The sequence below is a fragment of the Acidaminococcus hominis genome, from assembly GCF_900291475.1.
Taxonomy (GTDB): Bacteria; Bacillota; Negativicutes; order Acidaminococcales; family Acidaminococcaceae; genus Acidaminococcus; species Acidaminococcus hominis.
In genome coordinates this window covers 1-115343 of record NZ_OLMM01000003.1, presented here as the reverse complement: position 1 = coordinate 115343, position 115343 = coordinate 1, and the positions used below count along the sequence as shown (strand labels likewise).

89 protein-coding genes, 1 tRNA gene and 7 pseudogenes are annotated in these 115343 nt (G+C 52.3%); 74 read left to right on the top strand and 23 right to left on the bottom strand.

Annotated features, from left to right (window positions below):
- The first annotated feature begins 18 nt into the window (after positions 1-18).
- The 5 genes and pseudogenes from C7E10_RS02720 to C7E10_RS12495 all read left to right on the top strand — a co-directional run.
- Positions 19-474: a stealth family protein gene (locus C7E10_RS02720; RefSeq protein WP_160101786.1), complete on the top strand. Its 456-nt coding sequence runs from the start codon at positions 19-21 to the stop codon at positions 472-474.
- Positions 475-545: 71 nt separating this feature from the next.
- A complete protein-coding gene (locus C7E10_RS12155) occupies positions 546-914 on the top strand; it encodes a transposase (protein WP_105325519.1) in 369 nt (122 codons plus the stop codon).
- 115 nt (positions 915-1029) lie between these two features.
- Positions 1030-1410: pseudogene (locus C7E10_RS12505) on the top strand (transposase); the annotation flags it as partial.
- Between the two features lie 63 nt (positions 1411-1473).
- Positions 1474-1881 (top strand): annotated as a pseudogene (locus C7E10_RS12500) (transposase); the annotation flags it as partial.
- A 62-nt stretch (positions 1882-1943) separates the two neighbouring features.
- A pseudogene (locus tag C7E10_RS12495) lies at positions 1944-2075 on the top strand (IS30 family transposase); the annotation flags it as partial.
- A gap of 28 nt (positions 2076-2103) precedes the next feature.
- Here C7E10_RS12495 and C7E10_RS11995 read toward each other — a convergent pair.
- The 4 genes from C7E10_RS11995 to C7E10_RS12140 form a co-directional block, all read right to left on the bottom strand.
- Positions 2104-2265: a hypothetical protein gene (locus tag C7E10_RS11995; RefSeq protein WP_160101765.1), complete on the bottom strand. Its 162-nt coding sequence runs from the start codon at positions 2263-2265 to the stop codon at positions 2104-2106.
- A gap of 194 nt (positions 2266-2459) precedes the next feature.
- On the bottom strand, positions 2460-3251 hold the full coding sequence (locus tag C7E10_RS02700) for a glycosyltransferase family 25 protein (RefSeq protein WP_105325544.1): 792 nt from the start codon (positions 3249-3251) through the stop codon (positions 2460-2462).
- 207 nt (positions 3252-3458) lie between these two features.
- Positions 3459-4475 carry an IS3 family transposase gene (locus C7E10_RS12145; protein WP_200820185.1) on the bottom strand — a complete coding sequence of 339 codons (1017 nt, stop codon included), beginning with the start codon at positions 4473-4475 and terminating at the stop codon, positions 3459-3461.
- Entirely contained in the window at positions 4426-4773 is a 348-nt protein-coding gene (locus C7E10_RS12140; protein ID WP_420837394.1) for a transposase, read from the bottom strand. The genes C7E10_RS12145 and C7E10_RS12140 overlap by 50 nt, the downstream gene beginning before the upstream one ends.
- A gap of 10 nt (positions 4774-4783) precedes the next feature.
- Between C7E10_RS12140 and C7E10_RS02685 the strand changes: the two are divergent.
- A pseudogene (locus C7E10_RS02685) lies at positions 4784-5413 on the top strand (UDP-galactopyranose mutase); the annotation flags it as partial.
- Positions 5414-6778: 1365 nt separating this feature from the next.
- On the opposite strand, the pseudogene C7E10_RS02680 reads toward C7E10_RS02685, so the two are convergent.
- A pseudogene (locus C7E10_RS02680) lies at positions 6779-6892 on the bottom strand (type II toxin-antitoxin system RelB/DinJ family antitoxin); the annotation flags it as partial.
- A 543-nt stretch (positions 6893-7435) separates the two neighbouring features.
- On the opposite strand from C7E10_RS02680, the gene C7E10_RS11940 reads away from it, so the two are divergent.
- On the top strand, positions 7436-7687 hold the full coding sequence (locus C7E10_RS11940) for a hypothetical protein (RefSeq protein WP_146109038.1): 252 nt from the start codon (positions 7436-7438) through the stop codon (positions 7685-7687).
- Between the two features lie 1496 nt (positions 7688-9183).
- On the opposite strand, the gene C7E10_RS02670 is transcribed toward C7E10_RS11940, so the two are convergent.
- Entirely contained in the window at positions 9184-11439 is a 2256-nt protein-coding gene (locus C7E10_RS02670) for a LuxR C-terminal-related transcriptional regulator (protein ID WP_105325837.1), read from the bottom strand.
- Between the two features lie 1404 nt (positions 11440-12843).
- Here C7E10_RS02670 and C7E10_RS02665 point away from each other — a divergent pair.
- Positions 12844-14142, top strand: a complete 1299-nt coding sequence (locus C7E10_RS02665) for an IS110 family RNA-guided transposase (protein WP_105325836.1) — start codon at positions 12844-12846, stop codon at positions 14140-14142.
- Positions 14143-14505: 363 nt separating this feature from the next.
- Here the strand turns inward: C7E10_RS02665 and C7E10_RS02660 are convergent, their stop codons facing one another.
- Positions 14506-14898, bottom strand: coding sequence for an endonuclease domain-containing protein (locus tag C7E10_RS02660; RefSeq protein ID WP_105325835.1), 393 nt, complete (start codon positions 14896-14898; stop codon positions 14506-14508).
- Positions 14899-15425: 527 nt separating this feature from the next.
- Positions 15426-16682, bottom strand: coding sequence for a M20 metallopeptidase family protein (locus C7E10_RS02650; protein WP_105325833.1), 1257 nt, complete (start codon positions 16680-16682; stop codon positions 15426-15428).
- A gap of 254 nt (positions 16683-16936) precedes the next feature.
- Here C7E10_RS02650 and C7E10_RS12135 point away from each other — a divergent pair, with 254 nt between their 5' ends.
- The 7 genes and pseudogenes from C7E10_RS12135 to C7E10_RS02615 all read left to right on the top strand — a co-directional run.
- Entirely contained in the window at positions 16937-17248 is a 312-nt protein-coding gene (locus C7E10_RS12135) for a helix-turn-helix domain-containing protein (protein ID WP_200820184.1), read from the top strand.
- Positions 17249-17952: 704 nt separating this feature from the next.
- Entirely contained in the window at positions 17953-18351 is a 399-nt protein-coding gene (locus tag C7E10_RS02640; protein ID WP_200820183.1) for a DUF1828 domain-containing protein, read from the top strand.
- 1190 nt (positions 18352-19541) lie between these two features.
- Positions 19542-20420: a diadenylate cyclase CdaA gene (gene cdaA, locus C7E10_RS02635; RefSeq protein ID WP_105325832.1), complete on the top strand. Its 879-nt coding sequence runs from the start codon at positions 19542-19544 to the stop codon at positions 20418-20420.
- Positions 20401-21387, top strand: coding sequence for a CdaR family protein (locus tag C7E10_RS02630; RefSeq protein ID WP_231087013.1), 987 nt, complete (start codon positions 20401-20403; stop codon positions 21385-21387). The genes cdaA and C7E10_RS02630 overlap by 20 nt, the downstream gene beginning before the upstream one ends.
- Complete coding sequence (locus C7E10_RS02625) at positions 21350-22969, top strand: NAD(P)/FAD-dependent oxidoreductase (RefSeq protein WP_105325831.1); 1620 nt, start codon at positions 21350-21352, stop codon at positions 22967-22969. Before C7E10_RS02630 ends, C7E10_RS02625 begins: the two co-directional genes overlap by 38 nt.
- A gap of 76 nt (positions 22970-23045) precedes the next feature.
- Positions 23046-23978 (top strand): manganese-dependent inorganic pyrophosphatase, encoded by a 933-nt coding sequence (locus C7E10_RS02620; RefSeq protein ID WP_105325830.1) that lies wholly within the window; start codon positions 23046-23048, stop codon positions 23976-23978.
- Between the two features lie 675 nt (positions 23979-24653).
- Positions 24654-25001, top strand: a pseudogene (locus C7E10_RS02615) (IS110 family transposase); the annotation flags it as partial.
- Between the two features lie 34 nt (positions 25002-25035).
- Here C7E10_RS02615 and C7E10_RS02610 read toward each other — a convergent pair.
- Entirely contained in the window at positions 25036-26112 is a 1077-nt protein-coding gene (locus tag C7E10_RS02610; RefSeq protein WP_105325528.1) for an IS30 family transposase, read from the bottom strand.
- 120 nt (positions 26113-26232) lie between these two features.
- Here C7E10_RS02610 and C7E10_RS02605 point away from each other — a divergent pair, with 120 nt between their 5' ends.
- The 7 genes from C7E10_RS02605 (at position 26233) to C7E10_RS02570 (ending at position 35350) form a co-directional block, all read left to right on the top strand.
- Entirely contained in the window at positions 26233-26757 is a 525-nt protein-coding gene (locus tag C7E10_RS02605; RefSeq protein ID WP_160101783.1) for an IS3 family transposase, read from the top strand.
- 1151 nt (positions 26758-27908) lie between these two features.
- A complete protein-coding gene (locus C7E10_RS02600) occupies positions 27909-29303 on the top strand; it encodes a sodium:solute symporter family protein (RefSeq protein ID WP_105325828.1) in 1395 nt (464 codons plus the stop codon).
- 79 nt (positions 29304-29382) lie between these two features.
- Positions 29383-30876 carry a glycosyl hydrolase family 18 protein gene (locus C7E10_RS02595; protein ID WP_231086916.1) on the top strand — a complete coding sequence of 498 codons (1494 nt, stop codon included), beginning with the start codon at positions 29383-29385 and terminating at the stop codon, positions 30874-30876.
- A gap of 140 nt (positions 30877-31016) precedes the next feature.
- Positions 31017-31229 (top strand): DUF1858 domain-containing protein, encoded by a 213-nt coding sequence (locus C7E10_RS02590; protein ID WP_105325827.1) that lies wholly within the window; start codon positions 31017-31019, stop codon positions 31227-31229.
- Positions 31230-31248: 19 nt separating this feature from the next.
- Complete coding sequence (locus tag C7E10_RS02585) at positions 31249-31857, top strand: hypothetical protein (protein ID WP_105325826.1); 609 nt, start codon at positions 31249-31251, stop codon at positions 31855-31857.
- A 15-nt stretch (positions 31858-31872) separates the two neighbouring features.
- Positions 31873-32436: a hemerythrin domain-containing protein gene (locus C7E10_RS02580; protein ID WP_105325825.1), complete on the top strand. Its 564-nt coding sequence runs from the start codon at positions 31873-31875 to the stop codon at positions 32434-32436.
- A gap of 1747 nt (positions 32437-34183) precedes the next feature.
- Positions 34184-35350, top strand: a complete 1167-nt coding sequence (locus C7E10_RS02570) for an iron-containing alcohol dehydrogenase (RefSeq protein WP_105325823.1) — start codon at positions 34184-34186, stop codon at positions 35348-35350.
- A gap of 566 nt (positions 35351-35916) precedes the next feature.
- On the opposite strand, the gene C7E10_RS02565 is transcribed toward C7E10_RS02570, so the two are convergent.
- Positions 35917-37251, bottom strand: coding sequence for an MATE family efflux transporter (locus tag C7E10_RS02565; RefSeq protein ID WP_199614926.1), 1335 nt, complete (start codon positions 37249-37251; stop codon positions 35917-35919).
- A gap of 235 nt (positions 37252-37486) precedes the next feature.
- Between C7E10_RS02565 and pta the strand changes: the two genes are divergently transcribed.
- Complete coding sequence (pta, locus tag C7E10_RS02560; RefSeq protein WP_105325822.1) at positions 37487-38497, top strand: phosphate acetyltransferase; 1011 nt, start codon at positions 37487-37489, stop codon at positions 38495-38497.
- A gap of 680 nt (positions 38498-39177) precedes the next feature.
- Here the strand turns inward: pta and C7E10_RS02555 are convergent.
- Positions 39178-40068, bottom strand: coding sequence for an IS3 family transposase (locus C7E10_RS02555; protein ID WP_255419934.1), 891 nt, complete (start codon positions 40066-40068; stop codon positions 39178-39180).
- 23 nt (positions 40069-40091) lie between these two features.
- On the bottom strand, positions 40092-40715 hold the full coding sequence (locus tag C7E10_RS02550) for a helix-turn-helix domain-containing protein (RefSeq protein ID WP_476723631.1): 624 nt from the start codon (positions 40713-40715) through the stop codon (positions 40092-40094).
- A gap of 1212 nt (positions 40716-41927) precedes the next feature.
- On the opposite strand from C7E10_RS02550, the pseudogene C7E10_RS02545 reads away from it, so the two are divergent.
- A pseudogene (locus C7E10_RS02545) lies at positions 41928-42275 on the top strand (IS110 family transposase); the annotation flags it as partial.
- A gap of 34 nt (positions 42276-42309) precedes the next feature.
- Here the strand turns inward: C7E10_RS02545 and C7E10_RS02540 are convergent.
- Positions 42310-43386, bottom strand: coding sequence for an IS30 family transposase (locus C7E10_RS02540; protein WP_105325820.1), 1077 nt, complete (start codon positions 43384-43386; stop codon positions 42310-42312).
- A gap of 223 nt (positions 43387-43609) precedes the next feature.
- Here C7E10_RS02540 and recD2 point away from each other — a divergent pair, with 223 nt between their 5' ends.
- Together recD2 and C7E10_RS02530 are read left to right on the top strand one after the other, a co-directional pair.
- Entirely contained in the window at positions 43610-45781 is a 2172-nt protein-coding gene (gene recD2 / locus C7E10_RS02535; RefSeq protein ID WP_105325819.1) for an SF1B family DNA helicase RecD2, read from the top strand.
- Between the two features lie 16 nt (positions 45782-45797).
- On the top strand, positions 45798-46478 hold the full coding sequence (locus C7E10_RS02530; protein ID WP_105325818.1) for a ComF family protein: 681 nt from the start codon (positions 45798-45800) through the stop codon (positions 46476-46478).
- 4073 nt (positions 46479-50551) lie between these two features.
- Here C7E10_RS02530 and C7E10_RS02525 read toward each other — a convergent pair.
- Positions 50552-51187: an HD-GYP domain-containing protein gene (locus C7E10_RS02525; protein WP_105325817.1), complete on the bottom strand. Its 636-nt coding sequence runs from the start codon at positions 51185-51187 to the stop codon at positions 50552-50554.
- A 376-nt stretch (positions 51188-51563) separates the two neighbouring features.
- Between C7E10_RS02525 and C7E10_RS02520 the strand changes: the two genes are divergently transcribed.
- From C7E10_RS02520 to C7E10_RS02510, 3 genes are all read left to right on the top strand, one after another.
- Positions 51564-52352 (top strand): basic amino acid ABC transporter substrate-binding protein, encoded by a 789-nt coding sequence (locus C7E10_RS02520; protein ID WP_105325816.1) that lies wholly within the window; start codon positions 51564-51566, stop codon positions 52350-52352.
- 14 nt (positions 52353-52366) lie between these two features.
- Positions 52367-53146: a basic amino acid ABC transporter substrate-binding protein gene (locus C7E10_RS02515; RefSeq protein ID WP_105325815.1), complete on the top strand. Its 780-nt coding sequence runs from the start codon at positions 52367-52369 to the stop codon at positions 53144-53146.
- A 687-nt stretch (positions 53147-53833) separates the two neighbouring features.
- Positions 53834-55132, top strand: coding sequence for an IS110 family RNA-guided transposase (locus C7E10_RS02510; RefSeq protein ID WP_105325814.1), 1299 nt, complete (start codon positions 53834-53836; stop codon positions 55130-55132).
- Positions 55133-55366: 234 nt separating this feature from the next.
- On the opposite strand, the gene C7E10_RS02505 is transcribed toward C7E10_RS02510, so the two are convergent.
- Together C7E10_RS02505 and C7E10_RS02500 are read right to left on the bottom strand one after the other, a co-directional pair.
- A complete protein-coding gene (locus C7E10_RS02505) occupies positions 55367-56257 on the bottom strand; it encodes an IS3 family transposase (RefSeq protein WP_255419934.1) in 891 nt (296 codons plus the stop codon).
- A 23-nt stretch (positions 56258-56280) separates the two neighbouring features.
- Positions 56281-57042 carry a helix-turn-helix domain-containing protein gene (locus C7E10_RS02500; RefSeq protein ID WP_105325813.1) on the bottom strand — a complete coding sequence of 254 codons (762 nt, stop codon included), beginning with the start codon at positions 57040-57042 and terminating at the stop codon, positions 56281-56283.
- A 976-nt stretch (positions 57043-58018) separates the two neighbouring features.
- Here C7E10_RS02500 and C7E10_RS02495 point away from each other — a divergent pair.
- From C7E10_RS02495 to C7E10_RS02375, 25 genes are all read left to right on the top strand, one after another.
- Positions 58019-58807, top strand: a complete 789-nt coding sequence (locus C7E10_RS02495) for a basic amino acid ABC transporter substrate-binding protein (RefSeq protein ID WP_105325812.1) — start codon at positions 58019-58021, stop codon at positions 58805-58807.
- Positions 58808-58928: 121 nt separating this feature from the next.
- Entirely contained in the window at positions 58929-59705 is a 777-nt protein-coding gene (locus C7E10_RS02490; protein WP_105325811.1) for a basic amino acid ABC transporter substrate-binding protein, read from the top strand.
- Between the two features lie 27 nt (positions 59706-59732).
- A complete protein-coding gene (locus tag C7E10_RS02485) occupies positions 59733-60389 on the top strand; it encodes an amino acid ABC transporter permease (protein WP_105325810.1) in 657 nt (218 codons plus the stop codon).
- A gap of 1 nt (position 60390) precedes the next feature.
- Positions 60391-61110, top strand: coding sequence for an amino acid ABC transporter ATP-binding protein (locus C7E10_RS02480; RefSeq protein WP_105325969.1), 720 nt, complete (start codon positions 60391-60393; stop codon positions 61108-61110).
- A 171-nt stretch (positions 61111-61281) separates the two neighbouring features.
- A complete protein-coding gene (gene hpf / locus C7E10_RS02475; RefSeq protein WP_105325809.1) occupies positions 61282-61827 on the top strand; it encodes a ribosome hibernation-promoting factor, HPF/YfiA family in 546 nt (181 codons plus the stop codon).
- 140 nt (positions 61828-61967) lie between these two features.
- Positions 61968-64487 carry a preprotein translocase subunit SecA gene (secA, locus tag C7E10_RS02470; protein WP_353937274.1) on the top strand — a complete coding sequence of 840 codons (2520 nt, stop codon included), beginning with the start codon at positions 61968-61970 and terminating at the stop codon, positions 64485-64487.
- 79 nt (positions 64488-64566) lie between these two features.
- Positions 64567-65667 carry a peptide chain release factor 2 gene (gene prfB, locus C7E10_RS02465; protein WP_105325807.1) on the top strand — a complete coding sequence of 367 codons (1101 nt, stop codon included), beginning with the start codon at positions 64567-64569 and terminating at the stop codon, positions 65665-65667.
- Between the two features lie 29 nt (positions 65668-65696).
- Complete coding sequence (locus C7E10_RS02460) at positions 65697-67787, top strand: DUF5693 family protein (RefSeq protein WP_105325806.1); 2091 nt, start codon at positions 65697-65699, stop codon at positions 67785-67787.
- Positions 67780-68868, top strand: coding sequence for a polysaccharide pyruvyl transferase CsaB (gene csaB, locus C7E10_RS02455; protein ID WP_105325805.1), 1089 nt, complete (start codon positions 67780-67782; stop codon positions 68866-68868). The genes C7E10_RS02460 and csaB overlap by 8 nt, the downstream gene beginning before the upstream one ends.
- 18 nt (positions 68869-68886) lie before the next feature.
- Complete coding sequence (ftsE, locus tag C7E10_RS02450) at positions 68887-69573, top strand: cell division ATP-binding protein FtsE (protein ID WP_105325804.1); 687 nt, start codon at positions 68887-68889, stop codon at positions 69571-69573.
- On the top strand, positions 69563-70450 hold the full coding sequence (gene ftsX / locus C7E10_RS02445; RefSeq protein WP_105325803.1) for a permease-like cell division protein FtsX: 888 nt from the start codon (positions 69563-69565) through the stop codon (positions 70448-70450). The genes ftsE and ftsX overlap by 11 nt, the downstream gene beginning before the upstream one ends.
- 13 nt (positions 70451-70463) lie before the next feature.
- Entirely contained in the window at positions 70464-71606 is a 1143-nt protein-coding gene (locus C7E10_RS02440; protein ID WP_105325802.1) for a murein hydrolase activator EnvC family protein, read from the top strand.
- A gap of 15 nt (positions 71607-71621) precedes the next feature.
- Positions 71622-72767, top strand: coding sequence for a S41 family peptidase (locus tag C7E10_RS02435; protein WP_105325801.1), 1146 nt, complete (start codon positions 71622-71624; stop codon positions 72765-72767).
- 21 nt (positions 72768-72788) lie between these two features.
- Positions 72789-74525 (top strand): hybrid sensor histidine kinase/response regulator, encoded by a 1737-nt coding sequence (locus C7E10_RS02430; protein WP_105325800.1) that lies wholly within the window; start codon positions 72789-72791, stop codon positions 74523-74525.
- A gap of 1766 nt (positions 74526-76291) precedes the next feature.
- Entirely contained in the window at positions 76292-77062 is a 771-nt protein-coding gene (locus tag C7E10_RS02425; protein ID WP_105325799.1) for an EFR1 family ferrodoxin, read from the top strand.
- Positions 77063-77076: 14 nt separating this feature from the next.
- Entirely contained in the window at positions 77077-77913 is an 837-nt protein-coding gene (locus tag C7E10_RS02420) for a deoxyribonuclease IV (RefSeq protein WP_105325798.1), read from the top strand.
- 1 nt (position 77914) lies between these two features.
- Positions 77915-78532 (top strand): energy-coupled thiamine transporter ThiT, encoded by a 618-nt coding sequence (thiT, locus tag C7E10_RS02415; protein WP_105325797.1) that lies wholly within the window; start codon positions 77915-77917, stop codon positions 78530-78532.
- A gap of 74 nt (positions 78533-78606) precedes the next feature.
- Positions 78607-78681 (top strand) — tRNA-Arg (locus tag C7E10_RS02410).
- 150 nt (positions 78682-78831) lie between these two features.
- The gene (locus tag C7E10_RS02405; RefSeq protein WP_105325796.1) at positions 78832-79254 is read left to right on the top strand and encodes an acyl-CoA thioesterase; all 423 of its coding nucleotides are present in this window, start codon (positions 78832-78834) and stop codon (positions 79252-79254) included.
- Positions 79251-79790, top strand: coding sequence for a hypothetical protein (locus C7E10_RS02400; protein ID WP_105325795.1), 540 nt, complete (start codon positions 79251-79253; stop codon positions 79788-79790). Before C7E10_RS02405 ends, C7E10_RS02400 begins: the two co-directional genes overlap by 4 nt.
- Entirely contained in the window at positions 79783-80427 is a 645-nt protein-coding gene (locus tag C7E10_RS02395; protein ID WP_105325794.1) for a coenzyme F420-0:L-glutamate ligase, read from the top strand. Before C7E10_RS02400 ends, C7E10_RS02395 begins: the two co-directional genes overlap by 8 nt.
- Before the next feature lie 123 nt (positions 80428-80550).
- Positions 80551-81141: an RdgB/HAM1 family non-canonical purine NTP pyrophosphatase gene (gene rdgB, locus C7E10_RS02390; protein ID WP_105325793.1), complete on the top strand. Its 591-nt coding sequence runs from the start codon at positions 80551-80553 to the stop codon at positions 81139-81141.
- Entirely contained in the window at positions 81123-81626 is a 504-nt protein-coding gene (locus C7E10_RS02385; protein ID WP_234997667.1) for a metallophosphoesterase family protein, read from the top strand. The genes rdgB and C7E10_RS02385 overlap by 19 nt, the downstream gene beginning before the upstream one ends.
- 39 nt (positions 81627-81665) lie before the next feature.
- Positions 81666-82916: an NAD(P)-dependent malic enzyme gene (locus tag C7E10_RS02380; RefSeq protein ID WP_105325791.1), complete on the top strand. Its 1251-nt coding sequence runs from the start codon at positions 81666-81668 to the stop codon at positions 82914-82916.
- A gap of 103 nt (positions 82917-83019) precedes the next feature.
- The gene (locus tag C7E10_RS02375) at positions 83020-83844 is read left to right on the top strand and encodes a MetQ/NlpA family ABC transporter substrate-binding protein (RefSeq protein ID WP_105325790.1); all 825 of its coding nucleotides are present in this window, start codon (positions 83020-83022) and stop codon (positions 83842-83844) included.
- 488 nt (positions 83845-84332) lie between these two features.
- Here C7E10_RS02375 and sfsA read toward each other — a convergent pair whose 3' ends face one another.
- The gene (gene sfsA, locus C7E10_RS02370; RefSeq protein WP_105325789.1) at positions 84333-85010 is read right to left on the bottom strand and encodes a DNA/RNA nuclease SfsA; all 678 of its coding nucleotides are present in this window, start codon (positions 85008-85010) and stop codon (positions 84333-84335) included.
- A gap of 209 nt (positions 85011-85219) precedes the next feature.
- Between sfsA and C7E10_RS02365 the strand changes: the two genes are divergently transcribed.
- The 4 genes from C7E10_RS02365 to C7E10_RS02350 all read left to right on the top strand — a co-directional run bounded on the left by C7E10_RS02365 (position 85220) and on the right by C7E10_RS02350 (position 90213).
- Complete coding sequence (locus tag C7E10_RS02365) at positions 85220-86446, top strand: class I SAM-dependent rRNA methyltransferase (RefSeq protein WP_105325788.1); 1227 nt, start codon at positions 85220-85222, stop codon at positions 86444-86446.
- Positions 86447-86469: 23 nt separating this feature from the next.
- Positions 86470-86805: a hypothetical protein gene (locus tag C7E10_RS02360; protein ID WP_105325787.1), complete on the top strand. Its 336-nt coding sequence runs from the start codon at positions 86470-86472 to the stop codon at positions 86803-86805.
- A gap of 66 nt (positions 86806-86871) precedes the next feature.
- Positions 86872-88272, top strand: a complete 1401-nt coding sequence (gene mgtE / locus C7E10_RS02355; protein ID WP_105325786.1) for a magnesium transporter — start codon at positions 86872-86874, stop codon at positions 88270-88272.
- 594 nt (positions 88273-88866) lie between these two features.
- Complete coding sequence (locus tag C7E10_RS02350) at positions 88867-90213, top strand: ISL3 family transposase (protein WP_146109037.1); 1347 nt, start codon at positions 88867-88869, stop codon at positions 90211-90213.
- A gap of 370 nt (positions 90214-90583) precedes the next feature.
- Here C7E10_RS02350 and sstT read toward each other — a convergent pair whose 3' ends face one another.
- Positions 90584-91837 (bottom strand): serine/threonine transporter SstT, encoded by a 1254-nt coding sequence (gene sstT / locus C7E10_RS02345; protein WP_105325784.1) that lies wholly within the window; start codon positions 91835-91837, stop codon positions 90584-90586.
- Positions 91838-92205: 368 nt separating this feature from the next.
- Here sstT and trpS point away from each other — a divergent pair, with 368 nt between their 5' ends.
- Complete coding sequence (trpS, locus tag C7E10_RS02340) at positions 92206-93267, top strand: tryptophan--tRNA ligase (RefSeq protein ID WP_105325783.1); 1062 nt, start codon at positions 92206-92208, stop codon at positions 93265-93267.
- Between the two features lie 84 nt (positions 93268-93351).
- Positions 93352-94731, top strand: coding sequence for an MATE family efflux transporter (locus C7E10_RS02335; protein WP_231087038.1), 1380 nt, complete (start codon positions 93352-93354; stop codon positions 94729-94731).
- Between the two features lie 79 nt (positions 94732-94810).
- On the opposite strand, the gene C7E10_RS02330 is transcribed toward C7E10_RS02335, so the two are convergent.
- Positions 94811-95290 carry a MerR family transcriptional regulator gene (locus C7E10_RS02330; protein WP_105325782.1) on the bottom strand — a complete coding sequence of 160 codons (480 nt, stop codon included), beginning with the start codon at positions 95288-95290 and terminating at the stop codon, positions 94811-94813.
- Between the two features lie 275 nt (positions 95291-95565).
- Here C7E10_RS02330 and C7E10_RS02325 point away from each other — a divergent pair, with 275 nt between their 5' ends.
- Entirely contained in the window at positions 95566-96912 is a 1347-nt protein-coding gene (locus C7E10_RS02325) for an ISL3 family transposase (protein WP_146109036.1), read from the top strand.
- Between the two features lie 134 nt (positions 96913-97046).
- The gene (locus C7E10_RS02320) at positions 97047-98120 is read left to right on the top strand and encodes an alpha/beta hydrolase (RefSeq protein WP_200820181.1); all 1074 of its coding nucleotides are present in this window, start codon (positions 97047-97049) and stop codon (positions 98118-98120) included.
- Between the two features lie 595 nt (positions 98121-98715).
- Here the strand turns inward: C7E10_RS02320 and C7E10_RS02315 are convergent.
- Together C7E10_RS02315 and C7E10_RS02310 are read right to left on the bottom strand one after the other, a co-directional pair.
- Positions 98716-99120, bottom strand: a complete 405-nt coding sequence (locus C7E10_RS02315; protein ID WP_105325779.1) for a tetratricopeptide repeat protein — start codon at positions 99118-99120, stop codon at positions 98716-98718.
- Positions 99121-99204: 84 nt separating this feature from the next.
- Positions 99205-100596 carry a prolyl oligopeptidase family serine peptidase gene (locus C7E10_RS02310; protein ID WP_105325778.1) on the bottom strand — a complete coding sequence of 464 codons (1392 nt, stop codon included), beginning with the start codon at positions 100594-100596 and terminating at the stop codon, positions 99205-99207.
- 292 nt (positions 100597-100888) lie between these two features.
- On the opposite strand from C7E10_RS02310, the gene C7E10_RS02305 reads away from it, so the two are divergent.
- Positions 100889-102166 (top strand): 2-hydroxycarboxylate transporter family protein, encoded by a 1278-nt coding sequence (locus C7E10_RS02305; protein WP_105325777.1) that lies wholly within the window; start codon positions 100889-100891, stop codon positions 102164-102166.
- Positions 102167-102381: 215 nt separating this feature from the next.
- Positions 102382-103380, top strand: a complete 999-nt coding sequence (locus C7E10_RS02300; protein WP_105325776.1) for a DUF362 domain-containing protein — start codon at positions 102382-102384, stop codon at positions 103378-103380.
- 49 nt (positions 103381-103429) lie between these two features.
- Here C7E10_RS02300 and C7E10_RS02295 read toward each other — a convergent pair whose 3' ends face one another.
- Entirely contained in the window at positions 103430-103738 is a 309-nt protein-coding gene (locus tag C7E10_RS02295) for a hypothetical protein (protein ID WP_146109035.1), read from the bottom strand.
- Between the two features lie 487 nt (positions 103739-104225).
- Between C7E10_RS02295 and purE the strand changes: the two genes are divergently transcribed.
- From purE to C7E10_RS11935, 10 genes are all read left to right on the top strand, one after another.
- Positions 104226-104729: a 5-(carboxyamino)imidazole ribonucleotide mutase gene (gene purE / locus C7E10_RS02285; protein ID WP_105325773.1), complete on the top strand. Its 504-nt coding sequence runs from the start codon at positions 104226-104228 to the stop codon at positions 104727-104729.
- Between the two features lie 14 nt (positions 104730-104743).
- Complete coding sequence (purF, locus tag C7E10_RS02280; protein ID WP_105325772.1) at positions 104744-106186, top strand: amidophosphoribosyltransferase; 1443 nt, start codon at positions 104744-104746, stop codon at positions 106184-106186.
- Between the two features lie 12 nt (positions 106187-106198).
- Positions 106199-107254 (top strand): phosphoribosylformylglycinamidine cyclo-ligase, encoded by a 1056-nt coding sequence (purM, locus tag C7E10_RS02275; RefSeq protein ID WP_105325771.1) that lies wholly within the window; start codon positions 106199-106201, stop codon positions 107252-107254.
- Positions 107247-107861 (top strand): phosphoribosylglycinamide formyltransferase, encoded by a 615-nt coding sequence (gene purN, locus C7E10_RS02270; RefSeq protein ID WP_105325770.1) that lies wholly within the window; start codon positions 107247-107249, stop codon positions 107859-107861. Before purM ends, purN begins: the two co-directional genes overlap by 8 nt.
- A 6-nt stretch (positions 107862-107867) precedes the next feature.
- Positions 107868-108470, top strand: coding sequence for an IMP cyclohydrolase (locus C7E10_RS02265; protein WP_105325769.1), 603 nt, complete (start codon positions 107868-107870; stop codon positions 108468-108470).
- A gap of 11 nt (positions 108471-108481) precedes the next feature.
- Complete coding sequence (gene purD / locus C7E10_RS02260; protein WP_105325768.1) at positions 108482-109759, top strand: phosphoribosylamine--glycine ligase; 1278 nt, start codon at positions 108482-108484, stop codon at positions 109757-109759.
- Positions 109760-109821: 62 nt separating this feature from the next.
- The gene (locus C7E10_RS02255; protein WP_105325767.1) at positions 109822-111333 is read left to right on the top strand and encodes an IMP dehydrogenase; all 1512 of its coding nucleotides are present in this window, start codon (positions 109822-109824) and stop codon (positions 111331-111333) included.
- A gap of 238 nt (positions 111334-111571) precedes the next feature.
- Positions 111572-112210 carry a flavodoxin family protein gene (locus tag C7E10_RS02250; protein WP_105325766.1) on the top strand — a complete coding sequence of 213 codons (639 nt, stop codon included), beginning with the start codon at positions 111572-111574 and terminating at the stop codon, positions 112208-112210.
- Positions 112211-112834: 624 nt separating this feature from the next.
- Complete coding sequence (locus C7E10_RS02245; protein WP_105325765.1) at positions 112835-113734, top strand: helix-turn-helix domain-containing protein; 900 nt, start codon at positions 112835-112837, stop codon at positions 113732-113734.
- 83 nt (positions 113735-113817) lie between these two features.
- Entirely contained in the window at positions 113818-114183 is a 366-nt protein-coding gene (locus C7E10_RS11935) for an IS3 family transposase (protein WP_146109034.1), read from the top strand.
- Here C7E10_RS11935 and C7E10_RS02240 read toward each other — a convergent pair.
- Complete coding sequence (locus C7E10_RS02240; RefSeq protein ID WP_105325528.1) at positions 114159-115235, bottom strand: IS30 family transposase; 1077 nt, start codon at positions 115233-115235, stop codon at positions 114159-114161. The genes C7E10_RS11935 and C7E10_RS02240 overlap by 25 nt on opposite strands.
- Between the last annotated feature and the right edge of the window lie 108 nt (positions 115236-115343).

Here is a 115343-nt window from a genome sequence, read left to right as displayed (position 1 = left end):
GTAAAGTTGGTGCAAAATTTGGCTAGTTTGGTACAAACCGATTTTCCTATTGATATGGTTTATCTTTGGTGTGATGGGTCCGAGCCTGCTTTCCGAAAAAGAAGAACTAAATATCAGGAACATAGTGCTCAGAAAGATAATTTTTTGTCGACAGGCGATGTTCGTTTTTTTGATAATGACGAATTAAAATATTCACTGCGTTCTTTAGAAAAAAACGCACCATGGATTCGACATATTTATATTGTCACAGATAGGCAAATCCCCAACTGGATTAATTTGAAATCACCCAAGATTACAATTATTGATCATTCCGTTGTATTACCTAAAGAACTCATTCCATGTTTTAACTCCTCTGTTATAGAACGTTATATAGCATTTATTCCTGGTTTATCTGAATATTTCTTGTACGGGAATGATGATACATTTTTTGGTGAACCGGTTAAACCAGACTTCTTCTTTAAAGATAGATTATAATGGAACTATGAATTAAGACAACTTCGAAACTATTTCTTAATGTGAATCTCGTGGTATACTGGAGGCGATCAATGAAAAAGGAGATAATCATCATGTCACGCACGCGCCGTCATTTCACGTCGAAATTCAAATCCGATCTCGTCATCGAGCTGCTCAAGGGTGAGAAAGACCTCAACACGCTGGCGGCTGAGAACGAAATCCTGCCGAACCTCTTGCGGAACTGGAAGAACGAGTTTCTCAGCAAGGCAAGCATCATATTCGATGATTCCAGAGAGGACAACCTCAATCAAAAACTCGAGACCGAGCGGAAGGAGAAAGCCTCCTATGCCCGCAAAGTTGGCCAACTCACCATGCAGGTGGATTGGTTGAAAAAAAAATCTGAGGAAATTCTTGGACCGGACTACGAGAAACAGTATTCTCCAAAACCTTTCGAGGAGTGAGTGCAAGGAGCTTTCCCTTCGGAAAGCAGCAAAGCTGCTCGGCGTCAACCGCACAAGCCAATACTACCACCCCAAAGAGAACACTCCATCAGATGAAGAGCTGGAATGAAAGCGCATCAGCGATCGTTTCCACACGGACAATCCTGCCTGGGGCGCAAGGCAGCTGGCATCGCAGCTGCAGCGCCTCGGGCATCAGGCCGGACGACGCAAGACAGCTCGCTATATGCGCGAGATGGGCATCGACGTCATCTATCCGAAGATGAACCTTTCCAAGCGGCAGCAACAAGCGCAGGTGATGCCCTACCTGCTGAAGCATGTGGATATTCAGCAGCCTAACCAGGCATGGTCCATCGACATCACCTACATTCCCCTGGAGCACGGTTTCGTTTATCTGACAGCCATCATCGACTGGTACAGCCGCTGCATTGTTGGCTGGGAGGTGGACGATACCCTGGACACCCGGATGGTCATTGCCGCCGTAAGGAAGGCGCTCCGTATAGCAAAGCCGCAGATTCTCAACTCCGACCAAGGATGCCAGTTCACCAGCAAGGAGTACNGCTGCATTGTTGGCTGGGAGGTGGACGATACCCTGGACACCCGGATGGTCATTGCCGCCGTAAGGAAGGCGCTCCGTCTAGCAAAGCCGCAGATTCTCAACTCCGACCAAGGATGCCAGTTCACCAGCAAGGAGTACAATGCTTTCCTCAAGGAACACAAGATCCGCCAGAGCATGGATGGCAAGAGCCGCTGGGCCGACAACATCAAGATTGAGCGGTGGTTCCGGACATTCAAGTATGAGGAAGCCTATCTCACGCAGTACCGCAACATCCGGGAGGCTCGCAAGGCCATCCGCAACTACATCAACGTGTATAACTTCCAGCGCTGCCACTCAGCCATCGGGAACGTCCCGCCAGCAGAGCGCTACTTCCCGGCACTGCTGCTCAATGCTGCAATGTCTGCTGCCTGATACATTTAGAAATTCATCGATTTTGGTCTTGACAAACGTGCCACTATAGATTAGAGCGGTTCTCTGATGAGGATATCCTGAACATGGCAGATACGCTGAACCAGCGCCCACGTCGTGTTTTGGGCTACCATACGCCGTCAGAGCTATTTGATGCATTCCTCGATGAAGTTTATGCTATTGAGTGTGTTTCTTGATTATAGTTGTTCAAATTCAACTTGCAATTTACCGTAATTTTTCTAGCTGTTGAGGAGATAATTTATTTCCCATCACTGCTTCAAAGAATTGCGGTTCTATTCCATATTTATGGAAGTTTTCTAAAATGGCATTTTTACGTTCAACAGCGACACTTGCATGAATTACATAATGAAAAAATGGTTTATTCATTTTGTCCCCCAATCGAATCAACAATTCTTAAACGTACGCTCATTTCCAATCCGATGCTTCCTAGTAGTTTCTAAAAAGAAGAAGATTCAAAGCAGTACGTTAAACTTCCTTTTAAAATAACCTTTCTTTGACTTCATTTAGTCAATATTTTCAAAGCAATAATTGTAAAGCCGTCTACACCCCTGTTTCTGGCTTTAGTGATGAGAAGTGTCTTTATCGTAATACAATTCCTGTACGTGGCGCCAGATTCGCTTACCTTGAATGTTCAACTTTTCTCCCCAGGAAAGCTGGTCATAATACCCCCCGATGCGCTGTCTGCGCATCTGCTTTTCATAAAGGGGATTCTTTTTAGCCCGGGAAGCAATGGCATCAATCTGGGAATCCTGAGAATGCTGCTTTTGAAGCTGCACCAAGGTTTCTTTAGTACAATAAATTTCTAGCAAATCTAATTTTAGGTATTGGGCCCAGGCATCAATTTCAATCCGGGGCGGTGTTTGAAACCGAAGAATATTTTCTGCTGCCTTGCGATTGATTACATACCCGTGTCCATAAGATCCCGCCAAAGCATGGAGAATAAAAGGCTTGCCGTCTTTTTTTACTGCTATCCGGGTATGGGCCCGAGCCTTATACAGCAGCAGCACCAGGGGTTCCGAATGGGTGTCCAGGAATTGCCGGAGAGCTGGCAGCGCCTGAAAAAAAGCGTCATTCAAATGCACATCATCCTCGAACACAAATACATAGGGTTCCTGGCTGTCCAATAGTTTCTGGTACACGCCCATATGGGACAGGGCGCAGCCCACTTCTCCCAGTCCCATGACCCCTGTATCCACGTTCAGTTCCTTCTGCTGTTCTGCCGTCAGGGCATTACCCATAATGGCATCAAAAAAACATGGTTCCAGACCATGGGAACGAAAGTTAGCCAAAATAGAGGCTCTTCTTTCCTGAGCGTCTTTGGCGCTGATTACATAATGAAAAAGTTTCCCCATAATTTCTCCTCTGCATCTGATTATAGTGGCACGTTTGTCAAGACCAAAATCGATGAATTTCTAAATGTATCAGGCAGCAGACATTGCAGCATTGAGCAGCAGTGCCGGGAAGTAGCGCTCTGCTGGCGGGACGTTCCCGCTGGCTGAGGGGCAGCGCTNTATAGTGGCACGTTTGTCAAGACCAAAATCGATGAATTTCTAAATGTATCAGGCAGCAGACATTGCAGCATTGAGCAGCAGTGCCGGGAAGTAGCGCTCTGCTGGCGGGACGTTCCCGATGGCTGAGTGGCAGCGCTGGAAGTTATACACGTTGATGTAGTTGCGGATGGCCTTGCGAGCCTCCCGGATGTTGCGGTACTGCGTGAGATAGGCTTCCTCATACTTGAATGTCCGGAACCACCGCTCAATCTTGATGTTGTCGGCCCAGCGGCTCTTGCCATCCATGCTCTGGCGGATCTTGTGTTCCTTGAGGAAAGCCTTGTACTCCTTGCTGGTGAACTGGCATCCTTGGTCGGAGTTGAGAATCTGCGGCTTTGCTATACGGAGCGCCTTCCTTACGGCGGCAATGACCATCCGGGTGTCCAGGGTATCGTCCACCTCCCAGCCAACAATGCAGCNGTACTCCTTGCTGGTGAACTGGCATCCTTGGTCGGAGTTGAGAATCTGCGGCTTTGCTATACGGAGCGCCTTCCTTACGGCGGCAATGACCATCCGGGTGTCCAGGGTATCGTCCACCTCCCAGCCAACAATGCAGCGGCTGTACCAGTCGATGATGGCTGTCAGATAAACGAAACCGTGCTCCAGGGGAATGTAGGTGATGTCGATGGACCATGCCTGGTTAGGCTGCTGAATATCCACATGCTTCAGCAGGTAGGGCATCACCTGCGCTTGTTGCTGCCGCTTGGAAAGGTTCATCTTCGGATAGATGACGTCGATGCCCATCTCGCGCATATAGCGAGCTGTCTTGCGTCGTCCGGCCTGATGCCCGAGGCGCTGCAGCTGCGAGGCCAGCTGCCTTGCGCCCCAGGCAGGATTGTCCGTGTGGAAACGATCGATGATGCGCTTGCATTCCAGCTCTTCATCTGATGGAGCGTTCTCTTTGGGGTGGTAGTATTGGCTTGTGCGGTTGACGCCGAGCAGCTTTGCTGCTTTCCGAAGGGAAAGCTCCTTGCACTCACTCCTCGAAAGGTTTTGGAGAATACTGTTTCTCGTAGTCCGGTCCAAGAATTTCCTCAGATTTTTTTTTCAACCAATCCACCTGCATGGTGAGTTGGCCAACTTTGCGGGCATAGGAGGCTTTCTCCTTCCGCTCGGTCTCGAGTTTTTGATTGAGGTTGTCCTCTCTGGAATCATCGAATATGATGCTTGCCTTGCTGAGAAACTCGTTCTTCCAGTTCCGCAAGAGGTTCGGCAGGATTTCGTTCTCAGCCGCCAGCGTGTTGAGGTCTTTCTCACCCTTGAGCAGCTCGATGACGAGATCGGATTTGAATTTCGACGTGAAATGACGGCGCGTGCGTGACATGATGATTATCTCCTTTTTCATTGATCGCCTCCAGTATACCACGAGATTCACATTAAGAAATAGTTTCGAAGTTGTCTTAATTCATAGTTCCATTATATACCAGGGGATTCCTATTGGGGGCTACAATGTGCTAATCCAGGGGCTGCTGAAGGGTATTGAAGTGCGGACCGGGGTGGATTATAACAAGGAGAGGAAGGCTTATGAGGGCGTGGCCAAGACGGTGGTGTACACGGGGCCGGTGGATGCGTATTTTGGGTATCAGCTGGGCCGGTTGGAATACCGGGGGCTGCGGTTTGAGACGGAGCGGCTGGAAGAGGTGAATCACCAGGGGGTGGCGGTGATGAATTACACGGATCGTGAGACGCCGTATACCCGGGTGATTGAGCACAAGCATTTTGAGTTTGGGACGCAGCCGGTGACGTATGTGACCCGGGAGTATCCGGCGGAGTGGCAGCCGGGGGAGGAAGCGTATTATCCGGTAAATGATGAGCGGAATCAGAAATTGTATGAGCGGTACGCGGAGCTGGCGAGGAAGGAGAAGGGGGTTATTTTTGGGGGCCGGCTGGCGGAGTATAAGTATTATGATATGGATGATGTGGTGGAATCGGCTTTACGGGCTAGTGCGGTCTGCGGACAATAATAGCGATGTTTGCGGGGAATCCTCGCAGTGGTTCGCGGCTACCCACTCAGTTACGCCCTTCGGGCTTACTTCGCGGGCCGCTATCACAGGGGTCGTATATTCCATTTCCCCACGGCCGGAGGCCTTGAGAAATGGATACGACTCCCTTAGTCAGCCTGCGGTGACAGCTCTCCCCAGCGGTTCGCGGCTCGCATTAGCCAAGAGTCCTTTGATAAACTGTGGACTCTTGGATGCGACTGCATAGTGGTTCGCTGCTAGCCAGGCGGCGTCGCCCTGCGGGCTTGCCTTCTGGGCAGCTATCACAGGGGTCGTATATTCCACCTTTCTGCGGCTGATGCCTTGAACGGTGGATACGACTCCCAAAGGTGAGAGCTTTGGGCGCCCGTTGGGCTGGCCCTACGGGCCAATTGGATGAAACTTCTATCGTCGCCTGAATCCTGGAAAAACTTCTTCCGTCAGCCTGCCGGCTGCCACCCCCTTAGTGGTTCGCCGTGTTCCAATCAGCAGCGTCCTTGCGGACTTGCTTCTTGGACGGCTATCACATGGGTCACGTGTACCAAACAGCTTCTAGAATACCCGTGACGCTGTTTGGACGTGACCGCAACGCTTGAAGGGGGCTATAAAGGAAAATGCGACACTTCCTACAGTGGTTCGCTGCTAGCCAGTCATTTTCGCCCTACGGGCTCAATTCCTGGGCAGCTATCACATGGGTCACGTATTCCAAATATCTTCTGGACAAATAGTAAAGATATTTGGATGTGACCGCAACGTTTGCAGAAGACTTTCTAGGCCGCTACTGGCCGTGTGCTAAATGGGGGATAGTGCTGAAATGCAGGTAGCGGTCCCAACCCGGCATTGCTGGAGGCAATGCCGACCTTCCCCGCCTTGGGATACTGTTGTGCGGAGAAGGCAGGCGGCCGGGGGCCGCAAACAACTGGATAAACTTCTATCGTCGCCTTACGGCGACACTTCCTTCACTCTTGAAGGAAGCGTTCTAGGCCACTACTGGCCGTGTGCTTAATGGGGGCAGTGCTGAAATGTAGGTAGTTGCCTCATCACGGGTAGTATATAGAATTGGGTGATTGGTTTTCCAGGGACGATATATTTTTCTGTGGTGATTTGGTATACTATAACAAAGGCCAACTTGTGAAGGGTAAGGCTGGGTTCCCGAATGGGAGTAGGCGTGATGCTGAGAATTCCTTTGCCCCTGGGGTTGGCTTATTTTTATATCTGATTTATGGCTCTGTTTTTCCTAAGGGGAAGGCGGGGCTTTTTATTTTTGGGCAAATAAAAAGCTCCTCTGGGGTGCAGGGGAGCTAGTGACCTACGGGCACATAGTGGGTTTTGCTGTGTATTTTGGTTGTGTTATTTTAGCAGGTCTTCAAATAGTTGGTTTACGTCGTGGTAACCTTTTACGGAGGGGTCTTTTGCGATTTTCTTGGCTTCTAACATGGCTTCCAGAGTTTCTTTATTTGGCTGGGGGGTGGTTTGGGGTTTGGTTTTGGTTGGGGGTTGGGATGGGTTCTTGGGCATGGGGTTTGCCTCCTTTGGGGAAATGTATGGGTATAATAATACAAGAATTTGACATGTTTAATTCTTTTAAAATGGGCTCTGCTTAAAATTGGAAAAGGTGTTTTAGCAGGGGTTTGTAGAAATTTTGGCAGTATTTAGTTTTAATATTCTAACAACTTAGCACGATGGTGTCAAGGGTGTTCCTTGGGAGATGGCTTATTTATATGGTTGGTAACATTTTTATGAGGAAATAGTAGGTTTACAATTTTGTAAATTGGTAAAAAGAAATTGAACATTGCTGGGTTTGCGTCTATAATGGAACAAAATGTGTTTTTGGGGGCAGGAAAGGGTGAATGGTGTATGTCTCCTCTTTTTATTGGTTTGTTGGCTATTGTGCTGCTGGTGGTGTTCGGGGGTTTTTGGCGGAATGTACTCCAAGGGCGTTTTTCGTTTTCTACTCGGGAGTGGGGGTTCAAGTCGCTGTCGTTTGCTAGTTTGGGGCTGGGGACGGTGCTGATTTTTTTACAGCTGGCACAGGTGCTGGGGGATTTTCGGCTGCTGCTGCTGGGGGTTGTGTGCTGTGGTATTGGGGCGATTTTCTTTGGGCTGGGGGTAAAGTACCAGGAGGCGTCCGAGGTGGAACGGGAAGCGGGGCCTGAGGTGGAGCGGGAGGTCCGGGGGAATACGCCTTCGTATAAGGAGCTCATTGGGCTGGGGGTGTTTGTGGTGGTGTTGGGGGTGTGGATGGCTATTGCAAGATAGTTGGTGCGGTCGGCGGACTTCCTGGCGGTGTTAGCCGGGAATCCTCGCTCAGTCACCTGCGGTGACAGCTCCCCCAGCGGTTCGCGGCTCGCTGCGCAGCTGCGTCCTACGGACTTGCTTTGCAGGCCGCTATCGCATGGGCCTTATTGACCAAACATCCGCTGGAAAGATTGCGGATGTTTGGATGCGGCCGCATAAAGATAGGAGCCTTTAAGGGTTGGTGCGGTCTGCAGACTGTTGGTGTAACCTGGCCCTTCGGGCATTTTGGATTTGAACTCCATCCGCCGGCAAGTTTGCCGGCACCTTCCTCTTCTCCTGTTCGCATAGCGAACAGGTAAGTGGAAGGCAACGCGGCCGGGAGGCCGCTAAAAACCAGGGATTGGCCAACAAAACGTTACCACCACGTTCCTAAAATAACATCATTTTGAAGATAACATAAGAACGAATAAGTAAAATAAAATATACTATAATTGCGAATTATGCTTGGAGTTCCAATTCTTGGAACTCTCTTCGTCGCCTTCCGGCGCCACTTCCCTCACGCTTGATGGAAGTCAATAAAAATGCACTACCACATTTCTAAAATCACTTATTTCTGATAACAATGTCGGGGTATACAAGTAGAATAAAGTATATTTTTATTGCAAATTTGCTTTAGCAACTGACCTCGCACGCAAGCGGGCGCAGGTGGCATCCGAAGGATGACGGAGAGTGCTCCTACTGCGGCGCTGGCGCCGCAAATGTATGATTAAAAGCTAATAATTGGATGAAGAACTTCTATCGTCGCCTGCGGCGACACTTCCTGAGCGGTTCGCCGTACTCCAGTCAGTTTCGCCCACAGGGCTCACTTCCTGGACGGCTATCGCATGGGTCACGTATTCCAAATATCTTTTGGACAAATTGTAAAGATATTTGGACGTGACCGCAACGTTTGCAGAAGGCTTTCTAGGCTACTACTGGTCGTGTGCGGAATGGGTGATGTGTTGTGAAGTTTGGTTTTGAACCCCATCCTGCAATGCCTGTGACATTGCTTCCTTCCCCTTCTCCTGTTCGCGCAACGCGGCGAACAGGTAAGTGGAAGGCAGGCGGCCAGGGGCCGCAAATACTTGGATAAAAAAATCATAATTGGTTGATATGCTGTGTATTCCGGTTCTAGGGAAGGATCTTCCTAATATAAAAGGGACGGATTTGGCCTTAGGTCTAAATCTTGATGATATCAGGTACCTTTTGCAGATTTTTAGGAACACACACCCCGCTTAATCTGAATTGGGCCGGGCTGGATATTTTCGGTCAAGGATGCGTTGCATTGTGCTTGTCCTTGACGGAAAATATTCAGGCTGGCAGGCTCTGGAAAGCGGGGTGTGTTTCCAAGTTGGGGATAAATGCGGGCTGCGGGGTGTAGTGCTGGCCGGACCTCTGGGCGTCTTGTCTTTTACATCAAAAAAGGCAATCATCTTTTTTACAAGATGGTTGCCTTTTTTCCTTTTTTAGGTTGGTTCTTATTGGTCCAGGGCCAACAGGAGTTGGTTTCTGTTATGAACTTTGTATCTTTGGTACAGGCTGCTGAGTTGTTTTTTGACGGTGATTTCAGCAACATTTAATTCTTCGGCGATTTCTTTATTGGTGCGGCCTTCTTTGACGCGTTGGATGATCAGGAGGTCGCGGGGGTTGAGTTTGTTTTCTTCTACTGTGGGGTCGGTGACGGGGACGAGAGTATAGGATTTCAGGTGTTTGATGAAGGTGTTGTATTTGGTTCTGGGGGCCAGGCGGTCCATGATGGGTTTTAACAGGGTGGTGTGTTCTACGAAGGGGAGGGTCAGGTTATCGGGGATGGCTTCGTCCAGTGCGGTGGCAAGGAGTTCTTCGGCTTTGTCGGCTTGGCCGGTATGTTCCAGGGCGGCGGATCGGGTGATGGCGTTGTAGCAGCGGCAAAGCTGGGAGGATTCTCTTTGGGGCAGGGTATCGCGGTGCTGGGTGGTGAGTAGGAGGAGGTTGTATTTGCGCAGGGCCAGCTGGATTCTATGCCGGACGGACTGGCGGAAGCTCTGGAGGGAGGGGTATTCGGGGAGGTTGTTCAAGCGTTCCAGGGCTTTGCTCATATGGGCTCCGGGTTGTTCTAACATGCCGGAGATGAAGATGGAGGAGAGTTCCAGGTCGGTGCGGGTCAGGGGGTCGGTGACTTTTTCCTGGAGTCTGTGGAAGTAGGCTTTCCAGCGGCGGAATTTTACGGGTTCGTTTTTGAGGAGGACGATTCTGGGGTACAGGTACAGGGCCAGGAGGGCGTGCTGCTGCTGGTCCAGGGTCTGGAAGGGGACTTCGAAAAAGCTGAGGAGGAGTTCTTCGGCGATTTCTAAATTGCCCTGGAGGTAGGCTTTTTCGGCATCGGCGGTGGCTTGCCACAGGGGGCCGCTGCAGCCTTCGATGCATTGGCCGCAGATGGCGTAGATTTCTTTTAGCTGGTCTACGTTTTTCTCCAGTTGGCCTTGGTTCCGGTAGTACAGGGACAGGGGTCCGGTGATGCCGCGGTGGATGCCTTGGAAGTAATCCCGGCTCAAGTGGACGCCTTTTTCCAGGCACCAGTGGTGGACCCGGCGGAGGGCGGGGAGCATGGCGTCCAGGTCGGGGACACTGTCCAGGGCCTGGAGGAAGAGGATTTGGGCGGTGTCTTCATCGGTGGGTTCCCAATCTGCGGGGAGCTGGGACAGGAAGATATCGCGTTCTTCTCGGGCGGACTGGGGGGAGGCCAATAGGTTCAGGGCCAGGAGCAGGAGGGTGCAGCTGGAGAACCGGCGGACTTTTTCCAGGGGGGTGGACTCGTGGAGCAGTTGAATCAGGCTGGAGGGCTGGAGGCCGTTTAGCAGGGTGAGGCCGCCTTCGTGGATCAGGCGCAGGGCCAGGGGGAAGGCGCGGCCTTCCAGGGCTAGCTGGAGGGCTTCGGGGAGTTTCTTTTGGTGGCGCTGCCAGCGGGCGGCGCGGATATAGGCTTTCTTTTGCCAGTTCCAGGTTTCGATGTGGAATTTGCCCTGGAGGTATTCCCGGAATACGGGGTGGATGGTGTAGGCGCCTTCGGCGGGTTCATACACCAGGAAGGGGTTCCGTTCCCATTGTTCTTCCAGGTGGCGCAGGGCGGGGGCGTGGGCGCACAGGTATTCGGCGTGGCCTTTGGAAAACTGGGGGAACAGGGAGAGGCCCAGGCATACGCGTTTTTCTTCTTCGGGCAGGGGGAGGTAGAATTGGTCGATGAATTGGTAGAGGACGGCTTTGTCCCGGTTGGTGAACAGGGCCAGGTCGGCGGTTTTGAGTCTGCGGAAGTTGCGGATGCCTTTGCCGATGGCAAAGAGTTCGGTGTCTTTCAGGGCTTCGTAGGCCATGGAGTGGTTCAGGTAGGCGATTTCCCACTGGCCTTCTAGGTTTTTGCGGAAGCAGAAGGCGCAGCGCTGGTAGCCCTGGAGGTACATTTTGTAGGTGGGGAGGGTTTCTTCCAGGGAACAGAGCTGGACTAGCCAGAGGTTTTCGCAAAGTTGGTGGACCAGGGTTTCTTCTTCGCTGATGGCGCAGGGGACCAGCTGGTCTTTGCCTTTGCGGAAGATTTCGGTGACGGCGTCCCGGCCTTGGGCCAGCATTTCCCGGCCGGCGCCCATCCAGATGATGTCGGGGGCCAGGTGGGCCAAGAGGGGTTCTATGTCAGCGTTTTCAATATAGGAATGAAGGATTTTCTGCCCCAGGTGGAGCAGGTCTTCTTCAAGTGGTGTCATGGCAGGTTCCTTCTTTCGGGGTCAAGGTGGGCTGGCGGGGCCAGCGGGGTATATACGATGGTATAGGGGAGGGGTAGGGTTAGTATATACTACTGTCTTATATATACTATAGGATAAGAATGTGTAATTGTCTATAGAGATATGGGAAGAAATATAAGAAAGAAGTAGAATTGTTGGACGCAATTTAAAGGGACGTGCGGTCAGCGGACTTTGCAGGCAATGTTTTCCGGGTATCCACTCTCAGTCACCTTCGGTGACAGCTCTCCCCTAAAGGCGAGAGCTATGGGCGCCCGTTGGGCTGGCCCTACGGGCCAATTGGATTGAACTTCATCCGTCATCCACGTTGTGGATGACACCTTCTACACGTTTGCAGAAGGCTTACTAGGCCACCACTGGTCGTGTGCTGAATAGGGGATAGTGTGGAAATGCAGGTAGTGGCCCTCCGGGCAGATGGGATATTGGTGCGGTCGGCAAACTTCCTGGCGATGTTTTCCGGGAATCCTCTCTCCTCGTATGATATGTATGTGAGTTATTAAAAACAGCTCACATACATATTTTTTGTGCGTATAGCGGTAAGAACCATTCGGAGAATTTTCCTCTTCCGGTTTCCCGTCTATACAATCTGAAGCTCTGTAACAAAAGGTTTTCCCATGGTACGATATCAGTAGAGTCTGATGTCCGGAGGCACTGCTATCTCCCCTTGCAGCCAGTTCGTCTGTGTCTGCTCCCTTTAGCATGCGGCCCAGCTCATGAAGCATTACTCCGCTAACACAGAAGTTGCATCTCCTGCCTTAGCACCAGCAAAAAGGCTGACAGGATGAATGCTAATTGCGCGAGGTTGCGGTTACTTCATGATGCCTCGTATGATATGTATGTGAGTTATTAAAAACAGCTCACATACATATTTTTTGTGCGTATAGCGGTAAGAACCATTCGGAGAATTTTCCTCTTCCGGTTTCCCGTCTATACAATCTGAAGCTCTGTAACAAAAGGTNCCTCGTATGATATGTATGTGAGTTATTAAAAACAGCTCACATACATATTTTTTGTGCGTATAGCGGTAAGAACCATTCGGAGAATTTTCCTCTTCCGGTTTCCCGTCTATACAATCTGAAGCTCTGTAACAAAAGGTTTTCCCATGGTACGATATCAGTAGAGTCTGATGTCCGGAGGCACTGCTATCTCCCCTTGCAGCCAGTTCGTCTGTGTCTGCTCCCTTTAGCATGCGGCCCAGCTCATGAAGCATTACTCCGCTAACACAGAAGTTGCATCTCCTGCCTTAGCACCAGCAAAAAGGCTGACAGGATGAATGCTAATTGCGCGAGGTTGCGGTTACTTCATGATGCCTGGGATAAACCTTTTGCTCAGGCTTCACAAATCTGATCTGGGAAGGAGGATGATATCATGATTAAGATCAACACTTTGTCAACTTTATACGTCGGTATTGATGTAAGTTCAAAATCCAATGTTGTCTATGCCATGGACTTTGAACAGAATAAGCTTCTTTCTGATTCTTTCCCTAATAATCAGCCTGGCGCTGAAAAATTGGCGAATGCTATCTGTAAATGTATGCTTTCTCATCGAAATCTAAATACTATCGTTTTCGCATTAGAATCCACCTCCATGTACAGTATTCATATTGCCAATTTCCTGTCAGCCAGCGAAATTCTCATGCCTTTTCATCCGTATGTTTATTGTCTCAATCCAAAAATCACAGCGAATTACCGAAAAACTTTTATTGGCCTTTCCAAAACTGATTCAACGGACGCATATATCATTTCTGATTTAGCTCGGGTTGGCAAAATCAAGAGTTCTCCCTGGAGAGGCAGTCAGTTTCTTGCACTCAAGCGTCTGACACGGCACCGACTGCACCTCGCTGAATGCATCACAAGAGAAAAGACCTACATGATTTCCAGTCTGTTTCTTAAATTTAGTGAACTGGAGATTTTGGATCAGGAATCACAGCCCTTTAGTAACATTTTTGGGACCACTTCAGCTGCCGTTTTGACAGAATTCTTTTCTGTACAGGATATTGTGGATGCCAGCGAAGAAGAGCTCCTACAATTTCTGGCAAAAAAAAGCCGGAATCGCATTACAAACTTAGCTGAAACCTCTAAATTGCTAAAAAAGGCCGCCCAGGATTCCTATCGTCTTGATAAGCGTGCAGCTGAACCCCTGACAATCGCTCTGGCCAGTTCGTTCAACTGTATTGAGTCTTACAAGAAGGAAATTAAGGCAATTGATCATGCTATAGAAAAGACGGTCAAGGGCGTTAATCCTAACGCCTACATGATTCTACGGTCCATTCCTGGTATTGGACCAGTCTTGGCTGCTGGCATTCTCGCTGAGATTGGTGATATTTCCGCTTTTCGCTCAGCTGATTCGCTAGCTAAATACGTTGGACTTACTTGGCGCAAGAGCGATTCAGGCGACTTCGTGGCCGAGGAAACACCCGTTTTCAGAACGGGTAACACATATCTCCGTAATTATATTGGAGAGGCTGCAAACAGTGTCCGAAGATACATCCCTGAATACGCAGAGTATTACGCCAAGAAATATGCTGAAGTGCCAAAGCATCAGCATAAAAGAGCACTCGCGCTTGCATCTCGTAAATTAGTACGACTCGTTTTTGGTTTGCTGGTCAAAAACCAACTGTACGCCGGCGGAAAGTTGAACGCCGAACAGAATAACGATTTCAAATAGCACCCGTTTTTTTTTGAAGCAACATCGGGTGCAGGTGAAGTGCGCCCTTTTTTTGATTAATACATAGAATATCTTAAAAAAAATATGCTTGACATATTACCAGAATGCTAAAGGTGAGAGCTATGGGCGCCCTCCGGGCAGGAGGGGGTATTGGCCCTTCGTGCCAATTGGATGAAACTGCCTCAGTCATCCTATAAGGATGACGGCCCCTCCGTTTGGAGGGGCCGTTTTTAGTCCAATACTGTTCAGTTGCTGAATGGAGGCCAGTGCCGACCTTCCACCACGAGGAATGCTGTTGGTAGTGGAAGGCAGTTGCGGCCTACGGCCGCAAATAACTGGGTAATCATCCGGGCTAGTTGGGGTTTAACGCTGTTTTGTTTCTTCTAATTCTTTGAGTCGTTTATCAACGTGTTTTTTTATGTCTCGGCAGACGATGTAGAAGTGATGTGTTATGTCTTCATTGGTGTAGCGGATGACTGCAATTCCCAGGCTGTTTAGATATTCGGTTCTTATTTGGTCATACATTTTGGCACTTTCTTCAAGGTGGGTTTTGCCGTCTATTTCTATGGCTAATTTGGCTTTGGCGCAGTAAAAGTCGACGATATAGTTGCCAAAAATCCGTTGTTTATACCATTTCATAGAATCTGGGCGTAGGAATTGGTACCATAATTTCTTTTCTTGGTCGGTCATTTCTTTGCGCAGTTGTTTGGCGTTGTCCAATAATTCTTTGTTGCGGAAAGTGTAGATTTTGTTCATGGTTGGTGCCTCCTTATTCTATTAGGTAAGTTTATACTTTGATAGTACAGAAGACGGAAGGGCTTGTCTATAGGTTTGAGAGGAACGGGAAGAATAGGGGTACGAACGGGAATTTTGATCGCGCCAGGTATTTTTTGCAGATTTTTAGGAACAGAGAACCCCGGTTAATCTGGATTGGGCCGGGCAGGATATTTTCGGTCAAGGATGCGTTGCACTGTGCTTGTCCTTGAAGGAAAATATCCTGGTTGGCAGGCTCTGGAAAGCGGGGTGTGCTTCCAAGTTGGGGACAAATGCGGGCTGCGAATATTGGGCAATGGTATGGCTTTTTAAGGGTTATGGTTCAATTTCCTACAATATATATATGCAATGGGGCGTCAACAATGTTGACATCAAAAATGGCAGCAAAAGCAACATTAAAAAACGGCAACAAAAGCAACATTAAAAAACAGCAACAAAAGCGGCAGTAAAAAAACAGCATCAAAAAAACAGCGGCTGGGGGCCGCTGTTATCCTTGAGTTGGTATTTGGTTAGACGTTGCGTTTGGCGAGTTGTTCCACTGGTTCTGGGTTGGGGGTAAATTTGATGGGCTGGGGGTTATTCAAAAAGGCGAGGGCGTAGCTGATGGCCATGGCGGTGCCGTAGATCAGGCCTCGTTCGTCGATGTCGAATTCGGGGGTATGGTGGTTGGCGCCGCAGCCTTCCTCTTTATTGGCGATGCCGGTGAAGGTAAGGACGCCGGGGAATTTTTGTAAGTACAGGGCGTAGGATTCTGATGCCATCCAGGGTTGGGGGTCCTGGATATGCTGGGGTCCCAGGTCGTGTTCCAGGGCGGTTCTTCCCAGGGCGGCGCATTGGGGGTGGTTATTGACTTCGAATAGGGCTTCGGGCATTTGGAGTATTTTGGCTTTGCAGCCATAGAGGGCGGTGTTTTGTTCCAGGGCTTTTTTGAGGAATTCTACAAATGGGCGGCCGGCTTTTTCGTAGGAGAAGAAGCGGGCGGTGCCGCCGAAGGTGAGTTTATCGGGGATGACGTTATATTTTTCGCCGCTTTTGACAAAGCCCAGGGAGAAGGTGAGGCACTGGAAGGGGTCTACGCTGCGGGTGCGGAAGGCGCTGAGCTGCTGGTACAGTGTAGTGAAGCAGTCCATGGGGTTATTGGCCAGGTCGGGGCGGGCGCCGTGGCCGAAGGTGCCGTCCAATTCGATGACAAAGGAGCAGCCGCCGGCCATGACGGGGCCGGGGGTCAGGGAGACGGTGCCGGCGGGCATATCCCAGCGGACGTGGGTGGCGTAGCAGCCGTCGATGGACATTCCCAGCTGGTTTACCAGGTAGGGGAGGAGGTTTTGGATGTCGCCGCTTTCTTCTTCGCCGCGTTCAAAGCAGAGGAGAATTTTGCCGGTCCATTCTTCTGTATGGGCGGCCAGGATCCGGGCGGCGGCAAGGGCCATGGCCATGTGGGCGTCGTGGCCGCAGGCGTGGGAAAGGCCGGGGCGTTTGGAAAGGCAGGTTTTGGGGCCTTTCAGGTTGTTGGGGCTTTCCTGGATGGGCAGGGCGTCGGTGTCGGCTCGAAGGAGCAGGGTTTTGCCGGGTTTGCCGCTGTCCAAGATGCCCAGGAGGCCGGCGTCGGGGATATTGCGGGTGGGGATGTTCTGGGTTTTGAGGTATTGTTCCAGGTAGGCGATGGTTTCGGTTTCCTGGTTGCTGGGTTCGGGGTTTTCATGAAAATGGCGGCGCAGGCGAAGGGTTTCGTTGAACTGGGCTTGGGCCTCTTTGAGTATTTCCATGGACATATGCCTCTTTTCGTAGTCTTTTTACGGGTGCATTATAGCATGAAAAAGGGGAAAAGTGATACACGTGTTTACAAGTTAGTATAAAAATTGCAAATAAGCTGTGAAAAATTGAATTTTACTACCCAATAATATTAATATTATGATATAATAATAACAGATACAGGAGGTTGCTTTGCAGCCACTGAGGGGAGTGCTTCGAACCCGCGAAGCGAAGTGTAAGAGTTCTATGGGAGGAAGAAGGGGATTTCATGATCAATGGCGTAATGACAGTAAGAGAAGCGTCTGAACGGTGGGGGCTGAAACCCATCACCATTAACCAAGCCTGTACGGGCCAAAAGGGTTACCCGCCCCGTTTCCGGGATGGGGAATACCAGAAGTCCGGTGGGATTTGGTTGGTTACCCAGGCTGGTATGGAACGGTTGTACGGTAAGGAACGGCAGCCCGGAGAGACCAGAAGGAGGGTGCTTCCCCGCAGGGGGTCCCTTGGCCGGAAAACGGCTGTTGTTGGCGAAGCGGCTAACGCAAGAGAAACTGCGGAATCCAGTGAAGCGGCTTTTTAGGCGTTTGAGAAGGAAGAAGTAAGAGTGTAGAGGAAACGGCTTTTCAGCCCTTGGGGGGCTGAAAAGCCGTTTTTTGTTGTGCAGACAACGGGTTGGTGCGGTCAGCGGACCTGAAGTGTGCTGGTGCCGAGAATCCACTCTCAGTCACCTTCGGTGACAGCTCTCCCCTAAAGGCGAGAGCTATGGGCGCCCTTTGGGCTGGCCCTACGGGCCAATTGGATGAAACTTCCTCAGTCATCCTATCGGATGACAGCCCCTCAGTGGTTCGCATTATGCCAATCAGCTTCGCTCTCTGAGCTCGCTTCTTGGAATGCTATCACATGGCTCATATTAACCAATAGTCCTTTAAAAAGCTGATGGACTATTGGATATGAGCGCAACGCTTGGATGGGCCGGTCTTAGGCCACCACTGGTCGTGTGCTAATTGGGGGCTAGTACTGAAATGTAGGTAGTTGCCCCATCCTGCAATGCCTGCGGCATTGCTTCCTTCCCCGCCTTGGAATGTTGTTGGGCGGAGAAGGCAGGCGGCCGGGGGACGCAAAGGATTGGATGGAATTGCTGGATTCTTTTTTTGGCAGTTGCATGGGGATGCTAGAGGGGTGTTTTTCTGCTTGTTCGAAAGGGTAATCTAGTATAAAATAGCTTCAACAAGAGTATTGTAGGTGTTATGAGCTGCAGCAGGTGTTTGGAAGGAGGCGGGGGCTGTGAATCATATTCAAAATTATCTGGATTGGCTAAAGTGTAATATGACGCAAGCCAGAATTGATGATTCTACGGTTGAAATTACAACTCCCTTTCTCGATCGTCATAATGATTATACGCAGATATATATTAAGGACCTGGGAAATCATCAGGTAAAAATTACGGATCTGGGATATATTGTTGATGATTTGAAGATGTATGGTATTTCTTTGCAGCAGGGTAAAAGAAAACATATTTTCAATCAGATTCTGGCCAGCAAGGGGATTCAGTATGATGGGAATTCGCTGGAGTTGTTTGTGATTTGTGACCGTGGTGATATTCCGGAGAAGCAGCATACGCTGCTGCAGACGATGTTGGATGTATGTCAACTGCGTCTGTTTGTAGAGAACGGTGCTGCTTGAATTCTATAGGTATTGGTAAACACTTGACATTCTGTGATAGGGGATGGTCAAGTGTTTTTTTGTGGGGTGGGGCCCTCTGGGCAAATTGGTTTTGAACTCCATCCGCCGGTGATTCCACCGGCACCTTCCTCTTTACCAGTGCACGCTAAGCAGTGCACTGGTAAGTGGAAGGCAGGCGGCCGGGGGCCGCAAACAACAGGATAAACTTCTATCGTCGCCTTACGGCGACACTTCCTACACTCTTGCAGGAAGCGTTCAGGGCCACTACTGGTCATGTGCTGAATAGGGGATAGTGTAGAAATGCAGGTAGTGGCCCTCCGGGCAGATGGGATATTGGTGCGGTCTGCGAACCTGAAGTGATGTGGTTCGGGGTATCCACTCAGCGGTTCGCCGTGCTCCAATCAGCTACGTCCTGACGGACTTGCTTCTTGGACGGCTATCGCATGGGCCTTATTGACCAAACAGCCCCTTGCAGAATTTGTCGGGCTGTTTGGATGCGGCCGCATAGTGGTTCGCTGCTAGCCAGGCGGCGTCGCCCTGCGGGCTTGCCTTCTGGGCAGCTATCACAGGGGTCGTATATTCCATTTCTCTACGGCCAAGGCCTTGAGAAATGGATACGACTCCCAGAGGCGAGAGCTATGGGCGCCCGCTGGGCAGGAGGGGGTAAAAAGCTTTATGGATTAAACTTCTATCGTCGCCTTACGGCGACACTTCCTTCACTCTTGCAGGAAGCGTTCAGGCCACCACTGGTCGTGTGCTAATTGGGGGCTAGTACTGAAATGTAGGTAGTTGCCCCATCCTGCAATGTCTGCGGCATTGCTTCCTTCCCCGCCTTGGAATGTTGTTGGGCGGAGAAGGCAGGCGGCCGGAGGACGCTAATACTTGGTTGGCCCTCCGGGGTTTCTCTATCGGCACCTGTGGTGCCACTTTCCCCTTTGGGGAAAGCTTGTCCCCATCTGGGGCTAGTGCGGGGCGTTAGGTAGCTCAACTACAGAAAAATTGCCTGAGGCAATTTTTTGCTGTAGAAAACTCTGTAGCGGTTTTTGGTCGTGGAGTCCATGGGGGTAGTGTGGGGCGTTATGCGTTTCCTGCCATATTTTTCTCTTCAACTATTTGCGTCGGGCTCTGGAAATAGTCTATAATAGGTTGATGCTACTTTTGTGGCGATATTCTATGAGGGAGGAACTTTTATGGGTGGGCATGTGCTTGGTTTGATTCACACGATTACTGCGCTGGATGTGTTGGATATCCTGGTAGTGGCGTTTTTCTTAAATAAATTGTATTTGATGTTGAAGAATACGCGGGCGGCGTCTTTGGTCAAGGGGCTGTTGATGCTGCTGGTGATTATGTTGATCAGTAAGTGGCTGAATTTGTATGTGATCAACTGGATTTTGGAAAAGTTTATGACGGTGGTGATGATTGCGCTGCCGGTGGTTTTTCAGCCGGAGCTGCGGCGGGCGCTGGAGCAGATTGGGCGGGGGAAGTTATTCCGCCGGAGTACGGTGCTCAATGAGGAAGAAATCGAGAATATGCTGGAGGCGGTGGCGACTACGGCAGATGATTTGAGCCGGAACAAGATTGGGGCGCTGATTGTTTTCGAGCGGGAGACGGGTCTGGACGACTATATTGAGACGGGGATTCAGATTGATGGTTTAATCAGTACGGCTCTTTTTGAAAATATTTTTATTCCCAATACGCCGCTGCATGATGGGGCGGTGATTATCCGGGGAAACCGGATTGCGGCGGCGAGTTGCCTACTGCCTCTGACGGAGGCGCGGAATTTGAGTCAGGAGCTGGGTACGCGGCACCGGGCGGCGATTGGTCTGTCTGAGCAGACGGATGCGCTGGTGCTGGTGGTGAGTGAGGAAACGGGTGCGGTTTCTCTGGCTCGTGGGGGTGCTCTCCAACGGTATTTGACGCACCGGGATGTGCGGGATCTTTTGCGGCCGGTGATGAAGCAGCCGATGCTCAATTGGAAGGATTCGATTCGGCTGAAGTTTGAGGCGCTGCGCAAGCACAAGGACGAGGGGCAGAAAGGGGATGACTTCCATGATAACCCAAAAGCATAATGATGAGGGGGCCAACAAGCGGAATTCCTGGTTTGTGCGGGTGATGGCGCTGGTGGTGGCCTGCATTTTGTGGGTGTATGTCATGAATGAGCAGAACCCGATTACCACGAAGACGTTCCGGGTGCCGCTGGCGGCCAACAATTTGGCGGAAGATATGGTGGTAAAGGATATGCCGGAGACGGTGAATGTGAAGGTGAGTGGTACGCGTTCGCAGATTGCGGTGCTCCGGGAGGGGGATATTAAGGCGTATATCGACTTTACGGACGCTCCCAAGGGGATGAATACGTACAATGTGATGGCTACGGTGCGGATGGGGGAAGTGGCGGAGGTCACGCCGAGTCTGCTGCAGCTGGAAACGGATTCTCTGGCGGAGAAGTCTGTGGAGGTGGAGCCGCGGATTGTGGGGGTTCCCAACAGTGGGGTGACGGTGAGTCATATGGACCTGAATCCGGCTAAGGTGACCATCCGGGGGGCCAGTGCCCGGATTGCGGAGGTGGCCAAGGTGCTGGTGATGGTGGATATCAGCAACAAGGACCAGAATTTCACGTCGGATGCTACGGTGGTGGCTGTGGACAAGACGGGCCGGGAGATGTATGATGTGAAGGTTGTGCCGTCCAAGGTGAAGACTACGGTGACCATTGTGCGGCAGTTGGGTACCAATGATTTCCCCATTAAGGCCAATATGTCGGGGCAGCTCCCGGCTGGGGTGACCATTGCCAATGTGAAGTTAACGCCTGCCACGGTGAAGCTGACGGCGGAACCGGCGGTTTTGGGCAATATTAAGGAGATTCAAACGGCTCCGATTGTGTTGACGAATATTACCAGCGATGTGGAGCTGAAGATGCCGCTGCAGATTCCTGACCAGGTTCTGGCGGACACCCACAGTGTGCTGGTGGAAATTACGCTTACGAAAGCTCCGGAGGGACAAAGTGCAGCAGCAAAAAACAGTAGTTCTACGAATCAATAATATCCGGGTGGGGCTGGACAGCAGGCAGGGCCTGCCCCAGCTGCTTTCCCGGAAGCTCCGTTTGCCGGAGGGCAGCATCGGGAAGGTACGGGTGCTGCGGAAGGCGGTAGATGCCCGGCACAAAAGCAGTATTGTGCTGGTGTACCATCTGCTGGCGGAGCTGCGTATCAGTGAAGGGCAGAAGGCGGAGCTATTAAAGGATCCGCAGATTAGTGAATGGGAAGAGAAGCCGGAACCGGTGCCGGTATTTGGCACGGAAGGGCTTGCCAGCCGGCCTATTGTGGTGGGGCTGGGGCCTGCGGGGCTTGTGGCGGCGCTGGAGCTGGCCAAGTACGGGTACGCGCCTATGGTGGTAGAGCGGGGCCGGGATTTGGCCCACCGGATTCGGGACGTGGAGACGTTCTGGAAGACGGGGAAGCTGGACCCGGTGAGCAATGTGCAGTTTGGGGCCGGGGGTGCCGGGACGTTTTCTGACGGGAAGCTGACCACCCGGGTGAATGACCCGATTATGGGGCATTTGCTCCAGTTGTTTGTGGATGCGGGGGCGCCGGAGGAGATTCTCACGGAACAGAAGCCTCACGTGGGCACGGACAAGCTGCGGATTATGGTGACGGGGCTGATTCACCAGATTAAGGCTTACGGGGGCACGGTGCGCTACGAAACCCAGGTGACCAATGTGCGCCGGGATGCGGCCGGCGGTCTTACGGAAGTGGAGCTGAACGGCCAGGAATGGGTGAAGTGCCAGGGGCTGGTTCTGGCCTGCGGCCATTCGGCTCGGGATACGTACCAGATGCTGCTTGCCCGGGGCGTCCATTTGGAGGCCAAGGCGTTTGCGGTAGGTGTGCGGATTGAGCACCAGCAGGAGCTGATTAACCGGGCCCAGTATGGGAAGTTTGCCAAGCACCCCAAGCTGGGGGCGGCGGACTATGCGCTAGTGTACCACGACAAGGCTACGGGCCGGGCGGTGTATTCGTTCTGTATGTGCCCGGGGGGCCAGGTGGTGGCGTCTGCTTCGGAACCGGGGGGCGTGGTGGTCAACGGGATGAGCCCGTTCCTGCGGGATACGGGGCTGGCCAACAGTGCGCTGGTGGTGAATGTGGACCCCAAGGATTTCCCGCCGGGGCCGCTGGGGGGTATGGAATTCCAACGGAAGTACGAGCGGCTGGCCTATGGGGTCAGCAAGGATTACCGGGCTCCGGCCCAGTCTTCCCGGAGCTATCTGGAAGGGACGGCGCCGGACCTGAAGGTGCCGTTTAAGCCCAGCTACCGGCCGGGACTGGTGGCGGCGGACCTGAAGAAGGTGCTGCCCCAGGCGGTGGCGGAAACGCTCCAGCATGGGCTGGGGGTGTTTGACAGGAAGCTGCCGGGGTTTGGGACCCAGGGGCTGCTGATTGGGGTGGAAACCCGGACGTCAGCGCCGGTGCGGATTGTCCGTGGTGAAAGCGGGGAGTCTGTGAACTGTCCGGGGCTGTACCCGGCCGGGGAAGGGGCTGGCTATGCGGGGGGCATTATGAGTGCCGCCATGGACGGGTATCATCAGAGTCATCGGCTTATGGCCCGTTTTGCCAAACCTGTGCTATAATAAGAACGCTATGGAAAGTATTCCAACAGGCACCCCCTGGGTGCGATACTAAGTGAACCATGAGGAGATGCGATTTATGGAAAACGTAACGATTATTACAGGACACAAGAATCCGGACACGGACTCTATTTGCTCTGCCCTGTCTTATGCCTATGTGAAGACCCAATTGGGTGAGAAGGTGGAAGCTTGCCGGGCTGGGAATGTGAACCCGGAAACCCAGTATGTGCTGGATTACTGGAAGGTGGACGCTCCCCGGCTGAACACGGAACTGGCGGAAGGCCAGGACGTGATTCTGGTGGACCACAATGAGCTGAGCCAGGCTGTGGACGGCTTCAGCAAGGCCAATCCTCTGGAAATTATCGACCATCACCGGATGGGCGGCATTGTGACGGCCAATCCTCTGATGGTACGGATCCAGCCGGTGGGCTGCACGGGCACCATTATTTACAATATTAGTGTGGAAAAGAACGTAACGCTGACCCCGACCATTGCGGGGCTGCTGTTCTCTGCCATTAGTTCTGATACGCTGTACTTCAAGTCCCCGACTACCACGGAAAAGGACAAGGAAGCGGCTATGGCGCTGGCGAAGATTGCCGGGCTGGAAGATCCGCAAAAGTACGCTATGGATATGCTGCAGGCTGGCTCTGCCATCAACTCTCTGAGCCCCAGCGCTATCTGCCACGGGGATATGAAGGAATTTGATTTCCCTCAGGGCAAGGTAACGGTGGCTCAGATCAACGTGATGGACGGGGAAAAGGCCAAGGCAAAATGGCCGGCGCTGCAGGGTGCTTTGCAGGATATGGTGGACCAGTGTGAAGCGGACACTACGCTGCTGATGGTGACGGATATTATCAATGAGGTGACGGAACTGTTGTGGGCTGGAAAGAACGCTGAGGTGCTGGACAAGGCGTTTGGCCAGCGGGAGGCTGACGGGCATTATCATCTGCCTGGGGTGCTGTCCCGGAAGAAGCAGATTGTGCCGCCGTTGACGAAGGCGTTTCAGGAATAGTATTGCATTAAGATGAAATCAGGCCGTGCAGGGTGCACGGCCTGATTTGTTTTGTGGTGGTGCGGTCCGCGGACCTGAAGTGTGCTGGTGCCGGGAATCCACTCTCAGTCACCTTCGGTGACAGCTCCCCTCGTATGATATGTATGTGAGTTATTAAAAACAGCTCACATACATATTTTTTGTGCGTATAGCGGTAAGAACCATTCGGAGAATTTTCCTCTTCCGGTTTCCCGTCTATACAATCTGAAGCTCTGTAACAAAAGGTNCCTCGTATGATATGTATGTGAGTTATTAAAAACAGCTCACATACATATTTTTTGTGCGTATAGCGGTAAGAACCATTCGGAGAATTTTCCTCTTCCGGTTTCCCGTCTATACAATCTGAAGCTCTGTAACAAAAGGTTTTCCCATGGTACGATATCAGTAGAGTCTGATGTCCGGAGGCACTGCTATCTCCCCTTGCAGCCAGTTCGTCTGTGTCTGCTCCCTTTAGCATGCGGCCCAGCTCATGAAGCATTACTCCGCTAACACAGAAGTTGCATCTCCTGCCTTAGCACCAGCAAAAAGGCTGACAGGATGAATGCTAATTGCGCGAGGTTGCGGTTACTTCATGATGCCTGGGATAAACCTTTTGCTCAGGCTTCACAAATCTGATCTGGGAAGGAGGATGATATCATGATTAAGATCAACACTTTGTCAACTTTATACGTCGGTATTGATGTAAGTTCAAAATCCAATGTTGTCTATGCCATGGACTTTGAACAGAATAAGCTTCTTTCTGATTCTTTCCCTAATAATCAGCCTGGCGCTGAAAAATTGGCGAATGCTATCTGTAAATGTATGCTTTCTCATCGAAATCTAAATACTATCGTTTTCGCATTAGAATCCACCTCCATGTACAGTATTCATATTGCCAATTTCCTGTCAGCCAGCGAAATTCTCATGCCTTTTCATCCGTATGTTTATTGTCTCAATCCAAAAATCACAGCGAATTACCGAAAAACTTTTATTGGCCTTTCCAAANGGTAAATTGCAAGTTGAATTTGAACAACTATAATCAAGAAACACACTCAATAGCATAAACTTCATCGAGGAATGCATCAAATAGCTCTGACGGCGTATGGTAGCCCAAAACACGACGTGGGCGCTGGTTCAGCGTATCTGCCATGTTCAGGATATCCTCATCAGAGAACCGCTCTACGGACATGCCCTTTGGGATGAAATCCCTCAGCAAGCCATTGTGGCGTTCGTTTTGAGCCCGTTCCCACGAGCTGTACGAATGTGTAAAGTACATCTTGGTGCCGAGACTCTCGAACTGTGACAAGTTCTCAAACTCAGGACCGTTATCGGCCGTCATCGTCTTAAAAATCTGGCTGAAGCGCTCTGCGCCATATAGCTCCTGCAACTGTGCAAGAGCGGATTCAACGCCGGCACAGGTACGTCCAGGAATGCGGATGGCGATGTAGTTGCGCGTAACCTTTTCAACAGCAGTGAAGACTACTGCCTCACGGCCTGCACGCTGACCAACGACCGTGTCCACTTCCCAGTGGCCAATTTCGGTACCTTCATTGACGACGGCAGGACGTTCCTCAATGGAGCGACCCTTCATACGCTTGTTCTTACGTACCCATTTCCGACGGTGTTTATGCTTTAAGGCTCGCGGGACTTCGAAGAGCGACAGCGGAAGCTTATTAGCCCAAAGCATGTTGTAAAGCGTCTTGGTACAGGGAATCTGTTCCGGCGTAAATAGCTTGTTCCGCCTAGCATAGCCAACGCAGGCATCCAGTGACCAACGTTCCTGGCGGACTTGTTCTACCATCCATTGGATGAACGATTCGCAGTCGTCATGATCGATTTTGCAAGTCTTCCTGGAGTTCTTGCGATTCTTTGCGTATGCCTTCTGACCGCGCTTTGCCATATACTGTGGGGCACGACCGTGCTTGCTTTTTCGTTCCGGCGTTCCACGCCGAAGCTCATAGAAAACAGTCGTATGAGCACATCCTACTGCAGCAGCAATGTTGCGAAGGGAAAGCCCTTGACGATGCAGAGCTTGAATCATACCACGTTCTTCCAAAGAAAGATGGCGGCCGGGGATACGTACGTCCTCCATTGTGTTAGAATGGATGTGATCCATCGTGATTGCTCCTTTGTTGATGATTTCTCGCAAAACCATTTTAGCATGAGGCTTCACTATGGATTTTTATTTTTTGATTAACTGTTCAAGTTCATTTTACAACTGACCACAGAAAATATCTTGAATAGGGAATTTAAAGCCGATGCCCCTAACCAGAAATGGTGTACTGACGTCTCAGAATTTCACTACTATGAGGGGGTAGTTGTGCATAAGGTATATCTGAGCGCGATTATTGACCTGTATGACAGACGAATTGTTTCCTATGTGATAAGCAACCGGAACGATAAAAATTTGGTATTCAATACCTTCAATAAGGCATTGTTGAAAAACCCTGGCGCGCATCCCCTGTTTCACTCTGACCGGGGATTCCAATACACCTGCAGGGATTTCCGCAAGATGATTCTAGATGCTGGTATGACGCAGAGTATGTCACGGATAGGAAAATGCATTGATAATGGCCCGATGGAAGGCTTCTGGGGCATGCTGAAAAGAGAACGGTACTATACTCGTGACTTCGACAGCCGTAAAGCTTTGGTAACGATGATTAATAACTACATGGAGTATTACAACAGTGGCCGTTTGCAGCGGAATTTGGGCCGTTTGACCCCTATGCAAAAACATAATAGCTACCAAATGGCGGCGTAGAGGTTTATATTATTAGGAACTGTCTACTTGACGGGGAGCACACCAGTTTGCAGAAGGCTTACTAGGCATCACTGGTCGTATGCTGAATGGGGGCTAGTGCGGGCCGTTAGGTAGTAAAATGAGGTCAAATCTTTGCATATAGTGAAAAATAGTAAAAAAAAAGGGACATGTCGTAACACGTCCCATCCAAAACCGTAAAACGGTTTTCAAGTTGAATATATTATAATATGGGATAGTTTAGTTGTCTAGGGGGAAAATGGGGGATAGGGCTGAAATGGGGGCGAGTTGGCTCTTCGGGTGGCTTGGTTGGGAACCCCATCCTGCAATGCCTGCGGCATTGCTTCCTTCCCCTTCTCCTGTTCGCGCAACGCGGCGAACAGGTAAGTGGAAGGCAGGCGGCCGGGGGCCGCGAAAAATGGATAAACTTCTATCGTCGCCTGTGGCGACACTTCCTGAGCGGTTCGCCGTACTCCAGTCAGTTTCGCCCACAGGGCTCACTTCCTGGACGGCTATCGCATGGGCCTTATTAACCAAACAGCCTCTTGCAAAATTTGTCGGGCTGTTTGGATGCGGCCGCAACGCTTGTAGGAAGCGTTCTAGGACACTACTGGTCATGTGCTGAATGGGAGCTAGTACAGGAATGTAGGTAGTTGCCCCAACCCGGCATTGCTGGAGGCAATGCCGACCTTCCCCGCCTTGGAATGATGTTGTGCGGGGAAGGCAGGCGGCCGGGGGCCGCTAATACTTGGTTGGCCCTCCGGGGTTCCTCTATCGGCACCTGCGGAGCCACTTTCCCCTCTGGGGAAAGTTTGTCCCCATCTGGGGCTAGTGAGGGCCGTTAGGTAGCTCAACTACAGAAAAATTGCCTGTGGCAATTTTTTGCTGTAGAAAACTCTGTACCGGGTTTTTGGTCGTGCGGTCTGCGGACTTCCTGGTGCTAGTGCCGGGAATCCTCGCTCAGTCAGCCACTGCGTGGCTGCCAGCTCCCCCCTAAAGTGAGGAGCCTTTAAAGGTTGGTGCGGTCAGCGGACTTTTGGTGATGGTCTAAGGTTTTCTACTTTATTTTCTTTTTTCTAGACAATCCGTTGCTGGTGGACGTATAATAGAAATTGTTTATAGCAGGAAAGTAGAAAAGCAGGGAGTGTTGGTTCATGTCGATTCAGTTGTGCATTGTAGTACTGTATATTGCTCTTTTGTTTGGTGTTTCGTTTTATGTGAAGCGGCGGGCGAGTCTCAATCCGGAGGAGTATTTGTTCGCGGGGCGGGCGTTTGGTCCTGGTTTGGTGGCGGTGAGTATTACTGGGATGGCGGTTGGTGCTGCGTCTACGGTGGGTGTGGCGGAGAGTGCTACGAAGGTGGGGCTTTCTGCTGGTTGGTACAATGGTGCTTGGTCCATTGGGGCGATTGTGATGGGTCTGGTGGCGGCGGGGAAGTATCGGTCGTTAAATTGTACTACGGTGCCGGAGTTATTTGAGCGGTGTTATGACAAGAAGGCGCGGATCATTAGTGTGATTGGGCTTTCTATGATTATGATTTGTATTACGTCTTTGCAGTATGTGGCGGGTGGCTCGATTTTGTCCACGCTGATGCCGGAGATTTTCTCTATGAAGACGGGTATGATTGTTAGCGCAATTGTGTTTATTGGGGTGACGTCCATTGGGGGGCTGTGGTCCTCGGGGCTGTCCAATTTGCTGAGTGTGTCGATTATTTATATCGGAATTCTGGTGTCGGTGGTTCGGATTCTGCTCCGGGACGGTGGTATTGCGGGGATTGAGGCGATGCTGCCGGCGGCGAATTTCCAGTGGTTCAGTTTCTTTGATGGGATTTCGGGGGCTACGCTGCTGGGCTGGATTCTGGTGATGACGACGCAGACGATTAGTGCGCAGGGGCCGGTGCAGATTGCCTGCGGGGCCAAGAGTGCCTCGGCGGCCCGGAAGGGGTTTGTACTGGGGGGTATTTTGATTTTCCCCATTGGTTTTCTTTCGGCGATTTTGGGTATGGCGGCTTTGGCGCAGTTCCCGGATATTAATCCGACGCAGGCGCTGCCTCAGATTATTATGAGTCTGGATCCGTTTACGTCGGGGCTGACGCTGGCGGCGCTCTGGGCGGCAGATGTTTCTACGGCCTGCACGATTCTTCTGGGTGCGGGGACGCTAATTGCGCAGGATATTTACAAGCGGTTCCTGCGGCCGGATATTACGGCTGACCAGTATGTCCGGGCCAATCGCTGGATTATTCTGGTGGTGGGGCTGGGTACGCTGTGGCTGGCGTTTAATGCGGTAGGTATTGTGAAGGTGATGATGATCGGGCTGAGCCTGACCACGGCTTTCACGCTGGTATTCCTCTGCACGATGTTTGCGCCGGGGCTGTGCCGGAAGAGTACGGCTTTTTGGACGACGCTGGTGGGCATTGTGGGGCTGCTGGTTTGGCAGCTGTGCCCGGGGATTCGGTTCCTGCCCCACGTGATTTATTTTGAATGGCTGATCTGCCTGGTAACGCTGCTTTTGGTGCGGCTTGTGGACCGGACACCCATCCGTCCATTGTAATTGGAATTGACTCCGGTCTTTCTGCCTGGCAGAAGGTCCGGAGTTATTTTTTATATTTTTTCTATTGAAAGGAGTTCTTATGCGCAAAAATATTCTCTTGTGTGGTGCGATTTTGGCTTGTTTGTCCCAGCCGGTGGTGTGGGCTGCCGGGGCTGGTACTGGGGGCGAGGCTGCGGGTACTGGCGGCACTCGTGTCAGTACGGTAAAGGCGCAGACAGTGGAAGCTGGGGCGGTGGTCCAGGCGGGTACGGTGCAGCCAGGGGCTGAGGTTTCCAGGGGGGAAGCGGCTGTTAAGACGGCTGGGGCTGGGAACGCTTTGGAGCAGGCTCAGCAGGGAAATCCGGCTCAGACAGCGGAGAAGCAGGAAGCGAAGGCAGGGGAGAAACCGGCCGAAAAGTCTGCGGCTCCGGAAAACAAGCCGGAGGGGCAGGAGAAGATGGCTGCGGAACAAGCGGCTGCCCAAGAGGCAACGGGGAAGGCTGAGCAGGCCAAGCCGGAAAAGCAGGAAGGGCAGGGGGTGAAGTCCGTCCGGCTGGCCAAGGCTCGGCAGGTGGAGGTGCCTGTAGTGGAGGGTGCTCTCCGGAAGCCGGGGATTAAGCTGGTGAAGCCCTACAAGGCGGTGCGGGTGCAGGGGCCGCTTAATCTGGTGTGGGACGTGTTTGGGCCTAAGGACAATTTGACACAGCTGGTGAAGGAGACTCGGAATCCGCATATCAATGTGGTTTCGCCCTGCTGGTGGGCCATTACGTCGGCCCAGGGGGATATTGCGCTCAAGGCAACGGATCTGGACTATGTGGAGCGGGCCCATGACCGGGGCTATGCGGTGTGGGCTCTTATTACCAATGGGTTTGATGCTAAGCTGACCCACGAGCTGCTGGACAATCCGGCGGGGCGGACCCAGGTGGTGCGGCAGTTGTGCAAGCTGGCCCATGATTACCAGCTGGACGGGGTGAATCTGGATTTTGAGAACATTAAAATGGAGGACCGGGACCGGCTGACGGATTTTGTGGGGGAGATTGCCCAGGCGCTGCACAAGCAGGGGCTGACGGTGTCCATTGATGTGACGGTGCCGTCGGAAAACGGCAATTGGTCCAAATGTTACGACCGGAAGGGGCTGGCGGAGCAGGTGGATTATGTGATGCTGATGGCCTACGACCAGCACAGCCGGCTGTCCCCTGTGAGCGGCTCGGTGGCAGGGCTTGACTGGGTGGAGCAGGGGGTAAAGCTGGTGCTCCAGGAGGTGCCGGCCAAGAAGCTGGTGCTGGGGATGCCGCTTTATATGCGGCTGTGGAAGGAAGAAAACGGCAAGGTGACGGCTTCCACGCTGACTATGAAGCAGGCGGAGCAGCTGATTGCGGACAAGGAGCTGGTGCCGGGCTGGAAGAGCCAGGAGGGGCAGCATTATTTCGAATATAAGGACCAAAATGTGTTGTACCGGGTGTGGCAGGAAGATGCCCGGTCCCTGGCGCTCAAGTCGGCGCTGGTGAGCCGCTACGACCTGGCGGGACGGGCGTACTGGCGGAAGGGGTTTGAGGACCCGGAAATCTGGGGGAAAGTGGACCCGGTATTTTGAGTTTACGGTAATGTTTTGAAAAAAGTTTCAGTTACGTTGTTATAACAACGGACTATTTGGCCTAAATTGCGTATACTACAATCATCGAGAACGTAAATGCCCTCGCAAGAGGCTCTGTACAATACATGGAGGTATGAATTATGGAAAACGCAAAAAAAGTTACTGGTGATATGCTGGTTGGTCAAATCGTCAACGAACATCCTGAAACCATTCCTGTTCTGATGGGGATTGGCATGCACTGCCTGGGCTGCCCTTCTTCCCAAATGGAATCCCTGAACGATGCTGCCTATGTACATGGCTTCGATCCTGAAAAGGTTGTGGCTGCTGTCAACGAATGCATCGAAAAAGCCTAAGGGGTAAGGGGGAGTCAGCATGAGCGCATTTTTGGGTCCTATTCATCATTGGCTGTACGGCAAGATCCAGCTGCAGGAAGCGCTGATCCGCAAGATTGCGGAAGAAGCGGAAAAGAAGGGCTGGAACACTGGCGACAAGAAGGCTTCTGAATACGTAAACAACGAAACTCGTCCTTTGGACGAATTGATTGATACCATGAACATTCATGGCTGGCTGCAGGAACGCATTCATGATGCGGAAGGCCGGTATGCGGCTCTGGTAGGGGCGCTGCTCAATAATAACGCTGACCTGCTGCCGGAACTGGAAGCGCTGGCTATGCAGTTTGGCACGGAAAATGCGCTGCCGGCAGAAAGCTCCGCTGGGGACATTTACCGGGCGTTTGAAAACAAGTTTTTGAACGGGATGCCCTGCGACCATGTGAACCAGGTGACGGACCAGAATCCGGAAGCGTATGCCTGGGAGCAGTCCAGCGACCTGCACGGCGGGTATTGGCAGGAAGCCAATGTGAATCCGGCGGTGTATTATGACCTGCGGGACAAGATGATGCAGGGGATGCTTGCCGATACGGCCTACGAATTACAGGGTGCTGACCACGTGCATTACGTGCTGAACCTGAAAAGCCTGTAAGAAAGGACCTGAAATATGAGCTACAGCATTGAAACTATGGTAGCGGAACACGCCAATATCAGCCGTATGCTGGAAGTAATCCGGCAGGCCTGCATCCAGATTCTGGAAGGCAAGCCGGTAGATGTGGCCGATTTCCGCCAGATTGTGGATTTTACCCGGAATTACTCCGATAAGCATCACCATGGCAAGGAAGAAAAGTTCCTGTTTCCAGAAATGACCGCCCATTTGGGCCGGGTTGCGGAAACGCTGGTGACCAATGGGATGCTGGTTGAGCATGACCTGGGCCGGGACCATGTGATGAGCCTGGTCACTGCCCTTGATGAATATGAAAAGAACCCCAAGACGGAATACAAGCTGGACATCATTACCGAGGCAATGGGCTATGCCCGCCTCCTGAAACGCCACGTGGAGAAGGAAAACAATGTGGTGTACACGTTTGCCGAAGCGCATCTGGCACCGGAGATTATGGCCAGTGTGGATGAGCGCAGCAAGGTGTTTGAGGACGAGGAAAGTGCCAAGGGTGTGCAGAACCATTATTTGGCGATGCTTGATGTGTTGGAAAAGAAGTATGTGGGGTAAAAAAGCAACGCTTTATCTGTGATTACTGTCGAGAATAACCCTTTCTCTAGCATAAACCAGGTGAGAGCCCGTTCAAAACGAGGAATCGTTTTGAACGGGCTTTTGCCATAAATGATAAGGTAGGCTTTAGGGGTAGTACGGTTTGCGGACTTCCTGGCGATGTTTGCCGGGTATCCTCGCTCAGTCAGCCACTAGCGTGGCTGCCAGCTCCCCCAGCGGTTCGCCGTGCTCCGTTCCCCTTCACCCTGCGGGTTCGCCGTGCTCCGTTCCCCTTCACCCTGCGGGTTCGGCTCACGGACGGCTATCACAGGGGTCGTATATTCCATTTCTCTACGGCCAAGGCCTTGAGAAATGGATACGACTCCCAGAGGCGAGAGCTATGGACGCCCGTTGGGCTGGCCCTCCGGGCCAATTGGATTAAACTTCCTCAGTCATCCCTATAGGATGACAGCCCCTTAGCGGTTCGCCGTGCTCCAGTCATTTTCGCCTTTCAGGCTCAATTTCTGGACGGCTGTCGCATGGGTCGCGTATTCCAAATATCTATTGGATAACTTATGACGATATTTGGACGCGACCGCAATGCTTGCAGGGGCCAGTCTTAGGCCCCCACTGGTCGTGTGCTGAATGGGGGCTAGTGCAAAAACTTTGGTAGTGGCCCGATGGACAGCTTGGTTTTGAACCCCAACCTGCAATGCCTACAGCATTGCTTCCTTCCCCTTCTCCTGTTCGCGCTAAGCAGCGAACAGGTAAGTGGAAGGCAATTGCGGCCTGCGGCCGCTAAAAACCGGTCTTAAACTTCTATCGTCGCCCTTGGCGACACTTCCTTAGCGGTTCGCCGTACTCCAGTCAGTTTCGCCCACGGGGCTCAATTCCTGGACGGCTATCGCATGGGCCTTATTGACCAAACAGCCTCTTGTGGAATTTGTTGGGCTGTTTGGATGCGGCCGCAACGTTTGACGGAAGCGTACTAGGACACTACTGGTCATGTGCTGAATGGGGGATAGTTGTGAAGCTTGGTTTTGAACTCCATCCGCCGGTGATTCCACCGGCACCTTCCTCTTTACCAGTGCACGCTAAGCAGTGCACTGGTAAGTGGAAGGCAGGCGGCCGGGGGCCGCTAATACCTGGATAAATCGCTGGGCAGTTTGTGCGGTCAGCGAACATTGCAGGCAATGTTTTCCGGGAATCCACTCTCAGTCATCCACTAGCGTGGCTGCCAGCTCTCCCCTAAAGGCGAGAGCTTTGGGCGCCCTCCGGGCAGGCCCTACGGGCCTATTGCATGAAACTTCCTCAGTCATCCTATCGGATGACAGCCCCTCAGTGGTTCGCAGCGCTCCAATCAGCCACGCCCTACGGGCTTGCTTCTTGGGCTGCTATCACATGGCTCACATGAACCAAGAGTCTTTGGAAATTTTGCCGGACTCTTGGATGTGAGCGCAACGCTTTGGATGGGCCATTCTTAGGCCAATACTGGCCGTGTGCTGAAAGTGGTTAGTGCTGAAATATAGGTAGCCCCCGCTCTGCAATGCCTGCGGCATTGCTTTCTTTTTCTGCTCTTTTTGTAAAATCCTGGAAAAATTCTAGGAATGGGGGTTGCCTTAGAGTCAGGTTTAAGTGTTATAGTAAATATGTAGTTTGTATTGGGTCCAACAGGGCTGCTGCATGGGTGGTGGCTGGTGCTGGGGGCTGGGTTTTAAGTTCCTTAGGTGCGGTGTTGGGCTGTTTGTTTTGTAAAGGAGAGATATTTATGCAAGGAAACTTTTTGTATTCGAATCCGGTTCGGCTGCATTTTGGTGAGAATGCGATTGATGCGCTGGCTGGTGAATTGGCGAAGTTTGGGCCTAAGGTGCTGCTGACCTACGGCGGGGGCTCTATTAAGAAGAATGGGGTCTACGAGGATGTGCTGGCTGCTCTGAAAAAGGCTGGCAAGGTGGTTGTGGAGCTGCCGGGGGTTATGCCCAATCCGACGGTGGCGAAGCTGAACGAGGGCTGCAAGCTGGCTAAGGCTGAGGCTGTGGATTTGATTCTGGCTGTGGGCGGTGGTTCTACCTGCGACTATGCCAAGGCGCTGTCGGTATCTGCCTACTGTGAAGAGGATCCTTGGACCAAGTATTATCTGCATATGGAGGATGTGGACAACAAGATTATTCCTGTTGGCTGCGTGCTGACTATGGCTGGGACGGGGTCCGAGATGAATGCGGGTTCTGTTATTACCAATCCGGAGCAGAAGCTGAAGATTGGGCATGTGTTCGATGACCGGGTGATGCCCAAGTTTACGATTTTGAATCCGCGTTATACTATGAGTCTGCCGGTGTACCAGATGAAGGCTGGGATTTTCGACATTATGTCCCATATTATGGAACAGTACTTCTCGGGCACGGATGACAATACGTCCGATTATCTGGCGGAGGGGCTGATGAAGTCTTTGATTCACAGTTCTCGTATTGCGGTGAAGGATCCGCAGGACTATGAGGCACGGAGCAATATTATGTGGACGGCTACCTGGGCGTTGAATACGCTGATTGGCTGCGGCAAGTCCCAGGATTGGGAAGTGCATATGATTGGTCAGGCTGTAGGTGGCGTTACCAATGCGACCCACGGGATGACGCTGTCTGCGGTTTCTCTGCCGTACTACCGGCTGATCAAGGAGGCTGGGTTGGCCAAGTTCGCCCGGTTTGCGGTGAATGTTTGGGGCATCAATCCGGAAGGCAAGAGTCAGGAAGAATTGGCTGATGCGGGCCTGAATGCGCTGGAAGGTTGGATGAAGGAGATTGGTGTGTGCCTGCATTTGTCCGAGCTGGGCTGCACGGAAGGAATGTTTGATGATATCATCAAGGGTACGTTCTTGCTGCAAGGCGGGTACAAGGTGCTGACGGCTGAGGATGTGCGGACGATTTTGACGGAAGCGATGTAAGAAAATAAAGTGGTTTAGTTGGGCCCATGGGGCAATTGGTGCGGTCAGCGAACCTGAAGTGATGTGGTATCGGGGAATCCACTCAGCGGTTCGCTGCTAGCCAGTCACTTTCGCCTTACAGGCTCAGTTCCTGGGCAACTATCGCAGGGGTCGTATATTCCATTTCTCTACGGTCGGGGGCCTTGAGAAATGGATACGACTCCCTCAGTCATCCTGCAGTGACAGCTCTCCCAGCGGTTCGCCGTGTTCCGTTCCCCTTCACCCTGCGGGTTCGGCTCACGGACGGCTATCGCATGGGCCTTATTAACCAAACATCCTTTGGAAAACTGTGGGGATGTTTGAATGCGGCCGCATAGAGGTGAGAGCTATGGGCGCCCTCTGGGCAGGCCCTACGGGCCAATTGGATTGAACTTTCTCCGTCAGCCTAGCGGCTGCCACCTCTTTCACGCTTGAAAGAGGCATTCTTAGGCCACTACTGGTCGTGTGCTAAATTGGGCCTTGAGGTATATCAATAACAAAAAAACGAGTCTATGCGGCTTGGCTGCATAGACTCGTTTTTTTATGGGTTATAGTTTCAATTTGTATTTCCATTTGCCGGTATGGTATTCGTAATAGGACATGACCAGGTTGACGAACCAGCCGACGGGTTCTGCTATCCACACCATTTGGATGCCGTAGATGGGGGCCAGGAGGACGGAGATGAGGACTCTGACGCCCAGGTTGCTCAGGTTGGCGATGGTGAAGATTTTCATATCTCCGGCGCCTCTTAGGACGCCGTCCACGGCCATTTTCAGGCCGATGATGACGATGAACTGGCCGACGAATTTCAGGAATGAGGTACCGGTGGCCAGGGCTACGGGGGAGGCTTTGTCATTCAGGAAGAAGCGGATGATGGGTTCGTTGCAGGTTTCCAGTACCAGGAAGATGATGATGGCGTAGAAGATGACCAGTTTGTTGGCGCTGTGGTAGCCTTCTTTGACGCGCTCCAGTTTATTGGCGCCCATGTTTTGGCCGGTGTAGGGGCTCATGGCGTTGCCGATGGCGTTCATGGGCACGGTGCAGACGTACTGGATCCGCATGGCGGCGGAGAAGCCGGCCAGGGCGGCGGAGCCAAAGCTGTTGACTACGGACTGGACCAGCATCATGCCGATGGAGACGATGGACTGCTGGAGGATGGAGGGGAGGGCGACTTTGGTCATTTTATGGAGTACTTTGCCGCTGTAGTAGGAGGGGGCGGAGCCCACTTTCTTCAGGCGGTTATGGAAGACGGCGAAGGACAGGACGGCGGAAAGGCCTTGGGCAATCAGGGTGGCCCAGGCGGCGCCGGCTACGCCCATACCCAGGTTGCGTACCATATACAGGTCCAGGCCGATGTTCAGCAGGGAGGAGAAAATCAGGAAGACCAGGGGATACCGGGATTTGCCCAGGGCATTGAAGGTGGCTGCGATGATGTTGTACATGAAGAGGAAGGGGAGCCCCAGGAAGTAAATCTGGAGATAGGTGTCGGCCATGGCCAGGGAGTCGGCGGGGGTTTTCAGCCAGGACATAATCTGGTGGCTGGCCACAAAGCCGAACAGGCCCAGGATGGCGCTGAGGAGGAAGAAGGCAATGAAGGCGGTATAGATGGCCTGCTTCATTTTATCGTACTCGTGGGCGCCGAAATAGCGGCTGATGACTACGGAGGCGCCTACGCCACCGCCGATGGCGATGCTGATGAAGACGGTGGTCAGGGCGTAGGAGGCACCTACGGCGGCCAGGGCTTGCTCGCTGACGTAGCGGCCGACGATGGCGGAGTCTACGGTGTTATAGAGTTGTTGGAAGAAGTTGCCCAGGACCATGGGCAGGGAAAAGATGAACAATGCCTTCAGGGGCATGTCCGTTACCAGGTAATCTCGTTTCACGATTGGTCACGTCCTTAGCGGATTTCTAAATTTTATTGTCTACCTAAATATAACGACCTGAAACGTTCTGTGTCAAGCGGTTTATTTCGGCTTCCTGCGATTATTTTCAGAATATTTTTTGTTCAAAAAAGAAGAAAGTTCTCCTGCGTTCCCGAAAGAAACGTGATATAATAGGAATCGTGAAAAAGGGGAGTCAACTCTGTTCCTTTTAAATTTTGAGTAGGAGTGATTACTAATGAAATTTACAGATGAACTGAAGGCTCGTGTCAAAGCCGCACAAAAGACCATTGTGCTGCCTGAAAACAATAGTGACAGAGCTCTGAAGGCTGCTGCTACTGTTACGGCTGAAGGTTTTGCTAAGATCGTGCTGGTAGGGGATCCTGAACAACTTAAAAAGGATGCAGAAAGACTGCACATCAACCTGGATGCCTGCAAAGTCATCAACCCTGCTACCTACGAACGTATGGATGAACTGTGTGCCTACTTCGCAGAACGCAGAAAGAAAAAGGGCATGACTGTAGAAAAAGCTCGTGAAATCATGCTGAGCGATACTACGTTCTTTGCTGCTGGTCTGGTTGCTCTGGGCGAAGCTGATGGCTGCGTTTCCGGTTCTACCAGAACTTCTGCTGATGTAATCAAAGCTGGTTTGCAGGTTGTAGGCGTAAAACCCGGCAACAAGACTGTTTGCGGTGGTTTCATTGTGCTGAGCAACACCAACCTGGGCGACAATGGCCGTCTGGTATTCGGTGACTGCGGCGTTATCATTGAACCGACTGCTGAACAACTGGCTGATATTGCTGTAAGCTGCGCTGAACGTGCTCGCAACACCCTGCAAATTGCTGAACCGAAAGTTGCTATGCTGTGCTACTCCACCAAGGGTTCCGGCACTGGCGACGAAGTTGATAAAGTAAAAGAAGCTGTTGAAATCCTGAAGTCCAGAAATGTTGACTTTGCTTTCGATGGCGAACTGCAAGCTGATGCTGCTTTGGTTCCTGAAGTTGGCGAAAGAAAGGCTCCTGGTTCCACCGTTGCTGGCCATGCCAACGTTCTGGTATTCCCGAACCTGTGCGCTGCCAACATTGGCTACAAACTGGTAGAACGCTTCAGCGGTGCTACCTGCCTTGGCCCTCTGGTACAAGGTCTGGCAAAACCCATTCTGGACCTGAGCCGCGGCTGCTCTGCTGACGACATCGTTGATGTTGTTGCTGTTGCTGCCAGCGATGCTATTGCTGCAGAAGGTAAGTAAGAAGGTATTACAAGTAATGCGAAAATGCTGTGCCCGTTGGGCACAGCATTTTTTTGTGGGTGGGGTCTTGAACCCCATCCCGGCATTGCTGTAGGCAATGCCGACCTTCCCCTTCTCCTGTTCGCGCCAAGCAGCGAACAGGTAAGTGGAAGGCAGGCGGCCGGGGGGCCGCTAAAAAACGGTTTTAAACTTCCTCCGTCAGCCCCCTTTCCACCACCCTACGGGTGATTCCCCTTCCCCGTAAACGTGGAAGGTAATGGCTGACACCTACCACACGCTTGTGGTAGGCTTCAAGGCCACCACTGGTCAAGTAAAATCTAAAACATAGTTGCTGATGTGAAGTTGACCAGTAATTGCTATGAGCGCTTCCTGCAAGCGTGTAGGAAGTGTCGCCGCAGGCGACGATAGAAGTTTTATTATTTCAAACCCCCATTTTTTTTGAGGGGGTGGGGGGAGATCAGCGGGGCGGCTTGGTTGGTAACCCCATCCCGGCATTGCCATTGGCAATGCCACCCTTCCCCTTCTCCTGTTCGCAACGCAGCGAACAGGTAAGTGGAAGGCACTTGCGGCCTGCGGCCGCTAAAATGCTGGTATGAAACCTCATCCGTCGCCTTGCGGCGCCACCTTCTCCACGTTGGTGTGCTCCCCGTCAAGTAGACAGTTCCTAATAATATAAACCTCTACGCCGCCATTTGGTAGCTATTATGTTTTTGCATAGGGGTCAAACGGCCCAAATTCCGCTGCAAACGGCCACTGTTGTAATACTCCATGTAGTTATTAATCATCGTTACCAAAGCTTTACGGCTGTCGAAGTCACGAGTATAGTACCGTTCTCTTTTCAGCATGCCCCAGAAGCCTTCCATCGGGCCATTATCAATGCATTTTCCTATCCGTGACATACTCTGCGTCATACCAGCATCTAGAATCATCTTGCGGAAATCCCTGCAGGTGTATTGGAATCCCCGGTCAGAGTGAAACAGGGGATGCGCGCCAGGGTTTTTCAACAATGCCTTATTGAAGGTATTGAATACCAAATTTTTATCGTTCCGGTTGCTTATCACATAGGAAACAATTCGTCTGTCATACAGGTCAATAATCGCGCTCAGATATACCTTATGCACAACTACCCCCTCATAGTAGTGAAATTCTGAGACGTCAGTACACCATTTCTGGTTAGGGGCATCGGCTTTAAATTCCCTATTCAAGATATTTTCTGCAATGTATGCAGGATCTATTGCACGCTGGGTGCAGCCCTTAGGGGCATATTTAATCGTAGACTTTATATTTATCACTCGACAAAGATGAAGAACGCGACCGTCACCAATTGCTATTGGTTTCGTGTCAGGATAGATCTTCTTATTTGGGGCTCGTAAGTCATCAGCTATTCGTCTGTACCCTTTAGCTGGGTCAGCCTTGTATATCTCTTCTATTCTTTTAGCAATTTCCTTGTCGTCAATTTCGCGTGCTGAAGGCTCTCTATGAAGCCATTTGTAGTAGCCGGCCCGGGACACTTTTCCCAATTTGCACAGGCCAAGAATAGGGTAATTCTTTTCAGCGTGCAGTTCTTTAATGGCTTCATAAATGGCTCCATATCTTATTTGTGTGAATCCCGCCTCCTTTCCACAATATCGAGTTTTTTTAGGAAATCAATCTCCATATCCTTGGCTTTGAGTTTTGCATTAGCCAGTTTGAGTTCAGCTTTCATACACTCATATTCTGTAGGGGCTTCTTCAGGGACTTCTACTGGCTTCCTGTGTCCGCGCCCATCTATGAGTCCTTCGGTATTGTACTTATTATATTTTAAGACGTAATTTCTGACTTGCTGGTAGGAAACCTTAAACTTTTCAGCGGTTTCATGGTAAGCATTCCCGTTTTCAATGCAGTATTTTACGATTTCAACGCGCTCGTCAAAGGTCGTTTGTCTAGCTTTAGTCATGATCTTGGCACCTCCAGTACCCGAACTTTTTAGTTCCTCATGACTATTATACTTCTTTAACCAGTCTCTGATTTGACGAGAACTTTTTAATCCGTATTTTTGTACCAGCTGGGACATAGTCGTTTCGCCCTTAAGATATTCCTCTACGCATTGGATCTTAAGATCAGCAGAATAACTTTTAACCTGTCTTTTGTTAAATACCTCAGGACCATTTCCTATATATTCATCTACCCAATACTGTACTGCTTTCCAGTGAACCCCTAACCTTTTTGCAGAAACCATTGGTGATTCTTCATGAGCAAGAACAGCTTTGACAGCCTTTAATTTATCCTCTGCACTGACTTTCGATATAGACATTTTACATACTCTCCTTTCAACGAATCCAGGAGGTTTAACTATATGCCAGTCTACTTTATTCATAGCATACCANTCATGAGCAAGAACAGCTTTGACAGCCTTTAATTTATCCTCTGCACTGACTTTCGATATAGACATTTTACATACTCTCCTTTCAACGAATCCAGGAGGTTTAACTATATGCCAGTCTACTTTATTCATAGCATACCACGTTTGCAGAAGGCTTACTAGGCCATTACTGGTCGTGTGCTAAATGGGGGTTAGTGGGGAAAGTTTGGTAGTGGCCCCAACCCGGCATTGCTGTAGGCAATGCCGACCTTCCCCTTCTCCTGTTCGCGCTAAGCAGCGAACAGGTGCGGGGAAGGCAGGCGGCCGGAGGCCGCTAAAAACCGGGTGGATGTAGTGTTGGTGCGGTCCGCGGACTTCCTGGTGCTGGTGCGGGGTATCCTCGCTCAGTCAGCCACTGCGTGGCTGACAGCTCCCCCCTAAAGTGAGGAGCCCTTAAGAGTTGGTGCGGTCTGCGAACTTTGCAGGCAATGTTTTCCGGGTATCCACTCTCAGTCATCCACTAGCGTGGATGCCAGCTCTCCCCTCGTATGATATGTATGTGAGTTATTAAAAACAGCTCACATACATATTTTTTGTGCGTATAGCGGTAAGAACCATTCGGAGAATTTTCCTCTTCCGGTTTCCCGTCTATACAATCTGAAGCTCTGTAACAAAAGGNCCCTCGTATGATATGTATGTGAGTTATTAAAAACAGCTCACATACATATTTTTTGTGCGTATAGCGGTAAGAACCATTCGGAGAATTTTCCTCTTCCGGTTTCCCGTCTATACAATCTGAAGCTCTGTAACAAAAGGTTTTCCCATGGTACGATATCAGTAGAGTCTGATGTCCGGAGGCACTGCTATCTCCCCTTGCAGCCAGTTCGTCTGTGTCTGCTCCCTTTAGCATGCGGCCCAGCTCATGAAGCATTACTCCGCTAACACAGAAGTTGCATCTCCTGCCTTAGCACCAGCAAAAAGGCTGACAGGATGAATGCTAATTGCGCGAGGTTGCGGTTACTTCATGATGCCTGGGATAAACCTTTTGCTCAGGCTTCACAAATCTGATCTGGGAAGGAGGATGATATCATGATTAAGATCAACACTTTGTCAACTTTATACGTCGGTATTGATGTAAGTTCAAAATCCAATGTTGTCTATGCCATGGACTTTGAACAGAATAAGCTTCTTTCTGATTCTTTCCCTAATAATCAGCCTGGCGCTGAAAAATTGGCGAATGCTATCTGTAAATGTATGCTTTCTCATCGAAATCTAAATACTATCGTTTTCGCATTAGAATCCACCTCCATGTACAGTATTCATATTGCCAATTTCCTGTCAGCCAGCGAAATTCTCATGCCTTTTCATCCGTATGTTTATTGTCTCAATCCAAAAATCACAGCGAATTACCGAAAAACTTTTATTGGCCTTTCCAAANGGTAAATTGCAAGTTGAATTTGAACAACTATAATCAAGAAACACACTCAATAGCATAAACTTCATCGAGGAATGCATCAAATAGCTCTGACGGCGTATGGTAGCCCAAAACACGACGTGGGCGCTGGTTCAGCGTATCTGCCATGTTCAGGATATCCTCATCAGAGAACCGCTCTACGGACATGCCCTTTGGGATGAAATCCCTCAGCAAGCCATTGTGGCGTTCGTTTTGAGCCCGTTCCCACGAGCTGTACGAATGTGTAAAGTACATCTTGGTGCCGAGACTCTCGAACTGTGACAAGTTCTCAAACTCAGGACCGTTATCGGCCGTCATCGTCTTAAAAATCTGGCTGAAGCGCTCTGCGCCATATAGCTCCTGCAACTGTGCAAGAGCGGATTCAACGCCGGCACAGGTACGTCCAGGAATGCGGATGGCGATGCAGTTGCGCGTAACCTTTTCAACAGCAGTGAAGACTACTGCCTCACGGCCTGCACGCTGACCAACGACCGTGTCCAATTTCCAGTGGCCAATTTCGGTACCTTCATTGACGACGGCAGGACGTTCCTCAATGGAGCGACCCTTCATACGCTTGTTCTTACGTACCCATTTCCGACGGTGTTTATGCTTTAAGGCTCGCGGGACTTCGAAGAGCGACAGCGGAAGCTTATTAGCCCAAAGCATGTTGTAAAGCGTCTTGGTACAGGGAATCTGTTCCGGCGTAAATAGCTTGTTCCGCCTAGCATAGCCAACGCAGGCATCCAGTGACCAACGTTCCTGGCGGACTTGTTCTACCATCCATTGGATGAACGATTCGCAGTCGTCATGATCGATTTTGCAAGTCTTCCTGGAGTTCTTGCGATTCTTTGCGTATGCCTTCTGACCGCGCTTTGCCATATACTGTGGGGCACGACCGTGCTTGCTTTTTCGTTCCGGCGTTCCACGCCGAAGCTCATAGAAAACAGTCGTATGAGCACATCCTACTGCAGCAGCAATGTTGCGAAGGGAAAGCCCTTGACGATGCAGAGCTTGAATCATACCACGTTCTTCCAAAGAAAGATGGCGGCCGGGGATACGTACGTCCTCCATTGTGTTAGAATGGATGTGATCCATCGTGATTGCTCCTTTGTTGATGATTTCTCGCAAAACCATTTTAGCATGAGGCTTCACTATGGATTTTTATTTTTTGATTAACTGTTCAAGTTCATTTTACAACTGACCCAATTTTATACATTATACGCAGTGCTTATATTATATCGTAATCCGGTTATGCCTGTCAAAAGAAACAAGAACTTATGTTATAATAAAAGGGATATTTGTTCAGCAGAGGTGTGAAATGGCAGAAGCAGCAATCTTACAAGTAACTATCAAGAATATTGTGTTCCAATCGGGAGACGGCGGCTTTGCTGTTTTTCGGGGTGAAAACCGGGAAGTGGGGACCATTACCATTGTGTACAAGGGGCAGCCGCCGTTTGCAGGTGAGCAGGTGGAGCTGACGGGACAATGGACGGAGCATCCGCGGTTTGGCCGGCAGTTCCAGGCGGCCAGCTGGAAGGCGCTGACGCCTACGGGGACCCAGGCCATGATCAAGATGCTGGGCAGCGGGGTTCTCACGGGTGTGGGGCCGGTGATGGCCAAGCGGATTGTGGAGCACTTTGGGGACAAGACCATGGAGGTGCTGGACAAGGAACCGGAGCGGCTGCGGGAAGTGCCGGGCATCGGCAAGAAGAAGGCGGAAGGGATTGTGGCGTCCTACGGGGAGCTGCGGGACAGCCGGGAGCTGGTATTTTTCCTGGAAAGTCACGGAATCAGTGCCAATTTTGCGGGAAAAATCCAGGCGCTGTACGGCAATACGGCCATTACCCGGATCAGCAACAATCCGTACTGTCTGGCGGAAGATGCGGAAGGCATCGGGTTTCGGACGGCGGACCGGCTGGCCCAGAACATGGGCTTTGATGAGCTCAGCGAGGAGCGGCTGAAGGCGGGGCTGTACTATACGCTGCTCCAGGGGGCCAACCAGGGGCATACCTGTGTGCCGGACGAGTGGCTGGTGAAGATGGCCAGCCAGGTGCTGCAGGTGCCGGCGCTGGAAGTGAAGCAGGTGTTTGACAAGTTGCTGGAGCAGGGGCTGCTGCGGACGGAGGACGCCGGGGACCATATCTGTGTGTATCCGGAATATCTGTACCGGGCGGAGCGTGGGGTGGCCCACCGGCTGCTGGCGCTGCGGGACAATGTGAACTCATTGTGGAAGGTGGATTACCAGAAGATTATCCAGGAATGGGAAAAGGCGGAGGATATCCAGCTGGCGCCGGAACAGGCGGAAGCGGTGAAGACCAGTGTGGAGCACGGGGTGTTTGTGCTGACCGGTGGTCCTGGTACTGGTAAGACGACGGTTATCAAGGGTATCCTGTCGGTGATGCAGCAGGCGGGGTGCAAGATTCTTTTGGCGGCGCCTACGGGCCGGGCGGCCAAGCGGCTGACGGAATCGGCGGGGCAGCCGGCGCTGACGGTGCACCGGATGCTGGAATATACGCCCAATGGGGAAGATTCTTTCTGGGGCCGGAACGAGGACAATCCGCTGGAGGCCGATGCGGTGATTGTGGACGAGGCGTCCATGATGGATATTGTGCTGATGTACAATCTATTGAAGGCTTTGCCCCTGGGCTGCCGGCTGATTCTGGTGGGGGACGTGGACCAGCTGCCCAGTGTGGGGCCGGGGTCGGTGCTGTCGGATATTATCCGCAGCGGGACCATGCCTATTGTGCGGCTGGAGAATGTGTTCCGGCAGGCGGAGCTGAGTCCCATTGTGCGCAATGCCCACAGAATCAACCAGGGAATGATGCCGGTGTGGGAAGGGGAGAAGGATTTTACTTTTGCGGAATTTCCCACGGAGGAGCAGACCATGGAGTATGTGGTGGATTTGTATGCCAAGCTGTATGCCCACAATCCGCTCCAGGGGGTGCAGGTGCTGAGCCCTATGCACAAGAATCTGTGCGGGGTGGAGAATCTGAACCGGCTGATCCAGCAGCGGGTGAATCCGCCGTCTCCTCAGAAGGCGGAGCTGAAAATGGGGTTCGTGGAGCTGCGGGAGAAGGACAAGGTGATGCAGCTGCGGAACAACTACGAAAAGAATGTATTTAACGGGGATATTGGCCAGGTGGTGCGGATCCTGGGGCGGACGGTGACGGTGTCGTTCCCGGACCGGCCGGAAGGGGATCTGGTGAGCTACGAGGGGGCGGAAGCGGAGGAGCTGCGGCTGTCCTACGCTATGAGTGTGCACAAGTCCCAGGGCAGTGAGTACGCGGTGGTAATCATGCCGCTGGTGAACAGTCACTACATTATGTTACAGCGGAATTTATTCTATACGGCCATTACCCGGGCCCGGCAGCAGGTGCATCTGGCGGGAAGCCGGAAGGCCATGCGGACGGCGGTGGAAAACGACAAGACCCGGAAGCGGTACTCCCTCCTGGCAGAGCGGCTGCAGCAGGGGGACCGGGACAAGGAATAAGGGCTGGAGGTAAGGTATGTGGCAGGAACTGAAACGGCTGCTGCTGGATATTTTTTACCCCCGGAGCTGTCCGGGCTGCGGGACCCAGGTCCAGGAGGAAGGGCTGCTGTGTCCGGCGTGCCGGGCGGGGCTCCTGGAGCCCAGGACGGTGGTGCCGGAAAGTGTGGGGTGCAGGCACCTGGACGGGTTGTTTTTTCTCTTTCATTATGAAGGGGGCATCCGGGAAGGGCTGCACCAGGCCAAGTTTGGGCGCCGCCGGGAAGTGCTGGCGCCGCTGGCCTATGAGTGGGCCCGGGGGATGGAGCAGGAGGCGCTGCTGAACTGGGGGCCGGAACTGGCCCGGGCGGTGGCGGTGGTGCCCATTCCCACGGACGAAGGGCGGCGGAAGGAGCGGGGGTACGACATCCCGGAGGAGATTTTCCGGGGCTGGTGTGGTCAGCGGGGGTTTGTGTGGCTGCCGGTGCTGCGGCGCATGCGGCCTACGCTGCCCCAGTACGCACTGTCGGTGGAGGCCCGGAAGGAGAATATCCGGGGCTCGCTGGGGCTGGTGCCGGGGTGCAGCGTGCCGCCGGTAGTGGTGCTGGCGGACGATATTGTGACCAGCGGGACCACGGTGGAAGAAGCGGCCCGGGTGCTGAAGGCAGCTGGGGCGGAGCGGGTGTATGCGGTGGCGCTGGCCAGTGGGATGGGGAAGTAGAGTGTAGAAGTGTATGAGAAAAACAGCATTCTGTATCGCTTTTGAGTAAAAAGCGATACAGAATGCTGTTTTTGGTTGGTGCGGTCAGCGGACCTGAAGTGATGTGGTTCGGGGTATCCACTCAGCGGTTCGCTGCTAGCCAGTCATTTTCGCCTTGCAGGCTCAATTCCTGGGCAGCTATCGCAGGGGTCGTATATTCCATTTCTCTACGGCCGGGGGCCTTGAGAAATGGATACGACTCCCTCAGTCAGCCTGCGGTGACAGATCTTCTAGTGGTTGGAACTATGGGCGCCCGCTGGGCAGATGGGGGGAAACTTCTATCGTCGCCTTGCGGCGACACCTTCTCAGCGGTTCGCCGTATTCCAGTCATCAGCACCCTACGGGTTTGATTCCTGGACGGCTGTCGCATGGCTCGCGTATACCAAACAGCTTTTGGAATACCTGTAGCGCTGTTTGGACGCGACCGCAACGTTTGCAGAAGGCGGTCTAGGCCGCTGCTGGTCGTGTGCTGAATGGGGATAGTGCGGGAATGTAGGTAGTGGCCCTCCGGGCGACTTGGTTGGGAACCCCAACCTGCAATGCCTGCGGCATTGCTTCCTTCCCCTTCTCCTGTTCGCATAGCGAACAGGTAAGTGGAAGGCACTTGCGGCCTGCGGCCGCTAATACCTGGATGATCCCTCCGGGCGACTGGGATATTGGTGCGGTCAGCGAACTTTGCAGGCGATGGTGCGGGGTATCCTCTCAGCGGTTCGCCGTATTCCGTTCCCCTTCACCCTGCGGGTTCGGCTCACGGACGGCTATCGCATGGGCCTTATTGACCAAACATCCGCTGGAGACTTTGCGGATGTTTGGATGCGGCCGCATAAATTGAGGAGCCTTTAAGGATTGGTGCGGTCAGCAGAGTGTTGGTGTGGGTCGAATTATAAACTTCCTCAGTCATCCTATTGGATGACAGCCCCTGAGTGGTTCGCATTATGCCAATCAGCTTCGCTCTCCGAGCTCGCTTCTTGGAATGCTATCACATGGCTCATATTAACCAATAGTCCTTTAAAAAGCTGATGGACTATTGGATATGAGCGCAACGCTTGCAGGGGCCGGTCTTAGGCCACTGCTGGTCGTGTGCTAAATGGGGCTAGTGCGGAAATTTAGGTAGTTGCCCCAACCCGGCATTGCTGAACTGAAAACTCTTTCCGTCCCGCCCCTTTCTACCATCCTTCGGGTGATGGAAAGAGGCGGGCCACCTTCCTCACGCTTGATGAAGGCAATTAAGGAAATAATTGCCGACCTTCCCCGCTTTGGATTGCTGTTGTGCGGAGAAGGCAGGCGGCCGGGGGCCGCTAAAATGCTTGGTTGGGAACCCCAACCTGCAATGCCTGCGGCATTGCTTCCTTCCCCTTCTCCTGTTCGCATAGCGAACAGGTAAGTGGAAGGCACTTGCGGCCTGCGGCCGCTAATACCTGGATGATCCCTCCGGGCGACTGGGATATTGGTGCGGTCAGCGAACTTTGCAGGCGATGGTGCGGGGTATCCTCTCAGCGGTTCGCCGTATTCCGTTCCCCTTCACCCTGCGGGTTCGGCTCACGGACGGCTATCGCATGGGCCTTATTGACCAAACATCCGCTGGAGACTTTGCGGATGTTTGGATGCGGCCGCATAAATTGAGGAGCCTTTAAGGATTGGTGCGGTCAGCAGAGTGTTGGTGTGGGTCGAATTATAAACTTCCTCAGTCATCCTATTGGATGACAGCCCCTGAGTGGTTCGCATTATGCCAATCAGCTTCGCTCTCCGAGCTCGCTTCTTGGAATGCTATCACATGGCTCATATTAACCAATAGTCCTTTAAAAAGCTGATGGACTATTGGATATGAGCGCAACGCTTGCAGGGGCCGGTCTTAGGCCACTGCTGGTCGTGTGCTAAATGGGGCTAGTGCGGAAATTTAGGTAGTTGCCCCAACCCGGCATTGCTGAACTGAAAACTCTTTCCGTCCCGCCCCTTTCTACCATCCTTCGGGTGATGGAAAGAGGCGGGCCACCTTCCTCACGCTTGATGAAGGCAATTAAGGAAATAATTGCCGACCTTCCCCGCTTTGGATTGCTGTTGTGCGGAGAAGGCAGGCGGCCGGGGGCCGCTAAAATGCTTGGTTGGGAACCCCAACCTGCAATGCCTGCGGCATTGCTTCCTTCCCCTTCTCCTGTTCGCATAGCGAACAGGTAAGTGGAAGGCACTTGCGGCCTGCGGCCGCTAATACCTGGATGATCCCTCCGGGCGACTGGGATATTGGTGCGGTCAGCGAACTTTGCAGGCGATGGTGCGGGGTATCCTCTCAGCGGTTCGCCGTATTCCGTTCCCCTTCACCCTGCGGGTTCGGCTCACGGACGGCTATCGCATGGGCCTTATTGACCAAACATCCGCTGGAGACTTTGCGGATGTTTGGATGCGGCCGCATAAATTGAGGAGCCTTTAAGGATTGGTGCGGTCAGCAGAGTGTTGGTGTGGGTCGAATTATAAACTTCCTCAGTCATCCTATTGGATGACAGCCCCTGAGTGGTTCGCATTATGCCAATCAGCTTCGCTCTCCGAGCTCGCTTCTTGGAATGCTATCACATGGCTCATATTAACCAATAGTCCTTTAAAAAGCTGATGGACTATTGGATATGAGCGCAACGCTTGCAGGGGCCGGTCTTAGGCCACTGCTGGTCGTGTGCTAAATGGGGCTAGTGCGGAAATTTAGGTAGTTGCCCCAACCCGGCATTGCTGAACTGAAAACTCTTTCCGTCCCGCCCCTTTCTACCATCCTTCGGGTGATGGAAAGAGGCGGGCCACCTTCCTCACGCTTGATGAAGGCAATTAAGGAAATAATTGCCGACCTTCCCCGCTTTGGATTGCTGTTGTGCGGAGAAGGCAGGCGGCCGGGGGCCGCTAAAATGCTTGGTTGGGAACCCCAACCTGCAATGCCTGCGGCATTGCTTCCTTCCCCTTCTCCTGTTCGCATAGCGAACAGGTAAGTGGAAGGCACTTGCGGCCTGCGGCCGCTAATACCTGGATAAAAAACGTAAAGCTTGGATAATCCACTTAGGGGCTATTCTTAGACTACTAAGGGTCGTGTGCTTGACGGGGCCTAGTGCGGAGAGTTTTCACCAATGTGTTGGGGCTTAAAGGGTTTCCTGAGGGGTTCTCTAATGCCAGTGTATGAATATGTAAAGATATTACATAAATTTCCATGCTGCTGTATATAAAAAAGTTTGACGGGGAATTTTTTTTCTAAAATTTTAAGAAGGGGAAAGGGGAAACGTTTCTGCAAGGGTACGATGGTTTGTTTTGGGTCGGGAGTTTGCAGGGGGCTGCTTAAAAAGAGGGAGGAAATGGGTTAGATGCGGAGGCAGCGGGTAATGCTCGGGGAAAAATGGGAAATGGGTTTCTGAGGATAGTTATTTTTTCTTCGGGAAAATGGGGTGCTTTTGATTCTCTTTATGGATGAAATTGTACAATATGTCAATTTTATTACAAGTTGTGTGGAAAAAGAAAAGTTGGAGAATTTTGCATGAGTATGCAAAAATAGTATAGTGAAGTGTATGGGTATGCGGTAAAAATTCATAAAACTGTCTGAAAATGTATTTTTATCAGTGGATAGGGGGAATTGGTGTATGGATATGCAGATGGGGAGGAAAGGTGGGAATGGGACGAGGGGTATGGATGTTTGGGTAATAAAAAAGCCCTGGGAACCGGTGGGGACGCAAGGGGTCTTGGCTTATACGTTGGTTTGTGAGGCCTGCTGGGTGTGGGAAAGGGCATGGTTTGGGTAATAAAAAGGCCCTGGGAACCGGCGGGGACGCAAGGGGTCTTGGCTTATACGTTGGTTTGTGAGGCCTGCTGGGTGTGGGAAAGGGCATGGTTTGGGTAATAAAAAAGGCCCTGGGAACCGGCGGGGACGCAAGGGGTTTTGGCTTATGCGTTGGCTTGTGGGGCCTACTGGGTGTGGGAAAGGGCATGGTTTGGGTAATAAAAAGGCCCTGGGAACCGATTGGGGTTCTCAAGGCGTCTATGGTTAGTATTTTTCTGGCAGGGGCGGCTGGCTATTTATTAGGCAGGTCCTGGGGGTTCATCAGGTGTTTTTCGTTTTGGACTACGGCGGAGAAGAAGGCCTGGACTACGTCGGGGTCAAACATGATGCCGGCCAGGTCGCGCAAGTCCTGGGGGGAATGGTTGGCGGAAATTTGCCAGTTTCTGGTGCAGGGGTTGCATTTCCGGTCGTAGTAGTTACACACGGCGATGATCCTGGAGCCGATGGGGATATTTACGCCTTTCAGGCGTTTGGGATAGCCGCTGCCGTCCCAGTTTTCGTGGTGGTGGAGGATGATTTTCATGACATGGCTGAAGGCTGGGATGTTCTCCAGCATGTTGCAGCCTTCCTGGCAGTGGCGCTTGTAGGCGGCCCGCTCCCGCACGTTGAAATAGGGGTATTTATTGAGGATGATGTTGCTGATGGCCAGCTGGCCGATATCATGCAGCAGGGCTGCGGTTTTGATACAGGCTACTTCGGTAAGCGGCAAGCCCATATTTACGGCCGTGCTGACGGCGTAATTGGCAACTTGCTGGCTGTGAAGGAACAAGTCCTTGTTTTTCATTTCCAACAGCTTCAGGAAAAATTGGACCAATTCTTTGGAGTCCTGGCTGGTGGGAAATTCCAAAAATTGTGGAATTGTTAGCATGGCTATCGACCTTTTCTACAGAGTTTCACTATACCGTATGTATAAGTATACTATAAAAAAATCCCCTTGTGGGAAATTTTTACATTGTAAAAATTGGGGTACGCTTTTATAATAGGGAACAACAACTCAGGTCTGTGGTTGAAATTCGATGCCAGTTGCAGGCGAAACGATCCACGTAAGCAGGGGAATTCCCTGTGAGCACGGTGCAGCTTAGAAGTAAGTCCTGCCGCAAAAAGCGAGAGAAGCAGTAGTGGGGAGCCCGAAGGCTTAGGAGCGAGACTTCCAGCAGGCGAGTGTGGGGGCGAAGACCAGGTCAGCTGAGTTGTTTTCTTTTACCCAAAACAGAGAAAAAAGGAAAATGAGGGGTGTGTGCGTCATGAAAAAGTGGGTGAAAACAGCAGGTGTGGTTGGTATGTTGGTACTGCTTCTGGGGATGGCTGCCGGGTGCGGCAGTGATACCAAGTCCAGCAGCAAGCCGGCGGACAAGAAGGAATTGATTGTGGGCACGGAGCCGTCGTTTGCGCCGTTTGAGTTCCCGGACAAGAAGGACGGGAGTCTTACGGGGTTTGATATGGAATTGATCCGAGCTATGGGCAAGAAGGCCGGGTTTGAGACGGTGACGGTGAAGGGGATGGGCTTTGATGCGCTGATTCCTTCTTTGGATTCGGGCAACATTGATGTGGCCATTGCTGGGATGTCCATTACGGACGCGCGCAAGGAGAAGGTGAACTTTACGGATCCGTACTATGAATCCGGGCTCTCCATTCTGGTTCCCAAGGATAATAACACGGTGAAGTCCTTTGATGATTTGAAGGGCAAGACCATTGCGGTGCAGTTGGGCACCACCGGGGCTGAACAGGCTGGGAAGATTGAAGGGGCTACGGTCAAGACCTTCGATACTTCCGATACGGCCTGCCTGGAAATGAAAAATGGCGGGGCGGATGCGGTCATCAGCGACCTGCCGGTATTGCAGTATTTCCTGAAGCAGGGCGGAGCTGAATATGCCAAGATTGCTTCGACTCCCCAAAAGGGCGACTTTTACGGGATTGCTACTGCGAAGAAGAACAAGGAGCTGTGCGACAAGCTGAACAAGGCTCTGGGTGAAATGAAACAAAACGGCGAGTACCAGAAGCTGTACGACAAGTGGTTCGCTGACAAGAAATAAGGGAGAGAATGGATATGAAAAAATGGACTTCTGTACTTTGCATGTTGGCTGCGGCCGTAATGCTGACGGCTGGCTGTGGCAGTGACCAAAAGGCTGCGGCTCCGGCGCAGCCTGATAAGAACAAGACGCTGATTGTGGCTACCAACCCGTCCTTTGCTCCGTTTGAGTTTATGGACAAGGACAAGATGGCTGGGTTTGATATTGATTTGATTTCTGCCATGGTAAAGCAGGCGGGCTACCAGAAAGTGGAGTTCAAGAGTCTGCCTTTTGATGGGCTGATTCCGGCGCTGGAAAATGGCAACATTGATATTGCGGTTGGCGGCATCAGCATTACGGATGCCCGGAAGCAAAAGGTGAATTTCACGGATTCCTACTATGAATCTGGGCTGATGGCGATTGTGGGCAAGGACAACGACAGCATCAAGAGTCTGGAGGACTTGAAGGGCAAGACCATTGCGGCCCAGATCGGTACGGTAGGGGCTGATGAGGCGAACAAGATTGAGGGCGCCAAGGTAAAGACCTTTGACAGCAGCGACCTGGCCTGCCTGGAGCTGAAGAACGGCGGGGCAGATGCGGTCATCAGTGACCTGCCGGTATTGCAGTACTTCCTGAAGAAGGGCGGTTCTGCCTACGCCAAGAGTGTGGGGACGCCGAAGAAGGGTGATTTCTACGGGTTTGCAGTGGCCAAGAAGAATACGGCGCTGTGCGACCAGCTGAACAAGGCGCTGGCGGAGCTGAAGAAGAATGGGGAGTATCAGAAGATTTACGATAAGTGGTTTGGGGAAGCGAAGTAAGGGGAGAGAAGAGGGAAGGGGCTATGCAAAATGGCGACATTTTGCATAGCTTTTTTTGTTGGTGCGGTCAGCGGACTTTGTAGGCGATGTTTGCCGGGTATCCACTCTCAGTCATCCACTAGCGTGGCTGCCAGCTCTCCCCTCGTATGATATGTATGTGAGTTATTAAAAACAGCTCACATACATATTTTTTGTGCGTATAGCGGTAAGAACCATTCGGAGAATTTTCCTCTTCCGGTTTCCCGTCTATACAATCTGAAGCTCTGTAACAAAAGGTNCCTCGTATGATATGTATGTGAGTTATTAAAAACAGCTCACATACATATTTTTTGTGCGTATAGCGGTAAGAACCATTCGGAGAATTTTCCTCTTCCGGTTTCCCGTCTATACAATCTGAAGCTCTGTAACAAAAGGTTTTCCCATGGTACGATATCAGTAGAGTCTGATGTCCGGAGGCACTGCTATCTCCCCTTGCAGCCAGTTCGTCTGTGTCTGCTCCCTTTAGCATGCGGCCCAGCTCATGAAGCATTACTCCGCTAACACAGAAGTTGCATCTCCTGCCTTAGCACCAGCAAAAAGGCTGACAGGATGAATGCTAATTGCGCGAGGTTGCGGTTACTTCATGATGCCTGGGATAAACCTTTTGCTCAGGCTTCACAAATCTGATCTGGGAAGGAGGATGATATCATGATTAAGATCAACACTTTGTCAACTTTATACGTCGGTATTGATGTAAGTTCAAAATCCAATGTTGTCTATGCCATGGACTTTGAACAGAATAAGCTTCTTTCTGATTCTTTCCCTAATAATCAGCCTGGCGCTGAAAAATTGGCGAATGCTATCTGTAAATGTATGCTTTCTCATCGAAATCTAAATACTATCGTTTTCGCATTAGAATCCACCTCCATGTACAGTATTCATATTGCCAATTTCCTGTCAGCCAGCGAAATTCTCATGCCTTTTCATCCGTATGTTTATTGTCTCAATCCAAAAATCACAGCGAATTACCGAAAAACTTTTATTGGCCTTTCCAAAACTGATTCAACGGACGCATATATCATTTCTGATTTAGCTCGGGTTGGCAAAATCAAGAGTTCTCCCTGGAGAGGCAGTCAGTTTCTTGCACTCAAGCGTCTGACACGGCACCGACTGCACCTCGCTGAATGCATCACAAGAGAAAAGACCTACATGATTTCCAATCTGTTTCTTAAATTTAGTGAACTGGAGATTTTGGATCAGGAATCACAGCCCTTTAGTAACATTTTTGGGACCACTTCAGCTGCCGTTTTGACAGAATTCTTTTCTGTACAGGATATTGTGGATGCCAGCGAAGAAGAGCTCCTACAATTTCTGGCAAAAAAAAGCCGGAATCGCATTACAAACTTAGCTGAAACCTCTAAATTGCTAAAAAAGGCCGCCCAGGATTCCTATCGTCTTGATAAGCGTGCAGCTGAACCCCTGACAATCGCTCTGGCCAGTTCGTTCAACTGTATTGAGTCTTACAAGAAGGAAATTAAGGCAATTGATCATGCTATAGAAAAGACGGTCAAGGGCGTTAATCCTAACGCCTACATGATTCTACGGTCCATTCCTGGTATTGGACCAGTCTTGGCTGCTGGCATTCTCGCTGAGATTGGTGATATTTCCGCTTTTCGCTCAGCTGATTCGCTAGCTAAATACGTTGGACTTACTTGGCGCAAGAGCGATTCAGGCGACTTCGTGGCCGAGGAAACACCCGTTTTCAGAACGGGTAACACATATCTCCGTAATTATATTGGAGAGGCTGCAAACAGTGTCCGAAGATACATCCCTGAATACGCAGAGTATTACGCCAAGAAATATGCTGAAGTGCCAAAGCATCAGCATAAAAGAGCACTCGCGCTTGCATCTCGTAAATTAGTACGACTCGTTTTTGGTTTGCTGGTCAAAAACCAACTGTACGCCGGCGGAAAGTTGAACGCCGAACAGAATAACGATTTCAAATAGCACCCGTTTTTTTTGAAGCAACATCGGGTGCAGGTGAAGTGCGCCCTTTTTTTGATTAATACATAGAATATCTTAAAAAAAATATGCTTGACATATTACCAGAATGCTAAAGGCGAGAGCTATGGGCGCCCTCTGGGCAGACTGGGGTGAACCTCATCCGTCGCCTTGCGGCGCCACCTTCTCCAATTTTGGTGTGCTCCCCGTCAAGTAGACAGTTCCTAATAATATAAACCTCTACGCCGCCATTTGGTAGCTATTATGTTTTTGCATAGGGGTCAAACGGCCCAAATTCCGCTGCAAACGGCCACTGTTGTAATACTCCATGTAGTTATTAATCATCGTTACCAAAGCTTTACGGCTGTCGAAGTCACGAGTATAGTACCGTTCTCTTTTCAGCATGCCCCAGAAGCCTTCCATCGGGCCATTATCAATGCATTTTCCTATCCGTGACATACTCTGCGTCATACCAGCATCTAGAATCATCTTGCGGAAATCCCTGCAGGTGTATTGGAATCCCCGGTCAGAGTGAAACAGGGGATGCGCGCCAGGGTTTTTCAACAATGCCTTATTGAAGGTATTGAATACCAAATTTTTATCGTTCCGGTTGCTTATCACATAGGAAACAATTCGTCTGTCATACAGGTCAATAATCGCGCTCAGATATACCTTATGCACAACTACCCCCTCATAGTAGTGAAATTCTGAGACGTCAGTACACCATTTCTGGTTAGGGGCATCGGCTTTAAATTCCCTATTCAAGATATTTTCTGCAATGTATGCAGGATCTATTGCACGCTGGGTGCAGCCCTTAGGGGCATATTTAATCGTAGACTTTATATTTATCACTCGACAAAGATGAAGAACGCGACCGTCACCAATTGCTATTGGTTTCGTGTCAGGATAGATCTTCTTATTTGGGGCTCGTAAGTCATCAGCTATTCGTCTGTACCCTTTAGCTGGGTCAGCCTTGTATATCTCTTCTATTCTTTTAGCAATTTCCTTGTCGTCAATTTCGCGTGCTGAAGGCTCTCTATGAAGCCATTTGTAGTAGCCGGCCCGGGACACTTTTCCCAATTTGCACAGGCCAAGAATAGGGTAATTCTTTTCAGCGTGCAGTTCTTTAATGGCTTCATAAATGGCTCCATATCTTATTTGTGTGAATCCCGCCTCCTTTCCACAATATCGAGTTTTTTTAGGAAATCAATCTCCATATCCTTGGCTTTGAGTTTTGCATTAGCCAGTTTGAGTTCAGCTTTCATACACTCATATTCTGTAGGGGCTTCTTCAGGGACTTCTACTGGCTTCCTGTGTCCGCGCCCATCTATGAGTCCTTCGGTATTGTACTTATTATATTTTAAGACGTAATTTCTGACTTGCTGGTAGGAAACCTTAAACTTTTCAGCGGTTTCATGGTAAGCATTCCCGTTTTCAATGCAGTATTTTACGATTTCAACGCGCTCGTCAAAGGTCGTTTGTCTAGCTTTAGTCATGATCTTGGCACCTCCAGTACCCGAACTTTTTAGTTCCTCATGACTATTATACTTCTTTAACCAGTCTCTGATTTGACGAGAACTTTTTAATCCGTATTTTTGTACCAGCTGGGACATAGTCGTTTCGCCCTTAAGATATTCCTCTACGCATTGGATCTTAAGATCAGCAGAATAACTTTTAACCTGTCTTTTGTTAAATACCTCAGGACCATTTCCTATATATTCATCTACCCAATACTGTACTGCTTTCCAGTGAACCCCTAACCTTTTTGTAGAAACCATTGGTGATTCTTCATGAGCAAGAACAGCTTTGACAGCCTTTAATTTATCCTCTGCACTGACTTTCGATATAGACATTTTACATACTCTCCTTTCAACGAATCCAGGAGGTTTAACTATATGCCAGTCTACTTTATTCATAGCATACCAGTTTGCAGAAGGCTTACTAGGCCATTACTGGTCGTGTGCTGAATGGGGCTAGTGCGGAGAGTATGGTAGTGGCCCTCCAGGCGGTTGGTGCGGTCAGCGGACTTTCTGGCGATGTTTTCCGGGTATCCTCTCAGCGGTTCGCCGTTTACCAATCAGCTGCGCACTGCCATGCTTGCTTCTTGGAAGGCTATCGCATGGGCCTTATTAACCAAACAGCCTCTTGCAAAATTTGTTGGGCTGTTTGGATGCGGCCGCAATGCTTGCAGGAAGCGTTCTTAGGCTACCACTGGTCGTGCGCTGAACGGGGCTAGTGCGGAGAGTTTGGTAGTGGCCCTCCGGGAGGTTGGGTTTTGAACCCCATCCCGGCATTGCCAACGGCAATGCCACCCTTCCCCTTCTCCTGTTCGCGCAACGCGGCGAACAGGTAAGTGGAAGGCACTTGCGGCCTGCGGCCGCTGATACCTGGATGGGACCGCTGGGTTGTTGGTGCGGTCAGCGGAATTCCTGGTGCTGGTGCGGGGTATCCTCGCAGTGGTTCGCGGCTACCCACTCAGTTACGCCCTTCGGGCTTACTTCGCGGGCCGCTATCACAGGGGTCGTATATTCCATTTCTCCACGGCCGGAGGCCTTGAGAAATGGATACGACTCCCTCAGTCAGCCTGCGGTGACAGCTCTCGCAGTGGTTCGCGGCTCGCTGCGCTGCTGCGTCCTACGGACTTGCTTTGCAGGCCGCTATCACAGGGGACGCATTAGCCGGCCCGCCATTGAATCCTGTGATGACGGGCCGGATGCGTCTCCCAGAGTGAGGAGCCTTTAAGGGTCGTGCGGTTCAGGGGGTATTGGTGTGGGGCGGGACAAAATACAATTCTTTTCTTTAAAATCACTTGCATAAAAATACGGATAAGTGTATAATAATCACATATTTTAAGGAAATACCACTGAATATAATCTGTTGGGAGGAATATTTATGAAAAAGGTTACGGCTGTTTTGTGTGCTTTGGCGGCGATGCTGATGCTGGCTGCTGGGTGTGGTTCTGACGCGAAGAAGGATGCGGCTCCGGCGAAGGCTGATACGAAAAAGGTGCTGACGGTGGGGACGAACCCGTCTTTTGCTCCGTTTGAGTTTACGGACAAGCAGGATGGGAAGATGATGGGGTTTGATATTGATTTGATGAATGCGCTGGCCAAGAAGGCTGGTTATGAAAAGGTGGAATTCAAGAGTATTCCGTTTGATGGGTTGATTCCTTCTTTGGAAGGGGGCAACATTGATGCAATCATTACTGGTATGAGCATTACGGATGCCCGGAAGCAAAAGGTAAACTTCACGGAACCGTATTATGAATCTGGTCTGATGGCAATTGTGGGCAAGAACAATGACAGCATTAAGGGTCTGGAAGATCTGAAGGGCAAGACGATTGCTGTACAGATTGGTACGATTGGTGCTGATGAAGCCCACAAGATTGAAGGGGCTACGGTTAAGACTTTTGACAGCAGTGACCTGGCTTGCCTGGAACTGAAAAATGGTGGTGCAGATGCGGTGATCAGCGACCTGCCGGTATTGCAGTACTTCCTGAAACAGGGTGGTTCTGAATATGCCAAGAGTGTGGGTACTCCTAAGAAGGGTGACTTCTACGGGATTGCTGTTGGCAAGAAGGACACGGCTACTTTGGACAAGCTGAACAAGGCTTTGGCTGAGATGAAGAAAGACGGCGAATATCAGAAGATTTACGACAAATGGTTTACGGTTGCTAAATAATTGCGGTTAACTGCATAGGGTTTTGTTCTTCCTTTTCCTCCATAATGGTTGTATAAAGATACGGTTCGATGTATAATATCTACCTAGAATCGAAAATACAATCATGATGGAGGAAAATTTTATGAAAAAAATCACGGCAATCTTATGTGCGATGGCTGCGGTTATGATGCTGGCAGCTGGCTGCGGTTCTGATTCCAAACAGGCCGCCAATGATCAGAAGGTTCTGCGGGTGGGTACGGAACCGACTTTTGCTCCTTTTGAATTCCAGAAACAGGACTCCAGTGATTTTGAGGGCTTTGATATGGACTTGGCCCGGGCGATCGGCAAGCAGCTGGGCAGAAAAGTGGAAATCCAGAACATGGGCTTTGATGCGCTGATTCCGGCGCTGAACTCCGGCAATATTGATATGGCCATTGCGGGCATGAGCATTACGCCGGACCGGCAGAAGGCTGTGACTTTCTCGGATCCGTACTATACTTCTGGTCTGACAGTGGTGGTCCGCAAGGACGAAACGGGCATCAAGGGAATCCAGGACCTGGAAGGCAAGAAGATTGCGGTACAGATTGGCACCACGGGTGCTGAACGTGCCGGCAAGGTGCCCGGGGCTCAGGTGACCAGCTTTGATACCAACTCCCAGGTATTCCTGGAACTGAACAACAAGGGTGTGGATGCGGTCATTATCGACAAACCGGTGGCTGCCTACTACCTGACCCAGGAAGGCAAGGATAAGGCTATGCTGGTGGGCGAGACTCTGGAAGCGGAAGATTACGGGATGGCTTTCAAGAAGGACAGCAAGCTGGCTGCTGACGTAAACAAGGCACTGGCTGAATTGAAGAAAAACGGTGAATACGACAAAATCTATACCAAATGGTTTGGTACTGATAAAAAAGCCAAATAAGGCTACCTGGCAGAAGGGTGAAAATGCATGAACTTTGAAATTATTGAGCAGTCCCTGCCCTTACTATTGGCAGGGGCGGGCATTACCATTGAGATTACGGCCCTGAGTGTGGGTTTTGGTATGGCCATTGGGGTCATTGTTTCTCTAATCCGGCTGTCGGGGATTAAGCCGCTGCGGATTTTGGGGAACATTTACGTGGACTTTCTGCGGGGCACGCCTCTGCTGGTTCAGATTTTCCTGGTGTATTTTGCGCTGCCGGCGCTGATCCATCACCGGGTGGATGCGTTTGTGGCTGCTATTGCGGCCTGCTCCATCAACAGTGGTGCGTATGTGGCGGAAGTGTTCCGGGGCGGCATTGAATCCATCGACAAAGGGCAGATGGAAGCTGGCCGGAGCCTGGGGATGACCTGGTGGCAGACCATGCGCTACATTATTCTGCCCCAGGCGTTCAAGAGAATTATCCCTCCTCTGGGCAACGAATTCATTGCCATGCTGAAGGATTCTTCCCTGGTATCTGTTATCGGGTTTGAGGAACTGACCCGTCGGGGCCAGCTGATTATTGCCCGGACGTATGCTTCTTTTGAAATCTGGCTGACGGTTGCTGTGCTGTACCTGATTATGACCCTGGCTGTTGCCCGTTTTGTAGGCCTCTTGGAAAGGCGGTTTAAGAAAGATGAACGATAAATTGATACAGATTTCCGGCCTGAGAAAAAGCTACGGGGACAACGAAGTTTTAAAGGGCATCGATGTAGATATTGCGGAAAAGGAAGTGGTGGTGGTTATCGGTCCTTCCGGCGGCGGCAAGAGTACGTTCCTGCGCTGCATCAACTATCTGGAAGTGCCTACGGCCGGCACCATTACCTTCGATAATATTCCTCTGAACGGGGAAGCCAACATCAACGAGGTCCGGAAGGAAATCGGCATGGTGTTCCAGCGTTTCAATCTGTTCCCCCATATGACGGTGATGGAAAACCTGATCCTGGCGCCTATGAAGGTCCGGGGCGTCAAGAAGGAAGAAGCGGTGGAACTGGCGGAACGGTATCTGACCAAGGTAGGGCTTTTGGAAAAGGCTGACAGCTATCCCAACTCCCTGTCCGGCGGCCAGCAGCAGCGGGTGGCTATTGCCCGGGCGCTATGCATGAAGCCCAAGGCTATGCTGTTTGACGAACCGACCTCGGCGCTGGATCCGGAAATGATCAACGAAGTACTGGACGTTATGAAGCAGCTGGCCAAGGAAGGCATGACCATGGTGGTGGTTACCCACGAAATGGGGTTTGCCCGTGAAGTGGGGCACCGGGTGCTGTTCCTGGACCAGGGGAAGATTCTGGAAGAGGCTGAACCGAAGGAATTCTTTGCCCATCCGAAAAACGAACGGGCGGCCAGCTTCCTGTCCAAGATTCTGTAAGGGTTTTGGGGGTAATTTTGGGGCGATTGTGTAAACAATTGTTACAAAGAGTTACTTATAAGAAAAAAACTTACAAGAATTTTTAATTCTTTGCAGGAATACGGAAGGTACTGTAGAAATAATACCATAAGAACGAACAGGAAACGTCCTGTTGGTGAGGAGGTAGTTATTATGGCAGTAAGAGTACGTGGTAAAAACATTGAGGTCACCCCTGCATTAAAAGACTATGTGGAAAAACGGATTGTGACCATCACCAAACAGTTCAAGACGGTGGGTGAAATTACGGCGGTAATGCGGGTGGAACGGGGAAACCACATTGTGGAAATCACCGTACCGGCCAGCGGGATTGTATTGAGAGCGCAAGAAACTTCCGATGATATGTATGCATCCATTGATAAATGTGTTGCCAAGATCGAAAGACAGATTCACAAGTATAAGACCCGTCTGATGAAACGGAAATACAGCAACTTCCGTGATGAAGAACCGGCTCCGTTGCCGGAGCTCAGTGAAGAGGTTCCGGAAGAAACGGAAGAATTCAAGGTGGTCCGCAACAAGACCTACCGGATGCGTCCCATGGGCGTGCAGGAAGCCATTATGCAGATGAACATGCTGAACCATGATTTCTTCGTTTTCTTCAACGATGAAACGGAACAGATTGCCATCGTATATCGGCGGAAAAATGGCGATTACGGCTTGATCAATCCGGAATTGTCCTGATTTCATGAATTGTTTACAAAGAGTCGAGGCTTTTGCCTCGACTCTTTTTGACTTTCATATACCTATTTGCTACAATTAGAAAATAGGCTTAGTAGGATTTTTTGCACTTATGAGGAGTGATCTCGTTGCTGGAAAAGCTAATGAAAGTAGTCTTTGGCGACCCTAACGCTAAAGAGTTGAAGGTATGCCAAAACTATGTAAATAAGATTAATGCGCTGGAACCGGAAATGGCCGGTTTAAGTGACGCACGGCTGTGCGCTAAGACCAGCGAATTCCGGCTGCGGCTGTCCAAGGGGGAAACCCTGGATGACCTGTTGCCGGAAGCCTTTGCGGTGGTCCGGGAGGCGGCAAAACGGGTGATGGGTATGCGTCATTTCGACGTACAGCTCATCGGCGGCTGCATCCTGCACCGGGGCAATATTGCGGAAATGCGTACTGGTGAAGGGAAAACCCTGGTGGCCACCCTGCCCGCGTATTTGAACGCACTGGAAGGCAAGGGCGTGCACGTGGTAACGGTCAACGATTACCTGGCCCGCCGGGACAGTGAAGACATGGGCCGGGTATTCCGGTTCCTGGGGCTGTCCGTGGGGCTGATTATCCACGACATGGATTTCCCTGCCCGGAAGGCGGCTTATGCGGCTGATATTACCTACGGGACCAACAATGAATTTGGGTTTGACTATCTGCGGGACAACATGGTGGTGTCCGAAGACCAGATGGTACAGCGCCCGCTGCATTACGCCATCGTGGACGAAGTGGACAGTATCCTGATTGATGAGGCCAGAACGCCGCTTATCATTTCCGGCCCGGGGGAAAAATCCACGGACCTGTACAATGTGATGGCTTCCGTAGTAGCCAATATGAAAAAAGATGTGGACTACACGGTGGACGAAAAGCAAAAGACCGTGGCACCTACGGAAGTGGGTATTGCCAAGGCGGAAAAAATGCTGGGGGTCCAGAATATGTACGCCGGGGAAAACGGCGTGGACCTGTCCCACCAGCTGATGGCCGCCCTGAAGGCCAAAGCCCTGATGTTCCGGGACCGGGACTATGTGGTCAAGGACGGAGAAGTCATTATTGTTGACGAATTCACCGGCCGGCTGATGTACGGCCGCCGTTTCTCCGAAGGGCTGCACCAGGCTATCGAAGCCAAGGAACATGTGAAGGTGGAACGGGAAAGCCAGACCCTGGCAACCATTACCTTCCAGAACTACTTCCGGATGTACGACAAGCTGTCCGGCATGACTGGTACGGCCAAGACGGAAGAACAGGAATTCCAGAAGATTTACGGGCTCAGCGTTTACGTGGTGCCCACCAATAAACCCAACATCCGTATCGACTATCCGGATGTTATCTACAAGACCAAGAAGGCCAAGTACCGGGCGGTAGTCAAGGCCATTGAGGAGCTGCACGCCAAGGGTCGGCCGGTGCTGGTAGGTACTACTTCCATTCAGCAGTCCGAAGAACTGTCCGATATGCTGAAGAAGAAGGGCATCCAGCACAATGTGCTGAACGCCAAGTACCACGAAAAGGAAGCTGAAATCGTGGCCGACGCCGGCCAGATGGGCGCCGTGACCATTGCCACCAACATGGCTGGCCGTGGTACGGATATTACCCTGGGTGAAGGGGTCGCTGAACTGGGCGGCCTGCACATCATTGGTACGGAACGGCACGAATCCCGCCGTATCGACAACCAGCTGCGGGGCCGCTGCGCCCGTCAGGGGGACCCGGGCTCTACCCGTTTCTACCTGTCCCTGGAAGATGATCTGATGCGGCTGTTTGGTTCCGACAATATTTCCGGCATTATGGACAAGCTGGGAATGGAAGAAGACGAACCCATCGAACACAAGCTGGTTACCCGTTCCATCGAGAACGCCCAGAAGAAGGTGGAATCCCGGAACTTCGATATCCGGAAACACGTACTGGAATACGACGATGTAATGAACCAGCAGAGAGAGGTTATCTACGACCAGCGCCGGAAGATTCTGGAGCGGGCGGACCTGAAGGACGATGTGCTGAACATGGCCAGCCATATTGTGGACCGGACGCTAAGCATGTACGCTCCTCCTGACGCCTACAGCGAGGATTGGGATATTCCGGGTATGATTGCCTACGCCGAGGAGTTTTATGCGCCTCAGGGGCTGCTCAAGGCCGAGACGCTGCAAAATATGAGCCGGGAAGAGCTGGACGAATACCTGCATAAGGTAGCCGTAGATGCCTACAACGCCCGGGAAGAAGCCATTGGGGCTCCGATTCTGCGGGAACTGGAGAACCTGGTGATGCTGAAGGTGGTGGACGGCCACTGGATGGAACATCTGGACGCCATGGACGCCCTGCGGGAAGGCATTGGCCTGCGGGCTTACGGCCAGCGGGATCCTTTGGTAGAATACAAATTTGAAGCCTACGATATGTTCGAAGCCATGAAGGAAACGATTGTGGACGATGTGGTGCGGTACATGTACCGGGTAAACGTGGTGACCCAGCCTGCGGTGGAAGACCACTTGTCCAACGCCCAAGTAAACAATCCCAACGTGGACGGCGCGGAGAAACAGGTCCGGGAACCGGCGATGGTTTCCCACGAGCCTGAAGTGGGAAGAAACGATCCCTGCCCCTGCGGCAGCGGCAAAAAATACAAAAACTGCTGTGGCAAAAACAGCTGATTGACAAGAACGAAGCTGGGGCTTTTCCCGGCTTCGTTTCCCTTGTTTTTAAAACTAAACTGAGAAAGGGCTGTGGACGGTGTTACTGGAAGAACTAAAACCGGAAATCAATGGTTTGAAAGACAAATTGCAGGAAATGAACGGGGCCCTGAAAATCCCCCAAAAGGAAGAACGGATTCAGGACCTGGAGCACCAGATGGCGGCTCCGGGGTTCTGGGACGATGCGGATAAGGCCCAAAAGGTGGCCCAGGAAGCCAACAATCTGAAAAGTGATGTGGATACCTTCCATTCCCTGGAAACGAAGATTGAGGATATTGAAACCCTGTGGGAAATGGCTGTGGAAGAAAACGACGACAGTCTCCAGGAAGAAATTGAGGGCGAGCTGGAAAAGGGCAAGAAGACTCTGGCGGACCTGGAACTGGGGCTGCTGCTCAGCGACCAGTACGACAGCAACAATGCCATTTTGACCCTACACGCCGGGGCCGGCGGCACCGAGGCCCAGGACTGGACCAGCATGCTCATGCGGATGTTTACCCGCTATGCAGAGCGCAAGGGCTTTGCGGTGGAAATGCTGGACGTGCTCCCCGGGGAAGAAGCGGGCATCAAGAGTGCTACGCTGTCCATTAACGGGCACAATGCCTACGGGTATCTGAAAAGCGAAAAGGGTGTGCACCGGCTGGTGCGGATTTCTCCCTTTGACGCCAACGCCCGGCGGCACACGTCTTTCTCTGCGGTGGACGTGATGCCGGAAATCGACAACACGGTGGAAGTGAATATCAACATGGACGATGTGCGGGTGGACTACTACCGGGCCAGCGGCGCCGGCGGCCAGCACGTCAACAAGACGTCTTCGGCAGTGCGGATGACCCACATTCCTACGGGGATTGTGGTGCAGTGCCAGAACGAACGTTCCCAGCTGCAAAACAAGGAACGCTGCCTGGCTCTCTTGCGGGCCAAGCTGTTTGAATACGAAAAGGCCATTCAGGACAAGAAAATCAGCGATTTGGCCGGGGATTACCAGGCCATCGAATGGGGCAGCCAGATTCGTTCCTACGTGTTCCAGCCCTATACCATGGTAAAGGATCACCGGACCGGTGCGGAAACCGGGAATGTGCAGGCCGTGATGGACGGCGACCTGGACCTGTTTGTGGAAAGTTATCTGCGCAGCCTGAAGCATTAATGGGACTGGCTTAGGGAGAGTAACCGTATATGAAGAACTATAAAAAATTATTCGCGGCACTGGTGGGTCTGGGACTGGTTTGTTCCCTGAACCTGAACTGGCAGCGCATCCAGGTGGAAAAAGCCAACAAGCAGATTGAAACCGTGATGGAATACAACAGCCTGGTGCGGATTGCCCAGGAAGAAGGGGTTCCCAAGGAAACGGTGTTCAAGGAATTCAAGGACCGGGAGGTTACCACCCTGGCGGTGTTTGATACCAATCTGGATAAATTGTCCCAAAGCGGGGCAGTGAATGTAGTGACCGGTGCCCAGCTGCTGAGCCAGAGAAAACTGGGGGCGCTGAGCCCTGCCTGGCAGGCCATTACGGACAATCCTGATTTTGTAACTGATGCAGTCTATCTGTCCGAGGGGCAGTCTCCCCGGGCCCTGAACGAGGCGGTGGAGGATATCCGGCTGCGCTTTGGGGCGGACCGGATTGTGGAGCTTAGTGCGGCGCCCCGGATCCTGCGGTTTACCGGGGATACGGTGGTGAGCAAGAACCCCATTGCCGGGGACCAGCGGGGAATCCGGGAAATGGACCTGGGGCCCTCCACGGACGAACTCCAAGATGTAACGAAAAATGGCTTTATGGTAGCCATTCGCCCTACCAACTACAGCGAGCGGTACACGGCGGGGGCTGCCTCCGCCCCGGAACAGATCGAGGCGCTGTTTAACCGGTTGGATAACAGCGGGGCTACGGTGTCCCTGATGATTGGCAGCGGCAAGCAGATGCTGGGCAACAAGGAACAGCTGCCGCTGGTGGCCAAGGACCTGGATGCACGGCATATTACTCTGGGCATGGTGGAAGGGGTCACCCAATTGCAGTTTGTGAACCTGGAAGGGCTGACCAAGCTGGCGGACCTGACTCATTACCAGGTGGCCAGGACCTACGTGATTGCCGATGCGGAACAGCGGAAGATGCAGGTGTTTGATGCGTTCCGGCGCTGGTCCCTGTCCGACGAGGAACGGAATATCCGGGTGAACTACATCAAGACGTTCCTGACGCCCCGGGACAACAAGACCCTGCTCCAGACCAATCTGGACTATGTGGAAGCAGTGAACAAAGACGTGGCCAGCAAGGGCTTTACCTCTGGCCGGGCTGACATTTACCAGGTGTACCAGCCGTCCAAGCTGTGGTACATTCCGCTGGCTTTCTCTCTGGCAGCTGCCTGGTGTCTGTATTTCCTGCTGCTGGACGTGCTGCCGGAAAAACATTACACCAAAGCGGTGGTGGGCCTGGGGGCTGTGATTTCGGCCTCGGTATTTGGACCTACGCTGCTGGCCCGGCAGGGCATTGCCTTTGGGGCAGCGGTGATTTTCCCGGTGCTGTCCATGGCCCGGATGCTGGAAATCTGGAAGCGCCGGGGGCAGGAGGGCTCCTTTGGGGCCCTGGCCGGCCGGACGGTGGTGGATTTGTTTGTAACTATGGTGTTATCCCTGATTGGCGCCAGCCTTCTTGGCGGGGTGCTCAGCGATACCCGGTTCCTTTTGGAAATGGATATCTACCGGGGGGTCAAGGCCACCTTTATGCTGCCGGTGTGCCTGGTGTTCCTTCTGTTCATGAAGAACCACGGGTTCTGGAACAAAGGGGAAAACTGGCGTAAGCCGGTGGCCAGACTGGAAGGGTTCCTGAAGCGGCCGCTGAATCTCAACGCCTTTTTGGTGCTGGGAATCTTCGCTTTTGTGGCCTGGGTATTTATCGGCCGCAGCGGCCATACGGCCGGGGTGCCGGTGCCTGCCATTGAGCAGAAGCTGCGCTACTTCCTGGAGGAGACCATGTGGGCCCGTCCCCGGGAAAAGGAATTTATGATTGGCCATCCGGCCTTCTTCCTGGCGGCCTGGGCTGCCTGGAAAAAGCTGCCCACCTGGTTCTACGGGCTGTGTGCCGTGGGCGCGGTGATTGGCCAGGGGTCTTTGGTACAGACCTTCTGCCATATGCGTTCTCCCATTCTCATGTCCTATGTGCGGGCCTTGGATGGGTATGCGGTAGGGGTGGTGCTGGGGCTCATTGCCCTGGTACTGTTTGCCTGGGCTTATCCTCATGTGCAGCGCCTTTTGGCAAGGAGGGACACTCTTGGGTAAGATTCTGATTTCCGGCTACTACGGGTTTTCCAACGCCGGGGACGAAGCCATGCTGACGGCCATTATTACGGCTCTCAGAAAAAAGGACCCCAGTGTAGAAATTACCGTGATATCCGGTCATCCTGAAGCCACCAGCAAGCTGCACCAGGTAAAGGCGGTGCACCGGTTTGCGCCCCTGGGAATCCTGAAGGCCATGCTGCACACGGACCTTTTGCTTTCGGGCGGGGGAAGCCTGCTGCAGAACGTGACCAGTCATATCAGTCTGTTGTATTATCTCAGCATTATTGCCCTGGCCCGGCTTTTGGGCCGGAGGGTGATGCTGTTTGCCCAGGGCATTGGGCCCATTCGGGGCGGTGTGTGCCGGCTGCTCACCCGGCTGATTTGCAGCCGGGCGGACCTGATTACGGTCCGGGACGACGGTTCTCTGGAGGATTTAAATGCCATGGGGATTCCCGCCAGCCGGGTGCTGGTTACCTCGGATGCGGTGTTTTCCCTGCCGCCGGGACGAAAGGAAGAAGGAAAGCGGCTCCTGGCCAAACTGGGGGTGGACCTGAACCGGCCGGTGGTGGGCTTTGCCCTGCGCCACTGGAAGGGGGAGGCACGGTTTAGCCGGGAGTTTGCCGGTGCGGCCGATGCCCTGAAGTGGGAGTTTGGGGCCCAGATTCTCTTTATTCCGCTACAATTTCCGGCGGACGCGGAGCTGTCCCAGGCGGTGGCAGCGGCTATGGAAAACCAGCAGGATGTGTATATGCTGGACCAGAAGTGCTCCACCCAGGAGTACCAGGACCTTATCAGCGGGCTGCATCTGCTGATTGGCATGCGGCTCCACGCCCTGGTGTTTGCGGCCATTAACGATGTGCCGCTGATGGCGGTTTCCTACGATCCCAAGGTGGACCGGTTTGTGGCCGGGATGAAGGGCAACGTGGTGAATACCATTGACAAGATTACCGCTGGGGAAATCCTCTCCATGGCCCGGGAGCTGTGGCAGCAGGATGGCCGGCAGGGCCGGGAACAGATCCAGGCCCTGCGCCAGGAAGCGGAAAAGAATATTGAAAGAGCGGTGGAACTGAGCCGACAATAATTGAAGGAGGCGGGAATCGTGCTGGTAATGAAGCATGCCGGTAAGGTATATCCAGGGGGAGCGGTGGCTCTTTCGGATATCAACGTGCATATTAAGCCGGGGGAATTTGTTTTTCTGGTAGGGCCCAGCGGGGCGGGGAAATCCACTTTTGTGCGGCTGATTTCCCGGGAAATCGAACCTACTTCCGGCCAGATTCTGGTAGATGGCGTGGATGTGATGAAGCTGCGGCGCAGTGAGATTCCTTTTCTCAGACGGCAGCTGGGCATCGTATTCCAGGATTACCGCCTGCTGAACGATCGGACGGCTTACGAAAATATTGCCTTTGCCATGCAGGTCATTGAAACGCCTGCCCATAAAATCAAGAACCGGGTCAACGAGGTGCTGGAACTGGTGGGACTGAAGGGCCGGGGGAAGAATTACCCCGGTGAGATGTCCGGCGGGGAACAGCAGCGGGTGGCCATTGCCAGGGCCATTGTCAACGATCCTTTGCTGGTGATTGCCGATGAGCCTACGGGCAACCTGGACCCGGAAACCAGTATGGAAATCATGAACATTTTCTCCCAGATCAACCATAATGGAACCACCATTATCATGGCAACCCATGACAAGACCATGGTGGACTACATGCAAAAACGCGTCATTGCCATTGAAAATGGGCAGATCGTGCGGGATGATCTCAAAGGAGTTTACGGTTATGAACTTTAGTACAATCTGGTATTATCTGAAAGAAACCTTTACCTCCCTGAAGCGCAATTCTCTCATGAGCATTGCGTCCATCTCCACGGTGGCGCTGTCCATTCTGGTGCTGGGGATGTTTCTTACCATGGTGCTGAATGTGAACAATCTGGCGAAGCATCTGGAAAATCAGGTGCAGGTAACGGTGTATATGGCTGATTCGGCCACGGCTGATCAGTTAAAAAATATGGATGCCGCCTTGCGGGGCACCGAGGGCATTGTGAAGGTGACCCCGGTGACCAAGGCCCAGGCTCTGAAGAATTTCAAGGAGCGGCTGGGGGAGCAGCAGAAGCTGCTGGACGCCCTGGGGGAAGACAACCCGTTCCCGTATTCCTTTGAAATCCAGGTGGACCGGCCGGAACGGATTGGGCAGCTGGTACCCGTCATCGAAAAGATGCCCGGGGTGGAAACTGCCAAGTTCGGCCAGGAAGTGGTGGAACATATTTTTCAGCTGACCAGGATTCTTCGGGTGGGGGGCGTTGCGCTCATCCTGATGCTGGCCATTGCCACGCTGTTTATTATTTCCAATACCATCCGCATTACGGTATTTGCCCGGCGGCGGGAAGTGAATATTATGAAGTACGTGGGTGCCACGGACTGGTTTATCCGCTGGCCTTTCCTTTTGGAAGGGATGATTATCGGGTTTGTGGGGGCAGCCATTGCCGCCGCAGCCCTGTTCCAACTGTATAATGCGGCCCAGCAGAAAATCTACGCCACCCTGTCCTTCTTTCCTATGCTGCCCAGCTGGCCGTATATGTACTATCTGTGCGGCGGGCTGATTGTGGTGGGCACCCTGATTGGGGCCTGCGGCAGCAGCATTTCCCTGCGCAAGTTCCTGGACGTATAAGGGGGGCGGGCGCATGAAGAAAGGGAAAACGGGAGCAGCGCTCCTGGCGGCACTCCTTGTTTCGCTGCAGCTTTCGGCAGCGGTGACCCAGGCGGAATCCATTGAGGACAAGAAAGCGGAGCTGCAGGACGTGCAGCAGCAGATGGAAGAAAAGGACGCCCAGCGGGAAAACAAGAAGGCGGAAATCAAATCTGCGGTGGACCGGCTGATTGCTGCCCAGAACGAGCTGGCAGCGGCCAAACGGGAACTGGCGGAGGTGGAGGGCCGGCAGCGTGACCTGGAAATCCAGATCCGGCAGAACGAGGCGGCGCTCTACGCCAAGCAGCAGGATTACGACAGGACCCGGGAAATCTACAAAAAGCGTCTGCGGGATATTTATGAAAACGGTCAGGTGAATTACCTGGATGTGCTGCTGGGGTCCACGGATTTCCGGGATTTTGCGTCCCGGATGTTCCTGCTCCAGCGGGTAATCCACCGGGACTTTGCCCTGATTGCCCGGCTGGAAACCCAGAAGGAAGCCTTGCAGGCCCAGCAGGCTACCCTGGAGGCCAACAAGCGGGACCTGGACGCCACCCACGCCCAGGTAGCGGCCAAGCAGCAGCTGGTGCAGCAGAAGACGGCGGAACGGCAGGCCCTGTACGAACAGGCCCTGGCGGAAAAAGCCCAACTGGATGCGGAGTACGAGGAACTCCAGCGCAGCAGTGCCCAGATTACGGACATGATCAAGCGCATGGAGGAGCAGGGACGGATTACGGCGGCCCAGCACGGCTCCGGACGGCTGAGCTGGCCCATCTACGGGGAGATTACGTCACCTTTTGGCTGGCGGGTACACCCCATTTGGGGAACCCAGATTTTCCACGCGGGGATTGATATTGCCTGCGACTACGGCGACCCGATTCGGGCGGCCGATGGCGGCGTGGTAATCTACGCCGGCTGGATGGGCGGCTACGGCAATGCGGTTATGATTGACCATGGGGGCGGCCTGGTGACGCTGTACGGGCACAATACTTCGCTGAATGTCAGCGAAGGGGAGTCCGTCAGCAAGGGTCAGGTGATTGCCCAGGCCGGCAGTACCGGTGATTCCACCGGTCCCCACTGCCATTTTGAGGTCCGGGTCCACGGCGAGGTAACCCAGCCTTTGGATTATCTGCCGTAAAGGAGAAGAGAATCTATGTTTAAGAAAAAATACAGCGCTGCGGCCCTCCTGGGAACGTTTTTCCTGTCTTTGGGGGTGTTCTGCGGCGGGTCCTATTATCTGCTGAAAAACTGGGTGGGGGATCCGGAGGCTCTGGGTGAGATTGTCCGGACCATGCATCTGATTCAGCAGCATTATGTAGGGGAAGCGGACCGGAAGAAGATTTATGATGGCGCCCTGAACGGGATGGTGAAGCAGCTGGGGGACCCGTACTCCACCTATTTGGACAACCAGGATTTTGCTGCCCTGAATACCATGACCGAAGGCCATTTTGGCGGGGTGGGCATGGTGATGGGCATGAAGGATGACCATACCTTTGTGGTGGTATCGCCCATTGAGGATACACCGGCCTACAAGGCGGGAATCAAGTCCGGGGACGTGCTGCTGCAGATTGACGGCAAGGAACTGGCGGGGGAAAGCCTCAGCGATGTGGTAAAGCAGATCCGGGGCCAGGACGGCACCCAGGTGCAGCTGCTGCTCCAGCGGGGGGAAGAAGAACCTCAGACCTACACCATTACCCGGGGGGATATTAAAATCAAGAGTGTCTACGGGAAAATGGAAGACGGCAATATCGGCTATATCCGGATTACCAACTTCAGTGAGGATACCGGGAAGGATTTCCAGGCGGAGCTGAAGAAGCTGGAGGACCAGGGAATGAAAGCTCTGGTGCTGGACCTGCGGGACAACCCGGGGGGACTGCTCAGCAGCGGGGTGGCCGTGGCCCAGTGCCTGGTGCCCAAGGGTCCCATTGTGTCGGTAACGGACAAGCAGGGCAAGACCATGACGGAATCGTCCACTTTGGACAAATTCCCGTATCCTCTGGCGGTGCTGGTGAACAAGGGAACGGCGTCGGCGGCAGAGATTGTGGCCGGGGCCATCCAGGACACCCATGCGGGCCAGCTGTTTGGGGAGAAGACCTACGGCAAGGGCGTGGTGCAGAACGTGTTCCTGCTGTCCCCGGACACGGCGGTAAAGCTGACGGTAGCCAAGTACTATACCCCCAGCGGCCGGAGCATCGACAAGGTGGGGATTACGCCGGACGTGGCGGTGGCTGCGGAGGACGAGTACGGCACCAATCAGGTGCAGGCGGCGGAAGCGTATTTAAAAGAGCAGCTGCAATAACACAGGTCAGGAGAGTGTACGATGGATATTTTCAATCAACTGAGCAGTCATTTTCAGGGATGGAACGCATATCTGACTACCGACGCCGGGAGGCTGGCGGCCTGGCCCTATGTGTGGACCGGGTTAAAAATCCTGCTGGCTTTGGTGATTCTGCTTTTGGTGCTGTACCAATACCGGGCCCGGCAGGTACGGCGGCAGCGGGGCATCAAGTACCGGCTTTCCAAGCTGATTTCCCATTTGTGCGATACCTACGAGCAGATGGAGGACATCGACTGGAAAAACCAGATTTGCTATACCTATGTGATTCACGATGGAAAGCTGAATGTGCAGGAAAAGCCGTTCCAGAACGTAACGGAACTGGCCGGGGAACTCCATCCGGAGGACGCCCGGAAGTACACGGAAGATTTCCTGCGGTCGGCGGTGGAAAAGGCCATGAAGACCTGCGGCCAGGTGGAATTTACTGCCCGGGAAAAGCAGAAGGACGGCTCCTATCGGTGGATGTCCTATTTGCTCCAGGGCATCAAGAAGGATAAGACCCATCGCCGGAGCTGCCTGCTCCTAAAGCATGGGGTGGACGATATGCACAGCCAGGAAATGGAGCGGCGGGCCCAGCTCACCAGCGCCATGGACCAGGCCCGGGAACTGGCGGAGGCCAAGAGCAAGTTTATGGCCCACATCAGCAAGGATACCCGGGAAGCGCTGCACTCCATTATGGGGTATCTGACCCTGGCGGAGGACGAAGCCAGCCAGGAAACCCGGAAGGAATATGTACGGGAAAGCCAGGAGCAGGTCCGGTACCTTTTGGGGGTGCTGAACGATGTTATCGACCTGTCTGCCATGGAAAATGGCACCTTGCAGACCCATTACGAAGCCTTTGACGTACAGAAGCTGCTGGATTCGTTGAACCAGGTGTTCCAGGACGAGGCGGCCAAGCGGCAGCTTGATTTTTCCATGCAGGTGGAGGCTTTGCAGTATCCTCGGCTCTTGGGGGATCAGAACCGGCTGGAACAGGTGCTGTTAAATGTGCTGAACAACGCTATGCTGTTTACGGAAGCCCAGCACAAGGTGACCTGCCAGATTCGGGAAAAGGCCATCAAGCACAAACGGGTGTGCCTGGAAGCGGTGGTCCAGTGCGAGGGCATGGAAGTGCCGGAGAATATGCTGGATAAGGTGTTCCTGCCCTTTGAGCTGTCCAGCCAGGTGGACGGGAATACGGTCCACGGCGGTCTGGGGCTGGCGGTGACCCACAACCTGGTGCACGTACTGGGCGGGGTGATCAAGGCCGACCAGGCGGAAGGCAAGGGGATGCGGTTTACCATTGAGCTGCCCTTTGGCTACGAAAAGCATGCGGCCAAGCTGACGGCGGAGGAGGTTCATCTCCAGGGCAAGCACCTCCTGGTGGCAGAAGACAGCGATTTGAACGCCCAGGTGCTGGAGAAGATTACGGCACCTTTGGGGATGCTGCTGGACCGGGTGACCAACGGCAAGGAAGCCTGCGACAAGTTTGCCCAGGCTGCGCCCCATACCTATGACGCCATTTTGCTGGATCTGGATATGCCGGTTATGAACGGCAATGAGGCGGCCAAGGTGATTCGGGCTATGGACCGAGAGGACGCCAAGACGGTGCCCATTATCGCCATGACGGAGAACCTGATTTCGGAGGATGTGGCCCAGGCGCTGAAGAATGGAATGAACGGGCAGTTGGTGAAGCCGCTGGAGAAGGAGCAGCTGCTGCAGGTTCTGCTGAGTTTTTTGTAAGGGTAAGAATAACGATAGAATAACGATAGGAAAAGGCATACTGCTGATGCGGGAGCGTCAGCAGTATGCCTTTTTGGTGCGGGCAATGGACCTGATGTGTGCTGATGCCGGGTATCCCCTCTCCTGCATCCCCTTTCAATCACACTGCGGCCGGTGGAAAGGGGATGCTTTCCTCTCCCCTAAAGGGTAGAGGTTTTGGCGGGACGTGCGGTCCATGGGGTGTTGGTGATGGCCAATTTTAAACTTTCTTCGTCATCCACGCTGTGGATGCCACCTCTTTAGTGGTTCGCCGTGCTCCAATCAGCAGCGTCCTTGCGGATTTGCTTCTTGGACGGCTATCACATGGGTCACGTGTACCAAACAGCTTCTAGAATACCTGTGACGCTGTTTGGACGTGACCGCAACGCTTGAAAGAGGCGTTCTAAGCCACTAGTGGTCGTGTGCTAAATGGGGAGGCTAGTGCATAAATGCAGGTAGTGGCCCTTTGGGATGTTGGTGCGGTCAGCGTACATTGCAGGCGATGGTGCGGGGTATCCTCGAGCGGTTCGCGGCTACCCACTCAGTTACGCCCTTCAGGCTTACTTCGCGGGCCGCTATCACAGGGGTCGTATATTCCATTTCTCTACGGCCAGAGGCCTTGAGAAATGGATACGACTCCCTTAGTCAGCCTGCGGTGACAGCTCTCCTAGCGGTTCGCGGCTCGCTGCGCAGCTGCGTCCTACGGACTTGCTTTGCAGGCCGCTATCGCATGGGCCTTATTAACCAAACATCCTTTGGAAAACTGTGGGGATGTTTGGATGCGGCCGTAAGCGGTTCGCCGTATTCCGTTCCCCGTCACCCTGAGGGTTCGGCTCACGGACGGCTATCGCATGGGCCTTATTGACCAAACAGCCCCTTGCAGAATTTGTTGGGCTGTTTGGATGCGGCCGCATAGTGGTTCGCTGCTAGCCAGGCGGCGTCGCCCTGCGGGCTTGCCTTCTGGGCAGCTATCACAGGGGTCGTATATTCCACCTTTCTGCGGCTGATGCCTTGAACGGTGGATACGACTCCCAAAGGCGAGAGCTATGGGCGCTCTTTGGGCTGGCCCTACGGGCCTATTGGATTGAACTTCATCCGTCATCCACGTTGTGGATGACACCTTCTACAGTGGTTCGCTGCTAGCCAGGCGGCGTTGCCCTACGGGCTTGCCTTCTGAGCAGCTATCACATGGGTCACGTATTCCAAATATCTTTTGGATAACTTGTAAAGATATTTGGACGTGACCGCAACGTTTGCAGAAGGCTTTCTTAGACCACTACTGGTCGTGTGCTAAAAGGGGCTAGTGCGGAAATTTAGGTAGTTGCCCCATCCTGCAATGCCGGCGGCATTGCTTCCTTCCCCGCTTGGGACTGCTGTTGTGCGGGGAAGGCATGCGGCCGGGGGCCGCTAATATTTGGACAAATCGTTGGGTGGTTGGTGCGGTCAGCGAACATTGCAGGCAATGTTTTCCGGGTATCCTCGCTCAGTCAGCCACTGCGTGGCTGACTGCTCCCCCCTAAAGTGAGGAGCCTTTAAAGGTTGGTGCGGTCAAGGGGGTGTTGGTGTGGCCTACTGTTTTTCTTTTTTATTTCAATAATTTTTCTTGAAATGGGTCAGGGGCGTGGTGTATCTGTTATAATAAAATGTAATGGGCATTTTGGCCATTTTGGTGTTGTTGGCTGGGATGTTTCTTCCTGTAAAAAAATTGCAGGATATGTGCTAACAATAAAGGTAGGGGAGTGGGTTCCATGATTATATATTTTTCTGGTACGGGGAATTCGTATGCGGTGGCACGGGAGCTGGGAGCGCTGACCCAGGATCAGGTGATTCCTCTGGATAAGAAGAACTGGGAGGCGATTGGGCTGCTGCTGCAATCGGCCAAGTCGGTGGGGCTTGTGTTCCCGGTGTATTTTGGGGATGTGCCCAAGCCGGTGCTGAAGTTCTTAAAGAAGGCAACCTTATCGCCTCAGGCGTACTACTATGCGGCGGCTACCTGCGGGAGTACCCAGGGGAGTGCGCTTTACCGGGTGCAGGAGCTTTTGGGGGCCAAGGGCTGCAAGTTGTCCTACGGCCGGGTGGTGCCCATGATTGCCAATTCTACGTCCACCTGGAAGGTGGGGGTGACCTACGACTACAGCAAGCTGGAGAAGGCCAAGCAGCTGGTGGAGGCTATGGGGCAGGATATTCTGGCCCGGAAGGTGGACCTGTCCCAGGTGAAGAAGTCCCTGGCGGGGACGCTTATGGCCATTCCGCTGGTGCGGAAGCTGGGGAAGAAGCGGTTTGCCATTTCGGCCCGGCCCAAGGACTGTGTGGGCTGCGGGCTGTGCGTACGGCTGTGTCCTATGGGTAATTTGTCCCTGAAGGACGGGAAGGTGAAGGTCCACGACCACTGTGCCTACTGTATGGCCTGTGTCCAGTTCTGCCCCCACGGGGGGATTGCGGTCCACGGGCATGTGATTGCCAAGGCTGACCAATACCATCATCCTGAGGTGCAGGCCCAGGAATTGTTCCATCGCTAAGGGGGAGAGAAAAGATGCTGCATATCGGTTGTCATTTGTCTTCTTCCAAGGGCTTTTTGGCCATGGGCAAAACGGCGCTGTCTATTCAGGCGGATACTTTTGCGTTCTTTACCCGGAATCCTCGGGGGAGCAAGGCCAAGGAGGTGGACCCCAAGGATGTCCAGGCGTTTCGGGAGCTGTGGCAGGGCAAGGCGGTGCCTCTGGTGGCCCATGCGCCCTACACGCTGAATCCCTGTTCCACCAAGGAGGACGTGCGGACTTTTGCCCGGGAAACCATTGCGGACGATTTGGTGCGGATGGAACTGGTGCCCTACCAATATTACAATATGCATCCGGGAAACCATTTGGGGCAGGGGCCGGAAGTGGGCATTCAGCTCATTGCGGACTGCCTGAATCAGGTGCTGCAAAAGGGGCAGACCACCACGCTGCTTTTGGAAATTATGGCGGGAAAGGGCACGGAAGTGGGAAAGACCTTCCAGGAAATTGCTGCCATTTTGGATAAGCTGAAGCTCCAGGAGCAGGTAGGGGTCTGCCTGGATACCTGTCACGTGTGGGACGGGGGCTACGATGTGGTGAACCATTTGGATGAGGTGCTGACGGAATTTGACCAGGTCATTGGGCTGGGACGGCTGAAGGCCATTCATTTAAACGACAGCAAGAATCCCCTGGGGGCCCATAAGGACCGGCACGAGAAGCTGGGCCAGGGCTACCTGGGACTGGAGGCTCTGGGGCGGATTGTGCGCCACCCGGCGCTGACCCAGCTGCCTTTTATCCTGGAAACTCCCAATGAGCTGGAAGGCTACGCCGGGGAGATTGCTCTGATGCGGCAGGCCGCTGAGGAGGGAAGGTAGGATGGAAGAAGGTTTGGCGAAAGTTTTTGCAAGCCCGGTGACGCTGCTGACCCTGGTGGGGGTGCTGGCGCTTTTGGTAGTTTTGCTGCACACCCGGAAGGTGAAGCTCAGCGCCCACCAGCTGTCCAGCTGCGGCTTTATGCTGGCGCTGACGCTGGTGCTCAGTGTGTTTCCGCTTTACCGGATGCCCTACGGGGGCACCATTACCCTGGGCGGTATGCTGCCCATTATGCTGGTGGCCTTTGCTTTTGGGCCGGAAGTGGGGGTGCTGGCGGGGTTTGCCTACGGGATTCTAAACCTGCTGCTGAATCCGTACATTCTTCATCCAGTGCAGGTGCTATTTGACTATCCGCTGCCTTTTATGGCCCTGGGGGTGTGCGGCTTCTTTCCCCAGCACCCTTATGGGGGCATGATTTTGGCAGTCCTGATGCGGTACTTCTGCCATTTTGTGTCCGGGGTGGCGTTTTTTGCCAGCTATGCGCCGGCGGGGATGTCCCCAGTGGTGTACTCCCTGTGGGCCAACGGGCTGTATCTGCTGCCGGATCTGGCCATATGTCTGCTGCTGTACCGGGTGCTGCCCATGGGGCGCTTTATAGGGCTGCTCCGGAAGCCCCGGTGAAAAATTTTACTTTTTTTGTATAAATTCCTTGCATGAATGCCCGGTTCATGCTATAATAACGCTTGTTCAGTAATACGCCTGTGGCTCAGTGGATAGAGCAACGGCCTCCGGAGCCGTGTGCGGCGGTTCGATTCCGCCCAGGCGTACCATTTTGTACTTTTACCCCATGATTCGCGAAAGCGCATTATGGGGTCTCTTATTTTCCAGGGGGTTATAAAATTCCGGGAATCCCAAAGAAGGTCTTTCTTCTCTGGGAAAACGTGCTATAATGAAAAAGCTGTGAGAAAAGAGGTTTTGCCGTGGTTACAATCACCGATCGAGTCCGTTTTTCTGAAACCGATCTGATGGGCGTGGTCCATCATACCAATTACCTGCGGTGGTTTGAAATGGGCCGGGTGGCCTATCTGAGGGCAGCGGGCATTGAGCTGAACCAGCTGATGGCCGATGGCTTCATGGTCCCCATTATTGAGGTCCACTGCCAGTTCCGCCAGTCTGCGCGTTTTGACGACGAGTATGAGGTGCGGACCACCTTGGCGTCCTGCAGCCGGGTAAAAATCGTGTACGAATATGAGATTATCCGGAAACGGGATGGGGTGCTGCTGGCCAAGGGCGATTCTACCAACGCTTTTACCAATCTGGAAGGAAAGGTGGAGCGTCTGTCCCCACCGTATTATGAAAAATTGCAGCGGATGCTTGCAGAAGAAGGGAAGAAAAAAGTATGATCAATGTGATTTTACTGCTTCTTGGCCTGTGCGTATTGGGTGCGCTGGTCATGATTGTTTACGCCGCCTTAAAACCCACGGATGACACCAAGGTGGTTATGGACGAAAAGACGCCTTTGCAGCTGGAGGAGCTGGACAGCCAGCACGCGGTGTATTCTTTTACCGTGCCTCTGCGCAACAACAGCCAGGAATGTGCTGCGGTAACGGACTGCTTTGTGCGGCCGTACCTGCCCCAGGAACAATTCCCGGATGCAGTTTGCACCGGGGATGTGGAAAAGGATGACCGACGCCGGAAGGACCATTATTTCGAAGCCCTGGTGCTGAAGGAATGGTCCGAATGGAAACTGATTGTGACCCTGCGGCTGGAAGCCAGAAATGGCAAGGATATGCGCGAAGTCCTGAGCCGGATGGTGGACATGGATGCAGCCATCTATGTGACCGGGGTTGGCCGGAAGGCACATTATGTAAGAAAGTATTTCGTGACCCTGTATGGGGCTGAAATGGCCAAATTGGCAGGAGGTGCGTACCGTGGCTGATAAGTATGAAATTATTCCCATTCCTACGCGCATTCTGACCATCCACGACAATATTGTGGATGCGGTGAAGGAATTTGGCGGCGACAAGATTGGTCCCCGGGATGTAGTCTGTGTGGCCGAGTCCGTGGTGGCCATTACCCAAAACCGGGCTATTCGTCCGGAAACTATGAAGATTTCTTTTGCAGCCAAGGTGCTGTCCCAGCTGTTTCCCGGCGTGGGCAGTATCGGCAACTGGTCTTCCATGCAGTCCCTGCTGAACGAATCCGGGACGCTGAAGGTGCTGGTGGCTGTGGTCTGCGGCTTCTTCGCCAAGGTGGCGGGCAAGCCCGGGGTGTTCTACCGCATGGGCGGGGAACAGGCTCGGCTGATTGACGATATTACCGGCACCATGCCTCCTTATGACAAGCACATTGTGCTGGGGCCAAAGAACCCCAACCGGGTGTCTGAGAACATCAAGGAAGGGCTGGGGTGCTTCGGGGCTGCGGTGGCTGACGTCAACGACCTGAAGCGGTCCTGCGTGCTGGGCTGCACCAAGGGTGTGGATCCCCGGTTGGTGGAAAAGATCCTCATCGACAATCCTTTTGGCAACGACAGCCAGAAGACGCCGATTTGCGTAATCAAGGATTATTTGCGATAAGAAAAAGAAATGCGGGCTGTGCCAGGAGGCGCAGCCCGTTTTTTGACGGCTTACTGGGTTTATAGGTTGGCATTCCTGGGTTTCGATGGTACAATAGCTTTTATAGAAAAGGTTGGTGAAATTATGCAGCAAGTTGTGATTGCAACACATAATCTGGGCAAGGTGGAAGAGTTCAAGTCTTTGATGAATGAGCTGGGACTGGAATTCACTTGTCTGTCTGATTATCCGCCCATTCCTGAGCCGGAGGAGAATGGCCGCACGTTTGCAGCCAATGCTCGAATCAAGGCAAAATATTATGCCAAGGAAACGGGAAAGCTTTGTCTGGCGGATGATTCTGGTTTGGAAGTTTTGAGCCTGAAGGGGGCTCCTGGGGTGCGTTCTGCCCGGTATGCCGGGGAGGAGGCCACTGATGAGGAAAATAATGAATTGCTGCTGGCCAATATGAAGATGCAGGTCCGGCGGAACTGCCGGTTTTTCTGCGCATTGGCGGTGGCCAATCCGGAAGGTAAGATTTTGGCGGAAACGTCGGGGATTTGTGATGGGATTCTTCTCCACGAACCCCATGGGACCAATGGCTTTGGCTATGATCCGCTGTTCTGGTCCACGGAGCTGCACGCTCCTTTGGGGGAAGCAACTATGGAAGAAAAGAACAGCATCAGTCACCGGGCCAAGGCTATCCGCAAGCTGGTGAACCAATGGAAAAAAATAAAATGACGCTTGGGGTCCTGGGGGATACCCACGGGGACCGGGAAGCCATCCGCCGGGTAATCCGGCAGGCGGGCAGCGTGGACCTGTGGCTCCATACCGGGGACTACAGCCAAGATGCTCCTTATGTGGAGCAGCTGGCGGGGAAGCCGGTGTATGCGGTATGCGGCAACTGCGACGTGTACGAGGACCGGGCTCCTCAGGAACTGGTTACCCGCCAGGAGGGCTTTACCCTGGCGATGACCCATGGCAATCGGTATGTGTGGGGCAATGACTTTAGCCGGCTGCTGTACTGGGGTGCGGAAAAGCAGGCGGATGTGGTGGTTTTTGGCCATATCCACGTACCTGTATGTTTGGAGGAGGAGGGCCTGCTGCTCATCAATCCGGGCAGTCCTTCCCGGCCCCGGAACGGGATTCCGTCCTTTGGGCTGCTGACCCTGGAGCGGGGCAAAAAGCCCCAGTTTGTGGTTCAGACCCTGGACAGCAAGGCATAAAAACAAAAATCAAGCAGATTCCTAAGGAGGAACAAAAAGATGGCCAATACGGAAGATTTGAATGCAGAAGCGCTAGAAATGCACGCCAAGAATCATGGGAAGCTGGAAGTACGCTGCAAGGTACCTCTGGAAAATGGGCACGACCTGTCCATTGCCTATACGCCGGGGGTAGCTGAACCTTGCCGGAAAATCAAGGAAAATCCGGATTTGTCCTTTGAATATACCTGCCGGGGCAACATGGTGGCCGTCATCAGCGATGGCACCCGGGTGCTGGGGCTGGGGGACATTGGTCCGGAAGCTGCCATGCCCGTTATGGAAGGCAAGGCGGTTTTGTACAAGAAGTTTGGGGATGTGGACTCTGTGCCCATCTGCATCGATACCAAGGATCCCAAGGAATTTGTGAATATCGTCGAAAAATTGCAGCCGTCCTTTGGGGGCATCAATCTGGAAGATATTTCTTCTCCCAAGTGCTACGAGATTGAAGCGGAGCTGATCAAGCGCTGCCATATTCCGGTTTTCCACGATGACCAGCATGGTACGGCCATTATTGCCTGTGCTGCGGTTTCCGGGGCGCTGCGCTATGTGAAAAAGGATATTTCCCAGGTGAAGGTGGTGGTCAACGGCTGCGGCGCTGCTGGCTCTGCCATTGGCAAGCTGCTGTACCGGCTGGGAGTCAAGAACCTGATTATGATCGACATCGACGGGGCTGTGTACGAAGGCCGTCCGGGCGAAATGGATATGGCTACGGCTTACCTAGCCAGCGTTACCAACCCGGAACACTACAAGGGCAATCTGGCCGGCGCCGTGAAAGGTGCCGATGTGCTGATTGGGGTTTCCGCTCCTCGGCTGTTTACCAAGGAAATCATCCAAAGCATGAATTCCCAGGCTGTGGTGTTCGCCCTGGCCAACCCGGTGCCGGAAACTACCTACGAGGAAGCCAAGGCGGCGGGTGCTGCCGTTGCTGGTACGGGCCGCAGTGATGCGCCTAACCAGGTAAACAATGTGTGCGTCTTCCCGGGAATCTTCCGGGGGGCTCTGGCGGTACGGGCTTCTGCCATTACGGAAGAGATGAAGGTAGCAGCGGTGAAAGCCATTGCGGGCCTGATTGCTGATGACGAACTGAAGGAAGACTATGTGGTGCCCGGGGCTTTTGACCGGCGGATTGTACCGGCCATTGCTGCGGCTGTGGCCAAGACGGCCATGGAGCAGGGGATTGCCCGGGTGCAGCGGGATCCAGAGGATATTCGGAAGGAAGCTGCGGAACGGGTGGAACGGAACTGGAACGCCTAAGACAGATATTTGCCTAATATGTAAACTTTTTGTAAAAAAGTTGTTGGCAAATTGGGGAATTCATCGTATAATACTAGGAAAATACCTAAAAGGGGTGTAGCGAATGAAAAAGATGGCACTGGTTTTGGCCGGTATTCTGGCAGTAGCAGGGATTGCAGCTGGCTGCGGCGGTCAAACCACGGACAACAAAAGCGCCGGCGGCGACAAGAAAGTGGTTTTGAAGGTTGGAGCCACTCCTGTGCCCCATGCGGAAATCCTGAACGAGATTAAACCCATGCTGGCCAAGGAAGGTGTGGACTTGCAGGTGGTGGAATTTACCGATTACGTAAAACCCAACCTGAGTCTTCACGACAAGGAAATTGATGCCAACTTCATGCAGCATGAACCGTATCTGAACAAGATCAATGAAGAACGGAACCTGGGTCTGGTTTCTGTGGGCAAGGTGCATATCGAACCCATGGGCGTGTACTCCAAGAAAGTCAAAGACATCAAAAACGTACCTGACAATGCCAGCGTGGCTATCCCCAACGATCCTACCAACGGCGGCAGAGCTCTGGCCATTTTGGAAAAGGCTGGTCTGCTGAAGCTGAAAGACGGTGTAGGCGTTATGGCTACTCCGGCGGATATTGTGGAAAATCCCAAGAACCTGAAAATCACCGAAGCGGAAGCTGCTATGCTGCCGCGTACCCTGGATGATGTGGATCTGGCGGTAATCAACTCCAACTTCGCTATGGAAGCCAAGCTGAACCCCACCAAGGATTCCCTGTTCACCGAATCCAAGGATTCTCCGTATGCCAACATTCTGGCCGTACGGAAAGGCGATGAAAACCGTCCGGAAATCCAGAAGCTGATGAAAGCCCTGAATAGCCCGGAAGTGAAGAAGTTCATCGAAGATAAGTACAAAGGTGCCATTCTCCCGTCCTTCTAAGAAGAGCACGAAACAAAAAAAGGGTGTGAAATAATTACTTGCCCCCCAAAAGAAAAAACGACTTGCGAGCTCAAAAGAGTTCGCAAGCCGTTTTTTTGCTTTTTATAACCGTACCTAATAAACTTCCTCAGTCAGTCCTGCGGACTGACGGCCCCTTAGTGGTTCGCAGCGTTCCAATCAGCCGCGCCCTGCGGGCTTGCTTCTTGGGCTGCTATCACATGGCTCACATGAACCAAGAGCATTTTGAACCACGGATATGCTCTTGGATGTGAGCGCAACGCTAGCAGGGGCCAGTCTTAGGCCTATACGAGTCATGTGCAAAACGGGTATCGCAAAGCAGCATAGTTCGTAAATATTTGCACTACCCTAGTCTATTACTTGACCAGTAGTGGCATAGAACGCTTCCTGCAAGCGTGTAGGAAGTGTCGCCGAAGGCGACGATAGAAGTTTCATTATTTCACACCTTTTTTTGTCGGGTGTTTCAGGCTTTATAGAATCAGGGGCACTGGGGCGTCCAGGGTCATTTCGCCTGGGGTGACCAGGCAGTCGTAGGCCAACAGGTGAACGCCGGCGTTTTGGGCTGCCAAAAGGGCAGCGGCAAACTCCGGGTCGGTGGCCCGGTTTGGCTCCATATGCTGCACGCCTTTCATTTGGATGACAAAGAGCAGGTAGGCGTCATAGCCTTCCTCCTGGCACTTGATGAGCTCGTGGATATGCCGGGCCCCCCGCTGGGTGGGAGCATCAGGGAAACGGACAATGCCGTGCTCTTCCAGGGTGACGCCTTTCACTTCCAAAAAGGCTTTGCGGTCCTTTGCTTCGAAATAGAAGTCAAAGCGGGATTGGTCGTAGCGGCATTCGGGCTTGAGCAGGGTGAGCGGGCCCAGGCCGCCTGCGGCCAGCCATTCCTGGGCGGCGTGGTTGGGGGCCTGGGAATCCATGTTGATGAGCAGGTCTCCTTTTTGGACGGCCACCAGGTCGTATTTGGTTTTTCGGGCGGGGTTGTCACTGCGGGTCAGGTATACGGTGCAGCCGGGCACCAGCAGTTCTTTGCAGCGGCCGGTATTTTTTACGTGGACGGTTTCTTCCTGGCCGTCTATTTCCACCTGGGCAATAAAGCGGTTGGGACGGGCCAGAAAGCGGCCGGGACAGACATTGGGATAGTGCATAGGGTTCTCCTTTACTGGGGCTGGACGCTAACTGCCAGCCCTGGTTTTTATTATACCACGGCGGAGGGAGGAAATACGGGGGAAAAGCCTGGGGGAAATGCCCAAGGGGAATGGCTGAATGTACCAAAGTTTTCATATTTAACGTGTATAAACTTGCTGGTTATGGTACAATATTTCTATACTTTGGTCAGAAAAGAATGGAGAAGGAAATGCGCAATTTTAGAAAAGCAACGATTACGAAAAAAGGAGAACGGGCTGCCCGTCATGGTCATCCCTGGGTATTTGCCGACGAGGTGCTGGCCTTGGACGGTGCGTACGAAAATGGCCAGCTGGTAGATGTGGTCAACGAAAAAGGCAAATATATCGGTACGGGTTTTATCAACGACCATTCCAAGATTCGGATTCGGCTGCTTTCCCAAAATGCCAATGATACCTTTAACGAAGCGTTCTTTGAACGGCGAATCCAGTATGCTCTGGACTACCGGAAAACGGTAATGCCTGGGGCGGATTTCCGCTGCTGCCGGCTGATTTTTGGGGAGGCCGATGGATTCCCGGGGCTGACGGTGGACCGGTTTGAGGACGTGCTGGTGGCCCAGGTGCTGTCTTTGGGCATCGAGCAGCGCAAGCAGCTGATTTTCTCTCTGTTGCTGAAAACCCTGCGGGCCATGGGGGAAGACGTGAAGGGCGTCTACGAACGGAACGATGTGAAAATCCGGGAACTGGAAGGTATGGAAGAAGGCTGCGGCATTGCCGAGGTGCCGGGCTCCACGCTGACGGAAGACGACCTGCTGCCCATTATCACAGAAAACGGTCTGAAGTACCAGGTGGACGTGGTCAACGGCCAAAAGACGGGCTACTTCCTGGACCAGAAATACAACCGGCTGGCAGTGCAGCGAATCTGCAAGGGCAAGCATCTGTTGGACTGTTTTACCCATACGGGGCCTTTTGCCCTGAACGCCTGGAAGGGCGGGGCGGCTTCGGTAACGGCGGTGGATATTTCCGGGGAAGCGCTGAAGCGGGCCCGGGGGAATTTCGCCCTGAACGGGGCGGAGGAAGCCATCCAGACCGTGGAAGCCAATGTGTTTGAATATCTGACGGAGCTGGAAGAAAAGAAGCAGCATCCGTTTGATTTCATTATCCTGGATCCTCCGGCTTTTACCAAATCCAGCCATACGGTCCATTCGGCTTTCCGGGGCTACAAGGAAATCAATATGAAGGCCATGAAGCTGCTGCCCCGGGGCGGGTACCTGGCCACCTGTTCCTGTTCCCACTTTATGCCGGACGAGCTGTTTGTCCAGATGCTCCGGGAAGCGTCCCACGATGCAGCGGTGTCCCTGCGCCAGGTGGAAGCCCGGCAGCAGGCTCCGGACCATCCGATTTTGTACAATGTGCCGGAAACTGATTATCTGAAGTTCTATATTTTCCAGGTGGTGTAAGGCCTGGAGAAGTGAGGTGTGCTATGATTAAGAAATTTTGTCTGCTGACGGCCTTTTGTGCCGCCCTGGGTTTTGGCCTGTTCCCTGCTGGACAGCTGCCGGCCGCCCACGCGGAAAGCACAGAAACCCACTTTCAGCAGTCCAAGATTGCGCTGGTAACCACCCACAATCAGGTTCCGTTCTACGCGGAACCGTCCCAAAAAAGTTTGACTTTGGGGTTCTATCCCAAGGGTACACTCTTTGTTCCGATAAACCAAACCCGTAACGCGGCGGAGCAGAAAACCTACAACCTGGCCATCCGGTTTGATGGCGCTGTAGGATGGCTGCTCTCCGAGGATGCAGCATTTTCTAGAAAATAATCTAGCCTGCAGCAAGGGGACCTCCTAGGGAGGAGCCAGGCACAGCAGGTGAGGGGAGAGCTTGGCATGGACGAAGAAAAGGAAGTTAGCGCACAAAGCGAAGAAGAAAAGCAGGAGCTGCTGGAAGAACGCATGGAAAGCGAACTGAACGAGGCTCTGAATCATAAGGATGAGGCAGCGGTAAGACGGTTGGTGGAGGATTCCCACCCCATCGACCTGGCCATTGCCATGGAGGAGGCTTCGGACAGCAATATTGTGTATTTGACCAGTTTGCTGGATGATGCCCAAAACGCAGAAATCATTGAACAGGCTGACGAGGATCTGCAGGTGCGGATCATGAAGCTGTTTGACCTGAACAAGATTCTGCGGATTTTCCAGCATATGTCCAAGGACGATATCGTAGACATTCTGGGAGATATGCCGGCCAATCGGCGGAAGGAATTGGTCAAGCTGATGAAGACCAGCGACCAGACCGTTATTCGGGATTTGCTGGGCTACGGGGAGAGCACTGCCGGTGGTATTATGACCACCGAGTACATTTCCATGCGCAGCACGCTGACGGTGAGTCAGGCGTTGGAAAAGGTAAAGGAGATTGCTCCCAAGACTGAGGAAATCAACATTCTCTACATCACCAACGACCGGAAGCAGCTGGTAGGCACGGTTTCTCTCCGGGAACTGCTGGTGGCCAAAAACTATGATACGTTAAACGATATCATGGAGGACAATGTCATTTCTGTGGAGCCGGAAGCGGACCAGGAGGACGTTGCCCGGCTGGTATCCAAATATGACCTGCACGCCATTCCGGTTGTGAACAAGCGCAAGGGGATTATCGGCATCATCACCGTCGACGATATCATCGATGTTATCGAAGAAGAAAACACCGAGGATATGTTGAAATTAGGCGGTGTCAGCAAGGAAGAAGACGTGGACAGCACGGTGTTTGAATCGGTGCGGATGCGTCTGCCCTGGCTGCTGGTCAACCTGATTACGGCATTTTTGGCGTCTGCTACGGTATCTTTGTTTGAGGATACCATTTCCCAGGTAGTGGCCCTGGCGGCTGCTATGCCCATTGTAGCGGGCATGGGGGGCAACGCTGGGACCCAAACCCTGGCGGTGGTGGTCCGGGGGATTGCTTTGGGGGATATCCGCCTCCATGGCAACGAGAAACGGATCTTTAAGGGTATCGCTGTGGGCTTTATCAACGGGCTGGTGAACGGGATTATCGCCGGTTTTGTCATCAGCCAGATGAGCGGGAATACGGCGCTGGGCTTGATTATCCTGGTGGCCATGACCTGCAACCTGATGATTGCGGCGTTTGTGGGCTTTTTGGTGCCGGTGGTGCTCAAGGCCTTCAATTTTGACCCGGCCATTGCCTCCAGTATTTTCATTACCACGGCAACGGATGTCTGCGGCTTCTTTATTTTCCTGGGGCTCAGCAAGATGTTCCTGCCGTACCTGCTGCAGTAGGGGTGGGGAGAATAGAAGTATATAAAGTGAAACAAGATTGTGAAAAAAAGATTTGCGAACTAGTTTGAGTTCGCAAGTCTTTTTTTTGTACGTTCGTTATAGCCGTATTCTAATAAACTTCCTCAGTCAGTCCTACGGACTGCCAGCCCCTACACTCTTGCAGGGGCCGGTCTTAGGCCACTACTGGTCATGTACTGAATGGGGGATTGTTGTGAAGCTTGGTTTTGAACCCCAACCCGGCATTGCTGTTGGCAATGCCGACCTTCCCCTTCTCCTGTTCGCGCAACGCAGCGAACAGGAGAAGGGGAAGGCAGGCGGCCGGTGGCCGCTAATACCTGGACGGCCCTTCGGGGGGTTCCTCTATCGGCACCTGTGGTGCCACTTTCCCCAAGGGGAAAGCTCGTCCCCATTTGGGGCTAGTGCGGACCGTTAGGTAGTCCAACTACAGAAAAATTGCCTGAGGCAATTTTTTGGGCTCATCACGGAAAATTGGGGGATACGAAATCTAAGACAGAATTTAAAAACTGAAAAAAGGTATTGAAAAAGAGCACGGGATGCTCCATTCTAAGTAATAGCGACAAAACTACGAAAGGAATGATCCACGTGCTCTCAACCTCAAGTATAGCAAATTTATGCAAAAACATACAGGACAATTTTAATATTCCTACGAATATTGCTTCTCTTTTTGAAGAGATCATAGATGTAAATAGTACCCGGCCTACAGCCGACGTTGTATGCCCTTGCTGCGGCGGTAAGGTCCATGTCCATGACAACCCTGTAACTACACTTAAAGACATGCCCTGGATACCCGGAAAGCCACGGATTCTTCGTGTGAGATTCCACCGCTACCGGTGCCAAAAATGCGGGCATACCTTCAATGAAAACATAACCTTTAAGTATCCTGGAACCAGAGTCACTTCTCGTGCCGCTTTATGGATCAAGATTTTGCTTATGCATCAAATGACGATTAAAGCAGTCAGCGATTTGACCGGTATCCATTGGGGAACAGTTTCTAAAATCCATAAGGAAATTATGGACGAGGCTCTCAAAACGCGAAGCGAGGAACTTCGCAAAAGTGGCTACCGTCCTAAGCATCTTGCCGTTGATGAGTTTGCAATGCACAAAGGCCATACTTACGCAACCTGTGTTATGGACCTTGATATGGGAGACATCCTCTGGGTTGGTGCGGGACGCTCTATAGCTGCCTTTACAAAGTTTTTTGAAGAGACAGACCTGGAGTATTTGTCTGAAGTAGAAGCTGTCGCAATGGACATGAACGCATCGTTCAACACCCTGGTAGAAAAGTATCTGCCTCATGCGGCAATAGTATACGACCGCTACCATATGCAAGCCCAGTATGGACGAGATGTGCTGGGAGCCGTAAGGCTGGAGGAAGCAAGACAGCACAAAGAGAAAGCCGATAACCTAAAGCTTGGGATTACAGAGAATATTGCTGAAGAGCAGGCAACAAAAGCAGAGGATTCAATTAAAGAGGAGAATCGGCTTTACAAGGAAGTAAAACAAGCTCGCTGGACGCTGCTTTGCAAGGAAGAAACACTAAGCGATAAAAAGGCAGAAAATCTCAAGGAAATCCTTAAAAAACATGAAAATTTGACAGTTTGCCATACAATGAAAGAGGAACTAAGTGATCTATTCGAGCTTAGAAACCCCGATTTAGCTGCCGTAGAATGGGAAAAATGGTTTAAAGGAGCCGAGGAGAGCAACATACCGCAGCTGCAAAAGTTTGCCCGCTTAAAGCGAAAACGCAAAGAGGGTTTGATTGCTCACTCAGCCCATCCGATTACCACAGGAAAGCTTGAAGGCTTCAATAACAAGATTAAGGTTGCAAAACGAATAGGGTATGGATACAAAAATGATGAATATTTTTTCACTCTGATTCGATATTCAGCATTACCATCTATACGAAACGGCACTGTCTAGAGATTGCGACAGTGGGATGTTGCTAGACATAAAAGAAGGATGGCAGAAATCTGCCATCCCACAATAAAACGTGAAGAGCCNTTTTTCACTCTGATTCGATATTCAGCATTACCATCTATACGAAACGGCACTGTCTAGAGATTGCGACAGTGGGATGTTGCTAGACATAAAAGAAGGATGGCAGAAATCTGCCATCCCACAATAAAACGTGAAGAGCCATTTTTGCTGTAGAAAACTCTGTAGCGGTTTTTGGTCGTGCGGTCAAGGGACTTCCTGGTGCTGGTGCGGTCCGCTTTTCACAGTCTCCTTTTAAACACAAAAATCCCCTGCCGGGTGGCCGGCAGGGGATTAATTGTTTCCGAATATTTACTTATTCTTCGTCTTTGGGAACCATGTCGGAGGCTTTCAGGGTGCCTTCTTTGGCTCTTTGGGCAAATTCTGCGGTGGCGGTGAACAGTACGTCGCTGCTGCTGTTCAGGGCGGTTTCGCAGGCATCTTCCAATACGCTGATGATGAAGCCAACGCCGACTACCTGCATGGCGATATCGTTGCCAATCCCGAAGGAAGCGCAGGCTACGGGGATCAGCAGCAGGGAGCCGCCGGCTACGCCGGAAGCGCCGCAGGCACCAATGGTGGAAACGATGCACAGGAGCAGGGCGGTGAGCATATCCACGTTGATGTTCAGGGTGTTGGCAGCTGCCAGGGCCAGTACGGAAATGGTGATGGAAGCACCGGCCATGTTAATGGTAGCACCCAGAGGAATGGAGATGGTGAAGGTATCCGGGTTCAAGCCCAGGCGATGGCACAGGGACAGGTTTACCGGAATGTTGGCGGCGGAGCTGCGGGTGAAGAAGGCATACACGCCGGATTCTCTCAGGGTGGTCCAAACCAGAGGATAGGGGTTCTTGTGGACGTTCAGGTACACAATCAGAGGATTGATGACCAGGGCAACCAGGAAGTAGGAGCCCAACAGTACGCCCAGGAGTTTTACGTAGGACAGCAGGGCGCCCAGGCCGCTGGCACCGATGGATTCGGCTACCAGGCCCATAATGCCGAAGGGAGCGAAGCGGATTACCCAGCTGACGGCGATGGCAATGCCTTGGGCCAGGTCTTCAAATACGGCCTTGCTTTTGTCACCCACGGTGTTGTGGAGTGCCAGCCCCAGGAAAATGGCCCAGGCCAGGATTCCGATGTAGTTGGCGGTCAGCAGGGCGTTTACCGGGTTGTCTACCACGTTCAGAATCAGGGTGTGGAGGACTTCTGCGATGCCGCTGGGAGGAGCAACTTTGGTGTCAGCCAGCTGCAGGGACAGGGTCACGGGGAACAGGAAAGACATGGCCACCCCTACCAGGGAAGCGGCAAAGGTCCCGATGATGTACAGTTTGATGACGGGTTTCATTTGGGTGTCGCCGTTGTCTTTTCTCTGAATCATGGCGTTCATGACCAGGATAAACACCAAAAGCGGTGCGATGCCCTTCAGGGCCTTGACGAACAGATCACCGAAAATGCCCACAAACGGAATGGCTCCGGGAGCGAAGCTGGCGATGAGGATGCCGATGACCAAGCCTACAGCAATTTGCTTGATAATCGGTGTGTGCTTCAGGTAATACAAAATGGCATTCATACGATGAACTTCCTTTCTCTGGATAAAATAAGTAAAAGAACATAACCTAGTATATCAAAATAAAAAATAAATACAATAGTATTTGTAGATAAATCTAGAGTTCTAAAAAAATTACATTTCAGCTAAAATAGAACGAGAAATGTTCTATTTATCATTGGATTGAGAAAGTATAAAGACATCCATCCATAAATTGTACACAGGGAACGGAAAAGTCGGGAGAAGAAAAGCAACGGTTTTTGATTTTCCGGCGGGATACTTGAAGAAAACTGCCAACCATAGTATATTTATATTATGTACGTTTGAACCGGAATGTCTTTTGGGAATATGCAGGCGCCGGTTCTGAAATAGAGAACAGGTGAGGAGATAAAATGAAAAAAATTATTCTGACCGGGGATCGTCCAACGGGCCATCTTCATGTGGGACATTATGTAGGTTCTTTGGCTGAGCGGGTGGAGCTGCAAAATTCTGGGAAGTTCGATGAGATTTATTTCATGATTGCGGACGCCCAGGCGCTGACCGACAATGCGGAGAATCCGGAAAAGGTACGCCAAAATATCTTGCAGGTAGCCCTGGATTACCTGGCAGTGGGCATTGACCCCAACAAGGCAACGATTTTTATCCAGTCCCTGATTCCGGAACTGTTTGAACTGACCACCTATTATATGGATTTGGTAACGGTGGCCCGGGTACAGCGGAATCCTACCGTGAAAAATGAAATCCAACAAAAGAATTTTGAAGCCAGCGTGCCCCTGGGCTTTTTCTGCTACCCGGTAAGCCAGGCAGCGGACATTACGGCTTTCCAGGCTACGGCGGTGCCGGTAGGGGAAGACCAGAAACCCATGCTGGAACAGTGCCGGGAGATTGTCCACAAGTTCAACAGTGTGTACGGGGAAACCCTGACCATGCCGGACATTGTGCTGCCCTCCAACAAGGCCTGCCTGCGGCTGCCGGGGCTGGACGGAAAGGCCAAGATGAGCAAATCCCTGGGCAACTGCATTTACCTGTCCGACGATGCGGCTACGGTAAAGCAGAAGGTGATGTCCATGTACACGGATCCTACCCATGTGCAGGTCAGCGACCCGGGCCACGTGGAAGGAAACCCGGTATTCACCTACCTGGATGCTTTCTCCAAGCCTGAACATTTCACCCAGTTCCTGCCGGATTACGCCAATCTGGACGAACTGAAAGACCATTACACCCGCGGCGGGCTGGGGGATATGAAGGTCAAGAAGTTCCTGAACAACGTACTTCAGGACGTGCTGACTCCTATCCGGGAACGCCGGGAGTATTGGGAACAAAGAAAGCCGGAAGTGGTGGAAATCCTCCGGGCCGGCACTGCCAAGGCAGAAGCCAAGGCTGCGGAAACCCTGAAGGATGTACGGGCTGCCATGAAAATCAACTACTTCGACGACGACAATCTGCTGCGATAAATTAGCCAACAGTATGAGAACACAGGCCCTCCTGGACAGGTATTCTGCTCCGGGAGGGTTTTTATCAGAAGGGAAGGGATCCATTTGGCCAAAACAACAACCAAAGATATGACCCAAGGCTCCATTTGGCGGCACTTGCTGTGGTTTGCCCTGCCGCTGCTGTTTGGGAACTTGTTCCAGCAGATGTACAATGCGGTGGACAGCGTGGTGGTGGGCAACTTTGTAGGGGGTGCCGCTCTGGGCGGGGTTACTACCGTTACGCCGGCCATCAACACCCTGGTGGGGTTTTTCATGGGGCTGAGCACCGGGGCCAGCGTAATCATTTCCCAGTATTTCGGGGCCCACGATGTGCCCAATCTGCGCAAGGCAGTGCATACGTCCCTGGTGGGGACGTTTCTTTTGAGTCTGGTATTCATGGTACTGGGGTGGAACATTACGCCGTTCCTGCTGGAATTTATGCGGACGGACGCCACCATTGTGCCGTATTCCACTACGTATCTGCGCATCTATTTCCTGGGCATTACCGGGCTGATGATCTACAATATGGGGTCCGCTATTTTGCGGGCGGTGGGGGACTCCAAGCGGCCGCTGTATTTTTTGATTTTTACGTCCGTGCTGAACGTGATTTTGGACCTGTTTTTTGTGCTGAAATTGCGTATGGCAGTGGCGGGGGTGGCTTATGCTACCATCCTGTCCCAGTTTATTTCCGCCTTCCTGGTGCTGGTGGTGCTGTTCCGCAGCCAGGAAGTGTACCGGCTGTCCTGGGCGGAAATGCGGCTGAACCTGACGATCTTAAAGAAAATCATTAACGTAGGGTTCCCAGCTGGGTTCCAGATGGCCCTGACGGCCTTTTCCAACGTATTTGTCCAGTCCTACATCAACTCCTTCGGCGCCGACAGTACGGCCGGCTGGGGAGCCTACTTCCGGATTGATATGTTTATCATCATGCCCATGCAGAGCATTGCCCTGGCCATTACCACCTTTACCGGGCAAAATGCCGGGGCCGGGAATTTGGAGCGGATTCGCAAAGGGGTATCCGTTTCCATCCGTATGGCTGTTTTGGCAACGGCCCTATTGTGTATTCCGGAATTTATCATTGCGCCCAACGTAATCCGGCTGTTTAACCAGGACCCAGGGGTAGTGGCCTACGGGACCTTGTTCATCCGGGTGAACTGCTTGTTTGATATTTTTGCCTGTATGAACCAGATTCACGCCGGTATGCTCCGGGGGGTGGGGGACGCCCGGGCGCCCATGTACATTATGCTGTTTTCCTTTGTGGTGTTCCGGCAGCTGTATCTGCTGATTATTACCCACATTACCGACTCCATTATCGCCGTGTCCTTTGGCTATCCCATTGGCTGGCTGATGTGCACCACCCTGCTGCGGCTCTACTACAGCTACAGCGGCTGGGAACGGAGGGTAAAGAAACCGGAACCGCATCATGCGGCGCTGGCCCACGAATAAGCTGAAGTCCTAAGCGGCTGACAAAACAAAAAAGGAGAGAACTTCTTAACGAGGTTCTCTCCTTTTTTGTGTGGGCCGTTTAGTAGGACTGGGCAGGGGCCTGGGGCTGCTGGGCAGCGGAAAGCGGGGGCTGGCCGGCGATAAATTCGTCGGAGTGGGGCAGTTTTTGGTTATCGGCTACGACCTTTTCCGTACCGGCTGCTACCGCTTTGGTGTAGTAGTCACATTTGAAGTTGATGACGTCCAGGGTCTTTTGCAGTTCGGCCATTTGGCGCTGGACTTCTTCCCGGCGTTTGAGAAACAGGTTCAGGCGTTCTTTCAGGGATGTATCTCCTTCCTGGACCCATTGGAAGAATTGGCGGATTTCCACAATGGACAGGCCGGCGCTTTTCAGGCACTGGATGATTTGCAGGGAACCCAGGTCTTTTTTCTGGAAAACCCGGTAGCCGGCTTCGCTGCGCTCCAAAAAGGGCAGCAGGCCCTGCTTGTCGTAGTAGCGCAGGGTGGTGGCGGGAATCTGGGTCATTTCGGATACTTGCTGAATGGAATAATAGGTCATGGAATTTTCCTCCTTGGTATTGACCTGAAATAATCTGGAAATAAGGGCTTGACCTTAAACTCGAGTTTAATGTTACACTAATTTTAGCGAAAATGCAAGAATTGCCGCCGGTTCTGGCGGTCTAGAGAATAGGAGGAAATAGGATGCAAAAAAGGGCTCATCACGGAAAATTGGGGGATACGAAATCTAAGACAGAATTTAAAAACTGAAAAAAGGTATTGAAAAAGAGCACGGGATGCTCCATTCTAAGTAATAGCGACAAAACTACGAAAGGAATGATCCACGTGCTCTCAACCTCAAGTATAGCAAATTTATGCAAAAACATACAGGACAATTTTAATATTCCTACGAGTATTGCTTCTCTTTTTGAAGAGATCATAGATGTAAATAGTACCCGGCCTACAGCCGACGTTGTATGCCCTTGCTGCGGCGGTAAGGTCCATGTCCATGACAACCCTGTAACTACACTTAAAGACATGCCCTGGATACCCGGAAAGCCACGGATTCTTCGTGTGAGATTCCACCGCTACCGGTGCCAAAAATGCGGGCATACCTTCAATGAAAACATAACCTTTAAGTATCCTGGAACCAGAGTCACTTCTCGTGCCGCTTTATGGATCAAGATTTTGCTTATGCATCAAATGACGATTAAAGCAGTCAGCGATTTGACCGGTATCCATTGGGGAACAGTTTCTAAAATCCATAAGGAAATTATGGACGAGGCTCTCAAAACGCGAAGCGAGGAACTTCGCAAAAGTGGCTACCGTCCTAAGCATCTTGCCGTTGATGAGTTTGCAATGCACAAAGGCCATACTTACGCAACCTGTGTTATGGACCTTGATATGGGAGACATCCTCTGGGTTGGTGCGGGACGCTCTATAGCTGCCTTTACAAAGTTTTTTGAAGAGACAGACCTGGAGTATTTGTCTGAAGTAGAAGCTGTCGCAATGGACATGAACGCATCGTTCAACACCCTGGTAGAAAAGTATCTGCCTCATGCGGCAATAGTATACGACCGCTACCATATGCAAGCCCAGTATGGACGAGATGTGCTGGGAGCCGTAAGGCTGGAGGAAGCAAGACAGCACAAAGAGAAAGCTGATAACCTAAAGTTTGGGCTTACAGAGCATATTGCTGAAGAGCAAGCAACAAAAGCAGAGGATTCAATTAAAGAGGAGAATCGGCTTTACAAGGAAGTAAAACAAGCTCGCTGGACGCTGCTTTGCAAGGAAGAAACACTAAGCGATAAAAAGGCAGAAAATCTCAAGGAAATCCTTAAAAAACATGAAAATTTGACAGTTTGCCATACAATGAAAGAGGAACTAAGTGATCTATTCGAGCTTAGAAACCCCGATTTAGCTGCCGTAGAATGGGAAAAATGGTTTAAAGGAGCCGAGGAGAGCAACATACCGCAGCTGCAAAAGTTTGCCCGCTTAAAGCGAAAACGCAAAGAGGGTTTGATTGCTCACTCAGCCCATCCGATTACCACAGGAAAGCTTGAAGGCTTCAATAACAAGATTAAGGTTGCAAAACGAATAGGGTATGGATACAAAAATGATGAATATTTTTTCACTCTGATTCGATATTCAGCATTACCATCTATACGAAACGGCACTGTCTAGAGATTGCGACAGTGGGATGTTGCTAGACATAAAAGAAGGATGGCAGAAATCTGCCATCCCACAATAAAACGTGAAGAGCCCAAAAAAGTAAGCTGGCAAAACGGATTTTGGTAATGCTGTCCTGCGGTCTTTTTATGGCAGGCTTTGGCCTGGACGCAGAGGCAGCGGAGGACTTTAAGCGGGCAGAAGTGAAACCTTCGGTGGCAGTCAAGGAAACCATTGATGCGTCCAAGCTGTCCAATGCCTGGGATAAGACTTTCCCGGAGGATCAGCGGGTGGCTCACCAGAAGGTGACCTTCCACAACCGGTTTGGGATTACCCTGGTGGGGGACCTGTACACGCCGAAAAATCACAAGGCCGGGGAAAAATACGAAGCCATTGCCCTGGCAGGGCCCTACGGCGCAGTGAAGGAACAGGTGTCCGGCCGGTATGCCCAGGAACTGGCTGCCCGGGGCTTTTTGACCCTGGCTTTTGACCCGTCCTTTACGGGGGAATCTGCAGGGGAACCCCGAAACACCACGTCTCCGGACATCAACACGGAGGACTTCTCCGCAGCGGTGGACTATCTGTCTAACCGCAATGACGTGAATCCCCAGAAAATCGGCATTGTGGGCATCTGCGGCTGGGGCGGCTTTGCCATTAACGCAGCAGCCATGGACCCCCGGATCAAGGCTACGGTAACCTCCACCATGTACGATATGAGCCGGGTGATTGCCAACGGCTACTTTGACAACGGCCGGAAGCCCGAAGACATCAAGGCAGAACGGAAGGCCCTGCGGGAGAGCATCAGTGCACAGCGGACCCTGGACTACAAAAACGGCACCTACAAAATGGCCGGCGGGGTAATTACGGAAGTGACCAAGGATACGCCCCAATTCGTCAAGGATTATCATGACTACTACCAGACCAAACTGGGGTACCATCCTCGTTCCTTTGGTTCCACTACTGGGGCAACTCTGAGCTCGGTATTGAATTTTGCCAATATGCCCATTGATGTGTATGCGGACGAGATTGAAACGCCGGTGCTGCTGATCCATGGGGAAAAGGCCCATTCCCGGTATTTCAGCGAAGATGTGTTCAAGAGAATGGAGGGCAATAACAAGGAACTGCTGATCATCCCCGGTGCGGTGCATACGGACCTGTACTACAAGATGGACGTGATTCCGTTTGACAAGATTGAAAGCTTCTTTAAGGAAAATTTGAAATAAGCACAGATGAAAAAATAAAACTTCTATCGTCGCCTTGCGGCGACACTTCCTGAGCGGTTCGCTGCTAGCCAGTCATTTTCGCCTTACAGGCTCAATTCCTGGGCAGCTATCGCATGGGCCTTATTGACCAAACAGCCACTTGTAGAATTTGTTGGGCTGTTTGGATGCGGCCGCAATGCTTGCAGGAAGCATTCCAGACCTCTACTGGTCAAGTGACAGAGAAGGGTAGTGCTAGTATATACATACCATGATTTCATCTCAAAACCCGTTTAGCACACGACCAGTATAGGCTTAAGACCGGCCCATCCAAAGCGTTGCGCTCACATCCAAGAGTCCGGCAGAATTTCTAAGGACTCTTGGATCATGTGAGCCATGTGATAGCCGTCCGTGAGCCGAACCCGTAGGGTGGAGGGAAACGGAGCACGGCGAACCACTCAGGGGCTGTCAGTCCGCAGGACTGACTGAGGAAGTTTTGAGGTTTGGATACGGCATAACGAACAAAAAACGGCTTGCGAACTCTTTTGAGCTCGTAAGCCGTTTTTTTGTTCTGGGGTAAGTATTATTCCACACCCTCATTTTTTGTGCAGAATATGCGTTATTTCCACTGGGCCAGTTTGTCCTTGGCAGGCTGGTAGCCGGCCTTGGCGGCCTGTTCATACAGGGCCTTGGCTTTTGCCAGGTCCGGGGCAGTGCCTTTGCCCAATTCGTACAGCCTTGCTTCTGCAAAAAGGGCGGGGGCGGCAATAATATCACCGCGTTCTCCGGCTTTTTGGTACAGAACCAGGGCTTTGGCATCATTTTGGGGTACGCCTTTCCCGTTTTCGTAGCAGGCACCCAGCAGGGTGGTGCCGGTAATGTCCCCGGCTTTGGCTGCTTTCTGGTAGAAGGCGGCCGCTTTTTTGTCACTTTGGGGCACGCCCCGGCCTTCGGCGTACAGGAGACCCAGGTACCGGGCGGCCTTGAAATGGCCCAGCCGGTCTGCTTCCTGGAAATAGGCCAAGGCCCGGGCATCGCCCTGGGAAGTCCCTTCCTTATAGGCGCTGATGCCCTGGTTTAGCAGCTGGCCGGCCAGTTCCCGTTTCTGCTAGGCGGAAAGCTGGTTCGTTTGGAAGAAAACGGGCTTGTCCGACCGGCTTTGGAGGTAGACCCAGTCCCTGATGCCAGGGATATTATAGGCAATGGTCCAGGTGTACATGTGGTTGCCGTTTTGGAAGACGCTGTAGTTGATGGGGGCGTTCTGGTGTTCCAGCTGGCCCACCAGGTGGGAGAATTGCTCCTGGGTGGAATGGCTGTCCCAGTAGGGGGCGGTGGCCACCTGGGTGCCCAGTTTTTGCCAGCGGCTGACAGCATCGTTCATGGCCGGGAAGGCTTTGGTATCGCCCTGGCTCACCAGAATCCACAGTTTCTTGTCCTTCAGGGCTTCCATTTCCTGGGTATTCCATTGGCAGGCCACCAGGAACTGGGCAGCAAAAAGGTCGGGGTACTTGTCGCTGATGGCGATATTGGCCATGCCGCCTTGGGATTGGCCGGTGCCGTAGATTCGGTCCGGGTCCACGCTGTAGGTGTCCGCAATGTGGTGGATCAGGTCGGTCACCAGGGTCAGCCCTGGGGTCCAGACATTATCGTCGGTGGTCATCATGCCCAGGGAATCCACCAGGCGCTGGGGATACTGGACGGCCAGCACCAGGGAGGGGTGCTTGGCCTGTTCTTCTGGGGAGGCCCAAATGGTGGCGCCGTTGCCCTGGACCAGGGTGATTTTGGAATTGTCGATATTGGTGCTGGCGTCGGGAATAAACACCATCAGGGGGTACTTTTTCTTGGGATTATAATGGGCGGGCAGATAGAGATAATAGGGAATGGAGGCGCCCACCTGGGGGTCCGTATAGGTGCCGGCGGTAAAGCCCTGGAGCTCTGGTTCCAGGGTAGTGGTGGCAGTAAGGGGTGCCGTGGTGGGTGCAAAGGTGGTGCCCTTGACGCTGGTAAGGGGCTTTAGCTGGGTCACGGAAAGACTCAGGTCCGGCATTGTCCGGTCGCTGTGGGAGGAGGCGTCCCCGGGGTGTTTGGCTCCTGCCTCGTCCTTTCTGGGGGCACGCTGGGGCAGGGGCATATCGGACTGGGGATTCTTGTGCTCCAGCTCCAGAATCACGTATTGGCCCTTGTCCGCTTTTTGGGCAGGGTAGGCTTTGTCAGAAGGATAGACGGCAGAAATGGCAGCTCCCGGCACCAGAAAATCGCTGGGGGACAGTTGGGCTGCGGCAATTTTTTCAGGGTAGCGCAGGGCCACCTGGGAAATGGCTTCGCCAAAGCCGTAGTTATGGGCAATGGCGGTGACAGAAGTAACGGCAGAGGCGGGGGCCTTTTGGGTCACCGGGGCCGCTGCCGAAGAGGCTGCTGGGGCGGCCGGGGCGGCCAGGGCCGTGCCGGTACCCAGCAGACAGAGGGCGCAGAGAAGCGCCGCTTGTTTAGAGGTTTGCATGGAATCAGCTCCTTCGTGAGGTTTCACTGTCCTTATTGTAGCACTGGAAAATTTTTGCTGCATGAGAGGAATTTAGGAAAAGTGTGTGAAGTCAGCGGAAGCAAACCTTCTAAAAAATGCATCGGATAATTAGTTTTATTCATGGCTTATAACCTAGACTTATTAACAGATAATAAGCTAGTATTATCGAAAAAATCAGAATTACCTTATACTAAATGTATCAATCGGATCCGGATCCCGACAAAAAAGGAGCGTGCAGTCGTGAACGAAAAGAAAAGTGATTTCTTGATGTTTGGGGGGACTTCCCTGGTACTTATATCTGCTGTTTTCTGCTATTGTTGCTTATTTGATGTCCAGAGGCGTCCTGAGTACGGACTTTATTGGGTTCCTGGGCATTACCGGGATGCTGACCCTGTTCCTGTATAAGCTGGGGGAAAAGCTTCCCATCTGGAATACGTATATCGGCGGGGGCCTTCTGATGGTATTCTTCGGGGTGGCTGCCCTGAAGCAGGCGGACCTGATTCCTGTGAAATATGTGAAGGCCATTATGGATACGGAGCAGGGGACCACGGGCCTCTTGACGGTATTCATCATCTTCTTGATTCTGGGTTCCATTTTGGCTCTGGACCGGAAGGTCTTAATCCGCAGCTTTGCCGGGTATATTCCCGCCCTGTTCGGCAGCCTTCTGGGTGCTTCCATTTTCGGTATTGCCATTGGCCTAGTCTTTGGGGTTACCCCGCCTAACGCCATGATTCAATTTGTTCTGCCCATTATGGGCGGCGGCAACGGGGCCGGTGCCATTCCTCTGTCCCAGATTTATGAGCAGGTGACAGGGCAGCCGGCAGCCAACTATTACTCCTTTGCCATTATCATTCTGACCATTGCCAACCTGATCTGCATTCTCGCCGGAGCTCTTTTGGACAAGCTGGGCGAAAAGAAACCGGAATGGACCGGGGACCGGACCAACATTATGCCTACGGACCAAAACCTGATCAAACCGGACCTGGATATCACCCCCTCCAAGGACGATTACCGGGGTGCCCTGTTCCTGGCCGGCACGGCCTATGCGGTAGGCCTGCTGTGCAGTAAGATTTTGTTCCCGGTGGTGCTGGGAGCCAAGATTCATGCCTTTGCCTATACCATTTTGTTTGTAGTTATCCTGGCTGTGCTGGGGGTTATTCCTCCGGGCGTACGGATGGCGGCCAAGAAAATCCAGTCTTTTACAGCTTCCATTATTGCTGTGCTGGTCATGGTCTGCATGGGTGTGGACTTTGACCTGGGCCAATTGGCCGCAGCCCTGACTTTCAGCAATGTGCTGATTGCCCTGATGGTAGTTATCGGTGCCATTATCGGCAGTGCCCTGACCGGCAAACTGGTGGGCTTCTATCCCATCGATACGGCCATTACCGCCGGCCTGTGCATGGCTAACCGGGGCGGCGCCGGGGACGTTGCGGTACTGGGGGCAGCTCGCCGGCTGGAACTGATTTCTTATGCACAGCTGTCCAGCCGTGTTGGCGGCGGGATTGTGCTGGTGGTAGCTTCCTTCATCTTCTCCATCTACCTGCGGTAATGGTACGCAAAACCAACAAAACCACCTAGAAACAAAGCGCAGCGGCTGCCTGTAATTGGGCGGCCGCTGGCTGCATTTTGGCACCATGCTTTTTTGGTATAACGGCAAAAAGAGGATAGGCATTGGAAAAAGTCCTGAAAGGCGAGTACAATGGTAGTATGCAAGACTGTGCGAATTCTGCACAACCCATGGTTTTAGCTGAAGGAGGAATTCCTATGACAGAAAAAAAGGTAACTCGTTTTGACGGTGATACGTATATTCCCTATGAAAAAAGAACGGGCAATGAATCCATTGTGTATTTTACCCGGGATTTGTCCGCCCAAGGGCTGCTGAAGATTTACGATAAGATTTCGGCCCATTTGACCGGCAAGGTGGGGGTCAAGCTCCATACGGGTGAACCCCACGGTCCCAACATCATTCCCCGGCCCTGGGTGAAGGAACTGCTGGAAAAGCGTCTGCCCACGGCTTCCATTATTGAAACCAACACTTATTACGAGGGCGGCCGGTACACCACGGAGGATCACCGGAAGACCCTGGAAACCAACGGCTGGACCTTTGCTCCGGTGGATATCCTGGACGAGGAAGGCACGGTTATGCTGCCGGTCAAGGGCGGCAAGTGGTTTACGGAAATGTCCATGGGCAGCCATTTGACCAATTACGATTCCCTGCTGGCCCTGACCCATTTTAAGGGCCATGTCCAGGGCGGTTTTGGGGGCTCTGACAAGAACATCGGCATTGGCTGCGCTGACGGCCGGATTGGCAAGGCCATGATCCATACCACTCCGGGGCAGCCCAACCAATGGGATATTGCCAAGGAAGAATTTATGGAACGGATGACGGAATCCACCAAGGCCACCATTGATTATTTTGCCGGCCATGTGGCCTACATCAATGTGCTGCGGAATATGTCCGTGTCCTGCGACTGCGAAGGGGTAGCGGCTCAGCCGGTGGTAACTCCTAACGTAGGCATTACAGCGTCCCTGGATATTTTGTCCGTGGACCAGGCTTCCATTGATATGGTGTACGCCATGCAGGAAAAGGACCACCACGACCTGGTGGAACGGATGGAATCCCGGCACGGGTTGCGCCAGCTGACCTATATGGAAGAACTGGGCATGGGCAACAGCAAGTATGTGCTCATCGACCTGGACCATGAAGGACAGCGGATTACCGCTGCCCAGGCGGTGGAAGGCGTTGTACCCTTTACGAAGTAAGTGAATAAAAAATGACCTTTCTGCTTTTGCGGCAGGAAGGTCATTTTTGTTAATGAATGACAGTTTCCAGGGGCTGGCCCAAGAGACGGGTGCGGAACAGGTCTTCCGGGGAAAGGAGGGGCCAGGGCTTCCACCAGCCGGCTGTATAGTTCGGGTCGTGGCGGTAGGGGAACAGGGTGGTGTACTGGCCAAAGACGCCGTAGGTACGGGGTGCTTCCCAGGAAAACAGGGTAAGGCCGGGCCGGTACACGTCCAGTTTTTCTCCGGCGCCGGGAACCACGGGGCTCACATAGGGCTGGGGGCTACGGCTGGGGGCCGTCACCTGCGGCGTGGTCACCTGGGGCTGTCTCTTATACACATTGACGCTGCCGACGGCTGTCTCTTATTACACTATGNGGGGCACCGGGGTGGGTACGGAAACGGGATGGGTGCTCACCTGGGGCTGGCTTACGTGGGGCGTAGGAATGGAGGAGCCGCTGCCCAGGGAAGGATGGGGCACGGCTATAGCCGGGGACAGCTCACCTGCCCTGGGGAAAGCGGCCACTAGAGTAAAAAGGAAAAGCGGCAGCAGGGCTGCTTTTCGCCAAAAATGCAGCATAGGAATCACCTCTTATATTACTATTATAGTATGCTTTTAGTGAAATGGGGGCTACAAATTGAAAAGTTTTCGATTATTACGAACGATAGTGTAACATATATGATAAAAGTTCGATAAAATATTGACATTGCCCAATAGCATTGATAGAATGATAATACGAATTAAGCTGGTCACAGTTTGGCTTGGGAGTAACCGATACATTGATGCTAGAAGGACTCTTGAGCCTTTTTTCTTTGGAGGTGCTGATATGAAAGTTGCATTGATTATGGGAAGTAATTCTGATTGGCCTGTTTTGGAACCTGCTGAAAAAACCTTGAAGGATTTCGGCGTTGAAGTGGAAGTTGTGGTTGCCAGTGCACACCGCACTCCTGAGCTGGTAAAGGAATTTGCTGCCGGTGCCAGAGACCGGGGCGTAGAAGTGATTATTGCGGCTGCCGGGGCTGCGGCTCATCTGGGCGGCGTAATTGCTTCCTATACCACCCTGCCGGTGATCGGCGTGCCTATCAATGCTACGGCCTTAAATGGCGTAGACGCTCTCTTGAGCTTTGTCCAAATGCCTTCTGGAATCCCTGTGGCTACCATGGCCATTAACGGGGCCAAGAATGCGGCTTTGTTTGCTGTCCAAATCCTGGCTGAAAAGTATCCGGAACTGGTGGAAAAACTGGCTGCCCATAGAAAACAAATGCAGGAAGAAGTAAAAGCAAAAGGCGAAAAACTGGCTGCCACCCGCGCTGCGGCCAATAAGCAATAAGTTCAGGAGGAACTATGACGGAAAGAGACTTTGCAGAGGATAAGCTGCACGAAGAATGCGGCGTATTCGGCATTTATTCGAAAAAAGATGATGTAGCGCTCAATACCTACTGGGGCTTGTTTGCCCTGCAGCATAGAGGCCAGGAAAGTGCCGGCATTGCCGTATCCGACGGCCGCCATATGCATATCAAAAAGGCCATGGGTTTGGTCAATGATGTGTTCAAGGACGGGGTCCGGGGACTGGACGGCTATATGGCTATTGGCCACGTGCGTTATTCCACTACGGGTTCCAGCATTCCCTACAATGTTCAGCCTCTGAAAGTTTTTTATGATGGCGGCAACTTGGCCCTGTCCCATAATGGGAACCTGACCAATGCAGCCCAGCTGCGTTCTCAATTGGCCAAGGAAGGCGCTATGTTCCAGACCACGGTGGACAGCGAAGTGGTGCTGTCTTTGATTACCCGGAGCCGGAAAGCAACGCTGCCGGAACGGGTGGCGGAAGCTGCCAACACCATTAAGGGTGCCTTTTCCATCCTGATTATGAACGACGAACAGCTGATTGCTTTCCGGGATCCCTATGGCTTCCGGCCGCTGTGCCTGGGCCGCTTGGACAAGGGCTGGGTGGTGGCTTCGGAAACCTGTGCCTTGGACCTGGTAGGGGCCAAATACGTGCGGGATTTGGAAGCCGGCGAAATGATTGTCATTGACGATGAAAACGCCGAACCCAAGAGCATTATGTACAGCACCCACAAGCCGGAACATCTGGCCCACTGCGTGTTTGAATACGTGTATTTTGCCCGTCCGGACAGCATTATGGACGGGGAAAGCATTTACCAGGCCCGGATCAACATGGGCCGGCAGCTGGCTCGGGAAACCAAGAACATCAAGGCGGATATTGTTATCTCCGTGCCTGATTCCGGTACCCCTGCTGCTATTGGCTACGGCCTGGAAGCAGGCATTCCCTTTGTGGAAGGTCTGACCAAGAACAAATACATTGGCCGTACCTTCATTCAGCCCACCCAAAAGCAGCGGCTGAACGCGGTACGCCTGAAGCTGAATGCCAACCGGAGCCTGGTGGCCGGCAAATCCGTGGTGATGGTGGACGACTCCATCGTCCGGGGCACTACCAGCGGCAAGATTGTCCAGCTGCTGCGGGATGCCGGGGCTACGGCGGTGCACGTGTGCATCAGCTCTCCTCCGGTTATGGATTCCTGCTACTACGGCATTGATACTTCTGAACGGAAGGAACTGATTGCCGCCAGCAAGACGGAAGAAGAAATCCGGGAATACATCAAGGCTGACAGCCTTCATTATATTAGTATGGAAGGTCTGCGCAGTTCCCTGTCCGTGCTGAACCCCGATGATATGTGCTATGCCTGCTTCAACGCCAAGTATCCAGATGGAGCAGATAAAGAAATGGAGCTGGGCTCCAAATTCCAGTTTGAGACGAGTTGCTGAGGAGGAAACAGCGTGACTGAGAAAAAGGTTATTACCTATGCAGATGCAGGTGTAGATATTGATGCCGGCAACAAAGCCGTTGAATTGATGAAGGACAGTGTGCGGGCTACGTACCGTCCGGAAGTAATCGGGGACCTGGGCGGCTTCGGCGGCCTGTTTGCCCTGGGCAATAAGTACAAGGATCCGGTCCTGGTATCCGGTACCGATGGCGTGGGCACCAAACTGAAGATTGCTTTTATGATGGACCGTCACGACACCATTGGTCAGGACGCTGTGGCCATGTGCGTCAACGATATCCTGGTGCAGGGTGCTGAACCGCTGTTCTTCCTGGACTATATTGCTACGGCAAAAGTAGACTCCCAGAAGATTGCCGACATCGTTAAGGGTGTGGCCGGGGCCTGCAAGGAATCCGGCTGTGCTTTGATTGGCGGGGAAACGGCGGAAATGGCCGGCTTCTATGCCAAAGATGAATACGATATTGCCGGCTTCTCCGTGGGCGTTGTGGAACGGGACAAGATGATTACCGGGGACCAGGTAAAACCGGGGGACGTGCTCTTGGGCCTGCCTTCTACGGGCGTGCATTCCAACGGCTTCTCCCTGGTGCGGAAGATCTGCTTTGAAGCACAGGGCCTGTCCGTGGACACTATGATTCCGGAATTTGGCAAAACCCTGGGCGAAGAACTGCTGACGCCTACCCGGCTGTATCCCCGCACGGTGCTGCCGCTGATTCACAAGTTCAACCTCCACGGCATGGTACACATTACCGGCGGCGGTTTCTACGACAACATTCCCCGGATCCTGCCGGAAGGCTGCGACGCCCTGGTACATGCAGATGCCTGGGAAGTACCCATGGTCTTCAAGAAGCTCCAGGAATGGGGCAATGTGCCCTGGCCGGAAATGTACCGCACCTTCAACATGGGCGTGGGCATGGTCCTGGTTGTGGCTCCGGAAGAAGCCGAGGCTCTGCGGGCGCATCTGAAGGCTGAAGGGGAAACCTTCTACGAACTGGGTGAAGTGGTACCCGGCACCAAGAAGACTGTGCTGAAAGGCGGCGTATTCGGTGAATAAGCGGAAAATCGGGGTTTTGGTCAGCGGCCGGGGAAGCAATTTTCAGGCCGTCCTGGACAAAATCCGGGAAGAAAACCTTCCTATAGAAGTGGCTGTGGTGATTAGTGACAGTCCGGAAGCCTACGCCCTGGAACGGGCCCAAAAGGCGGGGATTGCCCACTATGCCATTGCCCGGCAGGATTACAAGGACAAGGCCTCCTTTGAGGCGGCCATCGACAAAAAGCTCCGGGACGCACAGGTGGAACTGGTGGTCCTGGCTGGCTTTATGCGCATTTTGAGCGCTGATTTTGTAAACTCCTGGCCCCATCAGATTATCAACATCCACCCGGCGCTTTTGCCGTCCTTTACGGGCCTGGACGCCCAGGGACAGGCACTGAACTACGGGGTAAAGATTGCCGGCTGCACGGTGCACTTTGTGGATGCCGGCATGGACACGGGGCCCATCATTATGCAGGCTGCGGTGCCTGTCATGGATGAGGATACCCACGATACCCTGGCTGCCCGGATTCTGGTGCAGGAACATACCATCCTGCCGGAAGTGGTGAAGCTGTGGGCGGAAAATCGGCTGGAAGTCAAAGGCAGAAAAGTAAAAATCCGGAAGGAGTAGCGCGTTATGACCATTGCAAGAGCATTGTTGAGTGTATCCGATAAAAAAGGCATTGTGGAACTGGCTGCTTTCCTGCATAAGAAAGGCATTGAAATCATTTCCACCGGCGGCACCATGAAAGCCATCAAGGCTGCAGGGATTCCTGTCACCTATGTCAGTGACGTGACCGGTACCCCGGAAATGATGGACGGCCGGGTAAAAACCCTGAACCCGAAAATTCACGGGGGCATTCTGGCCATCCGCAGCAATCCCCAGCATATGCAGGACATGAAGGACAACGGCATTCGCCCCATCGACCTGGTGGTGTGCAATCTGTATCCTTTTGAACAGACCATTGCCAAACCTGGCGTAACGGAAGCGGAAGCCATCGAGAACATCGACATCGGCGGCCCTGCCATGGTGCGGGCTTCTGCCAAGAACTTCCACGATGTGGTGATCATCACCAATCCGGACCGTTATGAAGGCCTGATGAAGCTGCTGGACGAAAAGGGCGATATCGACCTGCATACCCGGAAAATGCTGGCCCAGGAAGCCTTTGCCCATACGGCAGCCTATGATACGGCCATCAGCGCCTATCTGAAAAAGCAGCTGGACAGCGAAAAGGCATAAGGGGGAGCAAGATGCAGGTATTGGTAATTGGCGGCGGCGGCCGGGAACATACCCTGGTATGGAAATTGGCCCAAAGCCCCAGTGTGGATAAAGTATATGCAGCACCGGGCAATCCCGGCATGAAGAACCTGGCAGAATGTGTGGACCTGGACGTAACCAACCTGGAAGGGCTGGCGGACTGGGCTGAGGAACATCAAATCGACCTGACCGTAGTGGGGCCGGAAGCCCCTCTGGTGGCCGGGATTGTGGACGTTTTCAGAGGCCGGGGCCTGACCATTTTTGGACCCAGCGCCAAGGCTGCGGAAATTGAAGGTTCCAAGATTTTCTCCAAGGAACTAATGGAGAAATACCATATTCCCACGGCCTTTTTCAAGGTCTGTGACAACCTGGCGGACGCCCGGGCCTTTGTAGAGGAAAAGGGCGCTCCCATCGTCATCAAGGCGGACGGCCTGGCAGCCGGCAAGGGCGTGGTGGTAGCCATGACCAAGCAGGAAGCCCTGGACGCTTTGGACGAGATGATGGGCAACCACAAGTTTGGCACCGCCGGCAACCGGGTGGTTATCGAAGAATTTATGGAAGGGGAGGAAGCTTCTCTCCTGGCCTTTACGGACGGCAAGACCATTGTGCCCATGCTGGCTGCCCAGGACCATAAACGGGTGAACGATGGGGACGAAGGCCCCAACACCGGCGGCATGGGGGCTTACTGCCCGGCTCCGGTGATGACGGACGCCCTGAAGCAGAAGACGGTGGAAACCATTCTGCGCCCGGTGGTAGATGCCCTGGCCAAGGAAGGCCGCACCTACACGGGCTGCCTGTACGCTGGCCTGATGATCAAAGGCGACAGCATTAAGGTAGTAGAATTCAACGCCCGTTTTGGGGATCCGGAAACCCAGGTAGTGCTGCCCCTCTTGGACAGCGACCTGGCTCAGATTATGGTGGCCTGCTCCACGGGTACCCTGACGCCGGACCTGGTAAAATGGAGCACCAAGGCTGCGGTGTGCGTGGTTATGGCTTCCGGCGGCTATCCGGAATCCTATCCCAAAGGCCTGCCCATTACCGGCCTTGCAGAAGCTGGCGCCCTGGACCAGGTGGTGGTTTTCCACGCCGGGACCAAGGAAAAGGACGGCCAGATTGTCACTAACGGCGGTCGGGTACTGGGTGTTACGGCTGTGGACGACTCCATTGCTGCGGCCCAGAAGAAGGCTTACGCCGCTGTAGAAAAGATCCATTTTGAAGGTGTGCACTATCGTCACGATATTGCCTGGAGAGCCTTAAAAAGATTGAAATAAATTGTTGCAATTGTGACAGTGTGGTGCTAGAATAGAAAAAATACTTCAAAAGGGGGATTACAATGGCTTTTATTTATGATGAACCTGCGCACACTTTTAGTGAGTACCTCTTGGTGCCTGGATACTCTTCCAGCGAATGCATTCCTGCAAATGTGAGTTTGAAAACACCGCTGGTAAAATTTAAGAAGGGTGAACAAGCACCCTTGACATTGAATATTCCCCTGGTGTCTGCAATCATGCAGTCCGTATCCGACGACAACATGGCCATTGCCCTGTCCCGTGAAGGCGGCTTGTCCTTCATCTACGGTTCCCAGAGCATTGAAAGCGAAGCAGCCATGGTTGCCCGGGTAAAAAGCTATAAAGCCGGTTTCGTAGTCAGCGATTCCAACCTGCGGCCTGACTGCACCCTGGCTGATGTACTGGCTCTGAAGGAAAGAACCGGCCATTCTACCATGGCAGTTACTTCTGACGGCTCCGTACATGGTCATCTGGAAGGGATTGTGACCAGCCGTGACTACCGGATCAGCCGGATGCAAATGACGGACCTGGTAAAGGACTTCATGACCCCTGTAGCGGATATGGTCATTGGTACCAGCGATACTACGCTGAAGCAAGCCAACGACATTATCTGGGAACACAAGCTGAATACCCTGCCCATCATTGACAAAGACGGCAACCTGATGTACATGGTATTCCGCAAGGACTATTCCACCCATAAGCAGTATCCGCTGGAACTGCTGGACGACAAGAAGCGCCACGTAGTAGGTGCCGGCATCAACACCCGGGACTATGAACAGCGCGTTCCTGCTCTGGTGGAAGCTGGTGCCGATGTGCTGTGCATCGACTCCTCCGAAGGCTACAGCGAATGGCAAAAACGGACCCTGGAATGGATTCGTGCCAAATATGGCGACTCTGTAAAGGTTGGCGCCGGCAACGTGGTTGACGCTGAAGGCTTCCGCTTCCTGGCGGAATGCGGTGCTGATTTTGTGAAAATCGGTATCGGCGGCGGTTCCATCTGCATTACCCGTGAACAAAAAGGTATCGGCCGCGGCCAGGCTACCGCAGTGATTGAAGTAGCCAAAGCCCGGGACGAATACTACAAGGAAACCGGTATCTACGTGCCCATCTGCTCCGACGGCGGCATTGTGTACGATTACCACATGACCCTGGCTCTGGCCATGGGTGCTGACTTCATCATGCTGGGCCGCTATTTTGCCCGCTTCGATGAATCTCCTACCAACAAGGTGAACATCAACGGCACCTACATGAAAGAGTACTGGGGCGAAGGTTCTGCCCGTGCCCGCAACTGGCAGCGGTACGATCTGGGCGGCGACAAGAAGCTGTCCTTCGAAGAAGGCGTTGATTCCTACGTTCCTTACGCAGGCAGCCTGAAGGACAACGTAAACCTGACCACCTCCAAGATTCGTTCCACCATGTGCAACTGCGGTGCGCTCACCATTCCTGAATTGCAGAAGAAAGCCAAACTGACTTTGGTTTCTGCTACCAGCTTGGTAGAAGGCGGTGCCCACGACGTATTGCTGAAGGAAAATTCCTCCAACAACTACCCGAAATAATTGCAAAACAAGTTTGGCCCGCGTCCTTAGGGATGCGGGCCTTTTTCCGTGTGTGGTGGGGCTCCGGCGGTTAAAGTTAAAGCGAACCCAACTGGCCAGCCCAAAGGGCGTGACACGTAGCCCCAGCGCACGGCGATATTTTTCTCCTAAAAGCGGAAAGTGCAGGTGGAAGCTGGGAGATGGGTGTATAATAGATGTGTACAACAATTGCGCTAGGTTTGCGAAAGAAGGAGTTCCTATGAAAAAGACAATACTCATCAATGCCAGTCCCCGGAAGGATTGGAATACGGCCCAATTGGTAGAGGCAGCAGAGCGGGGCGCCAAGGCGGCGGGCTCGGAAACGGAACTGGTTCATTTGTATGATTTGAAGGGTTCCGGCTGCCGGAGCTGCCTGGCCTGCAAGAGCAAGAGCGGGAAGCGCTGCCACTGCGTATGGCCCGACGACTATTCTCCGCTCATTGACAAGATTTACCAGGCTGATACGCTGATTATCGGTACGCCCATCTATTTTGGGGAGCCGGTGGCTCAGCTGAAGGCTTTTTTGGAACGGCTGATTTTCTGCGGTTTTTCTTACGATGACTATTCTTCCTATTTCCATGGACATATCCAGGTGGGGCTGATTTATACCATGAACGCTCCCAAGGAATATTACGAAGAACATTACAAGACCAAATGGGCTGGGGAAGCGGAGCTGTTCCACATCTTGGGCGGACAGATTTTTACCCTGGCCTCCTGTGATACCCTTCAGGTGAAGGATTACAGCCAGTACAACATGGCCAGCTTTAGTGAAGGGGATAAACAGGCCCATCACAGCCTGCAATTCCCCAAGGATTTGGCAGAAGCAGAAAAGCTGGGGCGGCAGCTGAATTTGCTGTAAGGCATAAAAAAGGAGTTCCTCACCCCAGCGCAATTAAGCGTAGCGGGGCTCTTGAAACTCCTTTTGAGGTAGTATACGAAAAAGGGGGTGTGAAATAATACCTACCCCGAAAGAAAAAACAGCTTGCGAGCTCAAAAGAGTTTGCAAGCCGTTTTTTTGTTCTTTATAACCGTATTCTAATAAACTTCCTCAGTCAGTCCTGCGGACTGACGGCCCCTTCACGCTTGCAGGGGCCAGTCTTAGACCACTACGAGTCATGTACTAAACGGGTATAGCAAAGCAGCATAGTTCGTAAATGTCTGCACTACCCCTAGTCTGTTACCTGACCAGTAGTGGTATAGAACGCTTCCTGCAAGCATTGCGGCCGCATCCAAACAGCCCAACAAATTTTGCAAGAGGCTGTTTGGTTAATAAGGCCCATGCGATAGCCTTCCAAGAAGCAAGCATGGCAGTGCGCAGCTGATTGGTAAACGGCGAACCGCTGAGAGGATACCCGGAAAACATCGCCAGAAAGTCCGCTGACCGCACCAACCGCCTGGAGGGCCACTACCATACTCTCCGCACTAGCCCCATTCAGCACACGACCAGTAATGGCCTAGTAAGCCTTCTGCAAACTGGTATGCTATGAATAAAGTAGACTGGCATATAGTTAAACCTCCTGGATTCGTTGAAAGGAGAGTATGTAAAATGTCTATATCGAAAGTCAGTGCAGAGGATAAATTAAAGGCTGTCAAAGCTGTTCTTGCTNCAGTCTGGTATGCTATGAATAAAGTAGACTGGCATATAGTTAAACCTCCTGGATTCGTTGAAAGGAGAGTATGTAAAATGTCTATATCGAAAGTCAGTGCAGAGGATAAATTAAAGGCTGTCAGAGCTGTTCTTGCTCATGAAGAATCACCAATGGTTTCTGCAAAAAGGTTAGGGGTTCACTGGAAAGCAGTACAGTATTGGGTAGATGAATATATAGGAAATGGTCCTGAGGTATTTAACAAAAGACAGGTTAAAAGTTATTCTGCTGATCTTAAGATCCAATGCGTAGAGGAATATCTTAAGGGCGAAACGACTATGTCCCAGCTGGTACAAAAATACGGATTAAAAAGTTCTCGTCAAATCAGAGACTGGTTAAAGAAGTATAATAGTCATGAGGAACTAAAAAGTTCGGGTACTGGAGGTGCCAAGATCATGACTAAAGCTAGACAAACGACCTTTGACGAGCGCGTTGAAATCGTAAAATACTGCATTGAAAACGGGAATGCTTACCATGAAACCGCTGAAAAGTTTAAGGTTTCCTACCAGCAAGTCAGAAATTACGTCTTAAAATATAATAAGTACAATACCGAAGGACTCATAGATGGGCGCGGACACAGGAAGCCAGTAGAAGTCCCTGAAGAAGCCCCTACAGAATATGAGTGTATGAAAGCTGAACTCAAACTGGCTAATGCAAAACTCAAAGCCAAGGATATGGAGATTGATTTCCTAAAAAAACTCGATATTGTGGAAAGGAGGCGGGATTCACACAAATAAGATATGGAGCCATTTATGAAGCCATTAAAGAACTGCACGCTGAAAAGAATTACCCTATTCTTGGCCTGTGCAAATTGGGAAAAGTGTCCCGGGCCGGCTACTACAAATGGCTTCATAGAGAGCCTTCAGCACGCGAAATTGACGACAAGGAAATTGCTAAAAGAATAGAAGAGATATACAAGGCTGACCCAGCTAAAGGGTACAGACGAATAGCTGATGACTTACGAGCCCCAAATAAGAAGATCTATCCTGACACGAAACCAATAGCAATTGGTGACGGTCGCGTTCTTCATCTTTGTCGAGTGATAAATATAAAGTCTACGATTAAATATGCCCCTAAGGGCTGCACCCAGCGTGCAATAGATCCTGCATACATTGCAGAAAATATCTTGGTAAATTGCAAGTTGAATTTGAACAACTATAATCAAGAAACACACTCAATAGCATAAACTTCATCGAGGAATGCATCAAATAGCTCTGACGGCGTATGGTAGCCCAAAACACGACGTGGGCGCTGGTTCAGCGTATCTGCCATGTTCAGGATATCCTCATCAGAGAACCGCTCTACGGACATGCCCTTTGGGATGAAATCCCTCAGCAAGCCATTGTGGCGTTCGTTTTGAGCCCGTTCCCACGAGCTGTACGAATGTGTAAAGTACATCTTGGTGCCGAGACTCTCGAACTGTGACAAGTTCTCAAACTCAGGACCGTTATCGGCCGTCATCGTCTTAAAAATCTGGCTGAAGCGCTCTGCGCCATATAGCTCCTGCAACTGTGCAAGAGCGGATTCAACGCCGGCACAGGTACGTCCAGGAATGCGGATGGCGATGTAGTTGCGCGTAACCTTTTCAACAGCAGTGAAGACTACTGCCTCACGGCCTGCACGCTGACCAACGACCGTGTCCACTTCCCAGTGGCCAATTTCGGTACCTTCATTGACGACGGCAGGACGTTCCTCAATGGAGCGACCCTTCATACGCTTGTTCTTACGTACCCATTTCCGACGGTGTTTATGCTTTAAGGCTCGCGGGACTTCGAAGAGCGACAGCGGAAGCTTATTAGCCCAAAGCATGTTGTAAAGCGTCTTGGTACAGGGAATCTGTTCCGGCGTAAATAGCTTGTTCCGCCTAGCATAGCCAACGCAGGCATCCAGTGACCAACGTTCCTGGCGGACTTGTTCTACCATCCATTGGATGAACGATTCGCAGTCGTCATGATCGATTTTGCAAGTCTTCCTGGAGTTCTTGCGATTCTTTGCGTATGCCTTCTGACCGCGCTTTGCCATATACTGTGGGGCACGACCGTGCTTGCTTTTTCGTTCCGGCGTTCCACGCCGAAGCTCATAGAAAACAGTCGTATGAGCACATCCTACTGCAGCAGCAATGTTGCGAAGGGAAAGCCCTTGACGATGCAGAGCTTGAATCATACCACGTTCTTCCAAAGAAAGATGGCGGCCGGGGATACGTACGTCCTCCATTGTGTTAGAATGGATGTGATCCATCGTGATTGCTCCTTTGTTGATGATTTCTCGCAAAACCATTTTAGCATGAGGCTTCACTATGGATTTTTATTTTTTGATTAACTGTTCAAGTTCATTTTACAACTGACC

What these genes read in the sequence shown, in the direction of transcription:
- C7E10_RS02585 (WP_105325826.1), top strand. Translation starts at nt 31,249, where the DNA reads ATGAGCGCATTTTTGGGTCCTATTCATCATTGGCTGTACGGCAAGATC.
- trpS (WP_105325783.1), top strand. Translation starts at nt 92,206, where the DNA reads ATGAAAAAAATTATTCTGACCGGGGATCGTCCAACGGGCCATCTTCAT.
- C7E10_RS02650 (WP_105325833.1), bottom strand. Translation starts at nt 16,682, where the DNA reads ATGGAAATACTCAAAGAGGCCCAAGCCCAGTTCAACGAAACCCTTCGC.
- C7E10_RS02670 (WP_105325837.1), bottom strand. Translation starts at nt 11,439, where the DNA reads ATGACACCACTTGAAGAAGACCTGCTCCACCTGGGGCAGAAAATCCTT.
- purE (WP_105325773.1), top strand. Translation starts at nt 104,226, where the DNA reads ATGAAAGTTGCATTGATTATGGGAAGTAATTCTGATTGGCCTGTTTTG.
- C7E10_RS02250 (WP_105325766.1), top strand. Translation starts at nt 111,572, where the DNA reads ATGAAAAAGACAATACTCATCAATGCCAGTCCCCGGAAGGATTGGAAT.
- C7E10_RS02375 (WP_105325790.1), top strand. Translation starts at nt 83,020, where the DNA reads ATGAAAAAGATGGCACTGGTTTTGGCCGGTATTCTGGCAGTAGCAGGG.
- C7E10_RS02255 (WP_105325767.1), top strand. Translation starts at nt 109,822, where the DNA reads ATGGCTTTTATTTATGATGAACCTGCGCACACTTTTAGTGAGTACCTC.
- C7E10_RS02420 (WP_105325798.1), top strand. Translation starts at nt 77,077, where the DNA reads ATGCTGCATATCGGTTGTCATTTGTCTTCTTCCAAGGGCTTTTTGGCC.
- C7E10_RS02495 (WP_105325812.1), top strand. Translation starts at nt 58,019, where the DNA reads ATGAAAAAGGTTACGGCTGTTTTGTGTGCTTTGGCGGCGATGCTGATG.
- C7E10_RS02610 (WP_105325528.1), bottom strand. Translation starts at nt 26,112, where the DNA reads ATGGATCACATCCATTCTAACACAATGGAGGACGTACGTATCCCCGGC.
- sstT (WP_105325784.1), bottom strand. Translation starts at nt 91,837, where the DNA reads ATGAATGCCATTTTGTATTACCTGAAGCACACACCGATTATCAAGCAA.
- C7E10_RS12140 (WP_420837394.1), bottom strand. Translation starts at nt 4,773, where the DNA reads ATGTCACGCACGCGCCGTCATTTCACGTCGAAATTCAAATCCGATCTC.
- C7E10_RS02310 (WP_105325778.1), bottom strand. Translation starts at nt 100,596, where the DNA reads ATGCAAACCTCTAAACAAGCGGCGCTTCTCTGCGCCCTCTGTCTGCTG.
- C7E10_RS02595 (WP_231086916.1), top strand. Translation starts at nt 29,383, where the DNA reads ATGCGCAAAAATATTCTCTTGTGTGGTGCGATTTTGGCTTGTTTGTCC.
- C7E10_RS02350 (WP_146109037.1), top strand. Translation starts at nt 88,867, where the DNA reads ATGATCCACGTGCTCTCAACCTCAAGTATAGCAAATTTATGCAAAAAC.
- secA (WP_353937274.1), top strand. Translation starts at nt 61,968, where the DNA reads ATGAAAGTAGTCTTTGGCGACCCTAACGCTAAAGAGTTGAAGGTATGC.
- C7E10_RS02550 (WP_476723631.1), bottom strand. Translation starts at nt 40,715, where the DNA reads ATGGTTTCTGCAAAAAGGTTAGGGGTTCACTGGAAAGCAGTACAGTAT.
- C7E10_RS02620 (WP_105325830.1), top strand. Translation starts at nt 23,046, where the DNA reads ATGGAAAACGTAACGATTATTACAGGACACAAGAATCCGGACACGGAC.
- C7E10_RS02240 (WP_105325528.1), bottom strand. Translation starts at nt 115,235, where the DNA reads ATGGATCACATCCATTCTAACACAATGGAGGACGTACGTATCCCCGGC.
- C7E10_RS02630 (WP_231087013.1), top strand. Translation starts at nt 20,401, where the DNA reads ATGATAACCCAAAAGCATAATGATGAGGGGGCCAACAAGCGGAATTCC.
- C7E10_RS02660 (WP_105325835.1), bottom strand. Translation starts at nt 14,898, where the DNA reads ATGAACAAAATCTACACTTTCCGCAACAAAGAATTATTGGACAACGCC.
- C7E10_RS02330 (WP_105325782.1), bottom strand. Translation starts at nt 95,290, where the DNA reads ATGACCTATTATTCCATTCAGCAAGTATCCGAAATGACCCAGATTCCC.
- ftsX (WP_105325803.1), top strand. Translation starts at nt 69,563, where the DNA reads ATGAACTTTAGTACAATCTGGTATTATCTGAAAGAAACCTTTACCTCC.
- cdaA (WP_105325832.1), top strand. Translation starts at nt 19,542, where the DNA reads ATGGGTGGGCATGTGCTTGGTTTGATTCACACGATTACTGCGCTGGAT.
- C7E10_RS02580 (WP_105325825.1), top strand. Translation starts at nt 31,873, where the DNA reads ATGAGCTACAGCATTGAAACTATGGTAGCGGAACACGCCAATATCAGC.
- sfsA (WP_105325789.1), bottom strand. Translation starts at nt 85,010, where the DNA reads ATGCACTATCCCAATGTCTGTCCCGGCCGCTTTCTGGCCCGTCCCAAC.
- C7E10_RS02385 (WP_234997667.1), top strand. Translation starts at nt 81,123, where the DNA reads ATGGAAAAAAATAAAATGACGCTTGGGGTCCTGGGGGATACCCACGGG.
- C7E10_RS02530 (WP_105325818.1), top strand. Translation starts at nt 45,798, where the DNA reads ATGTGGCAGGAACTGAAACGGCTGCTGCTGGATATTTTTTACCCCCGG.
- C7E10_RS02325 (WP_146109036.1), top strand. Translation starts at nt 95,566, where the DNA reads ATGATCCACGTGCTCTCAACCTCAAGTATAGCAAATTTATGCAAAAAC.
- C7E10_RS02360 (WP_105325787.1), top strand. Translation starts at nt 86,470, where the DNA reads ATGATTAAGAAATTTTGTCTGCTGACGGCCTTTTGTGCCGCCCTGGGT.
- C7E10_RS02515 (WP_105325815.1), top strand. Translation starts at nt 52,367, where the DNA reads ATGAAAAAATGGACTTCTGTACTTTGCATGTTGGCTGCGGCCGTAATG.
- C7E10_RS02665 (WP_105325836.1), top strand. Translation starts at nt 12,844, where the DNA reads ATGATTAAGATCAACACTTTGTCAACTTTATACGTCGGTATTGATGTA.
- C7E10_RS02525 (WP_105325817.1), bottom strand. Translation starts at nt 51,187, where the DNA reads ATGCTAACAATTCCACAATTTTTGGAATTTCCCACCAGCCAGGACTCC.
- C7E10_RS02540 (WP_105325820.1), bottom strand. Translation starts at nt 43,386, where the DNA reads ATGGATCACATCCATTCTAACACAATGGAGGACGTACGTATCCCCGGC.
- C7E10_RS02570 (WP_105325823.1), top strand. Translation starts at nt 34,184, where the DNA reads ATGCAAGGAAACTTTTTGTATTCGAATCCGGTTCGGCTGCATTTTGGT.
- C7E10_RS02500 (WP_105325813.1), bottom strand. Translation starts at nt 57,042, where the DNA reads ATGAATAAAGTAGACTGGCATATAGTTAAACCTCCTGGATTCGTTGAA.
- hpf (WP_105325809.1), top strand. Translation starts at nt 61,282, where the DNA reads ATGGCAGTAAGAGTACGTGGTAAAAACATTGAGGTCACCCCTGCATTA.
- C7E10_RS12135 (WP_200820184.1), top strand. Translation starts at nt 16,937, where the DNA reads ATGATCAATGGCGTAATGACAGTAAGAGAAGCGTCTGAACGGTGGGGG.
- C7E10_RS02520 (WP_105325816.1), top strand. Translation starts at nt 51,564, where the DNA reads ATGAAAAAGTGGGTGAAAACAGCAGGTGTGGTTGGTATGTTGGTACTG.
- purD (WP_105325768.1), top strand. Translation starts at nt 108,482, where the DNA reads ATGCAGGTATTGGTAATTGGCGGCGGCGGCCGGGAACATACCCTGGTA.
- C7E10_RS02400 (WP_105325795.1), top strand. Translation starts at nt 79,251, where the DNA reads ATGATCAATGTGATTTTACTGCTTCTTGGCCTGTGCGTATTGGGTGCG.
- C7E10_RS12155 (WP_105325519.1), top strand. Translation starts at nt 546, where the DNA reads ATGAAAAAGGAGATAATCATCATGTCACGCACGCGCCGTCATTTCACG.
- C7E10_RS02460 (WP_105325806.1), top strand. Translation starts at nt 65,697, where the DNA reads ATGAAGAACTATAAAAAATTATTCGCGGCACTGGTGGGTCTGGGACTG.
- C7E10_RS02265 (WP_105325769.1), top strand. Translation starts at nt 107,868, where the DNA reads ATGACCATTGCAAGAGCATTGTTGAGTGTATCCGATAAAAAAGGCATT.
- C7E10_RS11995 (WP_160101765.1), bottom strand. Translation starts at nt 2,265, where the DNA reads ATGAATAAACCATTTTTTCATTATGTAATTCATGCAAGTGTCGCTGTT.
- C7E10_RS02510 (WP_105325814.1), top strand. Translation starts at nt 53,834, where the DNA reads ATGATTAAGATCAACACTTTGTCAACTTTATACGTCGGTATTGATGTA.
- pta (WP_105325822.1), top strand. Translation starts at nt 37,487, where the DNA reads ATGAAATTTACAGATGAACTGAAGGCTCGTGTCAAAGCCGCACAAAAG.
- C7E10_RS02300 (WP_105325776.1), top strand. Translation starts at nt 102,382, where the DNA reads ATGACAGAAAAAAAGGTAACTCGTTTTGACGGTGATACGTATATTCCC.
- C7E10_RS02435 (WP_105325801.1), top strand. Translation starts at nt 71,622, where the DNA reads ATGTTTAAGAAAAAATACAGCGCTGCGGCCCTCCTGGGAACGTTTTTC.
- purF (WP_105325772.1), top strand. Translation starts at nt 104,744, where the DNA reads ATGACGGAAAGAGACTTTGCAGAGGATAAGCTGCACGAAGAATGCGGC.
- C7E10_RS02600 (WP_105325828.1), top strand. Translation starts at nt 27,909, where the DNA reads ATGTCGATTCAGTTGTGCATTGTAGTACTGTATATTGCTCTTTTGTTT.
- thiT (WP_105325797.1), top strand. Translation starts at nt 77,915, where the DNA reads ATGGAAGAAGGTTTGGCGAAAGTTTTTGCAAGCCCGGTGACGCTGCTG.
- mgtE (WP_105325786.1), top strand. Translation starts at nt 86,872, where the DNA reads ATGGACGAAGAAAAGGAAGTTAGCGCACAAAGCGAAGAAGAAAAGCAG.
- C7E10_RS02590 (WP_105325827.1), top strand. Translation starts at nt 31,017, where the DNA reads ATGGAAAACGCAAAAAAAGTTACTGGTGATATGCTGGTTGGTCAAATC.
- C7E10_RS02430 (WP_105325800.1), top strand. Translation starts at nt 72,789, where the DNA reads ATGGATATTTTCAATCAACTGAGCAGTCATTTTCAGGGATGGAACGCA.
- C7E10_RS02490 (WP_105325811.1), top strand. Translation starts at nt 58,929, where the DNA reads ATGAAAAAAATCACGGCAATCTTATGTGCGATGGCTGCGGTTATGATG.
- rdgB (WP_105325793.1), top strand. Translation starts at nt 80,551, where the DNA reads ATGCAGCAAGTTGTGATTGCAACACATAATCTGGGCAAGGTGGAAGAG.
- C7E10_RS02425 (WP_105325799.1), top strand. Translation starts at nt 76,292, where the DNA reads ATGATTATATATTTTTCTGGTACGGGGAATTCGTATGCGGTGGCACGG.
- C7E10_RS02700 (WP_105325544.1), bottom strand. Translation starts at nt 3,251, where the DNA reads ATGGGGAAACTTTTTCATTATGTAATCAGCGCCAAAGACGCTCAGGAA.
- C7E10_RS02380 (WP_105325791.1), top strand. Translation starts at nt 81,666, where the DNA reads ATGGCCAATACGGAAGATTTGAATGCAGAAGCGCTAGAAATGCACGCC.
- C7E10_RS02485 (WP_105325810.1), top strand. Translation starts at nt 59,733, where the DNA reads ATGAACTTTGAAATTATTGAGCAGTCCCTGCCCTTACTATTGGCAGGG.
- C7E10_RS02440 (WP_105325802.1), top strand. Translation starts at nt 70,464, where the DNA reads ATGAAGAAAGGGAAAACGGGAGCAGCGCTCCTGGCGGCACTCCTTGTT.
- C7E10_RS02320 (WP_200820181.1), top strand. Translation starts at nt 97,047, where the DNA reads ATGGCAGGCTTTGGCCTGGACGCAGAGGCAGCGGAGGACTTTAAGCGG.
- recD2 (WP_105325819.1), top strand. Translation starts at nt 43,610, where the DNA reads ATGGCAGAAGCAGCAATCTTACAAGTAACTATCAAGAATATTGTGTTC.
- C7E10_RS02365 (WP_105325788.1), top strand. Translation starts at nt 85,220, where the DNA reads ATGCGCAATTTTAGAAAAGCAACGATTACGAAAAAAGGAGAACGGGCT.